Raw genomic sequence first — 107784 nt, forward strand, 5'->3', positions numbered from 1 at the left:
GTCTTGGACATACGGGGCGCAACATCCATGCACCGCCAAGGCTGACGACGCTGATGTTTGGGCTGATGATCCTATGTGTGCTGGCGCGTGTGTGTTTTCCGATGCTGATGGATGATTATCTACAAGTACTTGGCTACTCGCAGCTACTGTGGATGATGAGCTTTGTGTTATTTGTGATAGGCTTTGGGCGGATGCTGATGCAGCCGAGAGTCGATGGGCTGATGGGGTAGGATGAGTTGCAGAATGATTCGAATCTGTGTAATATTATGAAAAATAGATCTTTTGAATTTTAATAATTGACCTGAGTATTTATGAAACGATTATTATTAAGCACGTCTTTATTGATGGCGGTGCAAACTGCCAATGCAGCTGATTGGTCACCAATCATTGATGGCTGGTTTGGTAAGGGTTTTTGTTTCGAAGGATCAACTCAAGCTGAAAAAGCCATTATCGCCAGTGCGTCCGTAGATCGGACAGTGTCAGGATTCAAAAAAAGTGCAGCAAAAGGGCGTTATCCACAGGTGCCTTTGCCATATCGACTCGATATGCTGCCTGCTTACACGCAGCTGTTACCAGAGAACTGGGAATCAATAGGCTATGAATTAAGCAGCGACGAAAAAATCATCATTCCACTAAAAAATGCAACCTATCTGAACATCCCCATCAAAAGTTACGCTTTTGCTGATAGGAATGGTTTTACTTGGTATTCTGAATTTAATTTTGGACACTTGTCAAATGATCAAATCAAAAAATTAACCAGAACGCTGAATAAAAAACAGGATGATTGGGATACCACAACGCTTGATTGGAACTCAGATGGGGAGTTTTTGCTGTATTGCCATATTGTAAATGTCGGCTAAATGAGCTGCCAAGATAGACTCTAAATCATTAAGATCCGATGTCTTAAGTAAATTATCATCAGTCTATAAAGCCCGCCCAATATGGCATTGAGCGGGCTTTGGGGCTTGCTGATCAGCCTTTGATCGACCAGCCATTCACCAGTGGATAGCGGCGTTCGCGGCCAAAGGATTTTTTGGTGATCTTGGTGCCGATGGCGCCCTGACGACGCTTATACTCGGCGCGATCGACCATGCCCAGTACTTTCTCGACCGTCTCAGGGTCAAAACCTGCCGCGCAGATCGCCTTATAGCCCAGATCCTCATCGATGTACATGCGCAGGATATTATCCAAAGCCTCGTAATCGCCTAGGCTGTCTTGATCCTTTTGGTCAGGGCGTAGCTCAGCTGATGGCGCGCGCGTGATGACACGCTCAGGGATGACAGGATTGTCCTCTAAGCGGTTGCGGTAATTGGCTAGGCGATAGACATCGGTTTTATAGACATCTTTTAGCACATCAAAGCCACCCACCATATCGCCGTACAAGGTGGCATAGCCGACGGCATTTTCAGATTTGTTGCCGGTTGAGATGACCATGTGGCCAAATTTATTGGACAGCGCCATCAAGATGGTGCCGCGCGCACGGGCTTGTAGGTTCTCTTCGGTGGTGTCAGGTTCGCTGTTGGCAAACAATGGCGCCAATGCCGAGCGCAGGCCTGCCACTGCATCGAAAATCGGGCAAACGGTATAAGACACATTCAGGCGGGCTGCTTGAGCCTCGGCATCCTCAAGGCTAATCTTAGAGGTGTATTCATAAGGCATCATCACTGCATAGACGCGATCTGAGCCCAGAGCATCGACGGCAATGCACAGTGTCAGTGCACTGTCGATGCCGCCAGACAAGCCGACGATCACACCCTTAAAGCCTGAGCGATTGACATAGTCTCTAAGCCCCACCACCAGCGCTTGATACATTTCTGATTCTTCGGACAATACCAAAGGTGCTTTGGTTTGGGTGTCAAAGGATTTGCTTTGGATGTCAAACTGCGCGATCATCAGCTGATTTAAAAAGCGGGAGCCTTCGTGTGCCACGCTGCCATCGGCTTGCATCACCAATGAGCCGCCATCAAAGACGATGTCATCTTGGGCGCCGACGGTATTGACATATATGATCGGCAGTGCATGCGTGGCGGATTGTTTGGCCAAAAGTGCCTTGCGCGCGGCTTGCTTGCCGATCTCAAACGGTGAGGCGTTGATGACCACCACCAGATCAGCGCCTTCATCTTTTAGTGCTTTGATGGGCGCGTCGTGCCAAATGTCTTCACAAATCAAAAGGCCGATGGTTGCACCTTTATAATCGAACAACACCTGATTGCGACCTTTTTGGAAATAGCGACGCTCATCGAAGATGCCATAATTTGGCAAAACCTGCTTATGATAAAAGCCTTTTTGGCTGCCGCCTTGGAGGATGGCTGCTGAGTTAAAAGTGCCGTGATGGTCGATGTGTGGATAACCCAAGATGATGACGATGCCCTCAATCTCAGCAAGCTTCGCCATCGCAGTGCGTACGCGCTCGCCCAAGGTGGGGCGCAACAGCAGATCTTCAGGCGGATAACCGACCAAAGCAAGTTCTGGAAAAATCACAATATCAGCACCGCGATTTTTGGCATCGATGGCAAGTGCATGCATTTTTTTGACATTGCCTGCAATATCACCCACCCAAAAATTGGTTTGAATCATCGCAAAAGTGATCTTATTTGCGATGCCATTGACGGTGTGAAAACTGGTTTCGGCGCCTGTGGCGTCAGTTTTGGTTTTTGGCATTGTTGTATCCTTTTAAGTAGAACACCGCTGCATCATGCTCGGTGTTTTATAATCATTTGGCAGTGACATCTTGTCGTCGCGCAGCATAAAAAAATTGTTTGGCAAAAGCTGCCAAAAGCACGGTTTGATAAATCAGACAAACCCGATATTAGTATAGCATAAAGTGCTTGATTTTGTGGTATAGTAATGCTGAGTTTGTAAGAATTTGTTCAGTCTAAGGGCTTGTTATGTTTGCTTTTATTTTAAATATCTTAATCATCGCTGTGGTGATGTGGTTGTTTTTTAAATTCATGTACCCAAAGCCGCCCAAAGCCTTTTATCCAAAGCCAGAGGATGATACCACCATGCGCCGCTGCCATCACTGTGGTCACGAGCTTGCCACCTATCGCGGTTTGTTGTTCCACGAAAATCAAAGCAATGAGAGATTTTTTTGTAATGATGAGCATCTGGCAAGCTACGCATCGGCGCATCCTGAAGAGGCCTTGCCAGTCGATGATGAGCAAAAGCGATCGTAATATTTGGCTAACTTTCATCCATCAAAAAAAGCAGGCCATCAACCTGCTTTTATGTCCAAAGCGGATCTGATCAAGCTTAGCTTAAGCAGCAGCAAGCCATCACAGCATAGAGCGTGCTTGGTTATTGATCTTATCGATCATGGCAGCGATCTGTTTCTTTTCTGACTCATGGGCTTCATTATGTCTGCTCAATGCCTGCACTTGGTCGTACAAATCTAAGCAAACCAACACCAAAAACTCTTCATTGCTTGGTGTCTTGTGCTTGATGTCACGGCGCAGATCACGGATTTTTTGGTTGATGAATTCAGCGCCTTGCTCTAGGTTTTTGATTTCATCGACAGGGCAGACGATGCGATGCGGCGTACCTGCGATGCTGATATCGATGGGACGAAATTCTTCTTTGGCGATGATCGCAGATGCTTGCACGGTTTGATCTTGGGTGGTTTCTTGGCTCATGGGATTTCCTTGATAATCTGAATGAATAAAACGCGATGCGCTGAGTTAGGCGCAAAAGACGATGGCATCAATTTGGGCGATCGATCTTTGACAGCCAGTCGCGGATCACTTCAGCGCGTGAAATGGCCAAGGCATTTTTGTCTTTTAGGTCCTGATTTTGGGAAATGAGCGTTTGGTTTTGTTGGTATAGATCCTCAACTTGCTGCTCTAGCGCGACTTGGGTCTGCTGCATGCTGTCGATGCGATCGTGGTAAGTCTCAATGTCTAGTAGCGCTTGATTTAGCTTGGTTTGCAGGGCATTGATTTGTTTTGGGCTGTCGTCATTGGCGACGCGCTGCTTGAGGTTGGCAAGTTCGGTGGCCGTCACCGCGTACTGTTTTTTCATGGCGATGATGGTCTGCTCTAGGGCTTGTAATTGCGCTAACATAAAATATCCTGAAGTCAAATAAAATTTAGCTAATCTTATCTTAACATGGCTTTTGGGTCTGTTGTCAAAATTTTTGTAAAAAATTTATAAATTTGGCAAACTTGTCCTAAGCCAACAACATTTGATGGCAAGCCATCGATTGCGCTTGGCATCTTGACTTGGCATCTTAGAATGGATGTGTGGTATAATAGCAGGTTTTTAAACGGTTAAAAAGGCAAAATATGGCGACGGATCATTTATCGGGTTGGGATGATTGGACAGCAGTGTTCAGCGATTGGACGGATGTCTCCATCAGTGAACTGCATGGGATCATGACAGGCATCATGACGGCGTGTCACGCCACCGATGTCGATGGCTGGGCGCAGATTCTTGAAGAGCTGAGCTTTGAGCTGCCGAATGAGGCGGCGCTTGAACTGTTAACTGAATATGCTGAGGATGTCAGTTTCGCGCTCAAAGACAAAGACGATGCTTATGGCTATGAGCCGCTGGTGCCAGATGATGAGCATGAGCTGTATGAACGCGTCCTTGCGCTCAAAGATTGGGCGGGCGGCTACATCACAGGCGTGGGTGTGACGCAGATTGGCTTAACTGCTGAAGAAAATGAGCTGATGCGCACGCTGATGGAGATCGCCGCGATTCGCCTAGATGATGAAGAAAGCTTGGAGGGTGGCGAGGAAATGTGGCTGCAGCTATTTGAGTTTGCGCGGATGGTGCCTGTCAGCTTGGCGACCAGATCGCGTAAGCATGTCAAGGATCTGGCGCTGCTTAAGGGTCTGGCACCCGATGCCAAAACAGCGCAAGAGATCAAGGGTCTGGCACCCGATGCCAAAACAGCGCAAGAGATCGCGGCAGCCAAGCTTAGCGTGCCTGTCGTCGATGCGATGGCAAAGAAACAATAAGTCTGGCCATGCAAATCATATCATTAGACATTCATGCGCTGCCCACACTGCCACCGCTGGCACTGACGATCGGCAACTACGATGGCGTGCATTTGGGGCATCAGGCGCTGCTATCGGCACTGATTGATGATGCCAGCAGCATGTCTTTGGCTTCGGCGGTGATGGTGTTCGAGCCGCAGCCTAGAGAGTTTTTTAGCCCACAAAACCCACCGCCAAGGCTAACTAGCCTGCCAGAAAAAGCCGCGCAGATCGCCAAGCTTGGCATTGATTATCTATTGGTGGCAAGCTTTGATGAGGCGTTTCGTTCATTATCAGCACAGGATTTTGTTCAATTATTAAACAATTTAACCGTCCGCCATCTGGTGCTGGGCGATGATTTTCGCTTTGGCCATGATCGAACAGGGGATCAAGCGTTTTTGTTGCAGTCGGGCTTGTCAGTGGATAATCTGCACAGTGTTGTCGCTGCAGGCGTGCGCATCAGCTCATCACTGGTGCGCAAGGCTTTGGCAGACGGTGATCTGGATCGCGCCAAAGTGCTACTTGGTCGAGACTACGCCATCACGGGCGAGGTGCTGCATGGCGATAAAATCGGCCGCACGCTTGATTTTCCCACCGCCAATGTCGCTCTATCGCGCCAAAAGCCTGCCTTGCATGGTGTGCTGGCTGCTGATGTCATCGCATATCGAGATGGCCAAAAGATCGACTGGCAAGCGTTGGGTACAGGCGGCGTGGCAGGTCTGAGTGCTGGCAGTTTATTTGGGGCGGCAAGTATTGGCCTGCGTCCGAGTGTCAATGGCAAAGATTGGCGGCTAGAGGTGCATTTGCCTGAATTTTCAGGGGATCTGTATGGCGTGACCCTGCAGGTGATTTTTCGGCATTTTTTACATAGCGAGCGTCATTATGACAGTCTGGCAGCTTTAAAATCAGGCATCGAACAGGATGTGCAGGCGCTGCTGGATTGGCGAGATGGCCAGATGATCTAACAACTCATCAAAAAGCCAAGCTGTGATACTTGGCTTTTTTACTGGGGTGAATCGGCGATCCTAGGCGCATTATGCCTTGATATAAATCAAATCCCACACGCCATGACCATGGGTGATGCCGCGCTGTTCAAATTTGGTCAATGGGCGATAGTCAGGACGAGGTGCAAAATTCCCTACGCCATGCGGATTGGTCAAGGTTGGCATGGTGTCAAGCACTTCTAGCATCCAAAAAGCATAATGCTCCCAATCGGTCGCTGCATGGAATTTGCCACCTGTACTCAGCACGCGCACGACTTTTTCCATGCGGTCATGGGTGACGAAGCGGCGTTTATAATGACGCTTTTTTTGCCATGGATCGGGGAAATATAATTGCACGGTATCAAGATGATTATCAGGCAGATTATCCAGTAGGGCGATGGCATCACCGTTGATGACTTTTAGGTTAGTTAAGCCCATCTCATCCGCCAGTAGTGCTAGGCGGCCGATGCCCGGCTCATGCACTTCGATGCCGATGAAGTTGGTCTGTGGGGCGTTTTTTGCCATCTCAAGCAGGCTATCACCCATCCCAAAGCCGATCTCAAGGGTAAGCGGTGCATCACTGCCATTTGGCGTATCGGCGAATAACGCACGCAAATCAGTGATGTGGCTGACATCGCCAAGCTTACCAAGCTCGCCTGTGCTATTGACATAAATATGCCCAAGACTGCCACCCACCAGCACTTGCTCGACTTGCTGGCTCATGTGGGTACGGCGTTTCATAAAGGTATTGATTTTGCGAAACTGCTCAGGTGTCTGTGCAAGCTTGGCAAGTCGTGTGCTGATTTCGTCGGTATCGATGACAGGGCTGTCTGCTTGGGTGGTTGAATTTGTCATAAAAGGGCGTAAAATGTTAGCTTAAAAATAGCCGTCATTATAATGTGTTTTGTGATTTTGAACAAGCGGACAAACTTGTCTGCGATGCAATCGGCTGTTGCTGTTTAGCGTTCGTCTGTTCTGATTTTTATTTTTTTGCCAAATTTGCCAATCCAATCCAAGCCAAATTAAGTTAAGCCAAGTTATGTTTCGTTTACCGTTTTTAGAAGATTCCACGCCACCGCCATTTTATCAGGCGACCATCAGTGCTGCCAAGCGTCGCAAGCTTGATCAGTGGTTTATCGGTCATCGCTCGCAGGCGTATTATTTGAAGCGATTTGATGAATTTGATCGGGTGGGCAAGCTACACGCGCGTTGGCATTGGGCGGCGTTTTTTATGACTTTTGGGTGGCTTTTGTATCGCAAGCGCTACTTGGACTGTGTGGTGTATTGTGTCGCGGGTTGGTCATTTATCAAGGTGAATATTGCCATCATCTTGGCGGTGAGTGAGTTTGTGCTGATTGGGCATTTGCCTGATGCTTGGCAGGTGATGGCTCGTGTGGGGATTGGGCTTGGGGTATGGCTATTTTGGGCGGGCATGGTGGCGAGATGGGCGGATGCGTATTATTATCGCATGGCTCGGCGTGAGATCGCTGATGCACTAGAGCTGTACCCTGATGATGACGAAGCGCAGCGGGCGCATCTACAGTACGAAGGCGGAGTGAGTTTGGTGGGCCTGTCGGTGGCGTTTGTGATTTTTGGGATTTTGTTGTCGGTGATTGCGACGGTGTTTGTGCCGATGTATGCCAAGCACCAAGAGCAACAAGTCCTGCATGAAGTCTATACCGAAGCCAGTGCCATCGCCAAACAGGTCGATGTGGTGATGGCAAGTACAGGGCAGTGTCCGACCGATCGTCAAGTCACAAGTAGCACGCATCGAGCCGAGATTCACATCACTAAGGCACCAGCTGGCATACGCACTGACTGTGCGGTGGTGGCAAGGATTACAGGGGCGTATTATCCGATTCGCTATCTAAATGGGCGGACGCTGACGATTTATCATGACAAAACTAGTGACGGCACTGTACTGTGGCGATGCCAGTCGTCTTTATCCAAAAAACAATCACCAAAGCATTGTTTGGACTAGCCGCGATGATCAAAGAAAATGCGATGACGACTTATCAGCTAAAGCTCATCACGCTTGTGGCGATGGTGATTGACCATGTGGCATGGGCGTGGGTGGACACCTACAGCATCACTGGCGAGCTGATGCATACCATCGGGCGTCTGGTCGCACCGATGATGGCGTATTTTTTGGCAATGGGTATCGCAAGCACTCAAAATGCAGGGCGTTATCTTGGGCGGCTATTTGGCTTTGCTGTGATGTCACAGCCTGTGTTTATGTGGTTTCAGTACCAAATTGGTACGGTAGATGCCATCAGTGATGTCATGTGGGGCAATGTGCTATTTACGCTGACTGTCAGTTTGGCGGTGTTAATGGTGTGGCGACAAAAGTGGCCGATGGCGACCAAAGTGATGGCTGTGATTGGCTTATGCTTGGTGGCAGATCTTAGCGAATATGGCATGGCGATGGTACTGTGGGCGATGATATTTGATCGCTTGCGACTGCACAAAGCGCAGATGCTGATGGTGTATGTGCTTAGCCTGCCCATTGCCTATATACTGATTTATGGTATTAATGCCACGGTGGGGCTGGGCGTGATGCATTTTGGATGGTTGTTGGCGGTGCCGCTGATTGCTTTACAACACGGCGTACAGGGGCGAGCGATACCCTTATGGCTTGGTGGTCGATATTTCTTTTATGGCTTTTATCCTGCGCATTTGGCAGTGATTGCGGTGGTGGTGTGGGCGCTTGGCGTTTGATTATTTATTAATTAATTGACCCTCCAAATTCTTGGGTGGTTTGCCCAATGCTTAAACCAAAAATACACTCACCAGCCCATCGGATCGACATCAATGCTCATCCTTACCGCCTTGGTACTTGGTAGTGCCTGCACTTGCCCCCACCAAGTATCCAAAAAACTGTGCAAGCTTGGTCTGTGCTTGGCAAGAATGAGCATCTGCACCTGATAGCGGTTGTTTTTCTTGGTCATCGGCGCATCGGCGACATTGATGGCAAAGGGGTGATTGGCAGGGATAAGCTGTCTTGCCTGTGCGATGGCATCTTTGGCTCGCGCATAATGACTGCTCTCGGCACGAATCAGTACGGCATGGCTAAATGGTGGCAAGCCAAGCATTTGGCGTTCGGTGAGTAGCTTTTGGGCAAAGGCATGATAACCATCACGCATGAGCGAGCTGAGTAGAGGGCTGTCTGGCTGCAGTGTCTGTATCAGCACCAGCCCTGATTTTTCGGCACGACCTGCACGACCCGCCACCTGAATGATCCGCTGTGCGGTATGCTCAGGCGAGCGAAAATCAGGCGATAAAAACCCCAAATCAGCATTGGCAATCACCACCAGTGTGACATTGGGGAAGTGATGCCCCTTGGCAATCATCTGAGTGCCAACAAGTATCGCAGGTGCGCCTGTGTTGATTTGTCTGGTGATGACATCCCATGCGTCTTTTTTACGCATGGTGTCACGATCGATTTGCAAGATAGGATATACCGTTTGGCTCACCTGTGGATTGGCAAATAGGGCGTGCAGATGCTCGACCAGCCGAGTCGTACCTGTGCCGACGCTGTCGAGATTGGCACTATGGCAGTCAGGGCAGTGACTTGGCATTGGTGTGATATAGCCACAGTGATGACAGCGTAGGGTGCTGTACATCGGCTGTAAGTTATTTTTGTGCACGGTCAAGTGCGCATCGCAGTTTGGGCAGTCTGCCTGATGACCACAGGCAGAGCAGATGAGTATCGGTGCATAGCCACGACGATTGAGAAATACCAGCACTTGCTCACCCTTATCCAGTCGTGCTCGTATCTCACGCACCGTCACAGGGGAGAGCGTGCTGTCACTGCTTTTGCCATCGGTGTGCATGGTGTGCTGTGTGCCCAGCCGCATATCGACAAGCTGATATCTCACCGCTTTGGCATCCCCTGCACGGCGAGTGAGCATTAGACGGTGCAATTTACCATCTTGGACAAGCTTCATCTGCTCAAGGCTTGGTGTTGCCGTCCCAAGCACCACCACAATCTTGGCAAACATCGCTCGTACCATCGCTACATCACAGGCGTGATAGCGTAGATGGTCTTGCTGTTTATACGATGTGTCATGCGCTTCATCGATAATGATCAGACCAAGATGATCAAAGGGATACAGCACGCTTGAGCGAGTACCGATGATAATCTGAGCCACGCCAGTTTGGCAGTCATGCCAGCCGATGAGTCGCTCGCCATCGGCGAGATTGGAGTGTAGTACGCAGATATTGGCATCGAAGCGATCGCCAAATCGCGCACGAGTCTGCGGTGTCAGCCCAATCTCAGGCACGAGTATCAGCACTTGTTTACCCTGTGCGAGCGTATGTGCCATCGCTTGTAGATAGACTTCGGTTTTGCCCGAGCCTGTCACGCCATCGAGCAAAAATGCCTGATACTGACCGCCATCACAGGCATCGGTGATGGTATCGAGTGCCTGTGCCTGCTCGTCATTGAGCGTGAGCGCAGGGTGCTTGAGTGTCGCAGGACTGGGCATTGGTGGCTGTGGTAGAGTATCAAACGGCTCAATCAGCCCCTTATCCTGTAGTGTCGTCAGTACCTGCCGAGTCGCGCCAAGACTCATCAGAGTTGTCTGACTGATGCCATCAGGATACTCTGTGAGTGTCTGCAATATCGCTCGCTGTTTCTTGGCGGTCTTTGGCAGGCGTGCGATGATGTCATCAGCCGTAGCGGTTGATGCACCATCAGATAGGACGGCTCGATAATGGCGGATCGGCTGTGTGATAGCTTTGCCTTGGTTGATGAGTGTCGGTAGCATCACGCTATACACATCACCAAGCGGATGATGATAGTAGTGCGATAGCCACTTGGCAAGTCGTACCAGCTCATCATCAATGATGGGCGCGCCATCAAGGATTTGCTCAATCGGCTTTAGCTTGGCTATTGGCACTTGACTATCAGTGCGGTCAATCAGCCCGACCACGATGCCGATGAGCAGACGACGACCAAAAGGCACAAGCACTCGCATCCCCACCTGTGGCAGGGGCAGATGTCTTGGGCAAAGATAATCAAAAAAATCCCCCACAGGCACCGCCAAAGCGACTTGGGCTAAGCTGTCATGGTGCAAGTGGGGCATGATATTTCCCTATGATGGGTAACAGATGGCAGGCAGATGAGCGGCTTAGAGTGCCGACAGACGCTCAACGGATGGCGCATAATAATACGCACCAGACACGGCGGTACTGACATGCTTGAGCAGCAGATCGATTTTGCCATCAGTTTCGCCAAACATCGATAACAGCTGCGCCTCGATATTCCATAGGCGCGCTGCATAAGCAATGTACATCAGGCCATGCTCGCCAGTGACAGTGCCAAAAGGCAGGCTGCGACGGACGACTTCCAGTGTTTTGCCATCTTCTTTTAGGTTTGTGCGACCCAGATGCGAATCGGCTAGGCGTTTGGCTTTATCAAACTCGATATTGTCATCTTTGGAGCGACCGACGCAGTTTTCTTGATCACGAATATCAAGCGCGTCCCACTTTTTAAGATCATGGCGGTATTTTTGTAGCATCACATAGCTGCCACCAGCATCCATACCATCGGCGATGGCGGCGACTGCTGACACATTGTCGCCTTGGGGATTTTCGGTGCCATCGACGAAGCCCTCAAGCCCGCGATTATCCACCCAGCGAAAGCCATGCGTCTCAGTCTTGATCGTGGCGATGCCATCAAAAATCGCCACCAGCTCTTTGGCTAGGCTAAAATTAATGTCATGGCGCATTGACTGGATATGAAATAGCAGATCATGCTGTGTGGCAGGGGCAAGTCCACCACCAAGCGGACGAAATGGCTTGATTTGACTGCCCTCACGGTCTTTGGCAAATCTCGCCCACGCATCTGCCCCAAAGCCGATGGTCAGACCCAAAGATTCTCCAGGGAATTTGGTCTGTAATTGACCCAAGGCAGTGAGCGCATCACGGCAAGCAGCGGCGATGGCTTGGGTGTCATTAGTACAAAAATCAGCTTCCATAAAAATACCAGCGCGGCAATGATCTGGAATGATGGCGGACTGTGGTGTGGCTGTCATGTGTTATCCTAGTAAAATCAAGGTGTGTTAAAGTCAGTTTGAAAATTAGACTAAATTGGTTATTATAACAAATTTTTGGCGATCCAAAAAGCGGATAAGCCCTTAGAGCATAACGCATTAAGGGCTTAATTAAGAGCTTGTCATCGATCTGGCGGCTTTGTTATGCCAACTGCAAAATCGCCTCAATCTCAACCACACCACCTTTTGGCAGGGCAGCGACCTGTACAGCGGCGCGGGCAGGATAAGGGGCGCTTAGACGCTCTTCAAAGACCGTGTTTAGTAGTGCAAAATCCGCCAAATCCGTCAATGAGACATTGAATTTGACCGTGTCATTTAGGCTACCACCCGCGGCTTTAGCGATGGCCTCCAAATTATCAAATGCTTGGCGAGCTTGAGCGTCAAAGCCTTCTTTAAGCTCCATTGTCGCAGGATCTAGACCCAGCTGACCTGAGATATAGACAGTGTTACCGACTTTGATGGCCTGTGAATAAGTACCGACTGCGGCAGGGGCATTATCGGTATGAATGACTTGTTTGCTCATTTTATAACTCTTTTAGATCAGTTAATTTATTAGTAATGCCAAAACCCCATCAGCGCGCGTTACGCCTGCTTGGTGCGAAAATAAGCGCACAGCTTATCAAACAAGCTCATCGCCTCACCCGTATAAATGGTATTGGCAGGGGCGACATTGTCGGCAGTTTTTGGCAGAATGTTCGGTTCGACTTTGCCCAGAAAATGCGCAGCGTCTTTTTGGCTATTTAGATCAATTTTACAGCACATAATCAAAGCTCCTTTTGTGAGTGATGCCACTTATAATAAAACAAATAGGCAATCAATTTCAAGTATTTTTCATCGCTTGCCGGGTGTCTGTCATTGGTTTATTGATATAGGCGCATGATGTTCGGATAGCCCAGCAAGGTGCGCAGCTTTTCGATGCCTTCAGCAAGGTGCGAACGCGAGCGGACGACCACATGTAAGGTGGTGGTGCCGACTTTACCGTCCTTGTCAGCTTTGGCGTCAGCTTTGACATGAGTGTGCTCGACACCGATGTTTAGCGCACGCATCTCATAGATGACTTGGCTGATTTGCTCTTCGTTTAACATCGCATAGATGCGCAGCATAGCAGGGAAGCGCAGGGCATCGGGCTGATTTTGTAAGGCGCTGTCAGGCTTCCAGTTGAGCTGGATGATCTGATAGGGTGTATCGGCACGCACCGCTTGCAATGAGTAGCATTTGTGACGATGCACCACAAGTCCTTGGCGCGACAGATGGCCGACGATGTGATCACCATAGATGGGGTTGCAGCAGCGTGCAAAATCGACTTCCACGCCTTTAATACCGGCAAGCAAATGCTTGGAGCGAGTGATCTCATTGCCATCAGCTGTATCGACTTCTTCGCTAAATAGCCGTGAGACGACAAGCTGTGGCAGTAGTACACCTGTCGATAATTGCATAAATAGCTCATCGGCTGTCTGAATGCCGCGCCACTTGATGATATCAGCCCAGTCATCGTCATTCAAATCATCGATGGATTTGCCATAAGTGTTCAAGGCGCGATCAAGAGCTTGTTTGCCGTACTGGATTTTTTGATCTTCGGGTAAATGTTTTAAAAATTTTAGAATCTCACTGCGAGCTTTGTTGGTCGCCACAAAGCCGAGCCACTCAGCACGGGGCGTAGCGTCTTTATCAGTGTCGATACTCACCGTATCGCCATCAGCAAGCACTAGACCGAGCTTGCCATGCTCATTATTGATGTCAGCGCCGGTGGCGATATTACCGATGGCAGGGCCGACGGCATACGCAAAATCCAGTGCTGTCGAGCCACGCGGCAGCTCATAGGCTCGGCCTTGTGGGCTGTAGCAGACGATTTTGCGTTCGTGCAGATAGCTGATCAGCTCTTCGATGATGGCTATGTGGGCATTTTCGCCATCGCCTTCGGTTTCGCTGGCATTGGCCAGATCTTGCATATTGCGTAGGCTTGCTTGGATCACCGATTGGCTAATACTGGTGCGATCACTGCTGATGATGCCAAGGCGTGCCGACTCTTGCATGCGACGCGTCATCAGTGTGATTTTGATGTGGTTATAATCACGATCATAGAATAAAGTCAGTGATTGATTGCCACCTGCCAAGGGTTTGCGGATGTTATCGTGGATTTGGCGGCTGCTGATTTGGTATTTTTCGATGAGATAATTGGCCAACTTGTCACAAGCTTCAATGTCTTTTAAGATGACCTCAAAATCATATTGGCGGATCAGTTGGTTGATCTGTCCGCGATTTCTAAAAAATTGGCGATACATCGAGGCGCGGTTATCGAGTACTTGGACATTGCCATCAAGGTTGAGATAGCCAAGCAAGTTTTGTAGATAGGTGCTGATTTCGGTTTTTTGAAAATTACGCCCAAGACCGTGCTGCAGCAGTTTATCGGTGAATTTATTGTACATCGCAGGGTTTAGGTTGCGATAGCACAAAAGCTCAATGTAGTCGGCGATGTTATTAAGCCCCATTAGGCGCGCAAATGGGATATAAAAATCCAAGGTCTCACGGGCGGTGCGTTTTTGTTTGTCTTCACTGACCGCATCGAGCGTGGACATATTGTGTAAGCGGTCGGATAGCTTGACGATCAGTACTCGTGGATCGATGAGTGTAGCGGTCAATATCTTATGAAAAGTCGCTGCTTGGCTTTGTTGCTTACTCATCCCAGAGGACTTAAGCTTGGTGACGCCATCAACCAGACGCGCCACCGTTTCGCCAAATTCGGCGGTGACAATCTCTTCGGTGACTTCGGTATCTTCGACGGTATCATGCAAAATCGCAGCGATGATGGTATCACGATCTAGGCGAAATCCTGCCAAAATCTCCGCCACCGCAATCGGATGCGTGATATACGGCTCGCCAGATTTGCGTTTATCTTTGATATGAGCTACATCACCAAAATGACAGGCGCGCAGGACATCCGCACGCTCAGCAGGCTTAAGGTAAGCGACGGCACGCATCAGACTATCACAGGCTTCATCCACGAGCGGGTGGCTAAGATGTGTTGGAATGTCGTGTGGATGATAGCTGTCTAACATAGTGGCTCTTTTGGCTAGTGAATGTTTGGTCGGCTGATGACAAGCTGACCCCGATTTTGCATTTTGAATCTGTATAATAAATCATCGATTGGGGGTGTTGTCAATATCCTAAAGCGGATTTTGTGGAATTTGTGTGGATTTGGCGATGGATGATGCTCAAGTCATCTGATGCATCGACCCTGATGCCGCGCCGATGCGCAGACAGACACAAAAAAAGCCATGCATGACATGGCTTATGATCGATGCGCTAATAGATCGATGCGATTATAGCGTATTGCCCAGCTGCTCTGGGGTGATCTCATATGACTGCATCGATTTGGCGAACAAATCTTCATCTGGCTCATCTAGGATGCCACGATTGACATTGCCAGCGGCGATCTCACGCAGGGCAAGAACGGTCGGCTTGTCATTGTCCACAGGAACAGTCGGATCGACTTTGCCATTAGCAAGTTGGCGGGCACGCTTGCTTGCCACCAAAATCAGCTCAAAACGATTATCAACATTTGCAAGACAATCTTCAATGGTTACTCGTGCCATAGTGTACTCTCAATGTGGTTATAAAAATGGGTTTTGCCCAAAATAATCGCTTATTATAGCAAGCTTTTTGGGCTTTTTTAAGTGCTTTTTGTCAATTCTTGGCAAAATTTCAACCAAAGCTTATCTAGCCAAACCAAATTTTGCCATCATAGTCATCAATTAGACAAATAACGCATCAATCAGCTTGCCATTACGCACCTGCTGGGTGGCACGGCTTAGGCGGTGGCTTTTGATGATGGTTTGTAGATCTGCCAAGGCTTCGGCAAAGTCATCATTGATGACAACATAGTCGAATTTGTCGTATTGACGCATCTCGGTCAGCGAGCCTGCTAGGCGTTTTTCGATGACTTCATCGCTGTCTTGACCACGACCTGATAAGCGTGAACGCAAGGCATCACGGCTTGGCGGCAGAATAAAAATCATCACCGCATCACTGAATTTTTCTTTGACTTGTAGCGCGCCTTGCCAGTCGATTTCTAGGATGACATCCACGCCATCGTGCAGTAGGCGTTCGACCGCTTGACATGTCGTGCCATAGAAGTTGTCAAATACTTGGGCGTACTCTAAGAATGCTGATTCATCAATCATTTGTTTGAATGCATCCACCGTGGTGAAATGATAATGGACGCCATCACTCTCACCAGGGCGGGGTGCGCGAGTAGTGTGCGAGACGCTGACGGTGAGATTGTCGGTGGTGGCAAGCAGTTCTTTGACTAGGCTGGTTTTGCCTGTGCCTGAAGCGGCGGTGATGATGAATAATTTGCCAGACATGAGTATTTCCTTTTGATAAAATCGCAGTATGCGTTTAAATCAGGATATTTTAGCACAAATTGGCTGAAATTTGCTAAAATAGCACACAGTGATTTTGATAAACTATTGAGAAAATTATGAAAATTTTATTAGCCAATCCCCGTGGTTTTTGTGCAGGTGTCGATCGTGCCATCGCCATTGTCAATGAAGCCTTACGCCGTTTTCATCCGCCGATTTATGTGCGACATGAAGTGGTGCATAATAAGTTTGTGGTCGAAGATTTGGCAAGTCGTGGGGCGGTGTTTGTCGAAGAGCTGGATGAAGTGCCTGATGGGGCGATTGTGATTTTTTCGGCGCATGGCGTATCCAAGGCAGTCGAAGATGAAGCGGCGCGCCGTGATTTAACAGTGTTTGATGCGACTTGCCCGCTGGTGACCAAGGTGCATATCGAAGTGGGGAAATTTGCCAAAGAAGGCATGGATGCGATTTTGATCGGGCACGCAGGACATCCTGAAGTCGAAGGCACGATGGGGCGATTTGATACAAGCTTTGGCGGTCGTATTCATCTGGTCGAAGATGCTGATGATGTGGCAAAGCTTGACTTGGATAAAGAAAATTTGGCATTCGTCACCCAGACGACGCTGTCGATGGACGATACGGCGGTGGTCATCGATGCACTCAAAGACAAATACCCAAGCATCAACGCACCACGCAAAGATGACATCTGCTATGCCACCCAAAACCGCCAAGATGCGGTTAAGCTACTTTCCAAAGAGTGTGATGTCGTGCTTGTGGTGGGCAGTCCCAATTCTAGTAACTCAAATCGCCTAAGAGAGTTGGCTGAGCGTATGGGCAAGCGCGCCTATCTGATTGATAATGCAGGACAAATGGATAAAGCATGGTTTGATGGTGTCAGCCATGTGGGTGTCACGGCAGGGGCATCAGCACCTGAAGTACTGATCCAAGAAGTGCTAGATACCTTGCAGTCATGGGGTGCAGATAAGCCAGTTGAGCTGTCTGGCATCGAAGAGAATGTCACCTTTAGCTTACCAAAATCACTGACCAAAGCTTAAGCAATCGATACAAGCATTTGCCAATCGCTATCTACTGGATGAACCATGACTCGTTTGACCTTGACACCACGCTTAGCCGAGCCGACTTCACAGACGCTGATTGATGCACTCGGGTTCCCGTCGCTTGCTCGTGTGCTACAGGCTCGCCATATCCACAGTGTCGATGAGCTCGATGTCGGTGTGGCACATCTATTGCCTGCAGATGGCTTGATGGGGATTAATAAGGCGATTGAGCTGATTGATACTGCCATTGATCAGGGCGATAAGATTCTGATTGTTGGGGATTTTGACTGTGATGGCGCGACGAGCACGGCACTGATGATGCGAGTGCTACGGCAGATGGGGGCGGATGTCGAGTTTCTGGTCCCTGATCGCTTTAAGTTCGGTTATGGTCTGACGCCACAGATTGTTGAGTATGGGGTATCGCTATATGAGCCTAAGCTGATCATCACAGTGGATAACGGCATCTCAAGTCATGATGGCGTTGCCAAGGCGACAGAGCTTGGCGTACAGGTGGTGATTACTGATCATCACCTGACTACCAAAACATCACCACCTGCTGATGCGGTGGTCAATCCCAATCAGATGGGCTGTGAGTTTGGCAGTAAATGGCTTGTAGGTGTGGGTGTGGCATTTTATGTCATGGGGCGACTTGCCAAGCACCGTAAAGCACTGGCTAAGCCATCGGCGAATGTGGCACAGTATCTAGATCTTGTGGCGCTTGGCACGGTGGCAGATCTTGGTGTACTTGATCGCAATAATCGCATCTTGGTCAGTCATGGGCTTGCCCAAATCAGACAGGGGCGTGCTTGTGTGGGGATTTTGGCAATCCTAGAGCAAGCAGGGCGTGATTTTGCCAAGATTACCAGTGATGATTTTGGCTTTGCCATTGCACCCCGTATTAATGCCGCAGGGCGTATGGATAATATGCGTATCGGTGTTGAGTGCCTATTGACCGATGACTGGAGCGAAGCGCACCGCCTAGCGATAGAGCTGAACAGGCTCAATCATTCACGGCGTAGTGTTGAGATGACGATGAAAGATGAAGCCGTCGCTATCATTGATAACCTGCCACAGATGGCGGATAGCTCTGATGGTGCACCAAAAGCCATCGTGCTATACCAAGACAATTGGCACCAAGGTGTCATCGGTATCGTCGCAGGCAGGCTCAAAGAAAAGCTGTACCGCCCAAGCATTATTTTTGCGCCTGCGGATAATAACGAAATCGGCGAAGATGACTATATCAAAGGCTCAGCGCGCTCAATCGCTGGTATCCATATCCGCGATGCCATCGAAGCGGTCACCATGCGTCATCCGACACTGATTGAGCATTTTGGTGGTCATGCGATGGCAGCAGGCTTAACTATCAAAAAAGCCAATTTTGATGCCTTTGCCAAGGCATTTGCCGATGAGATTGATCGCTTTGATGCGTCGGTATTTCACGAAGAGCAATTTACCGATGGTGCCTTGGATGCTCGTGAGTTTAGCTTACAGTTTGCACAGACGCTATCGCAAATCAGTGTCTGGGGCAATGGCTTTGCACCGCCAAGCTTTGATGGGGAATTTGAAGTACTCAATCATCGAGTGCTCAAGGATAAGCATCTAAAGCTGACCTTGAAGATGGCAGGCGTGCAATATCCGATTGATGCGATATGGTTCAACTACGAGCCGTCCGTGTGGGATTATCGAGCCAGCCGAGTACATATCCTATATACACTGGATATCAACGAATGGCAAGGCAGCCAAAGCTTACAGCTTATCATTAAGGATTTGGCAGTGTGTCAGATCGTCATGATGCCATAGTTGTGTTAGCGACTTTAAAAATGGCGACCTGCCATTGGCTAAATCAATTAAGATGGATGCAGGTCGCATTTTTTGCTAGATTAGGAAGTGCGCGAAGAAAGCTTGACGCTGGTCTTGGAATGCTTTTTATCCCACCAAGCAAAAGCATTGCCAAGTACAGTACCTGAAATGGAATGCCAAACACAAGCAACCGCAGTGGCAACGGCAGATTCAGCATTGGCAGGGAAAAATTTTGCACTCAGACCTGTAGCAAGCCCAGCATTTTGTACACCCACTTCGATGGCAAGCGTACGCTTTTTGGCGGTATTCATTCCCATAAATGCACCAGAAAAATAACCCAGCAAATAGCCACCGATATTATGCAGTGCGATGGCAGCGACCATGACCAAGGCCGATTCAAAAAATCGATGACCATGTACGGCTGCCACACCACCTACGATAGCGGCAAAAGCAAGCACAGCCACACCTGGCATAATATTTCTTACATCAACGAACCATGATTTGTTTTGTAGGGTGATATTGGCAAATGAGCCGATTAGCACAGGAAATAAGGTGACAATCAGCATAAATTTGAACATACCCCAACCGTCCATAGCGACAGTTTCGCCGACCAAGTATAGCATCCATAGCGGTGCCATGACGGGTGCCAAAATGGTTGAAGCGGTTGTCATGCCGACAGAAAATGCAACATCGCCTTTGGCAAGATAACTCATGATGTTTGAGGATACGCCACCGGGGCAGCATCCGACCAGTACCAAACCCAATGTTAAACCATCCGATAGATTTAGCATTTTACTGATACCGATAGCAAGTAATGGCATGATGGTGTACTGCGCGATGGTGCCAACCATAATATCCAAAGGGCGCTTGGCTAAGATTTGATAATCTTGCTTGCCTAATGTCATCCCCATACCAAGCATGATTGTCCCTAGGACAAGCATTTGGGCATTACCTTTTACCCAAGAAAAAGTGGCAGGCTCAATCATGGCAATGATTGCAGCGGCAATGATCACCAGTGCAGTAAAACGAGTCAGTTGCTGGCTGACATTAACCAAAAATGGCATGATGTATAATCCTTTATCGCTGTTTAACTTATCCGTTGTATTATCAGTGAATTTTCTGACTGATTCAAATGAATAGATGTTATAACCATGCAAGCTTTTTTTATTGATGTATCAACTGACCGCTAGTGATATTTCACCGTCTCAACTGTATCGACGGCAAATGCCAATCAAACTTCACCGCCAGCATTCGTATGCCAAAGATACTAATCAGTGCCACCGTCTCACGCACCCAGTCGGCGACACCCAAGTGCAGTAATGTCAGATACAGTACTGAGCCTATGATACTGGCTGAGATGTAGATTTCTTTTTGGAGCACCAGGGGGATTTCGTTACAGATCATATCACGCATGATGCCGCCTGCGATACTCGTCATCACCGCCATTAGTATGGCAATGATCGGATGTGCATCAAGTGATAATGCCACCGTCAGACCAATCACACTAAACGCTGCCAAACCGATAGCATCAAATAATTTTAACATCCCATCAATCTTCTGATGACGGTGAAAAAACATCTGTCCCAAAATCGATGTCAGTGTAATCACGATGACATAGCTGAGATCCGTCATCCAAAACAGCGGATGGCGACCTAGCATCACATCTCTGAGTGTGCCACCACCAATGGCATTAACCATCGACACCAAGATACAGCCAAACAAATCAAATCGCTTATACAGAGCAAGCGTCGTACCAGCAATCGCACAGGCGATGATGCCGACCATGTCCAGTAGATAGATCATTTGTTCAGGGCTAAACGGTAAATTCATCTAACTTTGCATCCGACAAAATAACACAATACCAACGCTCACCATCGCAATGCCAATCCAGCTCATCACCGATGGCATCGGCGTACCAAGTAGTAGCACACCGCCAATCAGCGAAAAAATCACTTCGGTGGCTTGAGTGGCATCGACCCCAGCGATTTGATCGCCATTCGTCGCCTTTGAGCGAGCGTACAAAAATAGCGATGTGGCGATGACACCAGCAAATAAGGCGACCAATAGGGCATTAAACGCTTGTGATACACCCAGCATCGGCGGCTGTACGATGAGCCCAAGCACCAACCAAAATGGTAGCGAGCCTGCCGACAGTAGCCATACCTTGTGCAGTGGACTTGCCATCAGCTCGCTGGTCAAATGCGGTACTTTGGATAACAAAGGATGCGTCGATGGTGGGCGAGTAGCATACCAAACCAGCTGATTGCCAATCGGAAAACAAAATCCAGCCACCAAACAAGGCAACGCACCAAGCAGTAGCAAAGTCGTCAGCGAACCTGTCGTACCGCCATGTAAGCCTTCGCCGATATTGGTCAGCACCACCCCGGCAAAGATCAGCACGCTGGTGGCAATCACTTTTTTATTGATCGTCTCGCCAAAGAGTGCAAGTACGATCAGGCTTGCCACTGTCGTAAACTGAAAAGTCGCTGCGATCACCCAACCAGGTGCATGATCCGCGCCAAAGCATAGCGGTGCATAAAATAGCCCAAAGCCAATACCGCCTGCGATGCACCAAAATTTATAATGCTCGCCAAATAAACGGCACAGACCGACAAGCGTACCGACACCGCTTTTGATGCCAATCATCGCTGATAACAATAGCCACATGAACACATAGCGTAATGATGCCGACCAAAACCAATGACCACCTTGGCTTGCCATCAGCTCATTGAGTACAAAGGTTGAGCTAAAAAATGCCCCCGCGACCACACCGATTAGGATAAGCTTTAACATCACGACATCCTTGTGAGTGATTGTTTATTTATTTACCTTTGGCATCTGCCCAGATAATTTTGTGTAGCTGAAGCCCAAAACGCACCGGCAAACCATCAGCCAGTATCCATTCGGCCAGTTGTGTTGCCATACTTGGCACTTCGCCCTTGTGAGCGGTATGGACATCAAACATTGGCGAGAACCATACCGTACCGACTTTTTTGTCGAGCTCATAAGCGTGTAGCTGTGCCACCGCCCAGTCATAGTCTGCACGGTCGGCGATGACGATTTTGAGTTGGTCGTGATGAGTGAGATAATCCAAATTCTTCCACAGATTTTTATCCATCTCACCGGATGAAGGTGTCTTTAGATCCATCACTTTTGAGACGGCAGTAGGGACATCCTTGACAGGCAATGCCCCTGCGGTCTCCAGCGAGATTTCATAACCCAAGCTTAATAATCTATCCATCAAAGCGATGGCATTGGGCTGTGCCAGAGGCTCACCACCAGTCACGCAGACTCGCTTGCACGGATATTGGCTGATGTGATCAATAATCTCATCTAAGCTAAAACGCTCACCACCTGTAAATGAATAAGTGGTATCACAATAAGTACAGCGGAGCGGACAGCCTGTCAGTCGGATAAAAATCGTCGGCAATCCCGATGCCAATGCTTCACCTTGTAGTGAATAAAAAATCTCGGTGAGCTTCAGTCCTGCTTGTGGGTCGGTGGTGGGGATTTTGGTGTTGCGAAGTGGGTCGGTGATGGTCATTGTACTGGTGTGTCAATTAAATTGGCTATTTTAACGAAATTGCCATAAAATTTCTATAAAATCATCTATATCAATCGCTAAAAAGCGTAAGTAAATATGGCAAGTGTGTGATGATTGTTAAAATCCGCCTTGTTACAAAAAAGTTTGGCAATTTGGCAAAAAAAGCTTTTATTTTTTAAAAAAAGGCGTATCATGCGCTTGTTTGTTTTTGCGATAGAAAACAAGCATACACTCAAGTCATAGACTTGGTCATTTTCACCCATAAGTCATAGGAAAAGATAACCACGACTTAAACTTTGTTAAGGCTGTTTTATGAATGCAACACCTGTAAAACCAATCACTGATGCGACCAATGAATACTACCTAACTCGCCAAAATGAGATGGAGTCTAATGTTCGCAGTTACCCACGCAAGCTGCCATTGGCAATCGCCAAAGCACAAGGTTGCTGGATCACCGATGTCGAGGGCAATGAGTACCTTGACTGCTTAGCTGGTGCAGGCACACTTGCTCTTGGGCATAACCATCCTGCTACGATTAACGCCATCAAAGATGTATTGGAAAGCGGGTTGCCATTGCACACCCTTGACATCACAACGCCGATCAAAGATGCGTTTACCGAAAAGTTGTTGTCATTTTTCCCACAAGACTTCGTTCTGCAATTTTGTGGCCCAACAGGTGCGGACGGCACAGAGGCTGCGATTAAGCTTGCCAAGACTTATACAGGTCGTGACAATGTCATCGCCTTTAGCGGTGGCTATCATGGCATGACGCATGGCTCACTTGCCATGACTGGCAACCTATCTGCCAAAGAAAAAGTCGGCAATCTGATGGCAGGCGTGCAGTTCATGCCATATCCGCACGAATACCGTTGCCCACTGGGTCTGGGCGGTGAAGCAGGTGTCGATGCCTTGACTTATTATTTTGAGAACTTTATCGAAGATGTCGAAAGCGGTGTGGTCAAGCCTGCCGCGGTCATCCTAGAGGCCATCCAAGGTGAGGGCGGTGTCGTCCCAGCACCTGCCAAATGGCTACAAAAAATCCGTGAAGTCACTGCCCGTCATGACATCGTACTTATCCTAGATGAAGTACAGGCAGGCTTTGCTCGCTCTGGCAAGATGTTCGCCTTTGAACACGCAGGCATCACCCCCGATGTGGTGGTGATGAGTAAGGCGGTTGGTGGTGGTTTGCCACTGTGCGTACTTGCAATCAATAAGAAATTTGACGCATGGGCGCCAGCAGGTCATACAGGTACATTCCGTGGTAATCAACTTGCCATGGCAGCAGGTTATAATGTCCTAGAAGAAATCACCAAAAACAACCTAGCTGAGAACTCTCGCATCCAAGGCGAGTTTTTACGCGCTGAACTTAAGAAAGTCGCAGAACAGTATCCATGTATCGGTCATGTGCGTGGCCGTGGTCTGATGACAGGTATTGAAATCGTCGATGAGCGTAAAGCTGCTGACCACATGGGCTCATACCCTGCAGATGCCGAGCTTGCCGCAGCGATCCAAAAAGCCTGCTTTGATAATAAGCTGCTACTTGAGCGTGGTGGTCGTGGCGGTACGGTGGTACGACTACTTTGCCCAATCACCATCACCGCTGATGAGTGTAAGGAAGTCATCGCACGCTTCACAAAAGCTGTCGATGAAGCAGTGAAAGCTGTGCGTGGCTAAGCATAAGCTGATGCAATCATAAAAAAAAGCAGTGTCATTTGGCAGTCAAATGGCAACTGCTTTTTGCACATTTAACTTGCTAATTTAACTTGCACATAGTTGAATTATAGAATGATTTATTTAAGGTGAATTATGCCAACTTTTGACCAACACAAACAAGCCCTACTGTGCAACGATGCCCAATCAATCGCCGATTATGAATCAGCGATGGCACAAGCCACCCAAGCCGTCGCCCAGTGGCTAAAAAATGAAAAAATGTACACCGGCGGTAGCATTAAGCAACTTCGCTCAGAAATCGCCTTTGAGCCAACCAAAGAAGGCCTCGGCGTGCACGCATCGCTTGAGCGACTTGTTGAGCTGTTTTTGAATAAAAGCTTAAAGGTACATCATCCGCATTCATTGGCACACTTGCATTGCCCAACGATGGTAACCAGCCAAATCGCTGAAGTGCTCATCAATGCCACCAACCAATCGATGGACTCATGGGATCAAAGCCCAGCAGGTTCATTAATGGAAGTGCAGCTGATTGACTGGCTACGCCAAAAGGTCGGCTATGGTAGCGGCACGGCTGGCGTCTTTACTTCAGGTGGTACACAATCCAACTTAATGGGCGTATTATTGGCTCGTGATTGGTGCATCGCCAAAAATTACCAAAATAGCGATGGACAAGCATGGTCTGTACAGCGTGATGGCATCCCTGCCGATGCCATGCAAAAGGTGAAAGTCATTTGCTCAGAAAATGCCCATTTTAGCGTCCAAAAAAACATGGCGATGATGGGTATGGGATTTCAATCGGTAGTGACGGTACCAGTCAATGACAACGCCCAAATTGATATCGCAGCGCTTGAAAAAACCATGCAAGCACTGCAAGATGATGGCAAAATCGTCGCCTGTGTGGTGGCAACCGCAGGCACGACCGATGCAGGTGCGATTGATGATCTAAAGGCGGTGCGTGCATTGACCGATAAATTCGGCGCGTGGATGCATATTGATGCAGCATGGGGCGGGGCGTTGTTGTTGTCCAATGAGTATCGTGATATGCTGGATGGTATTGAGTTATCCGATTCGGTGACGCTTGATTTTCATAAGCACTTTTTCCAAAGCATTTCATGTGGTGCATTCTTATTAAAAGATGAGAAAAATTATCGCTTTATGCACTATGAAGCAGAATATCTGAACTCTGCTTATGATGAAGAGCATGGCGTACCAAATCTTGTTTCTAAATCATTACAAACCACACGCCGATTCGATGCATTGAAACTTTGGATGACCATTGAAGCATTGGGCGAAGAGTTGTACGGCTCGATGATTGACCATGGGGTGAAGCTGACTCGCCAAGTGGCTGAGTATATCAAGGAGACCGATGGGCTTGAATTGTTGGTGGAGCCACAATTTGCATCGGTGCTATTCCGTGTCGTGCCAGCAGGTTATCCAGCTGAGTTTATTGATAGCTTGAACCAAAATGTCGCTGATGAGCTATTTGCTCGTGGTGAAGCGAATATCGGCGTGACTCGCGTGATTGATGCGCATCAAGATGTGCAGTCGTTCAAGATGACGACACTAAGCCCAGTTGCGACACTTGAAAATGTGCAAGCACTGCTCGCTCAAGTACTCGCCGAAGCCGAACGCATCAAAGATGACATCGTAAGTGGCAACTACACACCACCGATTGACTGATTTGCTTATCATCAAGTCCGCACAAACCGCCTTTTATGATAAAGGCGGTTTTTTAGTCGTGCAGCGCCTTATAGATGGTTGCTGCCAGCATGCCGCCGATGCCTTTGACCTGTGCGATCTCATCTTGGGATGCGCCCAGTAGCTGCTGCATGCCACCGAAGTGATTTAATAAGCTGCGGCGGCGCGTCTGACCAAGACCAGGAATGACTTCAAGCACCGAGCTTGCGCGTTTTTTATCGCGTTTTTTTCGGTGGGCGGTGATGGCGAAGCGGTGCGCCTCATCACGGATCTGCATGATCAGATGTAGCGCCTTATGATCAGCAGACAGATCCAGCGGCTCATGATCGATGAAGTGCAGCACTTCCAGACCTGCTTTGCGTCCCTCACCTTTGGCGACACTGACGAGCAGTGTATCATTGAGTTTACCAAGCTCATCGAGTACCTCTTTGGCGATGTTCAGCTGCCCTTTGCCGCCATCAATGAGTAAAAGATCGGGCAGCGGATGCTTGCTATATCGGCGCATCAGCACTTGGCGCATGGCGGCATAGTCATCACCTGCTGTGATGTCATGGATGGCATATTGGCGATAGTCGCGCTTACGCATGCCGCCTTGGTCGAACACCACGCACGAGCCGATGGCAGCCTCGCCCATCGTATGACTGATGTCAAAGCACTCGATGCGATCGATGGTGTCACTGGTGATGGGAGTGAGTACCGCTTGTAGATGACCAAAGCGCGCCTGCAGCTCTTTTTTGTCTTTTAGCTTGGTGGATAGGGCGTTATTGGCATTGAGACTGGCGATCGACAGCCAGTCATCGCGGTGCTTGATGACGCGGTGCTTGATGGTGGTGCGCTTATCGAAGCGTTCTGACAGCACAGTTGCCAAGGCCTCACTGTCTGGCAGTGCCACGGAGGTGATGATCTCACTGGGCAGATCATCACCGATCTGAAAATAAAACGACAACAAAAACTCGCTGAGTCGCTCGGATATGTCTTTGGCATCAGGCGCGATGTCATCGGGGAAATAGTTTTTGCCGCCTAACACCTGCCCGCCACGCACCGTCAAAACATGCACCACTACCACGCCAGAGCGCTCACTGATGGCGAACACATCCGCCTCACCCGATAAGCGAAACACCGCTTGTCTGGCTTGTAGATCACTGATCATGGTCAGTCTATCACGATAAAACACCGCCTGTTCGAAGTTGAGCTGTTCGGCGGCCGATTCCATCTTTTCGATCAAGATGCTTTGCACCGCATTGGAATTGCCTTGCAAAAACGCCAGCGCCGCCTCGACATCGGCAGCATATTCATCATAAGAGACCATCCCGACACACGGTGCCTTGCAGCGCTTGATCTGATATTCCAGACACGGGCGCTTACGCAGCTTAAAAAAGCTGTTGGTGCAGCTTCGAAGCATGAATAGCTTTTGCATCAGCAGCAGTGATTCTTTGGCGCTGTGTGCCGATGGATAAGGGCCGAAGAATCTGCCTTGCACATGATTGCCCTTGCCGCGTCCGATGCCTAGGCGCGGAAATTTATCGGTGCTGACATAGATGTATAGATAGGATTTGTCATCTCTTAGGATGATGTTGTAAGGCGGTCTGTGGTTTTTGATGAGGTTTTGTTCTAACAGCAACGCCTCAGTTTCGCTACGGGTGATGATGATCTCGATGTCATCGATGCGCTGCACCAAAGCTTGGGTTTTTGGATGCTCGATGGTTTTGGCAAAGTAGCTGTTCACGCGGTTTTTGAGTGATTTGGCTTTACCGACATATAAGATCTCACCTGATTTATTCAGCATTTTATAGACGCCGGGCAGATTGGGTAGTGCCTGCACCAGTGCTTTTAGGCGCTGTTTTTTGTCGGTGGTGGATTCGTTTGGGTGAAGCTGTGATTCATGAGTCATGGCGGTGTCTTTGGATGTCTTTTAATTTATCTTTCTTTTGCTGTGTATCTGTGGCAAAATGAGGCATTTTTCAAGTCGTTTTAGGCAGTATCGTTAGCATTGGAGTGCGATCGTGTTCACCCGTATCAAGTCAAAGCTGGATAAGCTGATCAAGCAAGGCAAAAAGACCACCTATCCGCAGCTGTTGCCGCACCTACTTAAGGGTCGATTGAATGCTTTTGCGCCATTTGTTGGCGCGGGCATCCGAGTGCAGACGATGGATTTGGATAATGGGCTGTGTGTCGTGAGCATGCCATTGACTCGCCTAAATAAATCTTTGGACGGTGCACAGTTTACAGGCAGTATGCTGATGATGACCGAGCCATTCTTAAAATTGATCTTAAGCCATCGCTTGGGTCGCGCTTATCAGGTCAGTGATCATTCGCTGCAGATTGAATTTTTGGCAGAGGCGCACAGCACTGTCACCGCACGCATACGCATCGACACCACCGAGGTGATGGATATTATCCATGAGACCAAACAAGGCACCGTGATGCGCAGCTATGAAATACTCATCAGCGATGCCCATCAAAAACCCATCGCCAAAGTCACCAAAAGCCTGATGATCCGCCTGATATCCTAGGACGGGTGATACTTTGACTGCTTGCTATGCTTTGATCGGTGCCATCATCAGCAGATAATCTGTCAGCGCATCAAAGTCATCAAAGGCTGCATCAGGATGCATCTGATCGATCGGCTCACCATAATTATAGCCATAGCGCAGCGCCAGCGTCATCATGCCTGCTGCTTGACCTGCTAGGATGTCATTTTTTGAATCGCCGACCATGATGGCAGCATCTGGTGCTACACCCAGCTTTTCACAGATGTGTAATAATGGCGCTGGATCGGGCTTTTTTAGCGCCAGAGCGTCGCCACCAAGCACCACATCGAACGCTGTCTGCCAACCAAAGTGCGCCAAGATCTCAGGCAGATAGCGCGCAGGCTTATTGGTGCAGATCGCAAGCTGAAATCCTGCAGCCTGTAGCTGCGCGATGCCCAAGGATACGCCATCATAAGCCACTGTCGCATCGGTGCTACAAGCAGCATACTCTCCCAAAAATATCTCATGCGCCTCATCAAGCTTGTTGGCCTCGATTCCATGGGCTGCCAGTGCGCGCTCAACCAGCTTAAGCGAGCCATTGCCCACCCAGCTTTTGATGGTCTCGATGGGCATGTCGGGCAGTGACAGCTTGGCATACATCCGATTGATGGCAGCAGCCAGATCGGGCGCGCTGTCGATGAGTGTTCCATCTAGATCAAAAATGACCAGTGTTTTTTGAGTGGTATTCTTTTTTTGGGTAGTAGTCATAGTAATCCTAAAAAACAGATGTCATATCAGTCATTGACAGCTTTGTCACCAATGATCCGCCAAACTTGATTGTAACACAGGCGCTTAATTTTGGCTAAAAATCATTTGCCAAGTAACAATTCGGCCAATTATCATTGATATATAGCGATGATGGCGGATTTTTATCAGGACTATGATAAAAATCCAAAAAAATTTTGCCCAGATGATGACTTTTGCGGTATCAGCGATCAAATTATCAATAAAAATTCGCCATCTAAACCAATTTTATCCAAAATCAGTGGTGAAATCGGGTAATAATGGCGAAAAAATACGCGCCTTTAGAGATAATTGCAACAATTTATTGCAAAATATCCGATTTTTTTACTGCTATGGGTGGATTTTTTGCAAAACTTTACACAGTGCCTATAAAACACGCACAGTCAAACCGAAATATTTTGTTACTATGAACCCATCGTTTAAGACGGCGGATAACTCATCCAAAGTCTGATAAAGTCAACCAAAAGGAGAAAAACGATGAAAACTCTATCAAAAACTCTACTAGCACTTTCAGCATCTTCATTGATGGTTATGAGCGCCAATGCTGCGATCAGCTACGGCAGCACAGCAGCAGCACAGCCTTATGTGGGCGTAAAAGTTGGTCAAATCGATGCTGACCAAATCGATGGCAACAACACTGCTTATGGCGTGTATGGCGGCTATAACTTCGATCAAAACTTCGGTGTAGAAGCTGAGTTTATCGGTTCTGACAGCAAAGATTTTAATATCGGCAATCTTCCAGTAGAAGGTGATGTGAAGTCTTATGGCGTCTATGGCACTTATAACTACAACTTCATCAATACCCCATTTTATGCCAAAGGCAAATTGGGCGTGGCTAAGACTGAAGTGGATGTGAATAGCCGTTCTGCAATCCAACATAATGTCAACAGCGACAAGACTAGCCTAGCAGGTGGTGTAGGCATCGGTTATAAGCCAACTTCAAATGTGGGCGTAGAAGCTAGCTACAACTACCTATCTAAAGATGCGACCATGATCGGTCTGGGTGCACACCTGACTTTCTAATCAGAGCATCTGATGATACAGCTGGCTCATCAGACCAAATCTTGGCCATATGAGACTAATAAAGACCTCGGGGATAACCTGAGGTCTTTTTATTTATCTGGATTAAATGCCTATGAGGACAGGGCAGCGACACAAAGGTATCTGAGTAGCCATCAAGATGTTTTATCACGATATATTACTGGGCAGCTTATGCTGATGCATCAGCGGCGTATGATCCCAATGAGTGATAGCATGCCCCAAAATCTCACTTGGCGTGGCAAAGAGCATCTCGGGCGTGGTGTCTTGACCTAGCAGCGTCAGTGCCTGATACAGCAGGGCAGATGGCTGCGTGGTGTCAATCGGTGCGGCCAGATTTTGTTTGGAGAGCTTTTGACCATTGTCGCCATAAAGCAGCGGCAGATGATAAAAATAACTTGGCACGGGCAGCTGACACAGCTTTAAAATATCAATCTGCGCCACTGTCATCGGCATGATATCAATCCCACGCATGATGTGGGTGATGCCTTGTAGTCCATCATCGATGGCACAGGCTAGGATATAATTGAACATCTGATTTTGGCGCTTGACCACGACATCACCGAGACTTTTGGCAGGATTATCCCAAATCACCCCTTGGATACCATCGACAAACGCCGTCATCACATCGGGTAGCTGTAGGCGGATTTTGCTGTCAGGGTGTTGCCAGTCGTGGTGCTTATGCAGACACAGGCGCGGATAGATGATGGGGCTATTTAGGCCGTGCGGTATAGGGTTGGATAGTCGATGAGCATCAAGCTGTTTGCGTGAGCAATGACAAGCATAGCTGATCTGAGATAATCGCTCGTGCAAAACTGCCTCATAAATCGCTGCTCGATCCGACTGATACACCACCTCACCATCCCAGTGCAGTCCAAGCGCGTCCAGATCATATAAAATGCTGTCGGCATATTCAAACTTGCAACGCTCAAAATCGACATCCTCGATGCGCAGTAGCCACTGACCACCCAGTGACTTGATATGACAAAAGCTCGCTACGGCAGTCGTCAGCGAGCCTAAGTGTAGATGATGAGTCGGAGAGGGAGCAAAGCGCCCAATCAAAGCGGCAGTCATCGGTGGGCGATGGATTATTGGCCGTGGTTTTGCTTTTCTTTGATTTCTGACAAGGTCTTGCAGTCGATGCACTGGGTGGCGGTTGGTCGTGCTTCTAGGCGACGAAGTCCGATCTCAGTGCCGCAAGTCTCACAAAAACCATAATCACCAGTCTCGATCTCGGCCAATGACTTTTCAATTTTACGGATCAATTTGCGTTCGCGATCGCGTGTGCGCAGTGCCAGCGCAAACTCTTCTTCTTGCGTGGCGCGATCATTGATGTCTGGCATGGTGTTGGTTTCTTCATGAATATAAGCCTTGGTGCGCTCAGCTTCAGTGACTAATTCTTCGCGCCAGTTTTTTAGGATGGTGCGAAAATGTGCCAACTGTGCATCAGACATATAATCTTCATCTTTGGTTGGCTGATAAGGGGTAAAAGTGGCTGCGTCTGACATCCCGTGTAATCCTTATGGGTGGGCAAGCGTTCAGCAAATAAGCTTTTAGCTTTCAAAAAGCCGCTTGGCGGCAAAAACTCAAATACTGTATCAAAAAAAGGTGCAAATGGCTAATGCCGATTTGGAATTAATTAACAAGAAAATTAATCTAAAAAGGAAAATCAACCACCAATGGCGTCAAAAACGCCAGCTTTGGGGTCGATTAGCCCATCTCTTCGTTTGGCCATCATGCACAGCATAGATGAAAGCCAAAATTAGCAGGTATTTTGCAGTCTTTTTATGTAACTTGATAGTGCCCCTGTGTTATCAATCTGTATCATGCGAAAGCCTGCTGCGATGTCATCGATGGCGAATGTCTGTATCTGCGGCGCAAATTGACGATCGGTCGATGGGCAGGTGAGCAGCTGGACAGGGTGGCTGATGGCTGGCTGTAGCTGCCATGCTTGATGTACATGGCCGCAGACGATGGCTTGGACATGAGGATGTTTGTCAATGATCTTCCAAAAGTCATCGGTATTTGACAGTGCCAAAGTATCGATCCAAGCTGAGCCGACGGGCAGCGGATGATGATGTAGCGCGATGAGGGCCGGCGAGGTATCTTGTTGTAGCGTCTGATCCAGCCAAGTCAGTGCCGAGGCTGTGATAGCGCCATGGGTCTGACCGCTGATGGCAGAGTTTAGCATCAATAGCTGCCAGCCGACAGCATCTAGCTTGTGATGATGACAGTCTAACAGGCGCGCATCTGGCGTCAGTGGCAAGTGCAGCCGCTGATCATAAGGCAGGCCAATGCCGATCTCATGAGTCACATCGTGATTGCCTGCGATGGCAAAATATGGCGCGCCAAAGTCTGAAAACTGTGCAAACAGCCAATCATAAGCCTCGCTGTTGCCGTCATTGACCAGATCGCCTGTGAGTAGCCATAAATCAGGCTGGTGAGCTTTGGCCAGATCCAACACCTTCAAAAATCTGCGATAGCTAGGCGCGTCTCCGATGCGTCCAGTTAAGTGAAAGTCAGACAGCTGTGCGATGCGCAAGCAGGTTGGTGGGGTGATCAAATCAGTCATGATGGAATTTTTTGAGGATAAAGGTGCCAAAAAATCCGATCGAGAGCATCAGCACGATGGCAAGACCTGTTTGGATATCCAGCCACACGCTGCCCCAGATGCCAACAGTGACGGCGACTTGAGCGAACAGCATTGCCATCAGCACCATGGCTTTTGGGGAGGTGGCGAATAATCGCGCGATCAATGCAGGTAAAATCAACAGGCCGCTGATCAACAGACTGCCGACCGCCTGTAGCGCAACCGCACAAAAGCCGGCCAAAAGGCCCATAAAAAACACATGCTGCTGTAGAGGATTGATGCCTTGGATTTGGGCAAGCGCCTCAGAGGTGGCAAGCTTAACTTGAGCTTGCCAGATGCTGGCCAATATGATCAGACCAACAAAAATCATCACCGCCAATCTTGGCAAATCTGCCCAATCAATGTCAAGAAGACTACCAAACAAAAAGCCCAAAACATTGGCCTGTTGCTGCGTCAGCTGCGTGAGTGTCAATAGACCTAGGCATAACAAGGTCGATGCCAGCACCGCCAAGATGGCGTCATTGGGCAAGCGTTTGTCTTTTAATATTGTCAATGCGATGATCACCAAAATACTGATGATGCCGATGCCAAGGTCTGTCGGCAGCTGTAGCCAAACAGCCAACGCCACGCCCAACAATGCGCCATGCGCCAAGGTATCGGAAAAAAACGCCATGCGCCGCCACAGTACCAAACAGCCCAAAGGCGCTGATAATAAAGCGATGAGTGATCCTGCAATCCAAGCAGGGGCGATGATGGGCAGCCATTGATTCATGTGTGATACTTATAAGCGGTGACTGTGATCGGGATGATCGTGGTCAAGATGATGTTCACAGTGGGTGTGTTGATGGATATATGGAGCTTGATAGCCGAATAACTGAACAAACTCAGGCGTAACAGCCACTTGGCTTGGCACGCCTTGGCAGCAGATATGCTTATTTAGGCAAATGACGCGGCGAGAGCCTTTCATTACCCAGTGCAGATCATGCGAAACAACGAGCATTGCACAGCGCAGAAAATCAGGCAGCGTATCCAAAAATTGATACAGCCAGCTTTCGCTTTCAGGATCTAGCCCTTGCATCGGCTCATCTAAGATCAACAGCTTAGGGCGATCAAGCAGGGCGCGAGCCAGCAGTACGCGCTGAGTTTCGCCACCAGACAGATGTTTTAGCTGCTTATTTAACAAGGGCGCGATCGACAGCTGGGTAAACAGATGATCTTTTTGCTCGGCAGTGAGTTTCTTGGGATTGGCTTGCTTAAGCAAATCCATCACACGAAGCGGCAAAATCGCAGGCACATCAAAACGCTGCGGCACATAACTGATGTCGCGCGTGTTTTTGGTGATGCTGCCACTGCTGGGTTTGAGCAGTCCTAAGATCAGCTTTACCAAGGTGGATTTGCCAGCACCATTTGGGCCGATTAGACTGATCATCTCATCGGCGTGAATGGTCATACTGACGCGGCTCACCAGATCTCCATCACTGACGCGATAGCTGACTTGATTGAGATCTAAAATGATGGCTTGATCACTGAGTGTTGCAGTCACGGCAGATGCCTTTTAATTCGATGACGCTTCTCTCGACGGTGAATTTGGCATCATTAGCGGCAAAATTCATGATCTCATCGACAGGTATGTTGCTGCACTCTTCGACTTTTTCACATTTTTGACAAATTAAAAATGCCGCTGCGTGCGCCGCTCTGGGATGGCAGCAGGGTACATAGGCGTTCATGGACGACAGCTGATGAATCAAGCCTTCGCTCAATAAAAACTCCAGTGATCGATACACCGTCGGCGGTGCGATGTTGGTGCGCTTATCAGAGCCATCCATCTGGCGACTGGCTTGTAAGGCGCTGATCAGATCATAAGCACCCATAGGCTTGGCAGCAGACAAAATCAGCGAATAGACTTCTTCGCGCAGCGGCGTAAATCGCGCACCGCGTGCCAGACAGTGCGCTTTGGCATCGGCCAGACGCTGCTCGACATTGCCGTGTGCATGATGCACATTATGGTGGTGACAATCTGAATGATGACAGTCCGAGGTGTTACTTCTGTGCATAAATTTCTTCTTAAAACAAGGATGGCTTTGGGGATTGCCCACCAAAACGCATCACCAAATAACGCCAATCGGTACAATGAGAATCACCGCCGTCTGCCAGTGCTCATTGCAATGGATCTTGTCGTTATGTTATAGCTCATAAACCTGCTATTATACCCATATTTTTGAAAGATGACCACATTAAGTCAGCCAAAACACAGCAGCATTGTGTGTAAATATTGTAAGCATAAGATGCTGAGCCAAAGCACTCAATCCTTTGTAGTGCATCGCATGCGCCCTTGAGCGTGTACAGATATGATTCTTTAGTGTTTAGACAGTCAAAATAAAGCGCTGGTGCTTTTGGTTATGGTGTTATATAATAACAAATGCTCCACAGGTGCTGCTTATCCGTGTATCATCGAAGTGATATGAGTGCGCTGGATCTGTGCTATAATGGCTCTTTGCGCAGATGATGCTTTGCCAAATGTGCTGTTATTTTATAAATTTAATAAAATATGATACAAGCTTGACTGCTTGGATGGCATGATTGATGCAATGCTGTTAATCGATTAAGTTAAGCTTTTGACCTTTTTTTAATGATGATATGAATAAATTATCCAACACCCAAAAATCTCACACCGCCTTGGCCATCACTCAACGCTTGCGTGCTTTATCTAAAAAAACCCTGCTAAAAAGCGCCTTGGCAGTGGGCGGCCTGCTGTGTTATGCTGCCCAAGCTGGCGTGGTCAGTGTCAGTAATTATCCACTTGCGCTGCTAAGCCATGAGGTGACTCAAGGCCAGCACGATGCACAGGTGCTACTGGATGCAGGCGATGTCGGTCATCATGGTTCATTATCGCCAAGTAAGGTTAAGCTCATTGAGGACAGTGACTATGTGGTGTGGTTTGGGGAATCCTTAGAGCAAAATTTGGTCAAATCCTTGGCGGATGCGCCCAATGCCATCTCATTATTAAAATTCAATGCCTTTGAGCGCTTACCATTGCGCCAGATTGATGGCACGGCGCGCTCGCAGAGTGAAGATGCGCATATTTGGTTAAACCCTGAAAATGCAAAAGCCATCGTGCGTGCTTTGGCGGTGGTGCATGGCCATGCCAATCCCCAGTTCAAAGCCTATTATGCCAAAAATGCAGCCGATTTTCAGGCGCGCATGGATGCAGCTGTGCTCAGCATTCAAGTACCAAGCAGCAAGCCGTATTGGGCGTATCATGATGCTTTTCAGTATCTTGAGTCTGCGGCAGGACTGCGCTTTGCTGGCGCATTGACCCCTGATCATCACCTAAATCCCAAAGCCTCACAGTTTAAATGGCTCAATGACACGCGACCACAAGCACAGATGTGCTTGGCAGCCCAAAGCAGCGTCTCTGATGGCATAAAAAATAAACTGGGCAATGTCACTGTCACCATACTCCAAGAAGACTTAAGTGGCTTAGGCGAGGATTTTATCAGCGCTTGGCTGATGCAGGCGCGTGCATTGCAGGCGTGCGTCGGGCATACAGTGAACAAGGCATAATTCAGCAGTTGTATGAGCTTAATGGCACTTGCCTGTCATGAGCATCGGGCTTATAATGACCCAAATGTGCCACTTATCATTGGTGCATCATCCATCTATTTACAGTTCATAGGCTTGGCACGACACATGACTATCCCAGCTCATCGATCAAAAAAAGCGGCCGCCATCAGTACCCAATACCGCCAACTGTGGTCGCTCATCGCGCTTGTGGCGCTTGCTGTGATCATCAGTCTGATCACAGCAGATGGCCAGTGGCTGATCGCCAAAGGCGCGGCGGCAGGTGCAATGCTATCATTTGTCGCACAAAGTGCATTTACAGTGGTGGCTTATCACACGGTGGGCGCTCGATATGCCAAGCAGATCATGCTAAATACCTATCTTGGCATGGTCATCAAATGGCTGATCAGCATCGCAGGTTTTGCGTTGATTTTTTTGGTTTTGACGCCGATTCATGCGCCTTCGGTGATCGCGGGCTTTATCCTTATGCAGATCAGTCAGGCGATCGGGCTTATGCACCTTAAGTGATCGCTCATTGGCTTAACCCTTAGATCGCCCCAAATAAATCCACACTCTGAATGCTTGTATCAAAAATATCAATCATTCGTTATGATCATCTCCAGCCAAAGGCTATGTTAGCTGGCATCAAATTTCATCATAATCCAGTAAGATTTTATTTGATTTGATGATACGAAGCGATAAGACGCTAGATTTAGTAAACATTGACAAAATTCTTGAAAATAGCTTGATACCAAAATTTTTTGACGAAAAATTCGATAAAATTATGCATTTTTACCATAAATTTGCAAAATTTCGGCAATAAAATATCGTTTAGCTCTTTACATATTGCCAACACTCAAGTAAGATACTCTGTTAGTTACAAGTGCAATTTATTGTTACGATTTTCATAATCCTTTATGAAATTGATTGATTTTTTAAATCAATGCCAAGTATGGAATTTGTCGAAAAATGACGGACAAGGGAAATACACCGAACTGGTTTATATCATTTTGGTCGGCTGCAATGGATTGAGAGTGTTGAATAGTAACTTCGTTTTTTGATTTGGCGTTTATCTCCAATTTTTCTTTTTCGAGTAAAAATAAGAAGCTTATTATGGCAGCCGAACAGACATCTACAGAATATATTGCTCACCATTTGACGAATTGGGCTTATGGATTGCACCCAGAAAAGGGCTGGAAAGTGGCGTATGACGCAACTGAAGCTGCTGAGATGGGTTTTATGAAAATCCATGTGGACTCAATGCTGTGGTCGATTGGCTTGGGTATTTTCTTTTTGGCGCTTTTTTGGGCGGTGGGTCGCAAGGCGACTTCGGGCGTCCCAACGAAGCTGCAGGCTTTTGTTGAGTTGATTATTGATTTCGTGGACAACAGCGTTCGTGAATCATATAATGGCCCATCAAAGCTGATAGCACCGCTGTCATTGACGATTTTTGTGTGGATTTTCTTGATGAACTTGATGGACCTTGTGCCGATTGACTGGATTCCAAGTCTGGCAATGTGGGTGGGTTCATTGATGGGTCATGATCCGTACCATGTATATTTCAAAATCGTACCAACAACCGATCCGAACATCACTTTGGGTATGGCGATTGGTGTATTCTTCCTAATCATTGGTTTTGGTTTGAAATATAAAGGCGTTGGTGGCTTTATTGCAGAATTTACTTTGCACCCATTTAGTGCAAAAAACCCAATTTTGCAAGCTATCTTAATCCCGATCAACCTAGTACTAGAGATCGTTACCTTGTTGGCAAAACCAATTTCATTGGGTCTGCGTCTATTTGGTAACATGTACGCAGGTGAGCTGATTTTCATCTTGATTGCACTGATGCCATTCTGGATTCAGTGGGCGCTGAGTGTGCCTTGGGCAATCTTCCATATTCTAGTTATTACCCTTCAGGCGTTCGTATTTATGATGTTGACGATTGTATATCTGTCGTTGATCTCAGCAGAATCCGAACATTAATTTGAAACTTTTTTATAACCCTTAATTTTAGGTCATAAGGAGACATCATGGATCCAGTAATCGCACAGTACACCCTACTTGCAGTCGCTCTACTAATCGGTGCAGGCGCACTAGCAACAGGTATCGGCTTCGCTATCCTAGGCGGCAAATTCCTAGAAAGCACAGCTCGTCAACCTGAACTAGGTTCACAACTTCAAACCAAAATGTTCATCGTGGCAGGTCTACTTGACGCCGTACCAATGATTGGTGTTGGTATTGCAATGCTTCTATTGTTCGCCAACCCATTCGCATAAGCTGAAACCGTCAGTTTAACGACCACCTTTGTTTTGATGAGTCAAGCAAAGGTGGGCATCACCTGACTTTCACTAACCACGAGGTGATTGGATGATCAATTTAACCATTTTCGGTCAGTTGATTGCTTTTGCGATTTTCGTGCTGTTTTGTATGAAATTCGTATGGCCACCACTGATCGGCGCGATTAATGAGCGTCAAAGAAAAATCGAAGACGGCTTAAATGCCGCAGAAAAAGCAAAAGCAGATTTGGCTTCAGCTGATAAGCAAATCGAAGCAGAATTTGCAGCTGCAAAAACTGAAGCTGCTTCTATCATCGAGCGCGCGAATAAAACTGCCAATCAGATGATTGAAGATGCCAAAGAACAAGCTCGTCTAGAAGGCGAACGCATCATTGCTGCAGCACATGCTGCTGTTGAGCAAGAAGCTGCACAGACTCGTGAACAACTGCGTTCTCAAGTTGCCAGCCTTGCAGTGCTTGGTGCTGAAAAGATTTTGCAAGACAAAGTCAATGAACAAGAACACGCCAGCATGCTTGAACAGTTGGCGGCTAAGCTGTAATTAGAGGATATCATGGCTGAACTATCTACCTTAGCAAGACCATATGCCAAAGCAGCATTTGATTACGCTAAAGAGCAAAATGCAATCAACAACTGGGAAGCCTTTTTGTCGGTTGCAAGCGATGTTGTACGCAATGAAGATTATGCTTCACTGCTGAACAATCCAGCCATTTCTGCTGCACAAAAAGCAGATATTTTGATTGACACCTATGGCAAATTAACAGCAGAGCAAGCATCTCAAGCGTTGGCTAACTTCACAAAACAGTTGGCTGAGCACGATCGTTTGGCATTATTGCCAGAAATTCATGCTCACTACAGTAAGCTAAAATCACAAGAGCTTAAACAGGTTGATGCCTATGTCACTTCAGCCTATCCCCTAACTGAGGCTCAAAGCAAACAATTGCAAGAGCGTTTGGCAATCTCAACAGGTTCGATCGTTATTTTGCATGAATCTGTAGATCCTAGCCTGATTGGTGGAGCGACCATCAAAGTGGGTGACAAGTTTACTGATGGCTCAGTGCGTGGCAAGTTAAAACAATTAAAGACTCAGCTTACTGCGTAAGTAGCGAGCTGTCTAAATCAAAGGAAACAAGGCAATGCAACAATTGAATCCAGCCGAAATCAGCAATCTGATTAAGCAGCGTATTCAAGACCTTGACGTAAGCGCAACTGCAAAAACCGAAGGCGTGATCGTCAGTGTCTCTGATGGTATTGTGCAAATCCATGGCCTAGAAGAAGCTATGTATGGCGAGATGATCGAGTTTGAAGGTGGCGTCTATGGTATGGCGCTAAACCTTGAGCAAGATTCAGTCGGTGCGGTAGTACTGGGTGAGTATCTTAGCCTACAAGAAGGCCAAAAAGCATACTGCACAGGTCGTATCTTGGAAGTTCCAGTGGGCCCTGAGCTACTGGGTCGTGTTGTCGATGCATTGGGTAACCCAATCGACGGCAAAGGTCCGATCAATGCAAAACTGACTGACAAAGTTGAAAAAATCGCTCCAGGCGTTATCGCGCGTCAATCAGTCGATGAACCTGTGATGACAGGTTATAAAGCTGTTGATACCATGATTCCAATCGGTCGTGGCCAACGCGAGCTGATTATCGGTGACCGCCAAACTGGTAAAACCGCACTAGCAATCGATGCCATCATCGCTCAAAAAGATTCTGGCATCAAATGTGTGTATGTTGCTGTAGGCCAAAAACGCTCTACCATCGCCAATGTGGTGCGTAAGCTTGAAGAAACCGGTGCTTTGGCATATACCACAGTTGTTGTTGCATCAGCTTCTGAACCAGCAGCACTACAATATATCGCACCATATTCTGGCTGTACGATGGGCGAATACTTCCGCGATCGCGGTGAAGATGCACTGATTGTTTATGATGATCTATCAAAACAAGCGGTAGCATATCGCCAAATCTCATTGCTACTACGCCGTCCACCAGGTCGTGAAGCATATCCAGGCGATGTATTCTATCTACACTCACGTCTACTAGAGCGCGCATCACGCGTCAATGCTGACTATGTAGAAGCATTCACCAATGGCGAAGTCAAAGGCAAAACTGGTTCATTAACCGCATTGCCGATCATTGAGACACAAGCAGGTGACGTATCGGCATTCGTACCTACCAACGTAATTTCTATTACCGATGGTCAGATCTTCCTTGAGTCAAACCTATTTAACTCAGGTATCCGTCCTGCGGTCAACGCTGGCATCTCGGTATCGCGTGTTGGTGGTGCTGCACAAACTAAGATCATCAAAAAGCTATCAGGTGGTATCCGTACCGCGCTAGCTCAGTATCGCGAATTGGCAGCATTTGCGCAGTTTGCATCAGACCTTGATGATGCAACCAAGCAACAGCTGGAGCATGGTGTACGCGTAACTGAGCTTATGAAGCAAAAACAATACGCGCCTATGTCAATCGCTGATCAAGCGGCTGTCATCTATGCATCAAACGAAGGCTATTTGGCTGATGTGCCAGTTGAGAAAATCGGTGCGTTTGAAGAAGCATTCTTGCGTTATCTGCGCAGTGAGCATGCAGCATTGATGACTGAAATTGATGACACTGCAAACTATAATGACGACATCGAAGGTCGTCTAAAAGCTGCAGTAGAAAGCTTTAAGGCTTCATCAAGCTACTAAGCTAAAGATAAGCAATATGGTGTGTTAGGCGTTGTTTAACGCACCATAAACCCTTTTATAATAAGTCCAGTATTGGAATAATTATGGCAAGCTTAAAAGAAATTCGTGCTAAAGTAACCAGCATCAAAAGTACGCAAAAAATCACGCGTGCTATGCAAATGGTAGCTGCCAGTAAAATGCGCCGAGCTCAAGAGCGAATGGAATCTGGTCGCCCTTATGCTGAAGGTATGCGCCGTGTCATTTCACACTTAGTGCAAGCACAGTCAGATTATAAACATCCTTACATGCAAAACCGTCCGGTGAATCGTGTGGGCTTTGTTGTCGTGACCTCTGATCGTGGTCTGGCAGGTGGTTTGAACATTAACTTATTCAAAAACTTGCTAAAATCAGTCAAGGGCTATCAAGAGCAATCAGTTGAGATTGAGTTTGCAGTCATTGGTGCTAAAGGTGTGGGCTTTTTTAAGAACTTCGGTGGCAAAGTTACCTCGGCAGTGACTGATTATGGTGATAACCCATCACTAGAACAAATCAATACCCCAGTTCAAGCGATGCTTGATGATTATGCTAATGGTAAATTGGACCGCATTTATTTGGTATATAACCAATTCATCAATGCGATGGCTCAAAAGCCAACAGTAGAACAAATCGTACCACTGGCAGAAGGTGAGTTTGAAGACGATGCGCTTCAATCACACAGCTGGGATTATATCTATGAGCCAGACACCAAAACCCTCATTGATAGCTTGCTTTTGCGCTATATCGAATCCGTGGTGTATCAGTCAGTGCGTGAAAATATCGCGTCAGAACAATCAGCTCGTATGGTAGCAATGAAAGCAGCAACAGATAATGCTGGTAACTTAATTAAAGAACTACAGTTGGTTTATAACAAGCTGCGTCAAGCGGCGATTACCCGAGAGATCTCGGAAATCGTTGGCGGTGCTGCCGCTGTTTCTTAATTGACTAATATTAGATAATAGGAGAACGCAATGAGCGGTCGTATTGTACAGATTATTGGCGCGGTTATTGACGTTGAATTTGACCGTGGTCAAGTACCACAAATTTTCGATGCATTGAGCGTCGATGGCACCGAAACCACCCTTGAAGTGCAGCAGCAGCTAGGTGATGGCGTGGTGCGTACCATTGCAATGGGCTCAACTGAAGGCCTTAAGCGTGGTTTATCAGTATCTAACTCTGGTGCACCGATCTCTGTGCCAGTTGGCCAAGCGACTCTTGGTCGTATTATGGATGTATTGGGTCGCCCAATCGATGAGGCTGGCCCCGTCAATGCTGCTGAAAAATGGTCTATCCATCGTGAAGCACCAAGCTATGATGAGCAATCAAACTCAACTGAACTACTAGAAACTGGTATTAAAGTTATTGACCTGCTGTGCCCATTCGCTAAAGGTGGTAAAGTTGGTCTGTTCGGCGGTGCCGGTGTTGGTAAAACCGTTAACATGATGGAGCTGATCAACAACATCGCATTGAAACACTCTGGTCTATCTGTATTTGCCGGTGTGGGTGAACGTACTCGTGAAGGTAACGACTTCTACCACGAAATGCAAGAAGCTGGCGTTGTTAATACCGAAGACTTCACCAAGTCTAAAGTAGCGATGGTATATGGCCAGATGAATGAGCCACCAGGAAACCGTCTGCGTGTTGCTTTGACTGGTCTGACTATGGCAGAATACTTCCGTGACGAAAAAGACGAAGCCACTGGTAAAGGCCGTGATGTTCTGCTGTTCGTTGATAACATCTACCGTTATACTCTAGCAGGTACTGAGGTATCAGCACTTCTTGGCCGTATGCCATCTGCAGTAGGTTATCAGCCGACATTGGCAGAAGAGATGGGCTTGCTACAAGAGCGTATTACTTCAACTCAATCAGGCTCTATTACTTCTGTGCAAGCGGTATATGTTCCTGCGGACGACTTGACTGACCCATCACCAGCGACCACTTTCGCTCACTTGGATGCTACAGTCGTTTTGAGCCGTGACATCGCATCACAAGGTATTTATCCTGCGGTTGACCCGCTTGACTCAACTTCTCGTCAGCTTGATCCTCAAGTCATCGGCGAAGAGCATTATAATGTCGCTCGCGGTGTACAAGAAGTATTGCAACGCTACAAAGAGCTAAAAGACATCATCGCCATCTTGGGTATGGACGAACTGTCTGAAGAAGATAAACTGGTCGTTTATCGTGCGCGTAAGATTCAGCGTTTCTTGTCACAGCCATTCCATGTTGCAGAAGTATTTACGGGTGCGCCTGGTAAATATGTGGCACTTCGTGATACTATCGCTGGCTTTAAATCGATCATCGAAGGTGAGTATGATCACCTGCCAGAACAAGCCTTCTACATGGTAGGCGGTATCGATGAAGTGGTTGCTAAAGCTGAAAAGCTAAAAGCATAATCATCCATTCACAATCAGATAAGCCATCGCTTATTTGATTGTGAAAGTTTTCGATAATTGCTGGCTTATTAGGAGAATAACATGGCAACTTTTATGTGCCGAGTTGTGAGCGCACGAGAAGAGCTGTATGCTGGCGAAATCAGTATGCTGATCGCCAACGGCCATTCAGGTGAAATTGGTGTTTTGGCTGGACACACGCCTTTGATCACTTTACTAAAACCAGGTGCCATGCGCATGAAATCAGCCGATGGCCTATCTGAAGAAGTGATTTATGTATCTGGTGGTGTGCTTGAAGTACAGCCAAATCTGGTGACAGTGTTGGCAGACGATGCAGAACGCGCTCATGATTTGGATGAGGCCAAGATTGCTGAAGCTCGCCGAGCTGCTGAGCAGATGTTGGTAAACCAAACCGACACCCTTCAAACCAATGCTGCTTTGGCTGCACTGGCTGAATCTGTGGCACAGCTGCAAACGATTCAAAAATACAAAAATCGTGCTTAATTTGCTGTCAGCCATCTGCATGGCGAGCAAAGTTTGATTTTTTAATTGTGGTAATGTACATCACCGTAGGATGATTATGACTGCTACCCCTGAAAAAGAAGACATGCCGCGAATCCTCATCGTTGAAGACGATGAGCGATTGGCGATGCTGACTCAAGATTATCTGCGTAAAAATGGGCTGGATGTGGCGATCGAAACTGATGGCACACGCGCCATCCGACGCATCATTGCTGAGCAGCCGGATTTGGTTGTTCTTGATGTCATGTTACCAGGTAGCGATGGCTTGACGGTATGTCGTGAAGTTCGTGCTCAATATCAACAGCCGATTCTGATGCTAACAGCCCGTACGGATGATATGGATCAGGTTTTGGGTCTTGAGATGGGTGCTGATGACTATGTCGCCAAACCTGCACAACCGCGAGTTCTATTGGCTCGTATTCGTGCTTTGTTGCGCCGTTCTGATACTGCGCCAGTCGAATCCTCGCCTCAGCGTTTGGAATTTGGCGATTTGGTGATCGATAATGGTGGTCGTTCGGTGACGCTGAATGATGAGCTTGTTGATTTTACCAGCGCCGAATATGATTTGTTGTGGCTGTTGGCATCAAATGCTGGTCGCATTTTGTCTCGTGAGGATATTTTTGAGCGACTACGCGGCATCGAATATGATGGCCAAGATCGTTCAATTGATGTGCGTATTTCTCGCATTCGTCCAAAAATTGGTGATGATCCAGAAAATCCAAAACGCATCAAAACAGTCCGTTCTAAGGGCTATTTGTTCGTCAAAGAAGGTAATTAATTGCATGCAAGGTGTTTGCATGCAATGATTTGTGCAAAGCCAGCTCATGCTGGCTTTCATTTTATCGGACGCTGTTTGCTATGACTTTTATGAGCTTCACCGAGCGAAGCATCTTTTTTCGCATCTATGCTGGGCTGCTACTGGTCTGTGTGTCTGTGGCGTTTTTTGCGTATCTTTTGGTTGATACCATCAATCAAGAACGCGCTCAGGCATATCGGGAAAGTGTGGCAACCGGTGTTTTTTATTTGATTGGTCAAGGTGCGCAGCATCAAACTACACCTGCTCAAAGAAATTATTGGCTCAATGACATCAGTATGCTGTTTGGCAGCAATTTTGAAATTGTCCCGATGGAATCCATCGAGTTTAAAGCACGAGAGATGCGCCGAATCGAAGAGGCAAAAACTGTCGTCCGCTATGATCACCACGCCAATCAATCTACCTTTTATTATCGCCTTGAGGGTACAGATGAGGTTTTGACCACACGGCTATCACAAGTTGGTGAACGACAAGTCAGAGCGTTGACCATTTTTTTGCTTGATGATTTATCGCATTATCAGGGTTTTGAACAAAAACAAGCCCGATTGAATTATTTGACTGAGAAATTCAGTTATCCCATTTACTTACAATCCATCAATAATTTGCGCTTAGATCCTGACCAGATTGCGCGTCTAAAACGCGATGAATTGGTGATGTCATTTCAAGATGGCATCCGTGGTCAAGGATCGACGATTTCATTTACCGTCGCCTCAGATGTTGAAGATGTGGTGATCGTGGTTGGCCCTGTTGCGCTGTTTAATTGGTTTCCGCTGAATTTATTAGTGAGCGTGACCTTGATCTGCGTGTTTTTGATCGCTTTGGGTGTCTATGCGCTGATTTTTCCTTTGGAGCGTCGCTTGCAATTATTGCAAATGGGCGTCAATCGAGTCACTCAAGGCAACTTGGATACCAAAGTTCAGGTCGTCGGCCATGATGACATCGCGCGATTGTCGATGACTTTTAATGCGATGACAGCGCATATCAAACGACTGATCGAAGCACAACGCGAGCTGACCCGAGCGGTGTCACATGAGCTGCGCACGCCCGTTGCGCGGATACGCTTTGCTGTGGACATGCTGGCAGATACCGATGATGCCGATTCTCGCCAACTTCAAAAGAATTTTATCGATGAGGACATTGAGTCTTTAAATGAACTGATTGACGAGATTTTGACTTATGCCAAGCTAGAAGAAGGCTCGCCAAAGCTAGATTGGGAGATGGTGAATTTACGTGAGCTGCTTGAGCAGATCGAACGCGAGACCAATGCGCTTGGTAAGCCCATCAAGCTTGTGTGTCAGCTGCCGCCTGCCAAAGCCGTGGCCATGGCGGATCGCCGCTATTTGCATCGTGTGGTTCAAAACTTAGTCGGTAATGCCCTGCGCTATGCCGAAACGACAGTGATGCTCAGTGCTGATGTCATCAAAGGTGAGGCTTTTATCAGCGTTGAAGATGATGGTCATGGTATCGCCGAAGCAGATCGCGAGAAAGTGTTTATTCCTTTTGCGCGACTCGATGACAGCCGTACCAGAGCCTCTGGCGGCTATGGGTTGGGTTTGTCGATCGTCAGTCGCATTGCATTTTGGTTTAATGCCAATTTAAAAGTGGATGAAAGTCCTAAGCTGCACGGGGCAAGATTCATCATGTCATGGCCAGTCAAGCAGGTCGGTGTGGTCGTCGCTGCCGATGAGATGACCCAAGACCGCATGCAAAAAACCATCGAAAATAATGGCTAATCCATCAAGCTTGGTGGATCTACTGGGCGACAGTATGCTCATCCGATGCATCTAAAGATGTATCTGGCTCATCGATTTGAGTCATTAATGGAATTTTTACGCACACTTGTAGGCCGCCAGCAGGGTGGTTTGTGGCTTCGACCACGCCCTGATGTAGCTGTGCGATGCGATTAACGATCGCCAAACCAAGCCCACTGCCTTGGGTCGTGCGCGCAGATTCGCCGCGCTCAAATGGCTGCATGATACGCTCCAATTGATCTTCAGCCACGCCGTCGCCTTCGTCTTTGACACACAAAATTAACAAGGGATAGTCAGCATCAGCAGCGTCAGGATCGATGGCTTGAATGTGCGCGCTTAAATGAATTGGCTGCTCTCCATAACGGATGGCGTTATTGACCAAATTGATGATCAGGCGTTTGATGGACAAAGGGCGTACAGGGACTTTTTGACTGATGTCTGATTCATAAATAAATCGCGTCCCTGAAAACTGCACCATGATTTCTTTAAAAATCACATCCAAATTTGTGGGTTTGACAGGTTCATCAGAGCCATCTTTCATAAAAGAAATAAATTGTTCTAAAATGGCATCCATGTCCTCAATGTCATAGACCAATCCCTCACGGAAAAATTCATCTGGCAGCATCTCAGCCGTCAGCCGCATTCGTGTCAAAGGCGTACGCAGGTCATGACTGATGCCAGCAAGCATGATGGTACGCTCTTTTTGTGCTTGACTAAGAGTGCTAAAAAGCCGATTAAAAGCCGTGTTGGCCTTACGAATCTCATTGGGTCCTGTCTGAGTCGGCAAAGTGGTGGCATGGCCTTGGGTGATATAATCGTTGGCTGCGCGTTCAAGCTTTTTAAGAGGGCGATTAAGGCCGCGCACCAGCACCCAAATGGTAAATATGGTCAATAAAGGAATGCCAAATATAAACCCTGCCAGCACGCCAGGGCTGTACTGCGAGTAGTGCATCATCGGCTCACGGATCCAGATGTCAGGATGCGCGCTGTCTTGGATCCATAGTTTTGGTACGGGTTTGAATTTAAAATATACCGACACTTCGCGTCCCAGTGAGCGCGAGATCTCATCGGCCATGATCTGCGTCAGATGTGTGACCACAGGCTTGTCGGTGATGTCGGGAAATTCATTGCGATCGGTGATGATGTCGATGTGGGTATTATTTTCTAGCCAATGCATGAATTCAGGATTGTTGCGCCACTCTGGTTTGATTGAGGTCAACAGCTTGATTTCGGTGGATAGATAACTGGCGTGGTTTTTGAGTTCAGGCAAATAAAGACTGCGCCAAAACAGCCAGATCGACAAAGTAACGCTGACAAAGACGATAAAACACACCATGATCAGCGTCTGCAAGGTGTTGGAGTATAATTTATGGTGTAATTTTGCAAAGACATTGCGCACGGATTTATTCATCATAAGCCACCTGACAATCGCATGCCGCCATTGTAGCACAGCTTTTACAATGCATTACAGTTTAATTTACACAAAAAGCAAATTTTTACTTTTAAGATGATAAATTTCTTGGTATAATTACAGTTTTAGCGGGTTCAGGTTCGTACGGCTCATCCTCAACTTTATCGAATCTGTATCATGCTCTAATTCTTGCACAAATTATTTTTTTGTTTTTAAACTTTTTAAGAGAGTTATCATGGTAGTTATTCGTCTGGCTCGTGGCGGTTCAAAAAAGCGTCCATTCTATCAAGTCGTTGTTGCTGACAAGCGTGCAGCACGCGACGGTCGTTTCATCGAGAAAATCGGTTTCTTCAATCCACTGGCTCGTGGCCAAGAAGTTGAAACTCGCATCGACCTAGAAGCTTACAATGCGTGGATTGCAAAAGGCGCACAGCCAACTGACCGCGTTGCTTCATTGGTTAAAGCATTGAACAAAGCTGCTTAATTAGCAAATTTGTCTCAACGGTTTGCACCTAAGTATAAGCGAAGACTTATATCTGTGGTGTAAGCCGTTTTGTGCTATCAAATCCCATCTTTTTTACATGAAGCCAAATCGTGACTGTTTCAAAACCAAATTTTTCTCGTCAAAGTAGTGCGCCAGATCCATCAACGCTGGTTAAGATCGCGACACTAAAAAAACCCTACGGCATCAAAGGCTGGCTTTGGGTGTTTAGCGAAACTGACGAACGCTCAGGTATTTTTGAGATGTCGCCGTGGTGGATGAAGACAGCTACAGGATTCAAGCCTTTGACCGTCAAAGACTGGCGTAACCAAGGGCAGGGTTTGGTGGCGTGTTTTGAAGAGATTGCTGATCGTAATGTCGCTGAGACCATGAATGGCACAACCATTTGGGTATCCAAAGACAGCTTTCCTGAACTTAGCGAAGATGAGTATTATTGGTCGGATTTGATTGGACTGACGGTGATTAACGAACAAGGTGAAAATCTTGGCGTGATCAAAGAGATGTTCGAGACCGGTGCGCATGAGATCATTTCTGTCAAGCCAAGTGCTGATAGTATTGATCGCGAAGAGCGTCTTATCCCGTGGCATCGTGACATCGTATTGTCAGTGGACTTGTCAGCCAAAACCATGCTGGTGGCATGGGGTGCTGATTACTAACACTGATTACCAGAGTGGATTCGCCAGTGAATCGCTCATATAACCAACCTTGGGATAACTAAGCTACCGTGTTTTTTGCTGTCATCAGTATTTTGCCTGAGATGTTCGCTGCGATGACTGATTTTGGTGTCGTCGGACGCGCCATCAAAAGACAGCAAGCCAGTATCAGCCTGATTAATCCTAGAGATTTTACGACGGATAATTATCGCCGTATCGATGAGCGTCCGTTTGGCGGCGGTCCTGGCATGGTGATGATGGCGGAGCCACTCGAAAAGGCGATTTTGCACGCCAAAGAGTTGGCACGACAAGTAGGATGTCGAGTAGATGACGGTGCGTGTCCTGTGGTGTATTTATCACCACAAGGCAAACAGCTCGATGAACCGAGTGTGGTACAGATGGCGTCCTTGGATGGCATGATTTTATTATGCGGTCGTTACGAAGGGATTGATGAGCGGTTGCTTGAGCGATATGTCGATACTGAGATTTCTATCGGCGACTATGTGCTGACAGGCGGTGAGTTGCCTGCGATGGTGGTGATGGATAGCGTCATTCGCAGATTGCCACAGGTGATGGGTGATGATCTCTCCGCAGAGCAAGATTCTTTTGTAGATGGCTTGCTGGATTGTCCGCACTACACTAAGCCGCTTGATTTTCATGGCGATGGTGTGCCAGAAGTGCTATTATCGGGTCATCATGCCAATATCGCCAAATGGCGTTTTTTAGAGCAGGTGAGACGCACGCAAGTACGGCGACCTGATTTGTGGGAAAAATTTACACCCACCAAACAGCAACTCAAGTGGCTCAAAGACTTGAAAGATTGATTTTGCCTGTATGGTTCAGGCGCAGCGTCAATTGGCGCTTTATGTAACGATGGTATGCGGTCTTTTAACCATTGTCCTGTCTTAGACAGACAAAAAAGATTTTAGCCTATGCCATGACAATTGGAGAATTTCCATGAGCAACAAACATCCACTAGTACAAGTTGTTGAAAATGCACAACTAAAAGACCACCCATCATTTGGCCCAGGTGACACTGTTGTCGTTCAAGTCAAAGTTCGTGAAGGTGACCGTGAGCGTCTACAGGCGTTCGAAGGCGTGGTTATCGCTAAGCGTAACCGTGGTCTAAACTCAGCATTCACCGTGCGTAAAATCTCAAGCGGTGTTGGCGTTGAGCGTGCATTCCAACTACACTCACCACTAATCGCAAGCATCGAAGTGAAACGCCGTGGTGATGTACGCCGTGCGAAGCTATACTACCTACGCGATCGTTCAGGTAAATCTGCTCGTATCAAAGAAAAATTGGGCGCGCGTAAAGAAGGATAATCTTGGTACGCTCAAGACAAACCCCGAGTTTTCGACTCGGGGTTTTTTTATGTTTTTAAGTTGTCACTGGGTGACTTGAGTTGCTGTACAGCCTTTGGGCGCCACCTCTTTATCCAGATCTGTGCCACAAGTCCATCCATTTTCGCTGCTATGAGTCCATGTGATGGATTTATTATGAATGCTGCTGGCGGCATTTTGGCCAAAGGTGGCTTTGATGGTCGGGCTATCGGTTTCAATGTTGACTTTGATACCATCTGATACCAGATCACTGCCGATGCTGCCGATGTCGCAACCGCTATTTTGGGTGATGCCTTGTAATCGGCACATATCCACAGCAGTGCGCAGCTGACTGGTCTCCATCAAAACGCGATTGACTTGGGCATTGATGGTGCGTTTTTGGTACTGAGGAATGGCAAACATCGCCAAAACACCAATGATCAAAATGACGATCATCAATTCAATGAGTGTAAAACCTTGTTGAGATCTCATGGTTGTTCCTTGAAATTATAAACTCAAAGTATAAAGATAATGCAATTCTGCCATAAAATTATTGGCCTGACAAGTTTTTTGGTGAATGAACTTCGTCTCCGCGATTTTGGAATTGGTCAGCGTTGATATTTATTGAGATTTCAATGGGTATTTATAAAATAAATGTTGATTATCGTGGGATATTTTTTGTAATTGGCGCTATTTTCAGCTATTATTATAAGTGGAGAAGTGACGCTAAATTGTCGATTTGGCGATTTGGCGTCTCAGAATCATCTCTAGGCACTTATGATGCGACTAATGGATGTGTCATAAGCACCAAACGGGATATTTTTCGTAAATAAAAGAGGAATTTGCTATGTTAGAACAATACAGAGCTCATGTCGAAGAGCGTGCCGCACTAGGCGTACCGCCACAACCATTAACCGATGCGCAGACAGCGGATTTGGTGGCGCTACTAAAAAACCCACCAGCTGGCGAAGAAGAATTTTTGGTAGATTTGCTTGAAAACCGTGTGCCAGCAGGCGTTGACCAAGCCGCATATGTCAAAGCAGCTTTCCTCTCAGCCATCGCAAAGGGCGAAGCGAACTCGCCATTGGTCTCAAAAGAGCGTGCTGTCTATTTGTTAGGCACCATGTTGGGTGGTTATAATGTAGCGCCATTGGTTGAGCTACTAGAAAATGAAGAGCTTGGCGGCTTGGCTGCAGAGGCTTTGAAGAAAACTTTGCTGGTATTTGACGCATTCCACGATGTCGAAGAAAAAGCCAAAGCAGGCAACGCCAATGCCAAAGCTGTCCTAGAATCATGGGCAGAGGCTGAGTGGTTTACCAGTCGTCCTGAAGTACCAGAAGAAATCACCATCACTGTATTTAAAGTCACTGGTGAGACCAACACGGACGATCTATCACCAGCCCAAGATGCATGGAGCCGTCCTGACATTCCGCTACATGCCAATGCAATGCTAAAAAACGAGCGCGATGGCATCAAGCCTGAGCAGCCAGGTGTTGTTGGTCCATTGAGCCAAATCAAAGAATTGATCGCCAAAGGCAATCCTGTGGCTTATGTTGGTGATGTCGTGGGCACAGGTTCAAGCCGTAAGTCAGCGACCAACTCTGTGCTGTGGTTCTTTGGTGATGAAATCCCACACATCCCAAATAAAAAAGATGGCGGCGTCTGCTTAGGCGGTAAAATCGCACCGATTTTCTTCAACACCATGGAAGATGCTGGCGCCTTGCCTGTTGAGATTGATGTGTCTGAGATGAACATGGGCGATGAAGTCACCCTTAAAATCAACCATGACACAGCAGTCGTCACTGCATTTAAAAATGGCGAGCAAATCGCAGAATCTCCACTAAAAACCCCAGTACTGTTAGATGAAGTGCGTGCTGGTGGCCGTATCAACCTGATCATTGGCCGCAGCCTCACCACCAAAGCGCGTGAGTCATTGGGTCTTGAGCCATCGACATTGTTCCGCACCCCAGATCAGCCTGCTGATACTGGCAAGGGCTTTACTCTGGCGCAGAAGATGGTTGGTCGCGCTTGTGGTCTACCTGAAGGTCAAGGTGTACGCCCAGGTACTTATTGTGAGCCGAAGATGACTACTGTCGGCTCTCAAGACACCACAGGTCCGATGACTCGTGATGAACTAAAAGACTTGGCTTGCTTGGGCTTCTCAGCAGACCTAGTCATGCAGTCATTCTGTCACACCGCTGCTTATCCTAAGCCAATCGATGTCATCACGCATCACACACTACCTGATTTCATCATGAACCGCGGCGGTGTCTCACTGCGTCCAGGCGACGGCGTGATCCACTCATGGCTAAACCGTATGCTACTGCCTGATACTGTCGGTACTGGCGGCGACTCTCACACTCGCTTCCCAATCGGCATCTCATTCCCAGCAGGTTCTGGTCTTGTTGCATTCGCTGCAGCGACTGGTGTGATGCCACTGGATATGCCTGAGTCTGTGCTTGTGAAGTTCAAAGGCAAAATGCAACCTGGCATTACCCTGCGTGATCTGGTCCATGCGATCCCTTACTATGCGATCAAAGAGGGTGATTTGACGGTTGAGAAAAAAGGTAAGAAAAACATTTTCTCAGGTCGTATCCTTGAGATCGATTTGACCGAAATGGAAAATGATCTAACCGTTGAGCAAGCATTTGAGCTATCAGATGCATCAGCAGAACGCAGCGCAGCGGGCTGTGCGATCACTGTCTCTGAAGACAAAGTGGCCGAATACCTACGCTCAAACATCGTCATGCTAAAATGGATGATCGCAGAGGGCTATGGCGATGCTCGCACACTATCACGCCGTGCAGAAAATATGCAAAAATGGCTCGATAACCCAAGCCTAATGAAAGCAGATCCAGATGCAGAATACGCCAAAGTGTACGAAATCGATCTGTCTGAAATCAAAGAGCCGATCCTATGCTGCCCGAACGATCCAGACGATGCCAAGCTACTATCAGAAGTGGCTGGCGATAAGATCGATGAGGTGTTCATCGGTTCGTGCATGACCAACATCGGCCACTTCCGTGCTGCAGGTAAACTGCTATCAGAAGTGCCAGCAGGTAGTCTGACTACACGCATGTGGATCGCGCCACCGACCAAGATGGATGAGCGTCAATTGATGGATGAAGGTTACTACAATACCTACGCACAAGCAGGCGCTCGTACCGAAATGCCAGGCTGCTCACTATGTATGGGTAACCAAGCGCGTATCGCACCAAACTCAACGGCTGTTTCGACTTCTACCCGTAACTTCCCGAACCGTCTAGGTCAAGGTGCGAATGTCTATCTAGCTTCAGCAGAACTGGCATCAGTCGCTGCGGTACTTGGTAAGCTACCAACTGTTGAAGAATATCAGCAGTACGCAGGCAAGCTTGACAATATGCAAGCGGAAGTTTATAACTATCTAAACTTCGATCAAATGGCGGATTACACTGGTAAAGCTGACAAAATCAATGTCGCTCAGCTAAGCTAATCACCTAAGCCAATCACGAGGGCGTTTGTTACTTAGGCAGGCGCCATCAAGGACTGAATGTTGCATCCACAGCATTCAGTCCTTTTAATTTGTATATATTTTATGATATCTTAAGCCATCAATGAGCCGACTCTATGACAAATACGGAGATATGATGAAACAGTGGCTATACTTATTGCTAATAATCGCGCCATTATTAACTGGAGCGCAGGCTGCACAGGCAGATGATCGATGCCAATTTTTGGTGGAGGGCGGTCATTTGAATGATGATGGTTTTTTTGGCATTTGATCATTTGGATGCCTATACTGGCAGCTGTGATGAGGGGCTGTTTTTGGCGCAGCTAAAACCATCGGCCAACTATGCTTTTTTGGATCAATATGGCAGCTTGGTGATTGATTTGTCTGATGCTTTGATGGTCAAGCCTTTTCGCCACGGCGTCGCCATTGTCAAGACTTATGATGGCACAGGACTAATCAATGCCCAAGGTGCATGGGTGCTTGAGCCGACATATGAGGACATTGATCACTTGCGCGGTTTTGATGTATTTCAATTTCATCGCGCGGTTGCAACTCGCTACCAAGATGGGCAGATATATTCTGCCTTGATCGACACCACAGGCAAAGAGATCATACCGCTAACTCAAGGGCTACTGACACCGATTTTTAATCATAAGCCCATCTATACGCTGACTGTGTTTGATGCGTCTGATAATAATCAACTCCAAATGGGCATATATGATGGCGATGGCAGAGTACTTATCCCTGTTAAGGATCAGCTGATTACCACCGATGACAATGGCGAGATCGCCAAAATATGCCGGGCGGATCAAGGCTGTATATTGCTTGATCAAAATTTCCATTTTATCACCGAATGGATGGCGGAATCAGGCGATTCAACAGTGCGTTATGGCAATGGACTGATCGCAATCAAACAACATGATAAATATGGCTATATCGACACGCATGGCAGAGTCATCATCGAATCCGTCTATGACGATGCGCAGGCGTTCGTGCAGGGCGTGGCGGTTGTGCGCTCGGGTGATGCGTGGTATTTGATTGATAAACATAACCAACCCATCTCGCAGGTTTATGATGGCTTAATCAGATATGATGAAAGGCTGTATATTGCCGAAAAGTTGGGCAAATATGGCATCATTGATCGCGATGGCAAAGTCATGCAGCCACTAAGTTATGATGAAATAAAAGCGTATATCACAGGCGATGGGCTTTTGGCCGTTAAGCAGCATGGACTGTGGGGATTTGTGAATCGTGATGCCAAGATGGTCATCAAGCCGCAATATCAAGCGGTGAATTATTTTGCTGATGGCTTGGCAGCTACCAAGAAAAATCACAAATGGGGATTTATCAATTCAAACAATCAAACGGTGATTGATTTTATCTATGATGAGCCTTTAAAGGACATGAGTTTGCTTGAATTTTCACAGGCATATGCCGTCACCGATGGCGTGATCGCTGTGGTAAAAGATGGCAAATGGGGCATCATTGACACCCAAGGTGTCGCAAAAACTGATTTTATCTATGATGAGATCGGGCTGATCGACAAGCACTTTATCATGGTCATCAAAGATGGTCAAACCAGTCATATCACCCGTAAGGGATGGTGATCAGCGCACCACCCACCGCCATGGCTGCAATGCGCCAAGTGCCATACCGATCAGACCGCAGACCATGATGGGATTAAGTGTCTCACCAAGCAGTGGCACGGCTAGGATACTTGCGATAAATGGGGCAAGATTGGCGATACTACCTGCCTTGAACAGTCCGATTTTCTCCACCGCCTTAGCATAAGTCAGCGTCGCCACAATCACCACAGCGACACCGTGAAATAGCCCCTGTACCGCCAAATGCAGCGGCTTGACATCACCAAACTGTGGCGTCACAAATACCGCATACACAGGCAGATACAGCACCGCCGACCAGATGCCAACACCGCTCATCACCTGCCACGGCGTAAACGGCCATTTGCGTAGCAGTACCGAAAACAACCCCCAGCACACTGCACTGCCGATGAACATCGCATCCCCCACGCCAAAGCCGCCGTCTTTTATTGACATCATCACTGTCATCAAAGTTAGCGTGATGACGATGATGGACAGCCCGATACCTGTTTGGCGATCGACTTTTTGCCCGAGCATCAGATAAGCGATCAGAGCGGCGAATAATGGAAAAGTCCCATTCAAAAACACCACGCCATGCACCACAGGCGCATAAAAAAATCCACTATACACAAACACACAATAGCCAATACTGCCCGACAGTGCCAATAGCACCATGCGATAATCGAACAAAAATCGATAGTCTTTTTTGAGCCATAAAATCGGCATCAAAATCAACGCAGCGATACCAAATCGCATGGCAAGCACATCCCACACTTGGATTTGCCAATAGGCGTTCAGCCGTGCAATCAGGCTAAAACTCCCCCAAATTAGCATGGTGATGAGAGTAAAAAAGTAGCCTTGTTGTTCATCGGTCATCGTGGCAAGTGTTTTCATGCGAATATCTTATAAAATCAGGATTTGCCATTGTAACAGATTGTCATTAGGCTGTATATCAAGGCGATTGCAGCCAAGCCATCACAGCTACTTTGTCTTATCTTGATAAGGCGATGAGCGGGCGAAAGTTTGGGATCGATGATGATTAATATAAAATTCAAGTAATTTATGCAGCGTGACTGGATGGTCAAAATCGCGATTTTAGCATGAAAAAGTTTCGCCAAATGGTTTACAAATCGGCGCTAAATGTGTAACCTATTCATGAAACAATTTCACCTTCACATCTGAGAATTAAAGAGGACTTTATGAAGATAGTAGTTGCGGTAAAACGCGTTGTGGATCACAATGTCAAAGTGCGTGTCAAGGCTGACGAAACAGGTGTTGAGCTTGCTAATGCCAAGATGTCTGTCAACCCATTTTGTGAAATCGCCATCGAAGAAGCAGTACGCCTAAAAGAAAAAGGCGTGGCATCTGAGATCATCGCAGTGAGTGTTGGCACAACCCAAGCTCAAGAGCAAATTCGCTCTGCATTGGCATTGGGTGCTGACCGTGGTATTTTGGTTGAGACCGATGCCAAAGCCTATCCGCTACAAGTCGCCAAAATCCTAAAAGGTATCGCCGAACAAGAAGGCGCTCAAATTGTCCTACTGGGCAAACAAGCCATCGATGATGACAATAACCAAACCGGTCAGATGCTGGCAGCACTGATGGGTGTGGGTCAAGGTACTTTTGCATCAGAAGTGGTGGTTGAGGGTGATAAAGTGAATGTCACTCGTGAAATCGATGGCGGTCTGCAAACCGTTGCTTTGCCACTGCCTGCGGTGATTACGACCGACTTGCGTCTGAATGAACCACGCTTCCCAAAACTGCCAAACATCATGGCGGCCAAGAAAAAACCACTAGAAACCAAAACGCCAGCGGACTTCGGTGTGGATATGACTTCTAAGCTTGAGACGGTCAAAGTGGTTGCACCAAAAGAGCGTTCAGCAGGTGTCAAAGTGGCTTCAGTTGATGAGCTGATTGACAAACTAAAAAATGAAGCACGCGTCATCTAATACGGTTATTACAGATTAAGGATAAGAATTATGGCAATTTTAGTCTATGCAGAACATGACAATAAAGAATTAAAATCAGCAACACTGGCGACCGTGACCGCTGCGACTCAGATGGGCGGTGATGTGCATCTATTGGTCGCAGGCGCAGGCTGTCAAGCAGTCGCTGAACAGGCTGCCAAAGTCGCAGGCGTGAGCAAAGTTTTGGTAGCAGATAACGCTGCCTATGCCAATCAGCTGGCTGAGAATGTCTCGCTACTGGTCAAAGACCTAGCGGCAGGTTATAGCCATATCGTCGCACCAGCGACCACCACAGGCAAGAACTTCCTGCCACGCGTCGCAGCACTACTGGATGTCAGCATGGTCTCAGACATCACTGCTGTGGTCGATGCCAACACCTTTGAGCGTCCGATCTATGCTGGTAATGCCACCGCCACGGTCAAAACTTCTGAATCAATCGTCATCGTCACAGTACGCGGCACAGCATTTGAGCCAGCAGAGCTGACTGGCTCAGCTGCCATCGAAGCAGTAGCGACAGCAACTGATGCAGGCAAATCAAGCTTCGTCAAAGAAGAGCTGGCAGTATCTGATCGCCCAGAGCTGACTTCAGCGAGCATCGTCGTCTCAGGTGGCCGTGCACTGGCAAGCGGTGAGAACTTCACCAAATACATCGAGCCACTGGCAGACAAACTGGGTGCTGCTGTGGGCGCTAGCCGTGCAGCGGTGGATGCAGGCTTTGTACCGAATGATATGCAGGTCGGTCAAACTGGTAAAATCGTCGCCCCAAATCTCTACATCGCTGTAGGTATCTCAGGTGCGATTCAGCACTTGGCGGGTATGAAAGACTCTAAGACCATCGTCGCCATCAACAATGATCCAGAAGCACCAATCGCAGGTGTGGCGGATTATTTCCTAGAAGGCGATCTGTTTACTGTCGTGCCAGAGCTGACTGCTAAGCTGTAATCAGCTGTGATTTGATAAATATCAAAAACCTTGAAACTGTGATGGTTTCAAGGTTTTTTGGTGATTGGCTTAGTATAAGGTTGGTTCGCCTTGTATGCTGATGACTACCAAAAGCACCACGAAAAATGATACACTGGCATTAACCAATCTCACCAAAGAAATTTACTACGGCTTATAAATTATGGGGATTGATTTGGTGAAGTGTGGTAGAGCTATTACCATGCACTGTTAAACTATAATTTAAATTAAAGGAATTGTGTGCATCATACTGTGCTGAAATTAAATTTACAAGGCAATAAATTATGATTACATTAACCGAAGTAGTTAAAGAACAAATGTTTAGTGATGCAAAAAACTTATGGTTTTCTGCGTTATTTGAAAATATTCCAGCATCTTTCCCAAATATCACATTTGAAGAACAAAAGGCTTTATTCTTTATGCTTACTAAAGAAGCCTTAGATGTTGGTTTAATCAAATTTGTCCCACCTAATGGTATTTGGCATGAAGGATATGACATTTGGGATGTCTCATCGGATGAAATTATTGCCTATCTTAGAGATAATTTCCCTAAAGATGCGAAAGATGAGCTAGATTCTTGTGTTAATAACTATTTTTATGATATTGCTCCAGCCGTCCTATGGCGTCAAGATGATGGCAGTTATTATGGTAGTTAAATCAATTTGTCAATACCCATAAATCAAGTAGTATGGTAGGATGCGTACAACGCACCACTGAAACGGTTGATTAACGGCGCGCTGTGCGCACCCTACTGTACTATGCTTTTAAACCCAAGGTCAGGATCTAAGCCAAAGATAAACAAAATTAAATAATCCATAATCTATTTTAAATAATTCAAGAATTTCTTTTCTTGATAAACCTCTTTTGTATAATGCTGCCGCATAAATTTTTTGTTGAATCTTGTTTGCAACATAAATTTTATGTTTGAAAATATTATCACTAATGAACAAAGAAAAATCTAGATCGGTAGTGCAATCGGACAACTTTTTGTAATCATTGTCATTTAAATAAATTAGATAAGCAATAGCCTTTTGGCTTTCCAAATCATTTTTGGACTTTATTATTTTGATATAATAAATATAATCTATTTTTTCCTCAAGAAAAAAACCATAAACTTCCAAAACGTTTATGTTAGCAGTAAAGCAGTTTTTATCAATGATATTTCTAAAAATAGCTCTAGATTTACAAGCGTTGTCTTTTAATAACTCTCTTGATATGGTGTTCGATAGTGCAAATGATAGAGCTATAATTGTACTAAAATGATCCACTAATGATAACTGATACAAAATCTCCATAGGGTTTTCATAAAAATCATCTATTTTGCCGAGTGCTTCCTCAGCCTCGACCCATTCATTGGTATTGTACTCAATAGTTCCATCAAAAAACCCTCTGATAATGTTTTCGTAGTCATTATTTTTCATTTTATCTAACTTCTCTTAGTATGGTAGGGTACGTACAACGCACCACTGAAACGGTTAATTAATGGTGCGCTGTGTGCACCTACTGTACTAAATATCTCTTATAAAACTTGGTTTTTCAACATTTGGCATATTATCATAAGCCTTTAACAAAATCTGTTCAGGACTTAGTGGTGTACGATAATTTCCATACACAACTTTTAACCAAATGGCAGCACGGTTATATTGACCATAGCCCAACCAAGTACTTTCAAGATGTTTGATAAGTAATTTTTTACCAAGCTCAAGCATGGTTGCATCATCATATTGTGGGTTTATTTTATTTTGACAAACTAAATAGCCATATTCTCTTGGTGTGAGGGTTTTTCTATTGATACTAATATTTTTATTGCCATAATATCGTTCAAACTCATCAATCCCTGCCTGATAGGCTTGGGATTGGATACACAGTCCCATATAGTCATCCAAACAATAAGTTTTAAGCTGGTTTTTTTGACACCATAGTTCATCCACATAATAATCTGCATACCACCGTCTAGCTTGCTCCCAGTCAGTTAAACTATCTGTGCCAGTATGTAGCCATTTGGCTAGGGCAAGGCTTTCATACATGCAGTATTGTCGAAATGCCATGCTCATCATTTTAAGCGTTTCTTTGTTGTCAATGGCTTCTTATAGCCATGCGATACGACTAGGTAAAATAACTTCTGTTTCTTGTTTAAGACCTACAATCCAGTCAGAAATCATCATGTTAATACTAGCTTCGGACATTGCCCCCATATTAAGATTTGGGTCGTATTCCATATTGACTAAAAAGTCAATCATTGCATTTTGTCTGCTAAGTATTGGATCAAATAGCATTTTTACCTCTTGTTAATCTATGACGCTATTACGAGCATTACCTGCCCCAGTATGGTAGGTGTGTACCACGCACCACTGAAACTGCAAGCATTACAGATGGGTTGGGGAAGGCTCTAGAGTGGTTTATGGTATCAGAAAAATATAAAGAGAATCAATTTTTTTAAGAGATGAGTTTGTATACGAATGCAATGAATATGAATTTTCAAAAGCTTTATTTTATGCAATGGCCACTTTAGTGATTGATGGGTCGCACGGTTAAGAGCAAAAGTACAGCAGAATACACACCACAACCACTTTACAACTGTCCCGACTGTGGATTGATGGTCAAAAACACCACTTCAGGGCGATTAAAAATCCTAGGGATATAGCGTGTCGATTCACGAGCCAGTCCACGACTGACGATGAGCTGTGTCTGCTGACTGTGGCTTGATGGGTTGGGCAGTTGATAGCTGCCACCAGCGTATTTTGGCAGGATGCCTTGATTGGGTGCAAATAGCCCATTGATCAGATATGGCACACGCCATTGCCCACCATGTGCGTGCCCACTGATGACGATGTCAAAAGGATAACGCGTATAATCGGTGATGTGCTCAGGGCGATGGCTGATTAAGATATTGGGCTTTTGAGCCTTGGCAAGCTGTCCAACCGTCCTGAGATCCTGTGCGAATCGACCGCTGACAGGATCTGACACACCCCAAATCATCACAGGGCTGTCAGCACTGATGGCTTGTCCTTGATCATGTAGGATATGGATACCGTATTGGCGGATTTTTTGTTCTATCTGCTGATAGGCGTCATGGGGTAGGTACAGTTCGTGATTGCCATTGACATAATAGACATTGGGCGTGATGGCAGACAGCTGGGATAATAGCACATCTGCGTGCGCCTGTGGCAATACATCATCATAGATATCACCGCCAAGTACGATGGCGTCGATGTGTCGAGATGTCAGGATATCGATGATTTGGCTTTGGTTGTCGCCATAAAAACAGCTGTGCAAATCGGTGATGATGGCAATGTTTAGCGACTGTGTGGCAGGTGAGCCATGCGGTGCTTGCCAAGTGTAGTGCCGTACGATGATGCGGTCATCGGTCGCGATGATACCGATAACCAATAAAATCGCAACCGCTATCCAAAACCGAATCGAGCCAAACCAATGACGCATAGTATCTAGCTTTGATACTGTCTTTGGCGGAGCATCTCATAAAAGCAGATACTGCCTGCCACGCCGACATTGAGACTCTCTTGACCACCAGGCTGCGGCAGAGCGATGGCGGTGGCTTGGTTTAGGATGGCGGCTTCGACGCCTTGACCTTCGTGTCCGAGCACCCAAGCGACCTTGCCAGTCAAATCATGATCATAAATTACCTTATCCACATGACTACTGGTGGCATACAGCGGCGTTTTGACAGATGATAGTAGTGCATCAGTACTCACCTGCTCGATGATGGTCAGTGAAAACTGCGCCCCCATGCCAGCGCGTAAGCACTTGGGCGACCAAAGGCTTGCCGACCCTGCTGTGCTGATGATGGTGCTGATACCGACCGATGATGCACTGCGAAGTAGCGTGCCGGCATTGCCTGCGTCCTGCACGCCATTTAGGATTAGGCAGTCATCCGTGATGGTGCTGAGCGCCTGTGTAGGCACATCGATGATTGCCATCACATCGACGCCATCGCCTAATGTGCGGATGTCTTTGTAGAGCTTATCGGTGATGGTGATGATGGCTCGCTCATCCATCTGTGCGATGATGGGTGCGATCTCTGGGTGATGGATGGCAGTTTCGCTGATGATCAGCTTGTCCACTGCCAAGCCTTTATCCAAATAAGCGGTCAATAAATGCACGCCTTCAAGCACGGTCTGCATGCTTTTTTTGCGAGTACGGTGATTGGTCAGTAGTGCATGAGCGTGTTTGATGGTGGGATTGTCTTTTGAAGTGATAAAATTCATGATGTTTTGCTGATTTGGGAAAATGGCATGAGAATTTGGGATAGGGTGTTTTGGTATTTATGTAGCCAATCTTGACATATTTCAAAGAATTTGGCAATAATTTCCTTTTTATGATTATCGTCCACTTCTATTGTATCAAAAAGTTCCATTCGATAGCCAAGTTCAATGATGTCTGCTTTTATGTCTTCTTGAAAATTGTCATAAAAACAAGGTATGTTTAATTTATCCCAAGTAATTGGTAATTGTAGCCATGATTTGATGTAGCACATGGTGAAAATCAGTGATAAATCACAGATTTGTAATGATGGGAAATCTAACTTTTGGCAGATGAGTAATAGGGTTTCTTTGCTTTCATGATAATTCAAATCATCAAATACGATGTTTAACATCAAGTCGTCATAAAATCCCAAGCTCATCAGCCAATCGTTAAATTTTATAATGTCATTATTGGATAATAAATCAAGCTGTAAGTAGCATAGTGTAAATACAATATGATATTGATTATTATTCATAATGAAACATGACATCTGGTGTATGGCTTAGGCTGGCTCACCATTTGCCAAGATACCTGCTTTGGCGTGCAATTCTTTGACAAATGCTACTTCTTCGACAGCACCCAGCACCACAGGGATACGCTGATGGATGTGTGTCGGCTCAATCTCCATGATGCGAGCCACGGCATCGGTTGATGCACCGCCTGCTTGTTCAATCACAAAGCTCATCGGATTGGCTTCGTACATCAGGCGTAGTTTGCCTGCTTTGCCAGCAATCTTGGTATCAAATGGATACATAAACACACCGCCACGGATCAAGATACGGTGTACATCAGCAATCATCGCTGCCACCCAACGCATATTGTAATCTTTGTTTCGTACGCCTGTATCACCAGCGACCAGACCATCGATGTATTCTTGGATTGGCGGCAGCCAGTAGCGATGATTTGATGCGTTGATGGCGTATTCGGCGGTGGATTTGGCGATTTGTACGCGTTCATTGATAAGGATATAAGCTTGGGTATTTGGGTCAAAACTAAACATCGCCACGCCATCACCCAAGGTCAGTGCCAGCATGGTTGATGTGCCATAGATAAAGTAACCAGCGGCAACTTGGTTTTCACCTTTTTGCAAAAAATCCTCGGCAGTGGCTGTTTTGCCGACATTATGATATGGCAAAATCGAGAAAATCGTCCCAACGGTCATGTTGATGTCGATATTGCTTGAGCCATCGAGTGGATCAAACAGCACGAGCAATGAGCCGTCTTCGTTGGCAGGGCTGATGTCGTCAAGCTCTTCGGATGCCACGCCTGCACAGTGTGGATTGCGAGTCAAAGCGCCCAGTAGTAGATCATTTGAGATGACATCGAGTTTCTTTTGGGCTTCGCCTTGGACATTTTCGTTACCCGCTTCGCCATGAATGCCAGCCAATGCACCTTTGTCCAGTAGATGGCTGATTGAGATACTGGCGGTGGCAAGCGTGGTCAAAGTGCTTGCAATCTCAGGTGTGCTATGTGTTTGCAGATAGTCGTGTAAAGTTGTCATGGTTCATCCTTTGTTGTCATGGCGGTTGTCATGGCGGTTGTCATGGCGATGGCGGTGTCAGATTGGCGATTTTCTTGATAAAAAATCTCATTTTTTGCTTTGTAGTTGGCGGTAAATCGGCTAAACTATAAAGCATCAAACCAAATCACGATTCCAAAGCCATTGTACACATTATTTTATAAAATAAATTAATTGTCGGCACTGTGCGTACTTGCCAAACAATCTGGCTAATAGTGTAGCAAATTTGCCCTAGAAATCATAGGCTTTTGTGTGGTGATAGGTAATGCTTTTTAAACTACTTGCAAGGATATCTTTATGTCGCAAAATATCTTGACCGATGTCGATGCACGACTCAATGCTCAATTGGCACGACCACAACTGTCCAGCGATGGCGGCATTCGTCATTTTTTGGGCGTGGAAGGACTCAATCGCGCTCAACTTGAGAGCATCATTGATAAGGCGATGGGGTATTTTGATGCCAATGACAAGCTGATCAATACCGATGAGCTATCAGGGCGCACGGTGATGAATTTATTTTTTGAAAATTCGACGCGCACGCGCACGACTTTTGAGGCGGCACAAAAGCGCTTGGGTGCCAATGTGCTGAATCTGGATATCGCGCGCTCAAGTACCAACAAAGGCGAGACGCTGCGTGATACCTTGTGGAATCTGGAGGCGATGAGTGCCGATATGTTTGTGGTGCGCCATGGGGCATCAGGGGCGGCGCATTTTATGGCCACTCAGGTGACGCCAAATGTCGCGATCATCAATGCAGGCGATGGTTGGCATGCGCATCCAACTCAAGCGATGCTTGATATGCTGACCATCCATCGTGAAGCATGTCTTAAGAATAACAAATCATTTGATGAGCTGTCTGTGGCCATCATTGGCGACATCAAGCACAGCCGTGTGGCACGCTCTGACATCTGCGCATTAAAGACATTGGGCGTCAAAGACATTCGCGTCATCGCGCCACGCACCCTCTTGCCAAAAGGCATCGAGCGCTATGATGTGTCGGTGTTCGAACAAATCGAGCAGGGCGTGGCGGATGTGGATGTAATGATCGGTCTGCGCATCCAAAACGAACGCATCGGCTCACCGCTGCTGCCATCGACGGCAGAGTATTTTAAGATGTATGGCATCACCGAAAGCCGTGTCAAACTGGCCAAGCCAAATGCACTCGTGATGCATCCAGGCCCGATGAACCGCGGTGTCGAGATCACATCGAGTGTCGCCGATGGCTCACAGTCAGTCATCCTAAAGCAGGTCAATAATGGCATCGCTGTGCGTATGGCGGTGATGGCGATGGCAATGCAGGGTCAGATGAGCGCTCGCTGATCGCTGGCTGGTGATGATTATTTAATAAGAAAGCATAAGAGATGGATATGAAAAACTTACTTCCTACCGATTGGCAGCAACCGAACCTTGATGGCATTGACACCCAAGGTAAATGGCTCATTCCGCCCATCGTCGATCTGTGCGCTCGTCTGCGCGAACCAGGTCATCAGTCACACGGCACTTTGGCAAGCGAGGGGCGTGCAGCCCGCGCCAATGGCATCTTACATGTGGTGCTGCCGCCTGATACTGACCCAATTTTACAAAACGGCTCATTGCTGAAGGGTTTGCGCGAAAAAGCACTGCATGATGGCGGCGTGCATTTGCATATTTTAGGTGCGCTGACGAATGATTTGGGTGGTGAGCAGCCTGCCAATTTGGCTGGATTAAAGCAGGGCGGCGCCATCGCGGTGACCAATGCTGGCCGCGGATTTGCCAATGATTTGGTGATGCTGCGCTGCTTAGAATATGCCGCGACTTTTGGTTTAAAAGTATTTTTTTATCCTGATGAGCCAAGCCTATCCAAAGGCGGGGTGGCACATGAGGGCTATATTGCTTCATTTCATGGCTTGCAGGGGATTCCTTGGCTGGCTGAGACCATCGCATTATCAAAGCAGATTTTGATGGCGGAGGAGACGGGCATTCAGGTGCATTTTAGCCAGATTACTTGCCGTACTTCTGTGGAGCTGATCGCATTGGCCAAGAAAAAAGGCCTACCTGTGACCTGTGATGTGGCGATGCATCAGCTACATCTCACCGATGACGACATCGAGGGCTATGATGCTAATGCCTATGTGATGCCGCCACTACGCAGTAACACCGACCAAAAAGCGCTGATCGAGGGCCTAAAAGATGGCACCATCGATGCGATTTGTAGCCATCATGAGCCGCTGTCATCATCAGCCAAGCAAGCACCGTTTGGCGAGGCTACCCCTGGCATCAGTAATTTTGACACCTTTGTGGCACTGGGTGTCAAGCTGGTCAAAGATGGCATCTTAACGCCTGAACAACTGATCGAAAAAATCTGCCTAAATCCTGCCAAGATCGCAGGCATCGCCAACTATGACGCCATCGGTGGCGCGGTACTGATCGATCCTGAGCTGTCTTGGCGCGTCTCAAAGGATACCATGCTATCAGCTGGTAAGAACACGCCATTCATCGGGCAGACCCTCACGGGCAAAGTTGCGCAGGTGTTTTTTGATGAAGTGTGATGCTGATCAAAAAGCTTATAACAACTGATGATGGCAAGTTATTGTTTATTAATAATATTTGTCATCAAACATTGGCCATCAAGCTTAAAATCAAGGATTGAATATGCCTAAGGATCATCATACGCTATACCTATTCGTCCCTGCCATCCTCCTAGATCGTGTGCCAAAGGCGGTAGCCGCAGGTGCTGATGTGGTGATTATTGACCTAGAAGATGCGGTGGCAGACGACCAAAAGGATGATGTGCGTGAGCAGTTAATCAAGTTTGATGCCACCAGCAATGACCGCTATTGGTTACGAGTGAATGCCAGTCACCAAAGTGAGCACACTTATGATTTGCAGTGCATATCAAAGCTCAATCAAGTCGATGGCATCATCCTACCCAAGTGCCAAAATCCTGAGCAGGTCGAACATCTGCACCAAGCCACAGGACTGCCGGTGATCGCCGTGGTTGAGTCGCCTGTTGGTGTGGCGAATATTGCCAAGATTGCCACTGCCAAAGGACTGTATGCGATGAGTTTTGGCTGTCTGGATTTATTGCATTCGCATGGTGTGCGTATGGGCTCACAGGCGGCAGCGGTGCTATTTGATAAGATTCGCAGTGAGCTACTTGTGCATTCTTTGGCAAATGACATCCACCCACCGATTGATGCGGTGTTTGTCGATTTTGATGATGAAAAAGGGCTGATGGACTGCGTCAAGCACTGGGTGGATTTTGGTTTTGGTGGGCAGATGGCGATTCACCCTAAGCAGATAGCCATCATGAAAAAGGCTCTAGCCACCAGTGATGATGAACGAGTGTTTGCCCAAAAAATCCTAGCAGAATATCAGCGTACAGGCGATACGGTGTTTGCTATTGATGGCAAGATGGTGGATTTGCCATTGATATTGTGGGCAAAAGATGTGTTGGGCAAGCATTAAACCCAATCGATTATGCTTGCTCAGTCATTATCGCAATCGACTGACTGATGTCAGTAAGCCCTGCGACCACCATAAACAATCGATCCACGCCAAGGGCAATGCCACTACACTCAGGCAACTCATCACACGCTGCCAATAGATGCTCATCAATCGGCATGATTGGCAGCCCAAGTGCTGTACGCTGTGCATTATCCTGCTCGAAGCGTTGCCTTAGTGCTTTGCCATCGGCCAGTTCATCATACGCATTGGCAATCTCGATGCCGTTGATATACAGCTCAAAGCGTTTGGCGACTTGATGACCATTGGCGTCTACTGACATCTTGGCAAGCGATGCAGTCGCAGGCGGATAGTCGGTGATGAGCGTCGGCGCCCCAAAGCCCAATGTTGGCTCAACAATATGGCTAAATAATAAATCCAGCCACCCTTGATTATCATCACCCATATCCAGCGTGATGCCATGCGATAGGGCGCAGGTTCTTAGCATCTCGATACTGGCGGATAAGGGATGAATCTGTACGGTTTTGATAAAAGCATCAGCATAGCTCAGCTTTATCATCTCCATTGGTGTACCAAATACAGTCGTCAGTAGCGCCTGCAACTCATCAGCTAGCATATCCAAATCAAATCTCGGGCGATACCATTCAAGCATGGTAAATTCGATGTTGTGCTTATGCCCTTTTTCATTATCCCGAAACACTTGGCACAGCTGATACATCGGTACTTGATAAGTGGCAAGCAGCCGCTTCATAGCGAACTCAGGCGATGTGTGCAGATAGCCTGTTTTTGGCTGACCTTGATGATGAAAATTCACCGATACCGACTCGATAAACACATCGGTATTACCACGATTGGACAAAATCGGCGTGGTGACTTCCATGACATCACGCTGATAAAAAAACTCTCGAATCTTACGCAAAAATGCCGCCTTTTTTTGGGCATTGATCAGGGATAAAGTGGGTTGGTAGTCGGTCATGTTACTCAAAATATGCATTGATAAATATTACAAGAATGTCTTGTGTATTCTACCTTGTCTTAAGCTAAGTATCCATACATCAATCGCTTAGATGTGTAGATTATTGATGCTTGACAACAAAAATCTTGTCAGTATAAACATTAAGGTTTATACTTGTAGTTGTTTAGCTCATTGTGATAAGGAAAGATATGATAAATAGTGGTTTTAGAGTTGCAACACTATTGATGTTGCCAATTGTGATGACTGGTTGTGTATTTGGTGCACAAAAAGGCAAGCATGTCTACCATCTTTTGGGTACTCAAGAAGAAAGTGCGCAAATACAGGCAGAAGTACGAAAGATGAATATTCCTGTCAGTGAAAAAATTGGCGATGAAATAGGTGGTAAATATTGGAAGTTGGTTGGTACAAACCGTGGATGGAAATACTATTTAGATGTTGGTTCTGTAAACCATGTGACGGATAGACCATTTCGGATGAAATTGGATGGCGGCAAGACTTATGTGCATGTCAAGCCTTATAATTCCGCCTTTGTTAAGCTTGAAAGTCAAGACGGCTCATACGATACTTATATGTACTCGGTTGGGTGCTATGACAATCTGCTTTCAAAATCAATTTTTGAAAAATATACTGCTGACCACAAGGAAAGAAAGGTGGCAGGTGGTATGTCTGTTTTCCTATCGGTATGGGATAATGCCAAATACATCAATGCAAAGACCGTTCACAGTATCGATGGCAAGATAGCAAAAGAAATTTGTATGCTTGCTCCAGATACAAGTTTTAGATATTCAAAAAAGTAATTTGAATTAGTAGTCAAATCAATACCAATTAAGCACCAAGTCAGCTGCGATGCGTTGTCTTTGGTGCTTAATTATATCCACTCACGGCGTAGCTGATAAGTCTTACGCAGATGGTCAAAGTCCGCACCTTGTACGCCTGTATCGGTGCAGACTGCTCGCAGGCTCGTATCATCTTTGGCGATGTCATAAAACTGTGCCAACACTGCTCGGTCGGCATCACTGCCACCCAGCCGATGGATTAAGTCATCAAACCGATACGGATTGGGCGGTAGGAGTGGTTCAAGTTTTTGAATAGGTGTGATACCAAATGACTGGCAAAATGCCTGATAAATCATATCTGTGCCACGCAGTTTGCCTTCGAGCGTATAACCTGCGATATGCGGTGTGGCTAAGTGTAGTGCGTCCATCAGTGGCGTGCTGATGGTGGGCTCGCTCGGGAATACATCTAGGATAACCTTGCGATGGGTGCGTGCGATGTCACCCAGTAGGGCAGCTTCATCGATGATCTCACCCCGAGCGGTATTTATCAGTAGTGTCGATGGCGACATCCGTGAGAGCGTGTCTTGATTGATCAGCTGATGGGTTGGATAATTGCCTGTGTGCGTCAGTGGCGTATGGATGCTGATGACATCACAGCCAAGCACGCTATCAAGCGTGGCATGATTGATCTCTGATGGTGCGATGAAGGGATCGTAGCCATAGACTTGCCAACCTAGCCGCTTGGCATAATCTGCCAAAGTGCTACCGATATTGCCAAGTCCGATGATGCCTAGGCGTATCGGCGTGGTGCGATAGCTTGGATAAGTGTGCAAAATGGCAGTGATGACATATTGGGCAACTGAGTGCTTGCTACAGCCAGTAGCATTACTAAAGCTTATGCCATACTGTGCCAAAAAATCAGTATCCACATGATCAGTGCCAATGGTGGCAGAGCCAATGAACTTCAGTGGCAGGGCGGATAATTCGCCCAAATACGCCGCACTCACCTGTGTCACCGAGCGGATAAACAGTGCGTCAGGCTGATGTGCTAGTAAGGCATCACGGTTGATGTCACGACCCTTTAGCTTGATGACCTTGATGTCATGATGGTGCAGGTAGTCGTCAATATTGGCGATATTCTCATCGGCAAGTACGGTCAGCATCAGCTATCCTTTTTGGTATCGGTCATGGTGTCGGCGGTATCAGTGGATGCATCTTCGGTATTGATGGCATCGTGATTGATGATGGGTGCGGGCGTGGTATCGGCCAGCAATGCCTTGCCATCTGCTACAGGAAATCCAGTCTTGGTACTGGCAAAAATTTCATTTTTGTGCTGACTGACCCATTCACGCCAGACGGCAAGCATGATGGCAAGTAGTACAGGACCTATGAACAGCCCCACAAAGCCAAATGCTGTCAAGCCACCAAGCACACCAATAAAAATCAAAATAAACGGAATCTTGGTCGCACCGCTGATGACTATTGGGCGAATCAGATTATCCACCCAGCTGATCACCAAAATCCCCCACAATCCAAGACCAATGCCTTCGGTGGTATGACCTTGAGACAGTAGCCATAATGCCACACCGCCCCAAGCAAATGGCGTGCCAAAAGGAATCATCGCCACCATAAAAGTAATGATGGTCAGTAGTATCGGGTTGGGCGCACCGGCGATGGCATAGCCGATACCAGCCAGCAATGCTTGGGCAAGTGCTGTCAAGCCAATCCCATAGACCACCGCACGCGTCGTGGCAGTCACCGAATTGATATAATGATCGATGCGATCGCCGATGACATTACGCAGCGCTTGGCGAATTTGTCGAACGAGACTGAGGCCATCACGATAAAAGAAAAACAGCGTCATCAGCGCCATGCCAAGCTTGGCAAGGTTTTTTAGTACCGCATCGAACGCCATTTTGCCATAATACAGATGCGACTGCACCCAGTTACGCATGGCTGTCATGGACGCCTCAGGGTCTTTGTTGATTTCCCATAATAAATCACGCACCTGTTGACCGATGACGGGCAAATTTTTGATGCTTTCTGGCAAATCCACATAGCCGGCTTGTAGGCGACGCACCGCCATACCATAAAAGCTAATGACTTCTTGCTGCAAGAAAAACACGCCAATTAGTAGCGGCACGCCAATCATCAGCGAGATGCTCACTGTCATGATTAAGGCGCTAAAAGTTGAGCTAAATTGAACTTTTTGATAAAAGAATCGATACAATGGATAAGTGACATATGCCAAAATCGCCGCCCAAATCATCGGCGAAATAAAAAACTGCACCACCTGAAAGCACAGTATGATCAAAATGGTCAGTAAAATAAAAGTCAGTAGCCGTTGAATGATACTCTCTTTGGTCCATTGTTCGATCATGATGGTCTTATCTTGAAAATTATTTTGCTTATTATGCACCAATTTTACCAAAATAGCTTGTCTGTTTTGCACCAATTTTGCACTTTTTTCTTGCTGGTGTTGGCAGGTTTGGTAATATTATTATTTTTAAAGTTATTGATAATTAAGATTAACTATTTTTGGCAGGTTTGACCAAGCGATTTAGCCCATCGGCAAACGCCTTTTTGTCCTTATCCGAATACGGCTTTTGACCGCCCATTTGGCTAGGGTCGAGCACGCCTGTGCCACGCATCATATCCATAAAATCACGGCTATTAAGCTTAAGTTTGATTGTCTCAAGGCTAAACACTTCGCCCCGTGCCGTCATCGCCCAGCCGCCTTTGCCAAGCACTTCACTGGCCAAGGGGATGTCGCTTGTGATGACACCATCGCCAGATGTCACCGATTGGGCGATATAATCATCTGCCACATCAAAGCCATCAGCGACCACAACCGACGATAGGTGCGGTGATGGTGGCAGGCGAGTGGGGCGATTGGCGACAAAGATGGTGGGCACGCCTGTGCGATTGGCGGTCTTGATGATGAGTTCTTTGGCGATGGTGGGGATGGCGTCAGCGTCGATATACAGTTTCATGGCGTTACGTTTATCAGTTATTTGAGTCAAACTGCTTAATGGGTTATCTTGGACTTTGTGGGCAAACGGATTGTCTTGTCATGCAATGAGCCAAGCCTGCCACAAAAAATCCGCCCAAAAGAGCGGATTGGCTAGAATTAGCAGTTCACCAATAGGCGTTCGGCGTTTGCTACCGCATCGGCTTGATGTTCATCACCAGTCATCACTGTGATGTGGGCGATTTTGCGGCCATCTCGTTCGGATTTGTGATAGTGGTGATAGTGTACGCCATCGATGGCAAGTACATCGGCACGGCTTGGGTACTTGCCAATGACATTGAGCATCACCGATGGATGGCTGATGGCGGTATCGCCAAGCGGTAGGCCTGCGACAGCACGGATGTGGTTCTCAAACTGGCTACAGTGTGCCCCTTCGATACTCCAGTGTCCTGAGTTGTGCACGCGTGGGGCGATTTCATTGGCAAGTACACCATCATCTGTGACAAATAGCTCCAGTGCCATCACACCGACATAGTCCAGATGCTCGAGCAGTTTTTGGATATTTGACTGTGCTTGGGCGGTCAGATGCTCAGTATTGGCAGCAGGGGCGGTGGTCTTGGCAAGAATGCCGCTTGTGTGGATATTTTCGACCAGTGGATAATAGCGGATTTCGCCTGCCTTGCTACGCACAGCGATGATGGAGACTTCACGGCTAAAGTTGATAAAGCCTTCGGCAATCAGCGGTGCTGATTTGGTTGCATCACCCAGTGTTGCCCAAGCGTCGCTGATGGCATCAGCAGATTTTAGGACGAATTGCCCTTTACCATCATAGCCACCACGACTGGTCTTGAGCACCAGTGGCAAGCCTAGGGTATCGGCAGCGGTCTTGATGTCGTCAAGCGTATGCACCGCCATAAATGGCACGGTGGCGATGTCAAGCTGATTGAACAGTGTTTTTTCGTTTAGGCGGTCTTGGGCGACTTCGAGCGCACGAGCAGGGGGAAATAATCCGCCTTTGTTGGTCAGCTCGCCTAGCTTGCGTGCGGTATCGACAGGGGTGTTTTCAAACTCTAGGGTAAATACATCGCTTGCACTGATAAAGGCGTCCAGTTCGTGCGTCTTAAATACTTGACCGTACAAGGCAGCAGGCGGATTGTCCGCATCTTCGAGAAAGACACAGCGATAACCAAGTGGCAAAGCAGCTTCGGCAAGCATCATGCCCAATTGTCCACCACCTAGAATGCCGATGGTGTGAAGTGAATTTGTCATAGTTGATCTCAAATTAAAAAATATCCGAAATTTTATAAAAACTTCGGATATTATCGCATATTTTCGACCGAAAATCTTGGACAAAACGCAAATTTTACCAGTCTGTCTATCAGCTTGGCTTAGCTGATAATCCCTGGGATTGGATTGGCAAGCACGGTCTGGGTTTGTTTGGTTCTAAAGGCATCAAGCTGTGTCGCTAGATTCTCATCATGCAGGGCTAGGATTTGGATAGCAAGTAAGCCTGCATTGAACGCCCCTGCTGTACCGATGGCAAGCGTGCCGACAGCGACACCTTTTGGCATCTGTACGATGGATAATAAGCTATCCCAACCGGAGAGCGTGCTGGATTTGACAGGTACGCCTAGCACAGGTAGAGCGGTCTGGCTGGCACACATTCCTGGTAGATGAGCGGCACCGCCTGCACCTGCGATGATGACTTGTAGACCTTTGCCTTTGGCGGCTTTGGCATAGTCAAATAACTTGTCCGGCGTACGGTGGGCAGAGACGACTTCGCACTCAAATGCCACCCCAAAATCCGCCAAAATCTGAGCCGCTTCACGCATCGTCGCCCAGTCAGACTGTGAGCCCATGATGATGCCGACTTTTGGCGTGCCGGCTGGCGAAGTGATTGGTGCAGGTTGATCGCTCGATGACATAGGATTTCCTTATGGTGATTAAAAGAATAAATTAGCACATTTGGGCAAAAATGGCAATCAGCCGTGTGCTAAGTTTTGGGCGTAAACCCATGAATCAAAATCTATTTAACCCAAAAACTGCACAAAGCCATCATCACACAAGGCAGGCTTATCCGTATCAAACTGATAAGCAGTCAAAAATCCTGTACTACCTGCCGAATAGTCAGTACACACCACCTGTGATGATAGACAAGTCGGCGTACCATCCAGCCAATAATGCCCAATAAAAATCGGCTTATCGGTCAAAATCTCAAAATCCATCGGTAGTGGCTTATAATCTTGATCACTGGGCAGATGCATCACTGCACGACTGCCAAGCTGTGCCGCTTGGCTCAGTGGCAGATTTTGCCAATCATCGAGCCACCATTTGATGCGGGTGCGAGTACGGGTAATGTTATGCCCATCGACGAGTACGATACCATCAGGCAAGGGGGATTCGATGCCTTTTAGGATACGCTCTAGGGCGACAAACTCACTGCTGTCCTTGATGGCGGTGGCGATGATGCCTTGGTGGGTGATGCGATGATCAGGGGTGAGATAGGGGGTGAGCGTCGCCATCGCCTTGACATCCCAGCAGGCGTGCACGACACAAAACTCATCAAACTCAAGCCATAACGGCAGTTCATACAGACGGCTAATCCAGTGCCAATATGCATCACTGCCTAGCGGTAATTCATCCAAAAACGCCCGATGCTGATGCGTATTTGACGCGGTGCGAGCTCGGCAATAGTCGCCATCAGGGTGGGGCGTGGCATAGCCGATGGCGTTGTACTCATGATTGCCCATCACGGCATGGGCTTCACCGTGGTCAATCATCTCAAAGACAATCTGCAGTGTATCGACTTGGCGAGCACCACGATCGATCAAATCACCGATAAATATCGCCCGATGATTTGGCGGTGCACGATAGCAGTCGCCATCATGTCGATAGCCAAGCTGTGTCAATAGCCCAATCAGCTTATCTGCTTGTCCATGGATGTCGCCGATGATGTCATAAATCATAAAATTACCCCCATTTTGAACTAATATACCAAAATGCAGATGCTTTTGCCACGAAAACCGTTTATCATGACAGCAAAAATCCGTGATTCACGACAGTGATTGAAGTAATAGGGCAAAGACAGTGACCACACTCCCCATTCTCTACCAAGACGAACACATCGTCATCATCAATAAACCTGCTGGGATGCTCGTGCATCGCTCGTGGCTCGATAAGCATGAGACGGTGTTTGTGATGCAGACCTTGCGTGATCAGATTGGGCAGCTCGTGTATCCTGTGCATCGCCTTGATCGTCCGACGTCAGGCGTGCTGTTATTTGCCCTGACTAGCGAGATGGCTCGGCGGTTGTCTGAGCAGTTTGAGCGGCATGAAGTGACAAAGAAATATCTAGCGGTGGTGCGTGGAGCGATGACGACAGGCGGACGCATCGATTATCCGCTCAAGGTACGCCTTGATAAAATCGCGGATAAATTTGCCGATCATGACAAGCCACCTGAGCCTGCCATCACTGATTATCAGGTGCTCGCCACCACCGAGCAGCCCTTTGTGTCGTGTCAGCGGTTCACCACATCTCGGTATTCGCTTGTCGAGCTTACCCCTATCACAGGGCGTAAGCATCAGCTGAGACGGCATATGAAACATATCTTTCATCCCATCGTCGGCGACACCACCTATGGCGACAAGGTACAAAACCGTGCCATCATCGCCCATGTCGGCACAAGACGGCTGCTTTTGCACGCTTATCAGCTCAGCTTTTGTCATCCGATGACAGGACAGATGATGAGCATCACCGCACCTGTGGATGATGAGTTTGGGCGGCTGATGGATGCGTTTGGGTGGGGTGATAAAATACCCATCTGATGACAGATGGGTGGTGGATCAGGTGGCGTAGGCACAGACGATGTTGAGCGTGTGTTCGCTAGGGGTACCTGGAACGGCTCTCTTCCAATTGGCAGATGAATACCGGCTAAAGGATGATGTATTGCCACTGTCAACCAGCCTGCCTTGTTTGTCATAGGCAGCACTGTATTCTAAGGCAAATTTGCGAGCACGGCAGTCATAATAGACAAAGTATTTACCTGTCCAATATTTTTTACCACCTACATCTTGTGCTTGTTTAAGTTCTACCTGCTTCCATGCAGTCATCACAGGTGTGCCATTGACGAGCGTGTCTGCTTGGATGCTATCTAAGTCAATGTAGTGTTTGTCGCCATCGAAGGTTTCGCCAAGCTCAAACCAATTCACCGCCATTGCTTGCTGTGTCATGACTGTGGCAAGTGCTACTGCCAATAACTTTTTCATCATAAACTCCCAAATTTGATTAATCCAAATTAACACTACCAAAAATTATCCTAAAAATAGGGGGTGGTGTCAAGGTGGGGGATATGGTGAATGTGTAAAAATATTTGATGGCTAAACCAATCGTTGATGCCTGCCAAGTACCGATGACGATTGAATAAATCTCATCACAACCCTGTACCAAAGATAAAATATCATGTATGATGGCTCAATGCTGTTAATTTGGAAATATATATGATTACTTTATATCACCTAGAAAAATCGCGTTCGTTTCGCATCGTGTGGCTGTTAGAAGAGCTAAAATTGGCTTATGGTTTGGAGTATCAGCTGATCAGTCATCAGAGAGATGAGCGGACTTATTTGGCGCCTAGATCTTTTAGGGATATTCATCCGATGGGCAAGGCACCGATTTTGGTGGATGATAGCTTGCCTGATGGCGAGCAGGTGTTGGCGGAGTCAGCACTGATTATTGAGTATTTATTAAAAACTTATGATAGCGAGCAGCGATTTTATCCGACAGGTGACAAGGCGTGGCGTGATTATACATTTTGGTTGCATTTTGCCGAAGGCTCGCTGATGCCGCCTTTGGTGATGGGGCTGATTTTGACCAAGGCAAGCCAAAAAGCACCACTGCTTGTCAGACCGATTGCCCGCAAACTCAAATCAGGCATTGATCAGATGATCTTAAGTAATAATATCAATTCGGCTTTGGGGTTGGTAGAAGAGACGCTGAGCCGCTCGCCATGGTTTGCAGGGGATGCGTTTACAGGTGCGGATGTGCAGATGTATTTTGCCATCGCAGCTGCCAGACAGCGTGTGGGCTTGGCAGGGATGAGTGCGACCACAGCATGGCTTGAGCGATGTGAATCACGGGCAGGCTTTATCAATACTGTTGCCAAAGTTGGCACGGTGTTTTGATGCGTCATGTGAGTTGATGTATTGACGATGATTGCTTGAGTTTAGTGATAAAAAATGGCACAACCGATAAAGCTGTGCCAGTGAGCGGTGATGATATGCCTTAAAGCGGCTTGACCACCGCCAAAATCACCACGGCAATCAAAATAAATACAGGAATTTCATTGAACCATCGCCAATAGACATGGCTTTTGAATTTGGGATTGTCCATCAAGCGAACACGGAAGTGACCGCAGGACAGATGATAAATGGTCAGTAGTGCCACCAAGACCAGTTTGGCGTGTAGCCAGCCTTGGGTCAGATAGATGCTAGGGGCAAGGCCAATCATCAAAAGACCGCACGCCCAAGTAAAAATCATCGCAGGCGTCATAATCCCACGATACAGCTTACGCTCCATCACAACAAATCGCTCTTGGCTGATGGCATCATCACTCATCGCATGATAGACAAATAGGCGTGGCAAATAAAAAATCCCAGCAAACCAACACACCATGCCGATGATATGAAAAGCTCTGATATACTCTAGCATACGGATACCCAATAAAAAAGATGTACCATTATAGCACATCTTTTTGGGGAAATTGATGACGCCTTAGGCGGAGAGTGGGCAGCCTTCAGGGCGCTCTTGATTGATGGCAGTGCCGTTCATCGCATCGATGATTTGTGGTTTTGGCATCGGGCGAGTCGGTGTTAAGCCCAATTCTGCCATCAGGCGATCATCATGCGATGTAGATTGGTTGCCTGTGGTGAGTAGCTTATCCCCATAGAAGAATGAGTTGGCGCCCGCCATGAATGCCAATGCCTGCTCACCATCACTCAGGCTCTCTCGACCTGCTGACAGTCGCACGAAGCTGGTCGGACAGGCGATGCGAGTCACAGCAATGGTGCGAATCCACTCGATGATTGACAGGCGAGCTTCGGCAAGCACTTTATCGCCAAGTGGCGTGCCTTTGATCGGAACGAGCAAGTTGACAGGGATGGACTGTGGCGGGATTGGCATCTGAGTCAGCTCATAGATCCAGTCAATGCGGTCTTGGCGACTCTCACCCATGCCGACGATACTGCCTGAACAGACATTGATGCCAGCATTACGCACATATTCGATGGTCTCAAGACGGTCATCATAACTGCGTGTGGTGGCGACACTGTCATAGTAATTGCGAGAGGTATCCAGATTGTGATTATAATAATCCAAACCTGCATCGGCGAGTGTCTTGGCTTGATCAGGGCTTAGCATACCTAGGGTCATGCAAGTCTCAAGCCCCATCGCTTTGACTTCACTGATCAGCTCAACCAGATACGGCATATCTTTGGCGCTCGGGTGTTTCCATGCTGCACCCATGCAGAAGCGTGATGAGCCTTGAGCTTTGGCACGGCGTGCTGCCGCCAGTACCTTTTCGATTTCTAGGCGTTTTTCGGGCGTTAGTCCCGTCTTGTCACGATGATGACCTGACTGCGAGCAGTAGCCACAGTCCTCAGGGCAGTTGCCAGTTTTGATGGACAGCAGCGTGCTGATTTGCACTTCATTGGCATTAAAATGTTCACGATGCACCGTCTGAGCTTGCATCAGCAAATCCATCAATGGTAGGTCAAACAGTCGGGCGATTTCATCCTTTGAAATGTGCGTCATCATCATGGTCATACCTAAAAAAATCAAAATTTAGTAAACGATTGTACCGAAAAATACAGCAAATAGCAACCATCCTAATGGCTAGGATGGCTCGGCTTTGGATCATTTACCCAGCTTTTGTTTGATGCTGCCGATCAGATCTTTGGCGGTTTGGGTGTAAGGTTTGGCGGCGTCAATCAAGGGCTTGGCTTGATCCCAATAGCCTTTGTATTGCTCAGGGATTGTGGCCGCTTGTTTGCCGATGCCAGCCAGCCACAGCACCAGCTTATAATCGCCAGTGACTTTGACTTCGCCGTCTTGGATGGCGGTCATCAATGCTGCGACATCGCCTTTGGTGAGTAGTTTGACACCAGTCATAGAATCTTTAAAATCCACGGTCAAATCGGCATTGCTGGCAGTACCCATCGCCTGACCAAAATGACCATTTTCAAAGCGAAAATAGCGTGCAACCTCTGGCGCGGTGAATTGGATGCAGACGGTACGATCTTTGATGAGGTTGTTGAATGATTCGTTCTCGCGAGATTTGGCCAGATTCTGTAAGCGCAGGCCAAATGCCGCAAGCAGCGCATCCAAAGCATCGGCTTTGACATTGATGACAGGAATGGTAAACATAAGTTATCCTTTTATAAATAAATAATAAAAATCAGATCAGCGTGGATCCAGTCTGTGACCCAGCGCATAAATCACGCCTTCAAGACCTGTGATATTCACCGCAGCGGAGGCCTTGGCTTGGACGATCGGCTTGGCACGGTAAGCGATACCAAGATCGCTGATGGCCATCATTGGCAAATCATTAGCGCCGTCGCCGATGCAGATGGCTTGTTGTAAGGGCAAGCCCAAACGAGCAGCGACTTTTTGGGTGATGGCGGCTTTTTGATCGCCATCTAAAATATTGTCATCGACCATACCGCTTAAGGTTTTGCCGTCATGCAGCAGCGGATTGGCGTAATATTCATCGATGCCCAGTGTCTTGGCGACATAGTCGGCAAATGGCTCAAAGCCCCCAGAAATCAGCACCGTGTGATAGCCGATCGCCTTAAGCGCGCGGATCGTTGCAGCAGCACCTGGCTGAATGTGAATGTGTTTGGCGATGATCTCATCGACGATGCTGATGGGTGCATCGGCCAACAGTGCCACACGACGCGCAAAACTGGTAGCAAAATCGATCTCACCGCGCATTGCCTCTTCGGTGATCTGGGCGACTTTTTCTTCGACGCCGCAAAACTTGGCCAACTCGACGATCACCTCTTCTTCGATCAGCGTCGAATCCATATCAAAGCAAGCCAAGCGATGGCGCGTCAGCATCTTATCAGCAGACAAAATATGTACATCGGCACGGATCGCAGCGGACAGGTGGCTTGAGATTTGTTCATCGATGATGTGCGCGACCGCCGTTTTGCTAACTTGGCCGATGTCGGATTTGGGGGTCAATAGATAACGATGGATCACCACATCAGCCAAGGGTGCATCGGTGCTGATCAGATGGGCATTGGCTTTGGCGACCTCATCATCAAAAACCTGCGCCAGTTGCCAGTTGGCCTGTGTAGCGACCCAGTCTTGCATCAGCTGATCGACATTGGCCTCTTGATCGGGTGTGACGACGATGATGGCAAATAAAGGCAGCTTGGCAAGCTTGGCAGCGATGTCATTGGCGGTAAAATCTGCACCAACGACCTCACTAGGCAGCTGATTGGCGACGGTATTGACTGCGTTTTGCCATGCTTGGCTGTTTTTTGGTAGAGCATAAGTGTATGACATGTAAGACCTTTTATTATATCAAGTTTATGATACATGCGTCCATTGGCGGCGTCTTGAAGGCGGCTTTGGTGTGTGCCAAGCTTATTGGCAGCCATCGGCCGAGCGAATAATTTGACCATATTAGCAGTTTATCACTGATTTTAAAAGACCAAAAGCTAAGAATATCGATTCGGCTTGGCGACAAGGCGAGCTGCTTGGCTTGCTTTGATTTGTGCTCATGAGCAAGTGTGTGACAAAATCCTGAATAAAGCCCAAAAAACTGCATAAAACTGAACAGAAATCTGCCAAAGCTGCTAACTATTTGGCTAAATAATGTTATAATAACAAAATTTCATTGTTGGTATCTGGCAAACATCATGACATACTTAGCACCCAGACAGGGTATTTTTGCAGCAATCGTTTTGACAAGTTTGGTTTTGCATCTGCTGTTCTTTGCGATCAGTACCGAGCGCAGCATCACCGCCCAAAATCAAGCGGTGGTCGATCGCAGCATCGCGACGCTCAGCCAAGAGCTTGCTGCACCGCTGGCGGCGTATGATCGGGTGAGTATGAGTGTGATCATGGAGCCGTATGCCAAAGAAGAGGCCATTGGCTATGTCGGGGTGTATGATAGTCAAGGCGGTGTGTTGGTGCCGCTTGGGCAAAGCAGTGATGGCTACCGCGCTGAGCAGGTGATCACATCGGGTGATCAGGTGCTGGGCAAGATCGCTGTGCAGGCCAAGGCGGTGAGCCGCGCCGAGATTTTGTCGGGCAATTGGGTGTTTTTATTAAGCGTGATCGGTCTGCATGTCATGCTGTGGCTGATTTATGGTTATGTCGCCAGACCCAGCGATGAGCTAAAAGCCCAGATCGCCAAATCCGTGCGTAAAGAGCTGTTAAGTAAGGGCATATTACCAGAGCAGACTCTGTATACCGCACCCGCAGCCGCACCCGACACGGCATCGACTGAACAAGTGCAGGATGATGAAGATGAGGCGCAAGATGAGGTCGCTCCTCGTACAGAGCGTGAGCCTGAAGCACAATTGGCGGCGGCTTATACAGTGCAGTTGACCTTTAAAGACCCGCATCATCTGCTGACCACGGTGAGCATTGATACCAAAGATGCTTATCTGGCGCTGTGTGATCAGCTGTTTGATCGGGCGTGTGCCGCGGTGCTTGAGTTGCCTTTATTTGCAGGTGTGGCACTGGCTGATAAGCATCCGTTCGATGAGTCGGGTACGGCAGTCACGCTGTATGCCACTGATGACCATGCCAAGACGGCAGCGGCAGCGGCAGTGCTGTCGAAGCTTTTGGTGATGGTTAATGAAGTGGTGTACCAAAAACATCGTGAAATCAAGCGCTTTGCCTTGCCCGTTAAGGCGGTGTGTAGTGATTCGATGCTCTCTGATGTCGCCAAAAACATTCTGCTGATGCGCAAAGAAGAATCGCTGACCATCTTTGGCGAAGCTGGACGCAACCAAGTCTCGATGTACATGACCTTAGCGCCGCTGTCGCATCCAAGCACAGTGCATGAGCGTGATGGCCGTGAGATTGTCGGCGTGACCAATGCCACCGCCGAACGCCTAAAAATCGCCCGTGATAAAGTACTACTGGGCGAAGATCACAGCTAAATTAAGATAATACTTGACAAAATCGTCAATCCGTTTTATAAGGCTACTGGATGGATAAACTCCACCACACAATCCCTGCTTTAAAAATGGACGATAGGCACCCAACCGACCGCTTGTAGATAAGGAGTCGTTATGAGTAATATTGATGATGATTTTGATGACGATAATTTTGAAGAAGATGCTGATGCCAAGCTTGCTGATGAAGGCAAGGCTAAGCCTTTGGAAAAGCGCCTAAAAATCGATGCATTGCTAGAAGAGCAGCGCCTAAATAAGCTCAAGCGCGCGCTCGAAGATGAAGATGATTTTGCAGAGTTCGATGATCTGGATGATGACGATGATTTTGATTTTTAGCACATCGACTTGGTGATAACAGCCTGCTTATGCTGACCCAAACAGTCGGCATAAGCGTTAATTTCTGACAATATCACGATTTGTGAGTTGTTGCTGATGGATAATTGCCATTGGCGAATATTTGATGAGTATGATATGAATAAACAACAGCTATTTGATTATTTGGAATCACCTGCCAACGAAACGGGTTTGGATCCCATCGCAGCCCATGGTTTTTTGACGGCGACAGTAGTTGGCAAGCCATTACCAAACTGGATCTCTGCATTTTTTGAGGGTATGGATGCGCAGGTGCCTAGCGAGGTAAAAGCAGCGCTCAAAGCATGGCAGCAAGAACTCATCGATACGCTAAAAGCAGAGCAGCCGATTGAATTGCCATTCGATGCCAGCACCGAGGCCACTGATTTTAGTGAAGATGGTGATTTGGCGGCTTGGGCGATTGGCTTTGTTGATGCGATGTATTCTGATGACAATGTCGATTGGTTTGATGACGAAAGCACCGAAGAGGATGTGGCGATGCTGACCTTGCCGATGGTGATGCTGTCAGGCATTGATGAAGAGATGGATGAGATGCGCGATGACGAGACACTGGCGCAAATGGCCAATGCGTTGGAAGATAACATCACTGAGCTGTTTTTGTTATTTCACACCAATGACTAAAGGCGGATGTTAAGTCAGGGCAGGGTGTGATGCATCCTGTCTTTTTATTTGATAAAACCACATAGGTGATCTGATGCAGTTATCCAATTTAGAAACCCTACCCAATCACATCATCACAGAGCGTCTGGATGTCGTCTATGGCAGCACCGTGCGCAGTAAGCATGTCGGCAAAGACTTGTTGGCTGGCCTAAAAAACATCGTCGGTGGTGAGCTGACCGCTTATACCGAGTTGCTCGAAGAGGCGCGCCAAGAGGCGATGAATCGCATGATCGCCAAGGCCGAAGCACTGGGCGCGGATGCCATCGTCGGTATCCGCTTTTCGACCTCGAACATCACCGCAGGCGCTTCTGAATTGTTCGTCTATGGCACAGCCGTCAAGGCACAAAAAAAGTTCAATCCTTTTGGTGAGACCTCTCACAGCGCAGGGCAGCCGTGATGGAACTTGAAGCGATCATACTGCGCCATTTGGATTGGCTGGTGGCCATCGTTTTATTTATGGTTGGCTGGTATTTTGGCACGCGTGCTGAAAGGCGACACTTGGCCACTTTGGCCGCAGATGAACAAAAATATCGTCACATTAGCCTCTCCAGTGAGCGTTTTTATGAGCCGTCTGATGTTAGTGAGTCGATGTTGGTGGTGGGTAGCGTGGTCATCGCACAGGATTATTTTAAAACTGTGGTCGCAGGCGTGCTAAGCTTATTTGGCAAGAATTTGACGGTATATGAGTCGCTTTTGGATCGCGCTCGCCGTGAAGCGGTGGTGCGCGCCAAGTCTCAGGCAGCCGCTCGTGATTTTGATGCCTTATACGGTCTGCGCTTTGAGATGACAGAGGTCGAGGGCGGTATTGAAATGCTGGCGTATGCAGTAGCAGTTCGATCAATGCGCTGAGTGATCTTGAAAATCAGGCACAACGCGTCCATAAACAAACATAGCAAATTGATATTATTTGCAGTAAAATAACGGGTTTGGCTACAGCCTATCGCCATAACCCATCCTAAAAAGAACAACAAAATCCCGAGTTTTTTATGAGTGAAAATTTTGCCATCGGTCAGCGTTATTTATCAGACAGCGAAACCAGCTTAGGGCTTGGCGTCGTCATCAATGTCGATGAACGCTGTGTGCATATCTTATTCCCCCAAAGTGAAGAAACCCGTGTGTATGCCAAGGCTTCTGCCTTACTGTCTCGTGTGGTGTTCTCGGTGGGTGATGATATTACCGACCAAGATGGCAATCAATTCACCGTTGAGCGTTGCGAAGATATCGCAGGCGTGATGCGTTATCATCTTACCTGTGGTAAAAGCCTGATGGAGACTCGCTTGGCGGCGAATATCACCCTTGCCAAGCCACTAGAGCGACTGCTGGCTGGTCGTATCGAAGGGGCAGATTGGTATGAGCTACGCCAAGATGCCTTGCGTATCCATGCGATGCTAAGCCGTCATCCCTTGCGTGGCTTGATCGGCGCTCGTGTGGATATCATCAAGCATCAGCTGTATATCGCCCACGAAGTCGGCAAGCGTCTATCGCCACGAGTGCTATTGGCGGACGAAGTAGGGCTTGGCAAGACCATCGAAGCAGGACTCATCATGCATCAGCAGATTTTGACTGGTAAAGTTGATCGCGTGCTGGTGCTGGTGCCTGATAGCTTGCAGTATCAGTGGATGATTGAGCTCAAGCGTCGTTTTAATCTGGATTTTGCATTATTTGACCTAGTCCGCACTGCATCCATCAAAGAGCATAATCCTGACCAAAATGTCTTTTTGACCGAACAATTCATCATCGCAGGCATTGATCTATTGCTCGACCATCACGACCTATATGAGCAAGCATATGCAGCAGGCTTTGATTTGCTTGTCGTGGATGAAGCGCATCACTTACATTGGGATAGCGAGCAAGGCGGTAATGATAAATATGAGATGGTGGCGGATTTTGCTGCCAATATCGCAGGCGTGCTGCTACTGACAGCGACACCAGAGCAGCTTGGGGTGGAGAGTCATTTTGCTCGTCTAAGACTGCTAGATCCGCATCGCTTTGATGATTTGGATGATTTTGTGGCCGCCCAAGATGCTTTTGCTGATGTGGCAATGGTGGCGACATTACTGATCGATGGTCAAGAATTATCCGAAAAACAAATCCGTGCCGTAGCAGGCTTACTGGGCTTTGATGAACCTGAGCTTGCTGATATCAATGCCAATGAGCGACTGCGCACCCATGTGATTAATGAGCTACTGGATCGTCATGGCACAGGTCGTGTGCTGTTTCGCAATACCCGTGATAGCGTCCAAGGTTTCCACGGTCGCATGAGCATCCCTTATCCATTGCCACTGCCTGATGCATGGAAAGGCACGCACTATACCGATGGCAAACTGCGTGAACAGCTATGGGGCGAAGAAAATCACCCTGATGGCTCATGGCTTGAGACTGACCCAAGAGTGTCATGGCTGATTGGGCTATTGCGCCAAGAGCTTAAGCACAAAAAGGTACTCTTGATTGCCCGCAGTGGGGCGACGATTGAGAGTCTAGAGGCGGTGCTGCGCTTGCACGCGGGTATCAAGACAGCGATTTTTACCGAGCAGATGAGCCTGCTTGAACGAGATCAAGCGGCGGCGTATTTTGCTGATGATGCGGGGGCGCAGATTTTGCTGTGCTCGGAGATTGGTTCAGAAGGGCGTAATTTTCAGTTTGCCCAAGATTTGGTGCTATTTGATTTGCCTGCCAATCCAGATACGCTTGAGCAGCGCGTCGGCCGTCTCGATCGTATCGGTCAAACTGCCCAAATCCGCTTGCACGTGCCATTTGTGATGGGGACTGCCCAAGAGCGTCTGTACAATTGGTATGATGGCGCTTTGAATATTTTCCATCAAATCAGCCCAACCGCCCAATCTGTCCAAGAAGCCTATATTGCCACGCTCAAGCCACTGCTTGAAGGCGGTGACAATGCGGATAATCGCACGGCACTCATTGAGCTGATTGCCGAAGCGGCCGTCTATCGTGGACAGCTAGAAGCTGAGCTACAGGCAGGACGAGATCGCTTGCTTGAGTATAATTCATGCCGTCCAAATGTCGCCACACGCATTGAGACTGCCATGCACGAGCTTGACAACAACAAGCTGTTGCCTGTATTCCTAGATCGCTATCTGACCGCAGTGGGTATGGATTATAGCATTCAGCGGGATGGCTCGTGGATCATTCATCCGGTCGATGCATCCGAAGTGGACATCGAAGGGATTGAGAGCTTGCCGATTGATGAAGATGGCATGACTTTGACCTTTAGCCGTCAGCAGGCACTGGCTCGTGAAGATATGGAATACATGACTTATGAGCATCCACTGGTGCAGGCGGTGCTTGAGATGGTGCTGTCAGGGACTTTTGGTAATACCCAAGTGGCACTACTCAAATCATCTGCACTGCCAAAAGGTATGCTACTGATCGAAAGTCAGTATCGTATCGAAGCCATCGCTGCTAAGTCGCTCAATTTATCCGCTTATTTGCCACAGCAGAGCCTAAGGGTGTTTTTGAGCGAACGCGGTGATGATCTAACCAAAGTCGCCACCACTGACAAAATCATGCCGCTGATTGATCGCCTTGACAAGCCAAGAGCCCGCCAAGTCACCAAAGCCCGTGCTGCTGTGATTGATGCTCGTGCCCAAGATGCCAAAGCTCGTGCCACCGCCCAGCTTGATGAGATCAGCACGCAGGCGATGAGCGCTTTTGGTGAGTATATGGATAAAGAAATTGGCCGTCTGACTCGCTTACAAGCCATCAACCCAAATGTGCGTGATGATGAGATTATCGCACTTGCCAAGCGTAAAGAACAGGGTCTAGCGGCACTTGCCAATCTGTCACTCGTGCCTGATAGTATCCGAGTGCTGGTGGTGGTATCGCCTGACTAACGCAGATTCGATTCATCTAAATCGCTTAGGTGCTTACTTAAGCGATTTTTTTTTGGTGGTATGGCTTGGCTCAATTTGCGTTTACTTTGGCTTTTTTTGCCAAAAGGCACAAAATATCATCAATTTTAATTGTCAGTAATTGCTAAATAACAAAAAGCCCTTGAAATCATTGACTTCAAGAGCTTTGGATGTGGTAGGCATAACTAGATTCGAACTAGCGACCCCCACCATGTCAAGGTGGTGCTCTAACCAACTGAGCTATATGCCTGTGTAAGTGGACGCTATTTTACCAAGTTTTTAAGATATTGCAAGTGTTTTTTGCAAGAATTTGCAAATTTTTTAGTCATCGTCGAGAAGATGGAGATTAACGGGTGTTTTGTAAGGGCGATTTGGCAGCTCTTGCACCAGTTTTGGCACCAAATAGCCTGACAAGCGCTCAAGCAGCTGCCAATAGATGCCCACCGCTTGTTTGATTGGTAAATCAAAGTGCGCCGCGCCTGCCACCTTATCAAGCACATGCAGATAGTAGGGCATGATCCCAGCGGCGAATAGCGCATGGCTAAGCTTAGACAAGACCTCGGCATCATCATTGATGCCTTTTAAAAGCACAGTTTGATTCAGCAGCACGACATTGGCTGCGCGCAGGGCTTGGCATTTTTTGATGAGTGCCTCATCGATCTCATTGGCGTGATTGATGTGCAGCACCATCACTATTTTTTTTGGATAATTGGCAAACAGTGATAACAGCTCGTCATCTATGCGATTGGGTAGCACCACAGGCAGGCGCGTGTGCAGACGCACGGTATGAATGTGGGGAATGTCAGCAATTTTATCAAGCCATAGTGACAAGAATTTATGATTCACGCTCAGTGGGTCGCCACCACTAAAAATCACCTCATCAAGTTCAGGATGGGCGCTGATGTACTCAGTCACAGCACTGATTTCACGGCTGCTTGGCTGATTGGCGGCATAATCAAAATGCTGACGAAAGCAGTAGCGGCAATGCACAGCGCAGGCACCTGTGATGGTCAAAAGCACGCGCGAGCGGTATTTGTGCAGCAGTCCTTTGATGGGATTTTGGTGATTTTCAGCCAAAGGGTCGGTGCTATATCCCTCGACAGCCAAACGCTCAGCAGGACTTGGCAACACCTGTAGCAGCAAGGGGTCGAGTGGATCTGATTTTTGCATTTTTTGGATGAATGCATGTGGCACGCGCAGGCCGAAGTGCTTGGGCGTATCGGCAGCCTCTGGTGCAGGCAAATCAAGCAGCCGATGCAGCTCATCTAAATCACTGATGGCGGCAGCAAGCTCGCTTTGCCAATTATCAAAATCGGGAAAATCGGCACTTTGAAAAAATTTTTTGGGGGAAATGGTGGAAATCATGGTTTTATTTTTGACAAAAATCACTAAAACTTTATATAATACAAGGTTTGAGGTCACTGATGTATTCAGCACTGACACTGCTGCAAATTATACCGCATTTTTGACAAAGAATTGAAACTTTACACCGAGCGTTGCTCGATTTTTTATTGATAAGTTGCAGGTAATCCCTATGGCAAGTTTTTCTACGAACGATTTTAAAGCTGGATTGAAAGTCATGTTGGATGGCAATCCATGTTCAATCATCGAAAACGAATATGTCAAGCCAGGCAAAGGCCAAGCATTCAACCGCGTCAAGCTGCGCAATCTGCGTACTGGCAAAGTGCTTGAACAAACCTTCAAATCAGGTGACAGCCTAGAAGGCGCTGATGTGATGGATACTGAGATGAACTATCTGTATAATGATGGTGAGTTTTGGCATTTCATGCACCCAGAGACTTTTGAGCAGCTACAAGCTGACAAAACTGCGATGGGTGATGCTGCTCAATGGCTAAAAGAAAACTCAAACGCGCTATGCACCATCACGCTGTTCAACGGTGCACCATTGTCAGTGACTGCGCCAAACTTCGTGGAGCTTGAGATCGTCGAAACTGATCCTGGTGTACGCGGTGATACTTCAGGCGGCGGCGGCAAACCAGCTCGCCTAGAGACTGGCGCTGTGGTTCGTGTGCCACTATTTGTCCAACAAAACGAAATCGTACGCGTCGATACCCGTACTGGCGAATACCAAACTCGCGTTAATGCTTAAGTCTTAGCCTTAAAACAGATGTCAGCGATGGCATCTGTTTTTTTATGCGTATTACACCACTATGATGGATCAATTACAAACCATAAAACAAATCAAACACAATTATTGAGAAAGCTTAAGCCGAATGGATGACAAAAAAGCTGCTAAATGTTAAAATATTATGACACATTTTGAAATATTTTGCTGAAGATGGCCGCAGATCATCGCTAAGTTAAACAGCCTTTCGCTGTCTGTTAAGAGGCTTTATGATCAGGATGCATCATTTGGCAACACTACGACCCTATCGAGAATAATTATGACAAAGCTCTATCAACGCACGATCGCAAAAGCCATCACTGCCACAGGCATCGGCCTGCATAGCGGCAAAAAAGTCACGCTGACGCTACAGCCTGCTGAGGTGGATACAGGCATCGTGTTTGAGCGGACGGATTTGGACGCCATCGTACCGATGGATGCCTTTTTGGTGGTGGATACGATGATGTCATCAAATCTGGTGCAAGGCGAGGCGCGCATCGGTACGGTGGAGCATTTATTGTCTGCTGTGGCAGCTTATGGCCTCGATAATCTGATCATTCAAGTCGATGCGCCCGAAATCCCAATCATGGATGGCTCTGCAGCACCATTTTTATATTTGATTGATCAAGCTGGGGTCAAAGACCAAACGCAACTAAAAAAATTCATCAAGATTCTAAAGCCAGTTGAGGTGACAGATGGTGATAAGTGGGCGCGCCTTGAGCCTTATGATGATGGCTTTTTGATGGATTTTGAGATTGATTTTAATCATGCGGCCATCGCTGCGACCGAGCAGACCACGCGTCTGGATTTTAATACCGCTAATTTTGCCATCGAGGTCGGGCAGGCGCGCACTTTTGGGTTTTTAAAAGACATCGAGTATTTACAAATGAACAATCTGGCACTGGGCGGTAGCCTAGATAATGCTGTGGTCCTTGATGATGATAAAGTAGTCAATGAAGGCGGCCTGCGCTATCCGAATGAATTCGTGCGCCATAAGATGCTCGATGCGGTGGGCGACCTATATGTCATCGGCCATCCTTTGCTGGCGAAGTTTTCTGCCTTTAAATCTGGGCATGCGCTGAACAATGCGCTGATCCGCGCGGTGCTAAACGATGAAAGTTCTTTTGAAATTGTAACATTTTATGACAAAAATGACTGCCCGATTGTCTATGTCGAAGCGGCTTGATGGCTGACATCTTTAGTGTACGATTGTATCACTCACTACAAAAATTCGGCAAAACCCTCGCAAAATAAGGGAAACATTTTAATTTTTGCATAATCCATACCAAGCCCAGCAAATGATTTTGCTGGGCTTGTTTGCTGAATGGATCATTGTTGGATGATGTTTTGATTGGATAAAACCTTGTTTACAAGAAGGCTTTGATTGGTAATGGTTGGCATAGAGGGGTGATTGTGCAATTATGCCGATGGCTTATTTTTGAATAACAAACATCCAAATGCCGCTATTGGCTGTTTGATCATAAAAAACTGCAGGTCAAATACGACAAATTTACAAAAGTTTACAAAACTTAGCAGTTTTTTACGGTTTACATGATAAAAATAACCGTAAACTGTGTCGATTTATTTATCAATATAAAATTAATAAATTATTCATCATTTTTAGATGATGAGTCGCTTAGCCTAGCCAAAGCTTGCTTTAGGCGTGTATTTTGGGTGACAAACTCGGCATTTTGTGCTATTATTTGCCTTGTGTTTTCGCTTAGGGTCTTTTTAGTACCGTCTGGGCGAGTCTCTGATTGCAGCAAATTTGGCGATAAAATCACCTTAATTGACTGTAACTGACAAAAACGCTGATCATAAGCGCGTAAAGCTTGAACACAATTCTCCATCACATATCGCGCGTGATTGGCAGCAGTCGCAGAACCCATACTCAGGGTGATCTCGACTGGCGAAACATGCACCACATAACAGTCATTCAACAGTGCTTCAGTGAATAATTCTGCTAAAGCCTGACGAACCAGCTGAGTGTGTGTCATCAAAAACTGATATTTTGAGGACAGATGTTTCGGTAATGCAGCTCCAGCCGCAGCTTGTTTTTCGATGAGTGTGGCAAGATGGTTTGGCTTCTGCTGTTTGGCAAGCAGATCATTAATCGGGGCGGTTTTTGTTGAATCAGACATGGCTCACCTAAATGATAAATTGACCTATGGACATGGTGTCCAAGAGCAAGTGTATCACGCCTAAGAGAAAAGTGGTAATTTCTTTGATGTTTAGACATTGGGATATTGCCAGTTTTCTAGTGCACTAAGGATGTGCGCTGTGTGCCACGCGCTTTAATCAAAACCAAACAAACAACACAAGCAAAGCGACGCAATGGGGCTGATCATCCATAATTTACTGTCGGATGAGCGATGCGCCTGCATCAAGCCAAAGCAAACTTTGGGCGTGTGAGGAATCTAAATGAAACAAGTATTTTGGCTGCTGTCAGCCCTAGGACTGACATTTGCACAATCGAGTGCAGCACAAAGTGCCTATTCAAATAGCTCTACCCAAATCAGCTATACTGCCAGTATTCCAGATGACATCGATAGTGTAATTAACAGCCTGATCGCAAGCAGCTCAAATACACCATCTCAAGTTTATCTTCAGGCCAGTAATAGCAGCACACTTCAAAATTTCAGCGCCAATTTCCAATCGCCAATCACTGCAGTCGAGCGCCTAACCAGTAACAGCGCTCCAAGTATCGCTGCGTCTTCGGCGTCGCGTGCGGCTTTGAGTCGCAGCATTGGTCGCTGTGCTTTATATGTTCGCCGTGCGCTACAGGCCGCAGGTTATAACTTCACCCCACAGGCATCTGCCTATCAATATGCCAATGGCACTTTGGCAAGTGCAGGATTTGTCAAATTGAACAACGATAACTATGTCCCACAAGTGGGCGATGTTGCCGTATTTAATCGCACAGCCAAAAACCCTCATGGCCATATCCAGATCTATGATGGCAATCAATGGGTATCAGATTTCCGCCAACCAAAATTCAGCCCATACAGCCAACATAATGGCTATACCGTATGGCGTGATGCACGCTATAATGACGCATCGGCAAATACCGGCACCATGCTTGCATTGAACGATCGTTAATCACTGATCGTCCACAAAAAAAGCCCAGTCTTAGCTGGGCTTTATGCTATCTATCCATAGTGCATGGCGATAGAGGCTATCAAATATGGATGATGGCTAGTCATGAGTTACAGATCATCGGATTCTTCTAGGCAGCTGGCAGTCACAGATAAAAACGAATCACCATTGCTATAAATATCAGAGATCATCAGCTTGCCGTTTTGTTTGATAAATTCAAACTGTACCACATTAATTGGAGAATTGGCCTCTGATCTAAAGCGGGTCTCTACATTGCCGTTTTTGAGTACTTTATAAGTCGCTGAGCGCGTCACACGGCTTTGGGAATAATCTTGGCCGCCGACCATATCCCAAGGGGCGCAGCTGATGTAATCATCTCTTTCGGCGACGGTATCGGCATAATTGGCGACACGCTTCAACTGAGGCGAGGCGTGTTTTTCGATGGTGATGTGTCGATTATTAAGTTTGGTGATAACTTGTTTGACGATCGCGGTTTTGCGCTGATTATCGGTGGTGTTGGCATGCGCGATACAGGGCAAAACTAGAATGCTTGAGAGAGCAAGTGCTAAAACTGGGGTTTTCATAGGCTATCCTTAAAAATCTATGGAGTTTTGATTATATCATATCTCATAAAAAACACCAGTAGATTTGTCGCTGATTGAGTATCTGATCTTTATTAGGTGTTTAAATTTAGTCGCTGCCAATATGTCGCATGATGAAAATCAGGCGGCGTGGCATGTTGATGCGCATAATATACTGGCACAGCCTCACCATCAATGATCGGGTATAATATCGCGGCAGGATTAGCGGTCAGGCCTTGTGCCAACCACTGCGTCTGTAAGCCTTGCTCAAACAGCGGTGAGATTTCTACAGCAAAATACAGATGATGGTCATCAGCATCGACAAAGCTTTGCAAAGCATAGTCCTGACTTGCCACAGGCGGCATGATCGGAGGCGTGCGATAAGCATCAAACTGATAAATGTTAAATTCGCCAGTCAAATTGGCATTTACCTCAAGATAAGCCGCCTCATCGACGCGCTGAATAAAGCACTCAAAACAGTCTTTTTGCCATAGATAATCAGCACGGATTGGCTTTAATTCCCCTGATCGAGCCTGCAAATGTGCACTTGCAGATGTTTTTTCGACTATAAAACTCAGCTGCAACGCCGCTTCGCTGCCAGAGATGTGCGCAGTGATCTGTGGCGGCTCAATCCGATGTGCCAGATGCGTAAAATCGCCATCAATGACAGCGATTAAGGGAAAAGTGTGCATCGCATCTATCGCACGATGTCTAAATAATGCCTGATGCACAGCCATCAAAAACCAAAACGGCTTAGGTTAGACAGCTTGACATTCGGCTCAGGATTGGCACGCAATAACAGCACCATGCGCCCGATGTGATGAATCACCTCAGACTCAGTGGCCTCGGCGATCGCGGCTGCACAGGCCTTACGCTCATCGGCTGAACCTGCTGGGATTTTGATTTTGATCAATTCGTGGTCATGCAAGGCGCGTGCCACTTCTTCGATCAGCGTTGGCGTCAGACCATTGGCACCGACGATGACGATGGGGCTTAGCTGATGGCCGATGCCGCGCAGTGCTTTGATGTCTTGTAATTTTGCTTTTTTGCTCATAAAAATTCCAAATTTGCTTAATATTAAGCGGACGATAGAAATAATTACACTATTATAGCAGAATTTCACCAAATTTGCTGTCAATGATGGTAAACTAATTGATTGGATGCAACTTGATTGATTGAGGTGACACAAAGCGTCATGGCAACGAGAATTAAAAATAAAAAGCTGTCAAAATCCAGCCGCGCTTGGATGAAAGAGCATATTGATGATTTTTATGTACAAAAAGCCCAAAAAGAAGGCTATCGCGCTCGCGCTGCTTATAAATTAATCGAGATCAACGAAAAAACAGGCCTTATCAAAAAAGGCATGACCGTCGTCGATCTTGGTGCTGCGCCAGGCAGTTGGTCACAGGTGGCAGGGCAGCTGGTGGGTGATTCAGGCACGCTGATCGCCTCTGACATTTTGCCGATGGATACGCTTGAGAATGTTACCTTTATTCAAGGTGATTTTCGCGAAGAGGCGGTATTTAACCAAATCATGGATGAAGTCGGCGGCATGCGCGTGGATGTGGTGCTGTCAGATATGGCACCAAACACTTCGGGCATGGCAGCAGTGGATCAGCCGCGCATGATGTATCTGTGTGAGCTGGCGGTGGATTTTGCGCTAAAAGTTCTGCCTGATGGCGGAGCGCTGATCATGAAAGTGTTTCAAGGCGAGGGTTCTCAAGAGCTGCGAGCGCAGATGCAAAAGCAATTTAGCAAAATCAAAAGCATCAAACCTGCTGCTTCACGCCCGCGCTCAAAAGAGATGTTTTGGGTGGCGATCAAATAATCATTGAAGTGATGATTACACTTGAAATTGCAAATTTTAACAACATATACACTAAACTAGCATTGGGCGCGTTGCCCAATATCCCTAACTAAGGATGAGAAAAGTTTGAGCGACATGGTAAAGAATACCTTATTGTGGCTGGTGATTATCGCCATCGTGGTTGCGATTTTTAGCAATCTGGATAATCGTAACGCCGATGCTGATACGATGAATTATTCGGCATTTGTGACGGCGGTTTCGCAAGGCGAGATTAAAGATGTCAAAATCACAGGCGAAGAAATCACTGGCACCAAGGTGAATGGTTCTGAATTTGAAACCATTCGCCCTGAAATTACAGATAACGAGCTGATGCCACTGCTGCGCGAGCATAATGTCGAAGTGCAAGGCACGCTGCCTGAGCGCCAAGGTGTCGGCATGCAGCTGTTGATGGCGGCATTTCCGATCCTCTTGATCGTCGGTCTGTTTTGGCTGATCATGCGCGGCATGTCTGGCGGTGGTGCTGGCGGTGGCATGGGTGGCCGTAACCCGATGAGTTTTGGTAAGTCTAAAGCCAAAATGCTGTCGGAAGATCAGGTAAAAGTCACCTTTGCTGATGTCGCTGGTGTTGAAGAGTCTAAGCAGGAAGTTGCTGAGATTGTCGATTTTCTAAAAGATCCAAGCAAGTTCACCAAGCTTGGGGCGACCATTCCGCGTGGCGTGCTGATGGTGGGCCCACCGGGTACGGGTAAGACATTGCTTGCCAAAGCCATCGCTGGTGAAGCCAAAGTGCCGTTTTTCTCCATTTCAGGTTCAGATTTCGTTGAGATGTTTGTGGGTGTCGGTGCATCGCGCGTCCGTGATATGTTCGAACAAGCCAAGAAAAATGCGCCATGCATCATCTTTATTGATGAGATTGATGCCGTCGGCCGCCATCGTGGTAGCGGCATGGGCGGCGGTCACGATGAGCGTGAACAGACGCTAAACCAGCTGCTTGTCGAGATGGATGGCTTTGAGGGCAATGATGGCGTCATCGTCATCGCCGCGACCAACCGTGTCGATGTACTGGATAAAGCTCTGCTCCGTCCGGGTCGTTTTGACCGTCAAGTGTCGGTCGGCTTACCTGATATCAAGGGTCGTGAGCAGATCTTAAATGTACACCTTAAAAAATTGCCTGCTACCGTGGGTGTCGATGTCAATGCTTTGGCTCGCGGCACGCCGGGATTTAGCGGTGCTCAGTTAGCCAACCTAGTCAATGAAGCTGCGCTATTTGCTGCACGCCGCAACAAAAGCAGTGTGGATATGAATGACTTTGAGGATGCCAAAGATAAGCTATACATGGGACCTGAGCGCAAATCGATGGTGCTACGCGAAGAAGAGCGCCGCGCGACCGCTTACCATGAGGCTGGCCATGCCCTCGTCGCTGAGCTGTTGCCAGGTACTGATCCTGTGCATAAAGTGACCATCATGCCGCGTGGCTGGGCTTTGGGTGTGACTTGGCAGCTGCCTGAACAAGATGCTGTCAGCAATTATAAAGACAAGATGCTGAACGAGATCTCGATTTTATTTGGCGGTCGTATCGCTGAAGAGATTTTTGTCGATCGCAAATCAACTGGCGCATCCAATGACTTTGAGCGTGCGACCAAGATGGCTCGTGCGATGGTCACACGCTACGGCATGTCAGATGCGATGGGTGTGATGGTCTATGAAGCCGAAGAGCACGGCGGTTATTTTGGTGGCAGTACACGCACCATCTCAGAGGCCACACAGCAAAAGGTCGATGATGAGATCCGTCATATCCTTGAAGCTCAGTACGATGTGGCGTATAAGCTGATTGATGAAAATCATGACAAAATGCACGCGATGGTCGATGCACTGATGAAGTGGGAAACCATCGATCGTGAGCAGCTATTACAGATCATGGCAGGTGAGACACCGCGTGAGCCTAAGGATTATCAATTAACCAGCAGCACGCCTGTGAGCGAGCCTGTCGATGATGATGCTTTGCCACCACCGCTGCCAGTGTGATGCAACCTAAGACCCCAAAAGCGTTTCTTTTGGGGTTTTTTATCGGCTGCATGAGTTGCTACGAATGTCATTAATAAACTGATGTGATGGTTTAGTTTATAATCGTTCACCAAAATGCTTGATTTTTTTTGAGTTTGGGTTTAGTCTGTACAACAAAATTTCACAACAAGGTATGCTATGGTAAATTTTATCCGCAATCAATTTCATCGCAGCAAGGCGGCATTTGGCTTGACCAGTACTTTATTGAATGGCTTTCAGATGGCTTATCAAGCAGGCGCTTTTAATCCCAAGACTTCGCGCAGTACCTTGACGCCATATATCCAAAAGTTCTGCCGAAAAATGGCAGGATCTTTTGGGGTGGAGGTCGTACAAGTTGAGCCTGTGCCACAGCGACATGGGCTGTGGGTGAGCAACCATATTTCTTGGCTGGATATTCCTGTGGTGGGGAGTGTGGCACCCGTGTTTTTCTTATCCAAAGCTGAGATTGGCGAATGGCCGATTTTTGGGCGCTTGGCAAAGGCAGGCGGTACGCTGTTCATTCAGCGTGGATCGGGGGATGCAGGCTCGGTCAGTGATCAGATCGCAAATTTCTTAGAAGATGGATCATCGGTGGTATTTTTTCCAGAGGCCACGACGACAGATGGCAGACAAATTAAGAAAATCTACGGCAAATTACTTAAAGCAGCGATCGATACAGGGCTGCCGATTTGCCCGATGGTGATCGCGTATGTCGATAAAGCGGGTAAGCTGTCGGATGAGGCGGCATATTATGGTGAGCGGACGATGGCTCAGAGCCTAAAATCGGTGGCAGATGCTAAAGGGATCACTGCCTATGTGCTGCCATTGGCACCGATTTATCCAGATGGGCATGATCAGCGTACACTGACCACGCTGCTACAAAGTGCGATGGAGCAAGGACTAGCAGATCTGCATAGCCGTGTACTGACTGCTTAATGTTGTGCAGATGGTCGGTTATCGACTTTTAAAAATCAGCCCCAAATGCCAAGCGGAATTTGGGGCTGAAATTTATGAGCAGCTTTAGTCTTTGAGATCGACGACGCGCTGAGTGGCCTTGACAGCCTTTGAACGGTCTTCTTTACTCACCCATTGAGATGGCGTACCACGCAGCTCTTGACGCATGAAATCCACCCAGATCGGCAATGCAGCAACACCGCCGTATTCGCTATTACCCAGCGTCGATGGTGTATCAAAACCGACCCAGACCACAGCGACATTGGTCGGATGAAAGCCTGCAAACCAAGCATCTTTAGCAAGGTTGGTGGTACCTGTTTTGCCGCCGACATCACCACGACCCAATGCGCGGGCACGACGACCTGTACCGCTGGTGATGACTTCGCGCATCATATTCGAGACATTATAGGCGGTCTCATGCGACAAGACGCGAGGCGCTTGGATGGCTGCTTGATATTGTGGCGCGGCTTTTGGATGCAGACGGTCGCCAGCAGGCGTGCCAGCTGTGGCAGTCGGCATCTGTGCTTGAGCTTCTGTGAATGATTCGACAAGTGCAGCGTTGGTTTGGCTTAAGCTTTCATTAAAGCAAAGCGCGCACGCTTGCATCGGATTGGCTTGATAGATGATGTCATTGCCAAAATCATAAATGCGCTCGATGAAATAGGGCTGAATGCGATGACCGCCATTGACGATGGTGGCAAATCCTGTCGCCATTTGTAGCGGTGTAGCATCTGCTGCACCCAGCGCCAGAGCCAGCGTCGATGGCATGCGTTCCATTTCAAGACCGCCCATGGCATTCATCAGATGACGCGTCTCATCGATGCCAGCTGAGCGCAGTAGGCGAATCGCTGGCGTGTTACGAGACAAGGCCAATGCGCGGCGCAGCGTCATATCACCCGTGTAGCGACCATCGGCATTCTTAGGCTGCCAGCTGCCGACACGGATCGCAGCATCTGATACCAAGCTGTCTGGTGTGTGCTTGCCACTTTCAAGGGCGGCTGCATAGACGAATGGCTTGATGATCGAACCTGGTTGGCGATAACCTTGGATGGCGCGGTTAAATTTACTGTGGTTAAAGTGAAATCCACCCACCACGGCACGTAGGGCGCCATTTTCAGGATTAAGTGAAATCAGCGCACCTTGCACCTCTGGAATCGGCTCAAGCTTCCATGAAGTGCGCGCTTCATTGGTCGGTTTGATGCGTACGATATTGCCGACTTTGACCATTTGATGAGCATTGCTGTAGCCACCGCCGACACGGTTGGCACTGTAGTAACGGCGCGCCCAGCTCATGCCCGACCATGGGATCAGTACAGTTTCGCCAGATTGTAATTGCGCCTCAAAGCTTGAGTCATTAACCTTGGTAACTTTGGCTGGATAAATGTTATCAAAATTTTTGCGCCCAGTCAGTTCGCCTTCCTCAGCCTCGACACCGCGCCAGCCATGACGACGATCATAGCTACGAAGACCCTCGACCACCGCGGCATCTGCTGCCAGCTGTGATTCGCTATCTACTGTGGTCTGTACGCGCCAGCCAGAATCCATCACCGCCTCACCATAACGCTCCACCAAAGATGAGCGAGCCATCTCTGCCAGATAAGGCATGTTTAAATCCAGTTGCTCTTCATAAAGATTGAGATTCAAAGGCTCAGCGATCGCTGCGTCGCGTTCGGCTGCACTTATAAAGCCCTCTTCATGCATACGGCCAATGATCCAGTTGCGACGCTCCATCGCGCGTTCTGGATTCACCACAGGGTTATAGGCTGATGGCGCTTTTGGCAAGCCTGCGATCATCGCCATCTGAGCGATGCTAAGGTCATCGAGACTCTTGGAATAATAGCGTCTGGCGGCCGCTTGGATGCCGTAAGTGCCTTCGCCCAGATAGATTTTATTGACATATAAAGTCAAGATCTGATTTTTGGTCAACTCATTTTCGATCTTACGCGCGATAAACAGCTCGGTCAGCTTTCGATCAATGGTGCGTTCAGGGCTCAAAAAGTAGTTTTTGGCGACCTGCATGGTGATGGTCGAACCGCCCGTTTGGGTATCGTTATCAGTGACAACCTCAGTCAAAGCACGACCCATGCCCTTGACGCTGATGCCGGTGTGCTCAAAGAAGGTGTCATCTTCAGCAGCCAAAAATGCATGAATCATGTGCTGCGGAATCTGCTCAAAAGTCACTGGCAGCGACATTTTGTTGCCATATTGTCCGATCAGCTTTTGATCTGATGTATAGATTTGCAGCGGCATCTCAAACTTGGCATTGTCAATATTCTCAACATTTGGCAAAGTCGGCTCAAGGTACATCGCCATCCCATAAAAGCCAATCGGAAAGGCAAGAATCAAAATCGCAAGAAACGCCAAAACACCCAAAATCAGCTTGGATAAAATGGCAATAAATGACGCAGAAAAAGTGGTATTAGACATAAAAATTGTGCTTGCTATAGACCTAGAGAGCTATTTTACTAGGTTGTGGGGACAATAGCTAGTTTTTATTGATAATTAAGTGCTGCTTTGTGGGCGGATTCTTGTTTATTTTTGGTAATAAAAGCAGGCTTTTGACCCTAAGCTTGTATTATTTGCCCCAATATTTTAATTAAAAGCAGCGCTATTTTGGCTTTTTGGCGCATCTGTTGTATGATTGAGATTTATGACACTGTATATTTGCCATGACTCGCATCAATCTGATTGACCCAAAAGCACTCACCGATCAGCACCTTTTTGCCGAATATCGTGAAATCACCCGTATCTTTGTACAGGTGCAGGCGGCACTTGCCAAATATCCTGCCCAAAGCGTACTTGCCAAAATTCCATCATCGTATCGACTGGGTACAGGCCATGTGCTGTTCTTTTATGACAAATTGGCATTTATCCAAAGGCGTTATTTTATGCTAAAAGACGAAGTAGTGGCACGCGGCTTTAGTATCACGCCAAAAGACAGTATCGTCGAGTTTCAAAAATGCCTGCCCAAGCGATTTTATGGCGATTATCAGCCGACGATGGATGCGATGGCGTTATCAGTCCAAAGGCTGATTGACAAAATCCAAGCCAAGCCAAATTGGTATCGGCGACACGGTCAGATGATTGATGATCAAGCATATTGCGATGGGCTTTTGGCACTTGCTCAAAATCCAGTCAATACTAAACGCTCTTGAAAATTTTCCCATCATCCCTATTTTTCTTAAAATCAAATCAGCTAAATGGAGAAAATTATGACCACAACCAACCATCATTTTGAAGCCGAAGTCGCACAGCTACTACACTTGGTGACACATTCACTGTACTCAAACGCTGACATCTTTGTGCGTGAATTGGTGTCAAATGCATCTGATGCGTGCGACAAACTGCGTTTTTTGGCGACAAGCGATGATAGCTTGTACGAAAACGATGGCGAATTGGCAATCAAAATTGACATCGACAAAGACGCCAAAACCATCACCATCAGCGATAACGGCATCGGTATGAACGAAGCTGATGCCATCGAGCATTTGGGTACGATTGCCAAATCAGGCACAAAGGCATTTTTGGATAAATTATCTGACAGCGACAAAAAAGACGGCAATTTGATCGGCCAGTTTGGCGTGGGCTTTTATTCAGGCTTTATTGTCGCTGACAAAATCACTGTCGAGAGCCGAAAAGCAGGTGAAGCGGCCGATCAAGGCGTACGCTGGGTATCTGATGGCACAGGCTCATTCACCACCGAGACCATTACCAAAGACAGTCGTGGCACAAGCATCACCTTGCACCTAAAAGATGAATACGCAGGCAATGGCGATGAGACCACCAATTATCTGGATCGTCATGCCATCAAATCACTGGTGAATAAGTACTCAGATCACATCAGCCTGCCGATTCAGATGCGTAAACAAGAATGGCAAGATGAGCTTGATGACAATGGCGAAGTGGTCGCAGGTAAGGGCGAATACATCACCACCGATGAGTATGAGACCATCAACCAAGCCAATGCTCTGTGGACACGCAGTCCAAGTGACATCAGCGATGATGAGTATAACGAGTTTTATAAAAACTTAAGCTATGACTACACAGATCCATTAGCCCATACGCACAATCGTGTCGAAGGCCGTGTACAGTACACTCAGCTTTTATACATTCCAAAAAAAGCACCGTTTGATCTATATGCTCGTGAGCAACAACGCGGACTCAAACTCTATGTCAAGCGTGTGTTTATCATGGAAGATGCCGAGCAGCTACTGCCGATGTATCTACGCTTTGTCAAGGGTGTGATTGATACTGCTGATTTACCACTCAATGTCAGCCGTGAAATCCTGCAAGAATCTCGTGATGTCAAGGCAATCCGTGATGGTAACGCACGCCGTGTGCTGACTCTTTTGGCAAGTCTTGCCAATAGCGAAGATGCGGATAAGCAAAGCAAATTTAAAGAATTTTATCAAGAATTTGGCGATGTGCTAAAAGAAGGCTTGGGCGAAGATCAATCCAACCAAGAGCGTATCGCCAAGCTGCTTCGCTATGCCACGAGCCAAAATGACGCCATCGAGACTGGCTTTGCTGACTATAAGGCACGCATGAAAGACGGTCAAAAGGCAATCTATTATCTGACAGCGGATAACTTGGCAGCTGCCAAAAACAGCCCACAGCTTGAACTATTTAACAAAAAAGGCATCGAAGTAATTCTAATGACCGCTCGTGTCGATGAGTGGGCGATGAACTTCTTGCATGAGTTTGACGGCACACCGCTACAAAATATCGCCAAAGGTGCGGTGGATCTCGGTGAGTTGACCGATGAAGCCGAAAAAGAAGAGGCCAAGCAAGCTGAAGAAACTCTAAAACCTGTGGTGGATAAGCTTAAGACCACCCTAGGTGAGCGCGCCAAAGATGTGCGAGTCTCTAGCCGCCTGGTGGATAGTCCTGCCTGTCTTGTGGTCGGTGATGGTGAGCTGTCTCCGCAGATGGTGCAGATGCTAAAAGCAATGGGGCAGCCTGTGCCTGATGTCAAGCCAACACTTGAGATCAACCCAACCCATCCGCTAATTACCAAGCTTGAGAGCAGTGCTGAGTTTGATGATCTTGCCCAAGTCATCTTCGATCAAGCATTATTGGCAGATGGTGGGCAGCTGGATGACCCAGCAGGGTATCTCAAGCGCGTCAATAAGCTGTTGATGAAATAATCAAGCTATTGAGAGTCGATCTGTGGCATAAACCTTGTTACGCGATTATCGTGGATGGTTTATGCCATTTTTAAATAATATCGGTTCATATAAAAAATTTTTTTCACTTTTCTAATGGCATTATGCTACAATAATTACCAATTTTATCCCAAAAATTCGAGAGCTGAATGCGTTTTATCTCTAATTTTTTCTCAAATCTGGGCGCGTCCTTATGGATGCTTGTGGGTAGTACTCGAGCATTTAATTTGGTTAAGCCTACTTTTGCTCAGTTTAGCTGCTTTTTGGTAGTGGCGCTGTCGGCGAATATTTTATTTGCTTGGCTGGCCGCCCCTGATCAGAGCTATTTTAATGAGCAAGGACTCATCAGTTATCTTGTCTGGCCAGCGATCATCGTAGCAGCAGGCATCATCATCGCTCAGCGATCGGTAAACTATGCATTGTTGTTTGTGCCTGCGATCTTGTGGCTGGCGGCAGATACTTTGCTGGTGCTATTTCAAAGCGGCATTCAGTTTCTAGAAAATCAAGGTCTGTTACCTTTTTGGTTGCACAGCATATTGCCAACGCTGTTTTTGTTGCTGTTCGTGTGGCAGACGACGGCGCTGTTGTTGATTTTTGCCAAGCGTTTTGGTTGGCCGTGGTGGGAGCAGCTACTGATGCTGATCGCCACCATTGCACTGCTTGTCGTGTGGCAAAAAAACACCATCAATCAGCCAATTTTTAAGACCGATGAAGTGGCAGTGATGCTTGATGAGGCCGCGTTTTATGAGCAGTCCGAGCTTTTGACGCGAGCGCTCGATGGCATCTCTGAGCATCAAGCAGGGCGACATGAGTGGTATTTTTTGGGTGTGGCAAGTTATGCCGAGCAAGATGTCTTTATGAGCGAGATCTTGCAAACCAAGCAGCTGTTCGATGGACGATTTAATACCGCGGGGCGATCTGTGGCGCTAATCAATAACCCTGCAACTTGGGGAGAGTATCCGATTGCCACGCGCACCAGCATTGAGCATAGCTTGGCGCGCATGGGTGAGCGCATGGATGTCGATGAAGATGTGCTATTTTTGGCGCTAAGCTCGCATGGTTCGGTGGATGAAAATGGCACCCCGATGGGTGAGCTTGCGGTGAGCAATCCGCCGATGAATCTGCGCCAGATTGATCCATTTTGGCTGCGTACTGCGCTGGACAAATCAGGCATCCGCTGGCGAGTCATCGTGATCTCAGCATGCTATTCTGGCACCTTTATCAATGCGCTAAAAGATCCTTATACTATGATTATCACTGCTTCTAAGGCAGACAATGCCTCGTTTGGCTGCACCGATGATGCTGACATGACCTACTTTGGCCGCGCCTTTTTTTCAGAAAGTCTGCGCCAAAATAATGGCTTGATGGAGGCGTTTTATGATGCTGCACCAAAAATCAAAGAGCGCGAGATTTTGATGGGCTTTCAGCCATCGGAGCCACAGTTGGTGATCGGTGAGGTGATGCAGTTGGCATTGCCTGAACTTCAAAAGGCGCTGTTTGAACATCACAAAAATCCGCAGATCAGGCTCCCTTATGGGCTGATCAATAAGCCTGTAGAAGAAGCACCAATGCCTTAACTGGTTGATGGCTTGGATCAGTATTGCAAAGAGTAAATTAGCCGCTTGGATAAGCGGCTTTTTTATTTTGCTGAATTTGGCATTAAATAATAATTTTGTTACCACCTATTTTGCCAAAAACCCCAATTATTTGCCAAAATCGCTTGTAATTTAGCCGAAAGTTGGGTATATTGCATTTGCTTATGATGTGAAAAGTTTTTGTGATTTATCTGTGAGTCCATCAATGGTATCAGCAGACGATCATCGGCTTTGTATCATAGTCAAACTTCCACCAACCTTAAGGGATTTTTATGAGTATTCAATCTGCCGTCGAGCAAGTCCAAAAAAATTATGCACATCAGCCTGAGTTTATTCAGGCGGTTCAAGAAGTCGCCATGACCATTGAGCAGGTTTATGCCGACAATCCTAAGTTTGCAGAACTAAAAGTCTTTGAGCGCCTATGCGAACCAGATCGCATCATCAGCTTCCGTGTAAACTGGGAAAATGACAAAGGCGAAGTGCAGGTGAACCGCGGCTGGCGTGTGCAATTTAGCAATGCCATTGGTCCATACAAAGGCGGCTTGCGTTTCCATCCTACGGTCAATGAAGGCGTGCTAAAATTCCTAGGCTTTGAGCAAATCTTCAAAAATGCCCTAACTGGCCTACCAATGGGCGGTGGTAAAGGCGGCTCAGACTTTGATCCAAAAGGCAAATCAGACGCCGAAATTCGCCGTTTTTGCTATGCATTCATGCGTGAATTGCACAAAAATATCGGCAAAGATATGGATGTACCAGCTGGCGACATTGGTGTCGGCGGTCGTGAAGTGAACTATATGTTCGCGATGTACAAAAACTTGACGCGTGAATATGAAGGTGTCTTGACTGGTAAGGGCGTGGGCTTTGGTGGCTCTTTGATCCGTACCGAAGCGACAGGCTATGGCTTGGTGTATTTCTTGGATAATATGCTAAAAGCCAATAACGACAGCCTGACTGGTAAGACGGTATTGGTCTCAGGTGCAGGTAACGTAGCGCAGTATGCCGCCGAAAAAGCATTGCAACTGGGCGGTAAGGTGATTACTTTTTCTGACTCTCAGGGCACTTTGCATGATGCTGATGGCTTCACCCAAGAAAAAATTGACTGGGTAAAAGCACAAAAAGATGCTCGCAAACCACTGTCTGACTATGTATCAGTCTTTGGTGGTGAGTGGCTGGCAGGTGAAAAACCTTGGAAATTCACTGCTGATATCGCACTACCATGTGCCACCCAAAACGAAGTGAACGAAGATGAAGCGCGCCAAATGGTCGCAAATGGCATCAAATATGTCGCAGAAGGTGCGAATATGCCACTGACTGCCGAAGCCATCGATGTTGTGCGTGATAATGGTATCGCTTATGCGCCAGGTAAAGCTGCCAACGCTGGCGGTGTCGCGGTGTCTGGTCTTGAGATGAGCCAAAACTCAGTGCGTCAATACAAGTCATTTGCTGAGCTTGATGAAAAACTACAAAACATCATGAAAAATATCCATGATAACTCTCGAGCAGCTGCCGAAAAATACGGCACGACCAAAGGCACGATCGATTATATGACTGGTGCCAATGTCGCAGGCTTTACCCAAGTGGCGAATGCTTTGGTTGCTTATGGCATCTTATAATCCATAAGTCCAAGTCTATCCACGCCCCAAAGGTTTGATAATCTTTGGGGTGTTTTTATGTTTATTATTGTTCTGATAGCGATTTTAAAAAAAGCTATCATATTGCTTGAGATTAGCTGAGATATGGTATAAGATAAAATTATCAGCCAAAATGCATTTTACTAACATTTTTTTCAGTAAGGATGGTTATGAACAAGATTTTAGCAGTTGCTTTATCGGCTACCCTATCATTACTTAGCATCGGCTGCACAACAACGCAGCCGATCACTCAAACCCTGCCTGAACCTGTTGCACCGACTGCCAACCTGGTTAAAACGCATCTGGCGTATTATTGGGTGCATTCTCCCGACTTTGGTCAAATGCTGACAACGATATCTGGACAGTTTTATTGGCAGGATTATTGCTTGTATTTGCTAAATAGAGAAGGTAAATTTGTCCCTACATTCCCCGAACTGCCCAAAGATGCGGTTTATTGGAATGAGCAGGATAAAACCTTGACCATGACCAATAAAGATAGACCGCCCAAGCAGTTTACTTTTAAGATGGGTGATGTGATTTATACCAATGGTAGAATTATTGATAAGAAAAATATCGATATGAATAATAAAAGTCCCGAAATTCAAAAATGCCTTGCGTCGGCATCAGGTATAGCAGAGCTTGGCACGATTGATATCGAAAAATATGATATGTCGGATAAGCGATAAGCTGTGATTGGCAAAAATAGTAAACTTTAGTGTAAAAAAACACCCCAATTTTGACAAATGAACCGCACCCCAAAA

At 47.3% G+C, this 107784-nt stretch carries 107 protein-coding genes, 1 tRNA gene and 1 pseudogene (1 of these 109 cut by a window edge); 57 read left to right on the forward strand and 52 right to left on the reverse strand.

All coding sequences use genetic code 11. From position 1 onward, the window contains the following. On the forward strand, positions 1-230 hold the 3' end of the coding sequence (locus tag B0681_RS05725) for an NnrS family protein (protein ID WP_078317793.1). It extends 997 nt beyond the left edge of the window; only the last 230 of its 1227 coding nucleotides appear in the window; the start codon falls outside the window, past its left edge; its stop codon occupies positions 228-230. An 81-nt stretch (positions 231-311) separates the two neighbouring features. Then, on the forward strand, positions 312-860 hold the full coding sequence (locus tag B0681_RS05730; protein WP_143821225.1) for a hypothetical protein: 549 nt from the start codon (positions 312-314) through the stop codon (positions 858-860). 112 nt (positions 861-972) lie between these two features. On the opposite strand, the gene B0681_RS05735 is transcribed toward B0681_RS05730, so the two are convergent. Next, the gene (locus B0681_RS05735; protein WP_078317795.1) at positions 973-2661 is read right to left on the reverse strand and encodes an NAD+ synthase; all 1689 of its coding nucleotides are present in this window, start codon (positions 2659-2661) and stop codon (positions 973-975) included. A gap of 227 nt (positions 2662-2888) precedes the next feature. Here B0681_RS05735 and B0681_RS05740 point away from each other — a divergent pair, with 227 nt between their 5' ends. After that, positions 2889-3176: a hypothetical protein gene (locus B0681_RS05740; RefSeq protein WP_078317796.1), complete on the forward strand. Its 288-nt coding sequence runs from the start codon at positions 2889-2891 to the stop codon at positions 3174-3176. A gap of 99 nt (positions 3177-3275) precedes the next feature. Here the strand turns inward: B0681_RS05740 and B0681_RS05745 are convergent, their stop codons facing one another. Together B0681_RS05745 and B0681_RS05750 are read right to left on the reverse strand one after the other, a co-directional pair. After that, positions 3276-3632: a cell division protein ZapA gene (locus B0681_RS05745; protein WP_078317797.1), complete on the reverse strand. Its 357-nt coding sequence runs from the start codon at positions 3630-3632 to the stop codon at positions 3276-3278. Positions 3633-3699: 67 nt separating this feature from the next. Next, a complete protein-coding gene (locus B0681_RS05750; protein WP_078317798.1) occupies positions 3700-4059 on the reverse strand; it encodes a hypothetical protein in 360 nt (119 codons plus the stop codon). A 221-nt stretch (positions 4060-4280) separates the two neighbouring features. Between B0681_RS05750 and B0681_RS05755 the strand changes: the two genes are divergently transcribed. Together B0681_RS05755 and ribF are read left to right on the forward strand one after the other, a co-directional pair. Then, on the forward strand, positions 4281-4958 hold the full coding sequence (locus B0681_RS05755) for a UPF0149 family protein (RefSeq protein WP_078317799.1): 678 nt from the start codon (positions 4281-4283) through the stop codon (positions 4956-4958). A gap of 8 nt (positions 4959-4966) precedes the next feature. Next, entirely contained in the window at positions 4967-5941 is a 975-nt protein-coding gene (gene ribF / locus B0681_RS05760) for a bifunctional riboflavin kinase/FAD synthetase (protein ID WP_078317800.1), read from the forward strand. Positions 5942-6010: 69 nt separating this feature from the next. Here the strand turns inward: ribF and trmB are convergent, their stop codons facing one another. Then, the gene (gene trmB / locus B0681_RS05765; RefSeq protein WP_078317801.1) at positions 6011-6814 is read right to left on the reverse strand and encodes a tRNA (guanosine(46)-N7)-methyltransferase TrmB; all 804 of its coding nucleotides are present in this window, start codon (positions 6812-6814) and stop codon (positions 6011-6013) included. A gap of 184 nt (positions 6815-6998) precedes the next feature. Here trmB and B0681_RS05770 point away from each other — a divergent pair, with 184 nt between their 5' ends. Next, the gene (locus B0681_RS05770) at positions 6999-7940 is read left to right on the forward strand and encodes a DUF2628 domain-containing protein (protein ID WP_078317802.1); all 942 of its coding nucleotides are present in this window, start codon (positions 6999-7001) and stop codon (positions 7938-7940) included. A gap of 5 nt (positions 7941-7945) precedes the next feature. Beyond that, positions 7946-8677: a TraX family protein gene (locus B0681_RS05775; RefSeq protein WP_078317895.1), complete on the forward strand. Its 732-nt coding sequence runs from the start codon at positions 7946-7948 to the stop codon at positions 8675-8677. Positions 8678-8745: 68 nt separating this feature from the next. On the opposite strand, the gene B0681_RS05780 is transcribed toward B0681_RS05775, so the two are convergent. The 7 genes from B0681_RS05780 to gmk all read right to left on the reverse strand — a co-directional run bounded on the left by B0681_RS05780 (position 8746) and on the right by gmk (position 16379). Then, positions 8746-11046 (reverse strand): primosomal protein N', encoded by a 2301-nt coding sequence (locus B0681_RS05780; protein WP_078317803.1) that lies wholly within the window; start codon positions 11044-11046, stop codon positions 8746-8748. A gap of 45 nt (positions 11047-11091) precedes the next feature. After that, on the reverse strand, positions 11092-11997 hold the full coding sequence (locus tag B0681_RS05785) for a Dyp-type peroxidase (protein WP_078317804.1): 906 nt from the start codon (positions 11995-11997) through the stop codon (positions 11092-11094). A 160-nt stretch (positions 11998-12157) separates the two neighbouring features. Further along, the gene (locus B0681_RS05790; protein WP_078317805.1) at positions 12158-12538 is read right to left on the reverse strand and encodes a RidA family protein; all 381 of its coding nucleotides are present in this window, start codon (positions 12536-12538) and stop codon (positions 12158-12160) included. A 59-nt stretch (positions 12539-12597) separates the two neighbouring features. Beyond that, a complete protein-coding gene (locus tag B0681_RS05795) occupies positions 12598-12777 on the reverse strand; it encodes a hypothetical protein (RefSeq protein WP_078317806.1) in 180 nt (59 codons plus the stop codon). A 98-nt stretch (positions 12778-12875) separates the two neighbouring features. After that, a complete protein-coding gene (locus B0681_RS05800; RefSeq protein WP_078317807.1) occupies positions 12876-15071 on the reverse strand; it encodes a RelA/SpoT family protein in 2196 nt (731 codons plus the stop codon). Positions 15072-15335: 264 nt separating this feature from the next. Then, the gene (gene rpoZ, locus B0681_RS05805; RefSeq protein WP_078317808.1) at positions 15336-15608 is read right to left on the reverse strand and encodes a DNA-directed RNA polymerase subunit omega; all 273 of its coding nucleotides are present in this window, start codon (positions 15606-15608) and stop codon (positions 15336-15338) included. A gap of 159 nt (positions 15609-15767) precedes the next feature. Continuing rightward, positions 15768-16379 carry a guanylate kinase gene (gmk, locus tag B0681_RS05810; protein WP_078317809.1) on the reverse strand — a complete coding sequence of 204 codons (612 nt, stop codon included), beginning with the start codon at positions 16377-16379 and terminating at the stop codon, positions 15768-15770. A 116-nt stretch (positions 16380-16495) separates the two neighbouring features. Here gmk and ispH point away from each other — a divergent pair, with 116 nt between their 5' ends. After that, positions 16496-17431, forward strand: a complete 936-nt coding sequence (ispH, locus tag B0681_RS05815) for a 4-hydroxy-3-methylbut-2-enyl diphosphate reductase (RefSeq protein ID WP_078317810.1) — start codon at positions 16496-16498, stop codon at positions 17429-17431. Between the two features lie 45 nt (positions 17432-17476). After that, complete coding sequence (gene recJ, locus B0681_RS05820; protein ID WP_078317811.1) at positions 17477-19234, forward strand: single-stranded-DNA-specific exonuclease RecJ; 1758 nt, start codon at positions 17477-17479, stop codon at positions 19232-19234. An 80-nt stretch (positions 19235-19314) separates the two neighbouring features. Here the strand turns inward: recJ and B0681_RS05825 are convergent, their stop codons facing one another. The 4 genes from B0681_RS05825 to queE form a co-directional block, all read right to left on the reverse strand. Further along, entirely contained in the window at positions 19315-20298 is a 984-nt protein-coding gene (locus B0681_RS05825) for a bile acid:sodium symporter family protein (protein ID WP_078317812.1), read from the reverse strand. 133 nt (positions 20299-20431) lie between these two features. Continuing rightward, complete coding sequence (locus B0681_RS05830) at positions 20432-21064, reverse strand: trimeric intracellular cation channel family protein (protein WP_078317813.1); 633 nt, start codon at positions 21062-21064, stop codon at positions 20432-20434. After that, the gene (locus tag B0681_RS05835; protein WP_078317814.1) at positions 21065-22027 is read right to left on the reverse strand and encodes a multidrug resistance efflux transporter family protein; all 963 of its coding nucleotides are present in this window, start codon (positions 22025-22027) and stop codon (positions 21065-21067) included. A gap of 28 nt (positions 22028-22055) precedes the next feature. Continuing rightward, complete coding sequence (gene queE, locus B0681_RS05840) at positions 22056-22778, reverse strand: 7-carboxy-7-deazaguanine synthase QueE (RefSeq protein WP_078317815.1); 723 nt, start codon at positions 22776-22778, stop codon at positions 22056-22058. Between the two features lie 312 nt (positions 22779-23090). On the opposite strand from queE, the gene B0681_RS05850 reads away from it, so the two are divergent. After that, positions 23091-24452: a diaminobutyrate--2-oxoglutarate transaminase gene (locus tag B0681_RS05850; protein ID WP_078317817.1), complete on the forward strand. Its 1362-nt coding sequence runs from the start codon at positions 23091-23093 to the stop codon at positions 24450-24452. 132 nt (positions 24453-24584) lie between these two features. After that, positions 24585-26129 carry a pyridoxal phosphate-dependent decarboxylase family protein gene (locus B0681_RS05855; protein ID WP_078317818.1) on the forward strand — a complete coding sequence of 515 codons (1545 nt, stop codon included), beginning with the start codon at positions 24585-24587 and terminating at the stop codon, positions 26127-26129. 52 nt (positions 26130-26181) lie between these two features. Here the strand turns inward: B0681_RS05855 and uvrC are convergent, their stop codons facing one another. Next, entirely contained in the window at positions 26182-28038 is a 1857-nt protein-coding gene (gene uvrC / locus B0681_RS05860; protein WP_078317819.1) for an excinuclease ABC subunit UvrC, read from the reverse strand. A gap of 112 nt (positions 28039-28150) precedes the next feature. Between uvrC and B0681_RS05865 the strand changes: the two genes are divergently transcribed. Then, positions 28151-28660: a DUF4442 domain-containing protein gene (locus B0681_RS05865; RefSeq protein ID WP_228143873.1), complete on the forward strand. Its 510-nt coding sequence runs from the start codon at positions 28151-28153 to the stop codon at positions 28658-28660. Between the two features lie 24 nt (positions 28661-28684). On the opposite strand, the gene B0681_RS05870 is transcribed toward B0681_RS05865, so the two are convergent. Further along, on the reverse strand, positions 28685-29386 hold the full coding sequence (locus tag B0681_RS05870; protein ID WP_078317821.1) for a phosphoglycolate phosphatase: 702 nt from the start codon (positions 29384-29386) through the stop codon (positions 28685-28687). 513 nt (positions 29387-29899) lie between these two features. Between B0681_RS05870 and B0681_RS05875 the strand changes: the two genes are divergently transcribed. Further along, a complete protein-coding gene (locus tag B0681_RS05875; protein WP_078317822.1) occupies positions 29900-30445 on the forward strand; it encodes a porin family protein in 546 nt (181 codons plus the stop codon). A 165-nt stretch (positions 30446-30610) separates the two neighbouring features. On the opposite strand, the gene gluQRS is transcribed toward B0681_RS05875, so the two are convergent. The 6 genes from gluQRS to B0681_RS05905 form a co-directional block, all read right to left on the reverse strand. Further along, complete coding sequence (gene gluQRS, locus B0681_RS05880) at positions 30611-31534, reverse strand: tRNA glutamyl-Q(34) synthetase GluQRS (protein ID WP_078317823.1); 924 nt, start codon at positions 31532-31534, stop codon at positions 30611-30613. Between the two features lie 14 nt (positions 31535-31548). Beyond that, positions 31549-31968 carry an RNA polymerase-binding protein DksA gene (gene dksA / locus B0681_RS05885; RefSeq protein ID WP_078317824.1) on the reverse strand — a complete coding sequence of 140 codons (420 nt, stop codon included), beginning with the start codon at positions 31966-31968 and terminating at the stop codon, positions 31549-31551. A gap of 254 nt (positions 31969-32222) precedes the next feature. Continuing rightward, positions 32223-33032 carry a metallophosphoesterase gene (locus B0681_RS05890; RefSeq protein ID WP_078317825.1) on the reverse strand — a complete coding sequence of 270 codons (810 nt, stop codon included), beginning with the start codon at positions 33030-33032 and terminating at the stop codon, positions 32223-32225. Further along, a complete protein-coding gene (locus B0681_RS05895; protein ID WP_078317826.1) occupies positions 33025-33822 on the reverse strand; it encodes a metal ABC transporter permease in 798 nt (265 codons plus the stop codon). Before B0681_RS05895 ends, B0681_RS05890 begins: the two co-directional genes overlap by 8 nt. Positions 33823-33831: 9 nt before the next feature. Continuing rightward, entirely contained in the window at positions 33832-34593 is a 762-nt protein-coding gene (locus B0681_RS05900; RefSeq protein ID WP_078317827.1) for a metal ABC transporter ATP-binding protein, read from the reverse strand. Continuing rightward, positions 34574-35104 (reverse strand): Fur family transcriptional regulator, encoded by a 531-nt coding sequence (locus B0681_RS05905; protein ID WP_078317828.1) that lies wholly within the window; start codon positions 35102-35104, stop codon positions 34574-34576. The genes B0681_RS05900 and B0681_RS05905 overlap by 20 nt, the downstream gene beginning before the upstream one ends. Positions 35105-35687: 583 nt before the next feature. On the opposite strand from B0681_RS05905, the gene B0681_RS05910 reads away from it, so the two are divergent. From B0681_RS05910 to B0681_RS05965, 12 genes are all read left to right on the forward strand, one after another. Further along, the gene (locus B0681_RS05910) at positions 35688-36614 is read left to right on the forward strand and encodes a metal ABC transporter solute-binding protein, Zn/Mn family (RefSeq protein ID WP_078317829.1); all 927 of its coding nucleotides are present in this window, start codon (positions 35688-35690) and stop codon (positions 36612-36614) included. A 126-nt stretch (positions 36615-36740) separates the two neighbouring features. Next, on the forward strand, positions 36741-37139 hold the full coding sequence (locus B0681_RS05915) for an ATP synthase subunit I (RefSeq protein ID WP_158077925.1): 399 nt from the start codon (positions 36741-36743) through the stop codon (positions 37137-37139). 585 nt (positions 37140-37724) lie between these two features. Then, positions 37725-38594, forward strand: coding sequence for a F0F1 ATP synthase subunit A (gene atpB / locus B0681_RS05920; protein WP_078317831.1), 870 nt, complete (start codon positions 37725-37727; stop codon positions 38592-38594). A 47-nt stretch (positions 38595-38641) separates the two neighbouring features. After that, the gene (atpE, locus tag B0681_RS05925) at positions 38642-38887 is read left to right on the forward strand and encodes a F0F1 ATP synthase subunit C (RefSeq protein WP_003658962.1); all 246 of its coding nucleotides are present in this window, start codon (positions 38642-38644) and stop codon (positions 38885-38887) included. A gap of 91 nt (positions 38888-38978) precedes the next feature. Then, entirely contained in the window at positions 38979-39446 is a 468-nt protein-coding gene (locus B0681_RS05930; protein ID WP_078317832.1) for a F0F1 ATP synthase subunit B, read from the forward strand. 12 nt (positions 39447-39458) lie between these two features. Next, positions 39459-40007 (forward strand): F0F1 ATP synthase subunit delta, encoded by a 549-nt coding sequence (locus B0681_RS05935; RefSeq protein ID WP_078317833.1) that lies wholly within the window; start codon positions 39459-39461, stop codon positions 40005-40007. A gap of 34 nt (positions 40008-40041) precedes the next feature. Then, positions 40042-41586 (forward strand): F0F1 ATP synthase subunit alpha, encoded by a 1545-nt coding sequence (gene atpA, locus B0681_RS05940; RefSeq protein ID WP_078317834.1) that lies wholly within the window; start codon positions 40042-40044, stop codon positions 41584-41586. 83 nt (positions 41587-41669) lie between these two features. Next, positions 41670-42542 (forward strand): F0F1 ATP synthase subunit gamma, encoded by an 873-nt coding sequence (atpG, locus tag B0681_RS05945; protein WP_078317835.1) that lies wholly within the window; start codon positions 41670-41672, stop codon positions 42540-42542. Between the two features lie 30 nt (positions 42543-42572). Beyond that, positions 42573-43994, forward strand: coding sequence for a F0F1 ATP synthase subunit beta (gene atpD / locus B0681_RS05950; protein ID WP_078317836.1), 1422 nt, complete (start codon positions 42573-42575; stop codon positions 43992-43994). 81 nt (positions 43995-44075) lie between these two features. Then, on the forward strand, positions 44076-44495 hold the full coding sequence (locus tag B0681_RS05955) for a F0F1 ATP synthase subunit epsilon (RefSeq protein WP_078317837.1): 420 nt from the start codon (positions 44076-44078) through the stop codon (positions 44493-44495). A gap of 103 nt (positions 44496-44598) precedes the next feature. After that, positions 44599-45291, forward strand: a complete 693-nt coding sequence (locus tag B0681_RS05960; protein WP_407661972.1) for a response regulator — start codon at positions 44599-44601, stop codon at positions 45289-45291. Positions 45292-45371: 80 nt separating this feature from the next. After that, the gene (locus tag B0681_RS05965; RefSeq protein ID WP_114144962.1) at positions 45372-47060 is read left to right on the forward strand and encodes an ATP-binding protein; all 1689 of its coding nucleotides are present in this window, start codon (positions 45372-45374) and stop codon (positions 47058-47060) included. 19 nt (positions 47061-47079) lie between these two features. Here the strand turns inward: B0681_RS05965 and B0681_RS05970 are convergent, their stop codons facing one another. Then, positions 47080-48492, reverse strand: coding sequence for an ATP-binding protein (locus tag B0681_RS05970; protein WP_114144960.1), 1413 nt, complete (start codon positions 48490-48492; stop codon positions 47080-47082). Between the two features lie 232 nt (positions 48493-48724). Between B0681_RS05970 and rpsP the strand changes: the two genes are divergently transcribed. The 4 genes from rpsP to rplS all read left to right on the forward strand — a co-directional run bounded on the left by rpsP (position 48725) and on the right by rplS (position 50970). Then, entirely contained in the window at positions 48725-48973 is a 249-nt protein-coding gene (rpsP, locus tag B0681_RS05975; RefSeq protein WP_078253324.1) for a 30S ribosomal protein S16, read from the forward strand. A 110-nt stretch (positions 48974-49083) separates the two neighbouring features. After that, positions 49084-49647 (forward strand): ribosome maturation factor RimM, encoded by a 564-nt coding sequence (rimM, locus tag B0681_RS05980; RefSeq protein WP_078317841.1) that lies wholly within the window; start codon positions 49084-49086, stop codon positions 49645-49647. A gap of 68 nt (positions 49648-49715) precedes the next feature. Beyond that, the gene (gene trmD / locus B0681_RS05985; RefSeq protein WP_078317842.1) at positions 49716-50468 is read left to right on the forward strand and encodes a tRNA (guanosine(37)-N1)-methyltransferase TrmD; all 753 of its coding nucleotides are present in this window, start codon (positions 49716-49718) and stop codon (positions 50466-50468) included. A gap of 133 nt (positions 50469-50601) precedes the next feature. Next, positions 50602-50970, forward strand: coding sequence for a 50S ribosomal protein L19 (gene rplS / locus B0681_RS05990; protein WP_078317843.1), 369 nt, complete (start codon positions 50602-50604; stop codon positions 50968-50970). Between the two features lie 63 nt (positions 50971-51033). Here the strand turns inward: rplS and B0681_RS05995 are convergent, their stop codons facing one another. Continuing rightward, positions 51034-51459, reverse strand: a complete 426-nt coding sequence (locus tag B0681_RS05995; RefSeq protein ID WP_078317844.1) for a pilin — start codon at positions 51457-51459, stop codon at positions 51034-51036. Positions 51460-51814: 355 nt separating this feature from the next. On the opposite strand from B0681_RS05995, the gene B0681_RS06000 reads away from it, so the two are divergent. Further along, complete coding sequence (locus tag B0681_RS06000; protein ID WP_078317845.1) at positions 51815-54439, forward strand: bifunctional aconitate hydratase 2/2-methylisocitrate dehydratase; 2625 nt, start codon at positions 51815-51817, stop codon at positions 54437-54439. 263 nt (positions 54440-54702) lie between these two features. Continuing rightward, positions 54703-56064 (forward strand): WG repeat-containing protein, encoded by a 1362-nt coding sequence (locus tag B0681_RS06005; protein ID WP_078317846.1) that lies wholly within the window; start codon positions 54703-54705, stop codon positions 56062-56064. Here B0681_RS06005 and B0681_RS06010 read toward each other — a convergent pair whose 3' ends face one another. Beyond that, the gene (locus B0681_RS06010; protein WP_078317896.1) at positions 56065-56934 is read right to left on the reverse strand and encodes a DMT family transporter; all 870 of its coding nucleotides are present in this window, start codon (positions 56932-56934) and stop codon (positions 56065-56067) included. A 323-nt stretch (positions 56935-57257) separates the two neighbouring features. On the opposite strand from B0681_RS06010, the gene B0681_RS06015 reads away from it, so the two are divergent. The 3 genes from B0681_RS06015 (at position 57258) to B0681_RS06025 (ending at position 59641) form a co-directional block, all read left to right on the forward strand. After that, entirely contained in the window at positions 57258-58007 is a 750-nt protein-coding gene (locus B0681_RS06015) for an electron transfer flavoprotein subunit beta/FixA family protein (protein ID WP_078317847.1), read from the forward strand. Positions 58008-58037: 30 nt separating this feature from the next. Then, complete coding sequence (locus B0681_RS06020; protein WP_078317848.1) at positions 58038-58967, forward strand: electron transfer flavoprotein subunit alpha/FixB family protein; 930 nt, start codon at positions 58038-58040, stop codon at positions 58965-58967. A 302-nt stretch (positions 58968-59269) separates the two neighbouring features. Further along, entirely contained in the window at positions 59270-59641 is a 372-nt protein-coding gene (locus B0681_RS06025; protein WP_078317849.1) for a hypothetical protein, read from the forward strand. 120 nt (positions 59642-59761) lie between these two features. Here the strand turns inward: B0681_RS06025 and B0681_RS06030 are convergent, their stop codons facing one another. From B0681_RS06030 to B0681_RS06060, 7 genes are all read right to left on the reverse strand, one after another. After that, on the reverse strand, positions 59762-60406 hold the full coding sequence (locus tag B0681_RS06030) for a hypothetical protein (protein ID WP_078317850.1): 645 nt from the start codon (positions 60404-60406) through the stop codon (positions 59762-59764). Positions 60407-60493: 87 nt separating this feature from the next. Next, entirely contained in the window at positions 60494-61033 is a 540-nt protein-coding gene (locus B0681_RS06035; RefSeq protein WP_078317851.1) for a hypothetical protein, read from the reverse strand. 39 nt (positions 61034-61072) lie between these two features. After that, positions 61073-61261 carry a hypothetical protein gene (locus B0681_RS06040; RefSeq protein ID WP_078317852.1) on the reverse strand — a complete coding sequence of 63 codons (189 nt, stop codon included), beginning with the start codon at positions 61259-61261 and terminating at the stop codon, positions 61073-61075. A 295-nt stretch (positions 61262-61556) separates the two neighbouring features. Beyond that, positions 61557-62426 (reverse strand): metallophosphoesterase, encoded by an 870-nt coding sequence (locus tag B0681_RS06045; protein WP_078317853.1) that lies wholly within the window; start codon positions 62424-62426, stop codon positions 61557-61559. Between the two features lie 5 nt (positions 62427-62431). Then, the gene (locus B0681_RS06050) at positions 62432-63211 is read right to left on the reverse strand and encodes a TrmH family RNA methyltransferase (protein WP_078317854.1); all 780 of its coding nucleotides are present in this window, start codon (positions 63209-63211) and stop codon (positions 62432-62434) included. After that, positions 63208-63723, reverse strand: coding sequence for a hypothetical protein (locus B0681_RS06055; protein WP_078317855.1), 516 nt, complete (start codon positions 63721-63723; stop codon positions 63208-63210). Before B0681_RS06055 ends, B0681_RS06050 begins: the two co-directional genes overlap by 4 nt. Before the next feature lie 27 nt (positions 63724-63750). Further along, complete coding sequence (locus tag B0681_RS06060; RefSeq protein ID WP_078254406.1) at positions 63751-64749, reverse strand: class 1 fructose-bisphosphatase; 999 nt, start codon at positions 64747-64749, stop codon at positions 63751-63753. Between the two features lie 315 nt (positions 64750-65064). On the opposite strand from B0681_RS06060, the gene B0681_RS06065 reads away from it, so the two are divergent. The 3 genes from B0681_RS06065 to B0681_RS06075 all read left to right on the forward strand — a co-directional run bounded on the left by B0681_RS06065 (position 65065) and on the right by B0681_RS06075 (position 68214). After that, positions 65065-66087 carry an aspartate carbamoyltransferase catalytic subunit gene (locus tag B0681_RS06065; RefSeq protein WP_211271511.1) on the forward strand — a complete coding sequence of 341 codons (1023 nt, stop codon included), beginning with the start codon at positions 65065-65067 and terminating at the stop codon, positions 66085-66087. Between the two features lie 47 nt (positions 66088-66134). After that, positions 66135-67295, forward strand: a complete 1161-nt coding sequence (locus B0681_RS06070) for a dihydroorotase (RefSeq protein WP_078317898.1) — start codon at positions 66135-66137, stop codon at positions 67293-67295. Positions 67296-67398: 103 nt separating this feature from the next. Beyond that, positions 67399-68214 carry an HpcH/HpaI aldolase/citrate lyase family protein gene (locus tag B0681_RS06075; protein WP_078317856.1) on the forward strand — a complete coding sequence of 272 codons (816 nt, stop codon included), beginning with the start codon at positions 67399-67401 and terminating at the stop codon, positions 68212-68214. Positions 68215-68224: 10 nt separating this feature from the next. Here B0681_RS06075 and epmA read toward each other — a convergent pair whose 3' ends face one another. Further along, positions 68225-69187, reverse strand: a complete 963-nt coding sequence (gene epmA / locus B0681_RS06080) for an EF-P lysine aminoacylase EpmA (protein ID WP_078317857.1) — start codon at positions 69185-69187, stop codon at positions 68225-68227. Positions 69188-69375: 188 nt separating this feature from the next. On the opposite strand from epmA, the gene B0681_RS06085 reads away from it, so the two are divergent. After that, complete coding sequence (locus B0681_RS06085) at positions 69376-69984, forward strand: hypothetical protein (protein ID WP_078317858.1); 609 nt, start codon at positions 69376-69378, stop codon at positions 69982-69984. Positions 69985-70055: 71 nt separating this feature from the next. On the opposite strand, the gene B0681_RS06090 is transcribed toward B0681_RS06085, so the two are convergent. From B0681_RS06090 to B0681_RS06115, 6 genes are all read right to left on the reverse strand, one after another. Continuing rightward, positions 70056-71126, reverse strand: coding sequence for a 4-phosphoerythronate dehydrogenase (locus B0681_RS06090; RefSeq protein ID WP_078317859.1), 1071 nt, complete (start codon positions 71124-71126; stop codon positions 70056-70058). Next, positions 71126-72343, reverse strand: coding sequence for an AI-2E family transporter (locus B0681_RS06095; protein ID WP_078317899.1), 1218 nt, complete (start codon positions 72341-72343; stop codon positions 71126-71128). Before B0681_RS06095 ends, B0681_RS06090 begins: the two co-directional genes overlap by 1 nt. A gap of 148 nt (positions 72344-72491) precedes the next feature. After that, positions 72492-72956 carry a YaiI/YqxD family protein gene (locus tag B0681_RS06100; protein WP_078317860.1) on the reverse strand — a complete coding sequence of 155 codons (465 nt, stop codon included), beginning with the start codon at positions 72954-72956 and terminating at the stop codon, positions 72492-72494. Positions 72957-73093: 137 nt separating this feature from the next. Further along, positions 73094-74203, reverse strand: a complete 1110-nt coding sequence (locus B0681_RS06105; protein WP_078317861.1) for a 5-(carboxyamino)imidazole ribonucleotide synthase — start codon at positions 74201-74203, stop codon at positions 73094-73096. Positions 74204-74322: 119 nt separating this feature from the next. Next, the gene (gene purE, locus B0681_RS06110; protein WP_078317862.1) at positions 74323-74859 is read right to left on the reverse strand and encodes a 5-(carboxyamino)imidazole ribonucleotide mutase; all 537 of its coding nucleotides are present in this window, start codon (positions 74857-74859) and stop codon (positions 74323-74325) included. Positions 74860-74964: 105 nt separating this feature from the next. Beyond that, entirely contained in the window at positions 74965-75900 is a 936-nt protein-coding gene (locus B0681_RS06115) for a metallophosphoesterase (protein WP_078317863.1), read from the reverse strand. A gap of 121 nt (positions 75901-76021) precedes the next feature. Here B0681_RS06115 and truC point away from each other — a divergent pair, with 121 nt between their 5' ends. Further along, complete coding sequence (truC, locus tag B0681_RS06120) at positions 76022-76759, forward strand: tRNA pseudouridine(65) synthase TruC (protein ID WP_078317864.1); 738 nt, start codon at positions 76022-76024, stop codon at positions 76757-76759. 18 nt (positions 76760-76777) lie between these two features. On the opposite strand, the gene B0681_RS06125 is transcribed toward truC, so the two are convergent. Then, positions 76778-77200 carry a surface-adhesin E family protein gene (locus tag B0681_RS06125; RefSeq protein ID WP_078317865.1) on the reverse strand — a complete coding sequence of 141 codons (423 nt, stop codon included), beginning with the start codon at positions 77198-77200 and terminating at the stop codon, positions 76778-76780. Positions 77201-77431: 231 nt separating this feature from the next. On the opposite strand from B0681_RS06125, the gene B0681_RS06130 reads away from it, so the two are divergent. Beyond that, positions 77432-78115, forward strand: a complete 684-nt coding sequence (locus B0681_RS06130) for a glutathione S-transferase family protein (protein WP_078317866.1) — start codon at positions 77432-77434, stop codon at positions 78113-78115. A gap of 100 nt (positions 78116-78215) precedes the next feature. Here B0681_RS06130 and hemJ read toward each other — a convergent pair whose 3' ends face one another. The 4 genes from hemJ to serB form a co-directional block, all read right to left on the reverse strand. Further along, positions 78216-78641: a protoporphyrinogen oxidase HemJ gene (gene hemJ, locus B0681_RS06135; protein WP_078317900.1), complete on the reverse strand. Its 426-nt coding sequence runs from the start codon at positions 78639-78641 to the stop codon at positions 78216-78218. Positions 78642-78704: 63 nt separating this feature from the next. After that, positions 78705-79748 carry a biotin synthase BioB gene (gene bioB / locus B0681_RS06140; protein WP_407661971.1) on the reverse strand — a complete coding sequence of 348 codons (1044 nt, stop codon included), beginning with the start codon at positions 79746-79748 and terminating at the stop codon, positions 78705-78707. 96 nt (positions 79749-79844) lie between these two features. Then, on the reverse strand, positions 79845-80354 hold the full coding sequence (locus tag B0681_RS06145; RefSeq protein WP_078317867.1) for a hypothetical protein: 510 nt from the start codon (positions 80352-80354) through the stop codon (positions 79845-79847). 36 nt (positions 80355-80390) lie between these two features. Then, positions 80391-81500 (reverse strand): phosphoserine phosphatase SerB, encoded by a 1110-nt coding sequence (gene serB, locus B0681_RS06150; protein ID WP_078317868.1) that lies wholly within the window; start codon positions 81498-81500, stop codon positions 80391-80393. Positions 81501-81856: 356 nt separating this feature from the next. Between serB and B0681_RS06160 the strand changes: the two genes are divergently transcribed. From B0681_RS06160 to rapA, 6 genes are all read left to right on the forward strand, one after another. After that, entirely contained in the window at positions 81857-83110 is a 1254-nt protein-coding gene (locus B0681_RS06160; RefSeq protein WP_078317870.1) for a hypothetical protein, read from the forward strand. Between the two features lie 132 nt (positions 83111-83242). Continuing rightward, positions 83243-83461: a hypothetical protein gene (locus B0681_RS06165; protein WP_078317871.1), complete on the forward strand. Its 219-nt coding sequence runs from the start codon at positions 83243-83245 to the stop codon at positions 83459-83461. Positions 83462-83596: 135 nt separating this feature from the next. Further along, positions 83597-84118: a YecA/YgfB family protein gene (locus tag B0681_RS06170; RefSeq protein ID WP_078317872.1), complete on the forward strand. Its 522-nt coding sequence runs from the start codon at positions 83597-83599 to the stop codon at positions 84116-84118. Between the two features lie 73 nt (positions 84119-84191). Then, complete coding sequence (locus tag B0681_RS06175) at positions 84192-84554, forward strand: YbjQ family protein (protein WP_078317873.1); 363 nt, start codon at positions 84192-84194, stop codon at positions 84552-84554. After that, entirely contained in the window at positions 84554-85006 is a 453-nt protein-coding gene (locus B0681_RS06180) for a YbjQ family protein (protein WP_228143874.1), read from the forward strand. The genes B0681_RS06175 and B0681_RS06180 overlap by 1 nt, the downstream gene beginning before the upstream one ends. A 137-nt stretch (positions 85007-85143) precedes the next feature. Then, on the forward strand, positions 85144-88008 hold the full coding sequence (rapA, locus tag B0681_RS06185; protein ID WP_078317874.1) for an RNA polymerase-associated protein RapA: 2865 nt from the start codon (positions 85144-85146) through the stop codon (positions 88006-88008). Between the two features lie 191 nt (positions 88009-88199). On the opposite strand, the gene B0681_RS06190 is transcribed toward rapA, so the two are convergent. Together B0681_RS06190 and epmB are read right to left on the reverse strand one after the other, a co-directional pair. Next, positions 88200-88276: transfer RNA gene (locus B0681_RS06190), tRNA-Val, on the reverse strand. Between the two features lie 18 nt (positions 88277-88294). Next, positions 88295-89391 (reverse strand): annotated as a pseudogene (gene epmB, locus B0681_RS06195) (EF-P beta-lysylation protein EpmB). Positions 89392-89560: 169 nt separating this feature from the next. Between epmB and efp the strand changes: the two are divergent. Continuing rightward, entirely contained in the window at positions 89561-90136 is a 576-nt protein-coding gene (gene efp / locus B0681_RS06200) for an elongation factor P (protein ID WP_078317875.1), read from the forward strand. Positions 90137-90431: 295 nt separating this feature from the next. After that, positions 90432-91337, forward strand: a complete 906-nt coding sequence (gene lpxC, locus B0681_RS06205; protein WP_078317876.1) for a UDP-3-O-acyl-N-acetylglucosamine deacetylase — start codon at positions 90432-90434, stop codon at positions 91335-91337. A gap of 421 nt (positions 91338-91758) precedes the next feature. Here the strand turns inward: lpxC and B0681_RS06210 are convergent, their stop codons facing one another. Then, a complete protein-coding gene (locus B0681_RS06210) occupies positions 91759-92292 on the reverse strand; it encodes a hypothetical protein (RefSeq protein ID WP_078317877.1) in 534 nt (177 codons plus the stop codon). Positions 92293-92572: 280 nt separating this feature from the next. Between B0681_RS06210 and B0681_RS06215 the strand changes: the two genes are divergently transcribed. Beyond that, positions 92573-93250 carry a CHAP domain-containing protein gene (locus B0681_RS06215; protein WP_078317878.1) on the forward strand — a complete coding sequence of 226 codons (678 nt, stop codon included), beginning with the start codon at positions 92573-92575 and terminating at the stop codon, positions 93248-93250. 107 nt (positions 93251-93357) lie between these two features. Here the strand turns inward: B0681_RS06215 and B0681_RS06220 are convergent, their stop codons facing one another. From B0681_RS06220 to B0681_RS06230, 3 genes are all read right to left on the reverse strand, one after another. Further along, the gene (locus tag B0681_RS06220; protein WP_078317879.1) at positions 93358-93831 is read right to left on the reverse strand and encodes a hypothetical protein; all 474 of its coding nucleotides are present in this window, start codon (positions 93829-93831) and stop codon (positions 93358-93360) included. A gap of 92 nt (positions 93832-93923) precedes the next feature. Beyond that, a complete protein-coding gene (locus tag B0681_RS06225; protein WP_143821226.1) occupies positions 93924-94520 on the reverse strand; it encodes a DOMON domain-containing protein in 597 nt (198 codons plus the stop codon). A gap of 44 nt (positions 94521-94564) precedes the next feature. Further along, on the reverse strand, positions 94565-94882 hold the full coding sequence (locus B0681_RS06230) for a YhbY family RNA-binding protein (RefSeq protein WP_078317881.1): 318 nt from the start codon (positions 94880-94882) through the stop codon (positions 94565-94567). A gap of 141 nt (positions 94883-95023) precedes the next feature. On the opposite strand from B0681_RS06230, the gene B0681_RS06235 reads away from it, so the two are divergent. The 3 genes from B0681_RS06235 to B0681_RS06245 all read left to right on the forward strand — a co-directional run bounded on the left by B0681_RS06235 (position 95024) and on the right by B0681_RS06245 (position 98614). After that, positions 95024-95656 (forward strand): RlmE family RNA methyltransferase, encoded by a 633-nt coding sequence (locus B0681_RS06235; protein WP_078317904.1) that lies wholly within the window; start codon positions 95024-95026, stop codon positions 95654-95656. Between the two features lie 114 nt (positions 95657-95770). Continuing rightward, positions 95771-97660 (forward strand): ATP-dependent zinc metalloprotease FtsH, encoded by a 1890-nt coding sequence (gene ftsH, locus B0681_RS06240; protein WP_078317882.1) that lies wholly within the window; start codon positions 95771-95773, stop codon positions 97658-97660. Positions 97661-97837: 177 nt separating this feature from the next. Further along, positions 97838-98614: a lysophospholipid acyltransferase family protein gene (locus B0681_RS06245; protein ID WP_078317883.1), complete on the forward strand. Its 777-nt coding sequence runs from the start codon at positions 97838-97840 to the stop codon at positions 98612-98614. Between the two features lie 84 nt (positions 98615-98698). Here B0681_RS06245 and B0681_RS06250 read toward each other — a convergent pair whose 3' ends face one another. After that, positions 98699-101059 (reverse strand): penicillin-binding protein 1A, encoded by a 2361-nt coding sequence (locus B0681_RS06250; protein WP_078317884.1) that lies wholly within the window; start codon positions 101057-101059, stop codon positions 98699-98701. Positions 101060-101301: 242 nt separating this feature from the next. On the opposite strand from B0681_RS06250, the gene B0681_RS06255 reads away from it, so the two are divergent. From B0681_RS06255 to B0681_RS06275, 5 genes are all read left to right on the forward strand, one after another. After that, positions 101302-101787 carry a pyrimidine dimer DNA glycosylase/endonuclease V gene (locus B0681_RS06255; protein ID WP_078317885.1) on the forward strand — a complete coding sequence of 162 codons (486 nt, stop codon included), beginning with the start codon at positions 101302-101304 and terminating at the stop codon, positions 101785-101787. Positions 101788-101832: 45 nt separating this feature from the next. After that, positions 101833-103779: a molecular chaperone HtpG gene (gene htpG, locus B0681_RS06260; protein WP_211271513.1), complete on the forward strand. Its 1947-nt coding sequence runs from the start codon at positions 101833-101835 to the stop codon at positions 103777-103779. Positions 103780-103946: 167 nt separating this feature from the next. Beyond that, a complete protein-coding gene (locus B0681_RS06265; protein WP_078317887.1) occupies positions 103947-105374 on the forward strand; it encodes a C13 family peptidase in 1428 nt (475 codons plus the stop codon). Positions 105375-105664: 290 nt separating this feature from the next. Continuing rightward, positions 105665-107005 (forward strand): NADP-specific glutamate dehydrogenase, encoded by a 1341-nt coding sequence (gene gdhA, locus B0681_RS06270; RefSeq protein WP_078317888.1) that lies wholly within the window; start codon positions 105665-105667, stop codon positions 107003-107005. Between the two features lie 188 nt (positions 107006-107193). Then, positions 107194-107709 carry a hypothetical protein gene (locus B0681_RS06275; RefSeq protein ID WP_078317889.1) on the forward strand — a complete coding sequence of 172 codons (516 nt, stop codon included), beginning with the start codon at positions 107194-107196 and terminating at the stop codon, positions 107707-107709. Positions 107710-107784 lie beyond the last annotated feature (75 nt).

Origin of the sequence: Moraxella porci DSM 25326 (assembly GCF_002014855.1) — a bacterium.
In the GTDB taxonomy this organism is placed as follows: Bacteria; Pseudomonadota; Gammaproteobacteria; order Pseudomonadales; family Moraxellaceae; genus Moraxella; species Moraxella porci.

What these genes read in the sequence shown, in the direction of transcription:
- B0681_RS05850 (WP_078317817.1), top strand. Translation starts at nt 23,091, where the DNA reads ATGAATGCAACACCTGTAAAACCAATCACTGATGCGACCAATGAATAC.
- B0681_RS06030 (WP_078317850.1), bottom strand. Translation starts at nt 60,406, where the DNA reads ATGAAAAATAATGACTACGAAAACATTATCAGAGGGTTTTTTGATGGA.
- B0681_RS06130 (WP_078317866.1), top strand. Translation starts at nt 77,432, where the DNA reads ATGATTACTTTATATCACCTAGAAAAATCGCGTTCGTTTCGCATCGTG.
- B0681_RS06245 (WP_078317883.1), top strand. Translation starts at nt 97,838, where the DNA reads ATGGTAAATTTTATCCGCAATCAATTTCATCGCAGCAAGGCGGCATTT.
- rplS (WP_078317843.1), top strand. Translation starts at nt 50,602, where the DNA reads ATGAGCAACAAACATCCACTAGTACAAGTTGTTGAAAATGCACAACTA.
- B0681_RS06065 (WP_211271511.1), top strand. Translation starts at nt 65,065, where the DNA reads ATGTCGCAAAATATCTTGACCGATGTCGATGCACGACTCAATGCTCAA.
- B0681_RS06105 (WP_078317861.1), bottom strand. Translation starts at nt 74,203, where the DNA reads ATGACAAATTCACTTCACACCATCGGCATTCTAGGTGGTGGACAATTG.
- B0681_RS06005 (WP_078317846.1), top strand. Translation starts at nt 54,703, where the DNA reads ATGATGATGGTTTTTTTGGCATTTGATCATTTGGATGCCTATACTGGC.
- atpB (WP_078317831.1), top strand. Translation starts at nt 37,725, where the DNA reads ATGGCAGCCGAACAGACATCTACAGAATATATTGCTCACCATTTGACG.
- B0681_RS05995 (WP_078317844.1), bottom strand. Translation starts at nt 51,459, where the DNA reads ATGAGATCTCAACAAGGTTTTACACTCATTGAATTGATGATCGTCATT.
- efp (WP_078317875.1), top strand. Translation starts at nt 89,561, where the DNA reads ATGGCAAGTTTTTCTACGAACGATTTTAAAGCTGGATTGAAAGTCATG.
- B0681_RS06010 (WP_078317896.1), bottom strand. Translation starts at nt 56,934, where the DNA reads ATGACCGATGAACAACAAGGCTACTTTTTTACTCTCATCACCATGCTA.
- B0681_RS05800 (WP_078317807.1), bottom strand. Translation starts at nt 15,071, where the DNA reads ATGTTAGACAGCTATCATCCACACGACATTCCAACACATCTTAGCCAC.
- B0681_RS06235 (WP_078317904.1), top strand. Translation starts at nt 95,024, where the DNA reads ATGGCAACGAGAATTAAAAATAAAAAGCTGTCAAAATCCAGCCGCGCT.
- B0681_RS06230 (WP_078317881.1), bottom strand. Translation starts at nt 94,882, where the DNA reads ATGAGCAAAAAAGCAAAATTACAAGACATCAAAGCACTGCGCGGCATC.
- rapA (WP_078317874.1), top strand. Translation starts at nt 85,144, where the DNA reads ATGAGTGAAAATTTTGCCATCGGTCAGCGTTATTTATCAGACAGCGAA.
- queE (WP_078317815.1), bottom strand. Translation starts at nt 22,778, where the DNA reads ATGACCATCACCGACCCACTTCGCAACACCAAAATCCCCACCACCGAC.
- atpA (WP_078317834.1), top strand. Translation starts at nt 40,042, where the DNA reads ATGCAACAATTGAATCCAGCCGAAATCAGCAATCTGATTAAGCAGCGT.
- B0681_RS06160 (WP_078317870.1), top strand. Translation starts at nt 81,857, where the DNA reads ATGACATACTTAGCACCCAGACAGGGTATTTTTGCAGCAATCGTTTTG.
- hemJ (WP_078317900.1), bottom strand. Translation starts at nt 78,641, where the DNA reads ATGCTAGAGTATATCAGAGCTTTTCATATCATCGGCATGGTGTGTTGG.
- B0681_RS05895 (WP_078317826.1), bottom strand. Translation starts at nt 33,822, where the DNA reads ATGAATCAATGGCTGCCCATCATCGCCCCTGCTTGGATTGCAGGATCA.
- B0681_RS06165 (WP_078317871.1), top strand. Translation starts at nt 83,243, where the DNA reads ATGAGTAATATTGATGATGATTTTGATGACGATAATTTTGAAGAAGAT.
- B0681_RS06015 (WP_078317847.1), top strand. Translation starts at nt 57,258, where the DNA reads ATGAAGATAGTAGTTGCGGTAAAACGCGTTGTGGATCACAATGTCAAA.
- B0681_RS05745 (WP_078317797.1), bottom strand. Translation starts at nt 3,632, where the DNA reads ATGAGCCAAGAAACCACCCAAGATCAAACCGTGCAAGCATCTGCGATC.
- B0681_RS05785 (WP_078317804.1), bottom strand. Translation starts at nt 11,997, where the DNA reads ATGACAGCCACACCACAGTCCGCCATCATTCCAGATCATTGCCGCGCT.
- ispH (WP_078317810.1), top strand. Translation starts at nt 16,496, where the DNA reads ATGAAAATTTTATTAGCCAATCCCCGTGGTTTTTGTGCAGGTGTCGAT.
- serB (WP_078317868.1), bottom strand. Translation starts at nt 81,500, where the DNA reads ATGTCATACACTTATGCTCTACCAAAAAACAGCCAAGCATGGCAAAAC.
- B0681_RS05795 (WP_078317806.1), bottom strand. Translation starts at nt 12,777, where the DNA reads ATGTGCTGTAAAATTGATCTAAATAGCCAAAAAGACGCTGCGCATTTT.
- B0681_RS06275 (WP_078317889.1), top strand. Translation starts at nt 107,194, where the DNA reads ATGAACAAGATTTTAGCAGTTGCTTTATCGGCTACCCTATCATTACTT.
- lpxC (WP_078317876.1), top strand. Translation starts at nt 90,432, where the DNA reads ATGACAAAGCTCTATCAACGCACGATCGCAAAAGCCATCACTGCCACA.
- B0681_RS06175 (WP_078317873.1), top strand. Translation starts at nt 84,192, where the DNA reads ATGCAGTTATCCAATTTAGAAACCCTACCCAATCACATCATCACAGAG.
- B0681_RS06035 (WP_078317851.1), bottom strand. Translation starts at nt 61,033, where the DNA reads ATGGCATTTCGACAATACTGCATGTATGAAAGCCTTGCCCTAGCCAAA.
- B0681_RS06220 (WP_078317879.1), bottom strand. Translation starts at nt 93,831, where the DNA reads ATGAAAACCCCAGTTTTAGCACTTGCTCTCTCAAGCATTCTAGTTTTG.
- ftsH (WP_078317882.1), top strand. Translation starts at nt 95,771, where the DNA reads ATGGTAAAGAATACCTTATTGTGGCTGGTGATTATCGCCATCGTGGTT.
- B0681_RS05915 (WP_158077925.1), top strand. Translation starts at nt 36,741, where the DNA reads ATGACTATCCCAGCTCATCGATCAAAAAAAGCGGCCGCCATCAGTACC.
- recJ (WP_078317811.1), top strand. Translation starts at nt 17,477, where the DNA reads ATGACTCGTTTGACCTTGACACCACGCTTAGCCGAGCCGACTTCACAG.
- dksA (WP_078317824.1), bottom strand. Translation starts at nt 31,968, where the DNA reads ATGTCAGACGCAGCCACTTTTACCCCTTATCAGCCAACCAAAGATGAA.
- B0681_RS06055 (WP_078317855.1), bottom strand. Translation starts at nt 63,723, where the DNA reads ATGAATAATAATCAATATCATATTGTATTTACACTATGCTACTTACAG.
- B0681_RS06115 (WP_078317863.1), bottom strand. Translation starts at nt 75,900, where the DNA reads ATGATTTATGACATCATCGGCGACATCCATGGACAAGCAGATAAGCTG.
- B0681_RS06045 (WP_078317853.1), bottom strand. Translation starts at nt 62,426, where the DNA reads ATGCGTCATTGGTTTGGCTCGATTCGGTTTTGGATAGCGGTTGCGATT.
- B0681_RS06265 (WP_078317887.1), top strand. Translation starts at nt 103,947, where the DNA reads ATGCGTTTTATCTCTAATTTTTTCTCAAATCTGGGCGCGTCCTTATGG.
- B0681_RS06255 (WP_078317885.1), top strand. Translation starts at nt 101,302, where the DNA reads ATGACTCGCATCAATCTGATTGACCCAAAAGCACTCACCGATCAGCAC.
- B0681_RS06180 (WP_228143874.1), top strand. Translation starts at nt 84,554, where the DNA reads ATGGAACTTGAAGCGATCATACTGCGCCATTTGGATTGGCTGGTGGCC.
- gmk (WP_078317809.1), bottom strand. Translation starts at nt 16,379, where the DNA reads ATGTCTGGCAAATTATTCATCATCACCGCCGCTTCAGGCACAGGCAAA.
- B0681_RS06070 (WP_078317898.1), top strand. Translation starts at nt 66,135, where the DNA reads ATGAAAAACTTACTTCCTACCGATTGGCAGCAACCGAACCTTGATGGC.
- B0681_RS05890 (WP_078317825.1), bottom strand. Translation starts at nt 33,032, where the DNA reads ATGACTGATTTGATCACCCCACCAACCTGCTTGCGCATCGCACAGCTG.
- B0681_RS05735 (WP_078317795.1), bottom strand. Translation starts at nt 2,661, where the DNA reads ATGCCAAAAACCAAAACTGACGCCACAGGCGCCGAAACCAGTTTTCAC.
- B0681_RS06125 (WP_078317865.1), bottom strand. Translation starts at nt 77,200, where the DNA reads ATGAAAAAGTTATTGGCAGTAGCACTTGCCACAGTCATGACACAGCAA.
- B0681_RS06095 (WP_078317899.1), bottom strand. Translation starts at nt 72,343, where the DNA reads ATGATCGAACAATGGACCAAAGAGAGTATCATTCAACGGCTACTGACT.
- B0681_RS05830 (WP_078317813.1), bottom strand. Translation starts at nt 21,064, where the DNA reads ATGAATTTACCGTTTAGCCCTGAACAAATGATCTATCTACTGGACATG.
- B0681_RS06225 (WP_143821226.1), bottom strand. Translation starts at nt 94,520, where the DNA reads ATGCACACTTTTCCCTTAATCGCTGTCATTGATGGCGATTTTACGCAT.
- ribF (WP_078317800.1), top strand. Translation starts at nt 4,967, where the DNA reads ATGCAAATCATATCATTAGACATTCATGCGCTGCCCACACTGCCACCG.
- atpD (WP_078317836.1), top strand. Translation starts at nt 42,573, where the DNA reads ATGAGCGGTCGTATTGTACAGATTATTGGCGCGGTTATTGACGTTGAA.
- B0681_RS05855 (WP_078317818.1), top strand. Translation starts at nt 24,585, where the DNA reads ATGCCAACTTTTGACCAACACAAACAAGCCCTACTGTGCAACGATGCC.
- rpoZ (WP_078317808.1), bottom strand. Translation starts at nt 15,608, where the DNA reads ATGGCACGAGTAACCATTGAAGATTGTCTTGCAAATGTTGATAATCGT.
- atpG (WP_078317835.1), top strand. Translation starts at nt 41,670, where the DNA reads ATGGCAAGCTTAAAAGAAATTCGTGCTAAAGTAACCAGCATCAAAAGT.
- uvrC (WP_078317819.1), bottom strand. Translation starts at nt 28,038, where the DNA reads ATGACTCATGAATCACAGCTTCACCCAAACGAATCCACCACCGACAAA.
- B0681_RS05825 (WP_078317812.1), bottom strand. Translation starts at nt 20,298, where the DNA reads ATGCCATTTTTGGTTAATGTCAGCCAGCAACTGACTCGTTTTACTGCA.
- B0681_RS05780 (WP_078317803.1), bottom strand. Translation starts at nt 11,046, where the DNA reads ATGCCCCACTTGCACCATGACAGCTTAGCCCAAGTCGCTTTGGCGGTG.
- B0681_RS05770 (WP_078317802.1), top strand. Translation starts at nt 6,999, where the DNA reads ATGTTTCGTTTACCGTTTTTAGAAGATTCCACGCCACCGCCATTTTAT.
- B0681_RS06100 (WP_078317860.1), bottom strand. Translation starts at nt 72,956, where the DNA reads ATGAAACTGTATATCGACGCTGACGCCATCCCCACCATCGCCAAAGAA.
- B0681_RS05870 (WP_078317821.1), bottom strand. Translation starts at nt 29,386, where the DNA reads ATGACTACTACCCAAAAAAAGAATACCACTCAAAAAACACTGGTCATT.
- B0681_RS06025 (WP_078317849.1), top strand. Translation starts at nt 59,270, where the DNA reads ATGATTACATTAACCGAAGTAGTTAAAGAACAAATGTTTAGTGATGCA.
- B0681_RS05750 (WP_078317798.1), bottom strand. Translation starts at nt 4,059, where the DNA reads ATGTTAGCGCAATTACAAGCCCTAGAGCAGACCATCATCGCCATGAAA.
- B0681_RS06085 (WP_078317858.1), top strand. Translation starts at nt 69,376, where the DNA reads ATGATAAATAGTGGTTTTAGAGTTGCAACACTATTGATGTTGCCAATT.
- B0681_RS05965 (WP_114144962.1), top strand. Translation starts at nt 45,372, where the DNA reads ATGACTTTTATGAGCTTCACCGAGCGAAGCATCTTTTTTCGCATCTAT.
- rpsP (WP_078253324.1), top strand. Translation starts at nt 48,725, where the DNA reads ATGGTAGTTATTCGTCTGGCTCGTGGCGGTTCAAAAAAGCGTCCATTC.
- B0681_RS06210 (WP_078317877.1), bottom strand. Translation starts at nt 92,292, where the DNA reads ATGTCTGATTCAACAAAAACCGCCCCGATTAATGATCTGCTTGCCAAA.
- B0681_RS05730 (WP_143821225.1), top strand. Translation starts at nt 312, where the DNA reads ATGAAACGATTATTATTAAGCACGTCTTTATTGATGGCGGTGCAAACT.
- B0681_RS05790 (WP_078317805.1), bottom strand. Translation starts at nt 12,538, where the DNA reads ATGAGCAAACAAGTCATTCATACCGATAATGCCCCTGCCGCAGTCGGT.
- B0681_RS05740 (WP_078317796.1), top strand. Translation starts at nt 2,889, where the DNA reads ATGTTTGCTTTTATTTTAAATATCTTAATCATCGCTGTGGTGATGTGG.
- B0681_RS06250 (WP_078317884.1), bottom strand. Translation starts at nt 101,059, where the DNA reads ATGTCTAATACCACTTTTTCTGCGTCATTTATTGCCATTTTATCCAAG.
- B0681_RS05910 (WP_078317829.1), top strand. Translation starts at nt 35,688, where the DNA reads ATGAATAAATTATCCAACACCCAAAAATCTCACACCGCCTTGGCCATC.
- B0681_RS05755 (WP_078317799.1), top strand. Translation starts at nt 4,281, where the DNA reads ATGGCGACGGATCATTTATCGGGTTGGGATGATTGGACAGCAGTGTTC.
- B0681_RS05775 (WP_078317895.1), top strand. Translation starts at nt 7,946, where the DNA reads ATGATCAAAGAAAATGCGATGACGACTTATCAGCTAAAGCTCATCACG.
- B0681_RS06000 (WP_078317845.1), top strand. Translation starts at nt 51,815, where the DNA reads ATGTTAGAACAATACAGAGCTCATGTCGAAGAGCGTGCCGCACTAGGC.
- B0681_RS06215 (WP_078317878.1), top strand. Translation starts at nt 92,573, where the DNA reads ATGAAACAAGTATTTTGGCTGCTGTCAGCCCTAGGACTGACATTTGCA.
- B0681_RS05970 (WP_114144960.1), bottom strand. Translation starts at nt 48,492, where the DNA reads ATGATGAATAAATCCGTGCGCAATGTCTTTGCAAAATTACACCATAAA.
- purE (WP_078317862.1), bottom strand. Translation starts at nt 74,859, where the DNA reads ATGTCATCGAGCGATCAACCTGCACCAATCACTTCGCCAGCCGGCACG.
- B0681_RS05930 (WP_078317832.1), top strand. Translation starts at nt 38,979, where the DNA reads ATGATCAATTTAACCATTTTCGGTCAGTTGATTGCTTTTGCGATTTTC.
- B0681_RS05960 (WP_407661972.1), top strand. Translation starts at nt 44,599, where the DNA reads ATGCCGCGAATCCTCATCGTTGAAGACGATGAGCGATTGGCGATGCTG.
- gluQRS (WP_078317823.1), bottom strand. Translation starts at nt 31,534, where the DNA reads ATGACTGCCGCTTTGATTGGGCGCTTTGCTCCCTCTCCGACTCATCAT.
- B0681_RS06075 (WP_078317856.1), top strand. Translation starts at nt 67,399, where the DNA reads ATGCCTAAGGATCATCATACGCTATACCTATTCGTCCCTGCCATCCTC.
- B0681_RS06145 (WP_078317867.1), bottom strand. Translation starts at nt 80,354, where the DNA reads ATGTTTACCATTCCTGTCATCAATGTCAAAGCCGATGCTTTGGATGCG.
- B0681_RS06060 (WP_078254406.1), bottom strand. Translation starts at nt 64,749, where the DNA reads ATGACAACTTTACACGACTATCTGCAAACACATAGCACACCTGAGATT.
- bioB (WP_407661971.1), bottom strand. Translation starts at nt 79,748, where the DNA reads ATGATGATGACGCACATTTCAAAGGATGAAATCGCCCGACTGTTTGAC.
- trmB (WP_078317801.1), bottom strand. Translation starts at nt 6,814, where the DNA reads ATGACAAATTCAACCACCCAAGCAGACAGCCCTGTCATCGATACCGAC.
- B0681_RS05955 (WP_078317837.1), top strand. Translation starts at nt 44,076, where the DNA reads ATGGCAACTTTTATGTGCCGAGTTGTGAGCGCACGAGAAGAGCTGTAT.
- B0681_RS05835 (WP_078317814.1), bottom strand. Translation starts at nt 22,027, where the DNA reads ATGTTAAAGCTTATCCTAATCGGTGTGGTCGCGGGGGCATTTTTTAGC.
- B0681_RS06090 (WP_078317859.1), bottom strand. Translation starts at nt 71,126, where the DNA reads ATGCTGACCGTACTTGCCGATGAGAATATCGCCAATATTGACGACTAC.
- B0681_RS06050 (WP_078317854.1), bottom strand. Translation starts at nt 63,211, where the DNA reads ATGAATTTTATCACTTCAAAAGACAATCCCACCATCAAACACGCTCAT.
- B0681_RS06040 (WP_078317852.1), bottom strand. Translation starts at nt 61,261, where the DNA reads ATGCTATTTGATCCAATACTTAGCAGACAAAATGCAATGATTGACTTT.
- gdhA (WP_078317888.1), top strand. Translation starts at nt 105,665, where the DNA reads ATGAGTATTCAATCTGCCGTCGAGCAAGTCCAAAAAAATTATGCACAT.
- B0681_RS05935 (WP_078317833.1), top strand. Translation starts at nt 39,459, where the DNA reads ATGGCTGAACTATCTACCTTAGCAAGACCATATGCCAAAGCAGCATTT.
- B0681_RS05875 (WP_078317822.1), top strand. Translation starts at nt 29,900, where the DNA reads ATGAAAACTCTATCAAAAACTCTACTAGCACTTTCAGCATCTTCATTG.
- B0681_RS05905 (WP_078317828.1), bottom strand. Translation starts at nt 35,104, where the DNA reads ATGCACAGAAGTAACACCTCGGACTGTCATCATTCAGATTGTCACCAC.
- htpG (WP_211271513.1), top strand. Translation starts at nt 101,833, where the DNA reads ATGGAGAAAATTATGACCACAACCAACCATCATTTTGAAGCCGAAGTC.
- atpE (WP_003658962.1), top strand. Translation starts at nt 38,642, where the DNA reads ATGGATCCAGTAATCGCACAGTACACCCTACTTGCAGTCGCTCTACTA.
- B0681_RS06020 (WP_078317848.1), top strand. Translation starts at nt 58,038, where the DNA reads ATGGCAATTTTAGTCTATGCAGAACATGACAATAAAGAATTAAAATCA.
- epmA (WP_078317857.1), bottom strand. Translation starts at nt 69,187, where the DNA reads ATGACCGACTACCAACCCACTTTATCCCTGATCAATGCCCAAAAAAAG.
- B0681_RS06170 (WP_078317872.1), top strand. Translation starts at nt 83,597, where the DNA reads ATGAATAAACAACAGCTATTTGATTATTTGGAATCACCTGCCAACGAA.